Source organism: Bradyrhizobium sp. USDA 336 (assembly GCF_044908355.1).
In the GTDB taxonomy this organism is placed as follows: domain Bacteria; phylum Pseudomonadota; class Alphaproteobacteria; order Rhizobiales; family Xanthobacteraceae; genus Bradyrhizobium; species Bradyrhizobium yuanmingense.
The window spans coordinates 7711224-7826566 of the sequence record NZ_JBIYDC010000002.1 but is presented as its reverse complement, the minus strand read 5'-3'; the positions used below and the strand labels follow the sequence as shown (position 1 = coordinate 7826566).

The following is a 115343-nucleotide window of genomic DNA, read 5'->3' as shown; positions in this document are numbered from 1 at the left end:
ATGCAGCGCAGCAACATCAGCTTCCCAGCGGCTCTTGGTACGGATCGCGTCCACCAGGATGTCGATCTCATCACGGCACGGCTCAATTACAAGTTTGGCTCGCCCTTTGCTAGATAGAGACCTCTACGCGGTTGCGTGAATCGGAACCCCGGCCTGCGGTCGGGGTTCTTTCGCGAGTTGATCCCACAAAAACGGCAATCATGACATTGGTAGGGAAGGCGACAGCACCATTTGCGAAGCCGGGACACGAGGTGACTTACAGCAAGAAATGCAGCTTACCTCGGCGGCCCCTCGAGTCCGGCCCTCTCAGGGCCAAAAGCGCAGCCCTATTCCAGCCCAGTCAAGTACAAAGTTCGGCAGTTGATGGGACGGTCTACACACGACACTCATTAAGGACCTTGACCTGACTGCAGCTCCGGCGGCGCCATCCCCACTTAAGCCCCCTTGCGGAAACACAACAAGGCCGCACCTGATGCACAACTTATGAAAGGCTCGGTGGAAACGGCGAAGATCTTCGCCAAGATCGTTGAGGCATGATTTCTCTGCTCTTCGCGATCATCTCGCTGCTCTGTACGAGCGTTGGCGAGGCGCGTGGTACTGCATTTCTAATAACTTTCATTGGTATGCCATCGCATTGTACAACAGAGGTCGGGTGGGGCACCCACTTTCGGCTGATCAAGCGGTTGCGGCAATCTCCTCGACACCTGGGTAGGCTCAGCTCGCATTCGCGCAAGAGCATCTGCAGGCTCGATTGGTCTACCGAACCACAAACTTCCGCGATCCATTGTGAATGGACTGGAATACCAGGATGCGAACGCATTCATGCAATGAAAAGGCGCAAGATCTCCCCTCCCCGGTCCTGCATAGACGGCTCGAGCTCGCAGCATCGAGAACATAGTGACTGGATGGTCGACGCCTGACCAGGCGGCCTATGTGACACTGAGAGCTGCAGGTGCATCACATCGACGCGAATGAAGGCTAACGGAGTAGATATGCGCGATCTGGCGCCGATCGATAGCTGCAAAGGCTATGTTCGAAAGAAAACAACCTAGCTGGTCACGCAGAATAGACCATTGCAGATAGTGTTACGTCTGATGCATCTGGCCAGAATTCGCTTTGCCATCAGCAGAACGTCCACAGTCGTTGTGAGTTGGTGAGCTGCATTAGACAGCAACGAGACGCCGCCAAACCAAGGCGCCCCGACGCACTCGGCCGGGGGGCTGAAAGTGCGCCGGGTTCGCCCCAACATCATCAGTACATCCGTGATGATGCTTGTGGCAATGAGACAAGCAGCGTGGCGGAATTGAGGCTTATGCGTTCGATACTAGAGATCAAAGCGAGTTTTCGTCGGCAGCGCCGACGGACTCGAATCGCACGTCGCGTCACGTTGTACTATTGCGCTCCTCTCGCTGTCATCCATCAAGCAACTTGTCTCCGTGGCACGCCGGCCTTTGACGGGAGGCATCCGTTGAACCCTGTGAGCAATCAAATCGGCCTTTGGAAACACCGGTTTGAAAATCTGCGGCAAGCTCAGCTGCTTCTGGTGAGAGCTGCAATCCCTGTTTTCGTCGCAAGAATAACTAGCCCTCAGCGAATGTGGAAACGACGTGCCCTTGTATGAGCGATTGAACGCCGCGCAGGCTCGTCGGGCACGACTAGCCGCTTCGAGCGTGCTCGCACGAGAAATTCATATCCTAAACGTTCAGATAGCCGCCAACGAGCGAGTCTCACTCCCTCACCCTGCCCCTAAGCCGCGTTTGCAGTCGCGTCGAAAACGGGACCAGATCTCAGAAACCACTAGGCGGGTTTGACATATCGCAAAGACATTAGAGAGGGTATTCGTCAGCTTTATGCTGGCCTGAGCACTGGAAAGTTAGGACTTGCAGACCTCCCTTCTGAACAGGTATTGCGATGCTCGCCTGCCTTGGTACACCATCTATCCAACCGTACGGGATTTCTCCGCGATGGTCGGTGTCGAGACTTGTGAGACATGGCTGAGGCGACTGCCGCCCGACGAGCCCGTATCGCTCTACATCCACGTTCCGTTCTGTCGCTCTATCTGTTGGTATTGCGGCTTCCCTACAAGCCTTACTCGCAGCGAGCGACCGGTCCGCAATTACTTGGCAGCATTGCGAGAGGAAATAGGCTTGGTCGCGGAGCAAGTGCCGCGCGCTCTGCCGGTGAGCGACGTGCATTTCGGCGGCGGGACGCCGACCACCATTGCACCGAGCGACTTTCTCGCCTTGATGGAACTCCTGCGCCACTGCTTTGCGTTCAGAAGATCACCTACCATCGCCATAGAAATCGATCCGCGTGGGGTCACGCCCGAGATGGTCGAAACGTTACAATCGGCCGGGATCAACCGCGCAAGCATCGGCGTGCAAAGCTTCGATCCTATAGTTCAAAGGTCGGTCAACCGCCTGCAGAGCGAGGTGCTAACGGCTTCTGTCGTCGAAAGTCTACGCCAGCATGGGATAAGCCGCATCAATTTCGACCTTCTCTTCGGACTACCGCATCAAACGGTGCGGTCCTGCGTGGACTCAGCGCGGACAGCTCTGGCCATGCGGCCAGACCGGCTTGCGGTTTTCGGCTATGCTCACGTCCCCTCCTATATGAAACGTCAGCGCCATCTCGATGAGACGGCGCTGCCGGACAATATTGCCCGCGCTGAGCAAGCCGCGGCCATTGCAGATACCCTGGTCTCGGCCGGCTACCACCAGATCGGGCTCGACCATTTCGCCCTGCCCAACGACGAGCTCGCCCTGGCGCAGAAAGCTGGTCGACTGCGCCGCAACTCCCTCGGTTATTCGGCTGATACCTGCAAAACCGTAATCGGCCTAGGTCCGTCCGCCATCGGCCGTTTGCGTGAGGGTTACGTCCAGAACGAGATCGCGACCACTTCCTATTCCGAACACGTTCGGGCCGGCCGCTTGGCAATCTCAAAAGGCTATTGGCTGTCGGCCGAAGATCGCCTCCGCGCCGCAATCATCGAGCGTCTAATGTGCGATTTGCAGGCCGACATACCAGCGATCTGTGCTGCTCACGGATTTGATCCGATTCCTCTTCTCAATTCCGCAGGCCGGCTGGGAATGCTTGCCGAAGACGGGATAGTGGACATTGAAGGGGGTTTAATTCGGGTCAAGCAGGAGCATCGGTTTGTCGTTCGTGCAGTCGCTGCCGCATTCGACACTTATCTCGACCGTACGCCTATTAGCTAAGCCACGCATGTGAGCAGACTCCAAACATCTAAGGAGCGGCGGTGTTCGATACAGCCTCAAATCGGCGAGCGCTGATCAGAAGAGAGCTGATTGGAGAGAAGCGCAGCGGATTCCGCCGCTCCGGCCCCCTCGATCGGTTGCGCGGGAGGGCCCGGCCTTTAGCCGCGCCGGAGTGGCAAGTCCGGGCGCTCGTCTCAATAGCCTTGCCGAACGCTTGGCCTGCGGACGGCTCTGCAAGGATGGACGGGCGGGCGGCTCTTGCTTGGTCTTGGCAGGAAGTGCTGCAGGCATGGCGGCCATCATTCGCCCGGCGCGATGGCGTTGCTCGGCGTCGGCCGGTCGGTGATCTGCTGACCGAACAGGCTGCCGATCAGCTCGACTGCCGTGCGCGCGGTCCGACCGCGTTCGTCCAGAAAAGGATTGAGCTCAACGATGTCGACCGATCCGACGACGCCGGAATCGTGCAGCAGCTCCATGATCAGGTGCGCCTCGCGATAGGTGGCACCACCCGGCACGGTGGTGCCGACGCCCGGCGCCACGGAAGGATCGAGGAAATCGACATCGAAGCTGACATGCAGCACGCCATCGCTCGTCTTGACGCGTTCGATGACGCGGCGGATCAGGACGGCGACGCCGAACTCGTCGATCTGGCGCATGTCGACGATCCTGATCCGGCGCGAGCGCATCAGCTCCTTTTCGAGCTTGTCGATCGAACGCGCGCCGAACAGATCGAGTTTGTCCGGGAGAATCGAAGCGCGCGGATCGTCGCCGAGCAGGCCGTCGAGCCCGGGCTCGCCGCACAGGAACGCGGCTGACATGCCGTGCATGTTCGCGGTGCGTCGTCTCCGGCGTGTTGTAGTCGGCATGGGCGTCGAGCCAGAGCACGAACAGTTCGCGGCCGCGCTCCTGCCAATGCCGCGCCATGGCATTGACCGACCCCATCGACAGCGTGTGATCGCCGCCGAGAAAGATCGGCAGCGCACCGGTCGTCGCGATCTCATAGCCTCTGCGGCTCAGAACGCGGGTCCAGCGCTGGATTTCGCGGTAATGATTGGCTTGTTCGGGCGGCCTGTCGGTGAGATCCCGGACGTCGGCGACGGACAGATCGCCATAATCGACGACCTCGAAATCAAGGCTTTCCAGCAATGTCGCAAGGCCGGCAGTGCGCAGCGCCGCAGGCCCCATCAAGGTGCCGCGCTGCGAAGCCCCCATGTCGATGGGAGCACCAAGCAAGGCGATACGCCGGGCTCGATCCGTCATGGTCCGATCGGTCACGGCTGCCTCCTGACATCAGCAAGGTTGACCCAGCGCGGATAGCCAAAGGTGCCGGCTTCCATCAACACGCCTGGAGGTCGCACCCTTGAGCACGGAGATACCGCAATCCACGTCCCAACCCGGCATGGCCGAGCGTCGCCGCTAAATTCGGTGGCCGATGAGTATATGGTCAAGGTATCCTACCAACGAAGAAAGATCCCTGCTTCATCTAACCACTTTGTGATGCAGTGTTCAGGAGCGCCGACCCGACCGATTTTGGTGTAGATCACAGAGCCGTTGACCCAAAGCGATACATAGGATGTCCAGCTTTACCGGACCAAGAGGGCGCGATAGTGGCGCAAGTAATCCCGTGCCATTCGCTCTGCCGTGAAGCGCTCTTCGAAGCGCGCGCGGACGCGCCCTCGATCGATTTGCCCAAGCCGCGACACAGCCTCAATTGCTTCGTCCTCGTTTTGACGATGAAGCCTGTCACCTCTTCCTCGATAATCTCGGGCACCGAACCGGACCGGTAAGCAATGACTGGCGTTCCGCAGGCCATCGCCTCAATCATCACCAATCCAAACGGCTCGGGTCACCTGATTGGGAAGAGCAAAGCAGCGGCTCCTGCAAGGAACGGCTGTTTCGAATCGTCATCTACCTCGCCGACGAGCTGGATCTGTTTGCCGTCAATCTGAGGCTCTATCTTCTCTCTGAAATACCCACTTTCGGCGCGACGGACCTTGGCGGCAATCCGAAGCGGCATCCTGGCGGCGAGCGCGATGCGGATCGCATCTTCGGGGCCTTTTTCGGCGGTCAAGCGCCCGAGAAACGCCAGGTACGATCCGGCAGCAAATGAGGCGCCGAACTGGTGCATGGGCAGACCGTGATACACCGTTCCGCACCAGTTTGCGCTGGCGAGCGCAATGCGCTGATTATCCGAGATGGATGCGAAGCAAGCTTCTGGAAACTTGCTGGTCACGGCCGGCAATCTCGGCAGATCCAGCTGGCCGTGCATCGTCGTGATAAATGGCACTCCTGCGCGATAGAGGATGGGCAGATGTAGCCAGTCGATGTGAGCGTGAATCACGTCGAACTGGTCTGCGCAATCCTAAACTGCTTCCAGTTGGGCAGCCAAAGCCGCGTTCGGGTCTGAGCGTGGTCGCCCAAGGCGAAGTGCTTTTGGCCAGACCGGAAAAAGTGTGGCGGGGGTCCCGGAATCGCCGCTCGCAAAGAGGGTGACATCCTGCCCGAGTTCGACGAGTGCATCGACGAGCCAGGCGACCACTCTTTCCGTTCCACCATAGAGCTTTGGTGGGACGCTTTCGGCGAGCGAAGCAATCTGAGCTATCTTCATCAGTAACTCCCCCATGGCGCTTGCTGCCCGCGGCAGACCGACGAGATTCAGTCAAGGGCCCGGCGAAGGTCGCGTATATCCGTCGGAGTGCGCTCATTCGTCGACTCGAAACCAGCGATATCCGTAGCCGTCGAGTTCGATCGTCGAGTCCTCGCAGGGCTTGAGTACACGCGATTGCCGAACAGATCGATCAAGTTGCGCGCTGAAACGACGAGGACAAGCGGCGTCACCAAAACTGCGAGACTCCGTCTTGCGACATCACAAACTTCATCCGGCACACGCCACATAGGCACAACGGCTGAGCGGCCGAGCCGGAATGGCCGATTGGACCAGCTATCATTGCAAACTGTTCAACTCCCAATTCCGGCGGGTTGTTTGAGATGACGGATACATGGCAAGCGTGATCAACGAACGCCGCGCACGTCAAGGGACTCGGATGCAACACAGATTTTGCCGTGAGAGCCGCGGTAACAGAGCCAGCAACTGCTCGCGGGTAGGCGGCAAAGTTGCTCGATCGCTGATTCCTCCGGCCTCCTGGGCCATCAGGTTAGACCTTTGTGGTGTGATTGCCGGACGCGCAAATTCAAAGGCGCCTCGGCGAGCTTGGCGACTGTCTCGTGTTTCCGTGACAACGATACCAATGAAGCGCTTCGTGAAGCCTGGCCTCAGCGCCAAATCGGCTGACTCACGGTGAGCAAGCGGGACATTCGCAACGCTTTTGCATCCATGACAGCGAGTCGCTGCGCGCTCTTCCTTAGCACCTCGATGAACCAACGCGCGGGGCTGGCCCTCGGCGCACCGGCCTCGTTCATAGGCATGGTTGCGAAGCAGATCATCGTGTCGCGATCTAACAGCTTTACAAAGCGTGGATGGTTCTTGTCGGAACGATCGAGATCCAGCTCGCCTCCCTCGCTCTCGAACGCGAAAACGCTGAGCTCTTGGCCAATCAGGCCGCTGCGCAATCTGTTCATGGCCGGCAGAGATGGAAGCAAGGTGCGCCGTGCGTGATTACTTTCTTGAGACGAGTTTGCCGTGGGGATACCCGGCGGCCAGAGCACTTTCCATCCATTTAAAGCCGAGGGGAAAGCAACGTTGGCTTGTCATCGCAGTTTCGCTCGCAGCTTATCTGGTCGACAATTCCGTACTGGCACAAACCGCCAGCGGGTTTGATCCTAGTAGCCACCCTGTGGATCAGGCCAGCAAAAGACGAAAGGCTTCTGATCCGGCCGAAAAGCTCCGGATGGACCCGGCAATCAGCCCTCCTGCCCCGGCGCCAGCGCCAAGTCCCGGTGCGCCTTTCGAAAAGCACGCTGGTGCGGACAGAGCTGCTCAGACAAGAACGCAAAAGACGGTCGATCCCTTCGCACGGTACGATAATCTGCGTGAAAAAGGGGTGTGGTTCAACATACCTGGCGCTGCGGACACGATCGATCAGGACAAGGGCGGCGTTAGATCGGCGCTTGCAGATGTCGGCATCGGCTACATCGGCTGGACACACAACAGCTTTGCAAACAACCTGCTGCCGAATGCCGCCAGAAGCACGATCGAAAACCAGCTCTATATGGGCCAGAATCCGACATTCGCGTCGGCAAACTTCATGATCGTCACCTACGATCTCAGCCGGTTTGGCATTTCCGACGGACAAATTGTACTAGGGGCCGAGCAGCAACACTGGACGTGGGATCGCGCGGGACCAGATCGAGTGGGGCTCAATACGCTCGCCTACTACCAGACTTTCTTCGACAGGACGCTAGAACTCAAACTTGGCTATCTCAGAAACCAAAATGAATTCACCGGCACATTGTTCGGAGGGATTACAGGATCGAACATGTCTGCCTTGTTCCAGGGGGGCATGAGCACCAATGCCGCACCGACGCCTGCGGTCAACCTGAAGTACAATTTTGCCCGTGCCTTGTACAACAAGGCCTCGGTCCAGCGCTCAATTAGTCCAGATGGTCCCTATGTCCAGATAACGGAGAATCCCACGGGTTTGAACTGGAGCACGCCCCACGCAGGCATTCTTCTCATTGATGAAGCCGGCTACAAGAGCAAGGCAGCTCCCGGCGTACCCGATACCTGGCTGCGGGCGGGCGTTGGTTTCAACAGCAGCCGGTACACGAGTTTGACGGATCCCAAGCGAGGGAGGGAAAGCGGGAATAACTTTCACTACATCGCTGCGGACAGGCAGTTCTGGCAGAACGACCCCGATGGGATCCCATCTCGCGGCATCTATGGCGGCTTCTCCATTATGGAAGCTCCGCCGGACCTGAACAGGATCAGCCGGTATTGCGAGCTTCGTCTTTACGCGAGGGGAGCATTTGACAGTCGGCCCAGTGATCTGATTGCACTCGTTGCTAGCAACACGAGCTGGAGCAACTTTGCGGTGGATGCCGCCCTCGCCAAAGGGCAGCTTGCGCATCGCGAAACAACAGCAATCACCGCAACATATACCGCCCATCTCGCTCCGGGAATATATGCAGGGGTGGGGCTGTCATACATTCATAACCCGACAAGCATCACGCACACTCCCCAGACTAAAGACGCGCTCAATCTGTTGCTATCTACGTTGGTATTCTTCTGATCATCGCAACCGCCATTCTGCTACCAACTCCTCGTGACCCGAGGGACTTGAGCTTGGCGATCTCTTTGAAAGGATCCGCCGCATCTGCGCTAGCCAAGCATTGTTGCTCGGCTTGACGGAAAGTCGCTGACCCGGCGGTGACGTGCGCCAGTTCAGCGGGGACGCGAATAGCAACAGACTCGTTGAAGCATTAAAGTATCTACGGACCTTTCGCTCGACGGGGGGCGTCGTGCCCATCGTGCGTCCAAGGCGCACTCGCGCTAATCTCAATTCTTCCCCCACAGAACCGGACTCTCATCAATTCTCCAAGACGCCATACCCACGGACACGCATCGATGGCGCCCCTGTGCAGAACCGCGTGCCGCACGAGGCTAACCGGCAAGAGGAGCATCAGGGTGGGCAGGATAATACGCCCGTACCGTCGGCTCTCCACGAAAGACAGGTCCTTGTCGGTCCAGAGCAGCTTCTTAAGAGCAGCTTCGCTGCCTACTGGATCATCTGGGCGACCAATCCATAGCATTGCCATGTTCCGTTCCTTCAAAGGAGCTTCAGCAGCTCGAAAGGACTTACGTGACGAGGTTCAGCGGCAATGGGAGGATCCCCTGGGCCTCTCGTTTTTCGTTGATCCTGAAGGGTTTACTGTTGACGAGGAGCAGTTCTCGAGGGGAGCTCGACGCAGAGCAGAGCTCTCGGGAGGAACCCTCGGGTAAGCGTCGCAGGAGGGCCCTATCGATCGGGGTGCACACGGCGTTGGCGAGAGACAGTCGTCTTCGAGACCAACCTCGTGTCTGAGTACGAGCATTGGAGTTGTAGCACGATAAACCGACCGCCAGCACCATCGCCAACGTCCCGCCTCAGCTCTGCAATCTACATCGACTGGATGCATGGCCCATCAAGCGCGACGTGAGCGAAGGCCGCGCGCGAACTGCCCGCCGAGCATTTGGAAATGCAGCCAAGTTTGATTCTTCAGCCACGTTCGGGATAGGCGCGAACGCGCCGACGTCCCGCGCTTTCCACCAACTCGCCCCTATAAGGCACTCCACGGATAGCGAAATAGGTCGGGCGCCCAACTTCCGGCATGATGCGCTGGCCTTCAAGGACGCGGACAAGGTAATCGGGCAGGAATCGCTCCCGGTGCTCCCATCCGCCCCGAATCAAATAGCCAAGATCGACTGTACCTTCGTCGGGTCGCGCGGCCCTGACGATCTGCGGGGGACGATAGAGGGGCTGCGATGGGCCAGCTTCGTTTATCCCGCCAGCGCGCGGGTGATGGATCAGGCGAACATCCATGGGGCCTTCCGGCCCGACAGTCGCGGAATAGCGCTCCCCATTGATCGCAAACTGACTTGGCCCGAACTGGTTTGGCAGCAGATTGATATTGCTCAATACGTCGATCAACACGTCTGAAGCCGCCCTGGAGCCGTGGCGCCAGTCGGCGCCAACGATCGCTCCGATATCCCGCAGCTCCGCAGCCGGCCCCGGCGGTCCTGCGAACCACGAGGTGGCTGCAAATTCAGGTGCTGGCGCAGAGCGCGCATCGTCACGCAAATCGTGCGGTGTGGGTGGATCCAGATCAACGAAGGAGTCGAGACCGCCGTAGATGTTTGAGGATCGGGGCCTTACCGATGACGGCGATGCGGGTTCTTGCATCTGTTGCCCAAGCCAGGCCCAGGCTCCCTGGCTCGGGGTGGCCGGAGTAGCAGGAAGCTCGAGCGGCGGATGAGCTTGCGCGGCCCAGTGCGGCGCTGGCACTGGTGAGGCGGGTTCGTGGATTTGCTCGCCAATCCAATCCCGGGCTGCCGCGCTCGGCGTTGCCGGTGCTGCGGGAAGCTGTTGCGACGAACCGGCCTGCCAATCGCTGGGCGCTCGCATCGATGTGGTGGGCCCATGGATCTGCTCGCCAAGCCAATCCCAGGCTCCCGCGCTCGGGGTGGCTGGCGTTGCAGGAGGCTCCTGCAGTGAGTGCGGCTGTCGAGCAGCTTCCCAAGAAGGCTGGCCCGGATCCTCAGGAGGCGGCAATCCAAGCGCCCTGTTCGCCTCCAGGATTTGCTCGTATTGGCCAAGCTTGACTAGATCAGGCTTGATCTTGCCGTCCTTGGTTTCGCGCCTGTATTCCTCGACATCCCGGTCAAGGGCTGGGGTGGAAAGTCTGCCAGCCATTGCCGGCCGATCATGCATCTGCAGCCACTCACTTAGCCTATACATGCGGCGAGCTTGCCTGTCGATCGTCTCCGGCTCGATCCTGTGCGCCGCCTTTTCCGCCGCCGACCACATGTCGATGAGGATTGCGTCCGCGCGGTGAGGGGCCAGTCGGCGGAGATCAGGCGCCAGCGCGTTTCCGGCACCGACCTCACGGAGCTTCTTCAAGGCCGCTTTGATGCGTCTGCTTCTGTCCTTTGCGTAGGTATCGACATCCTCATCCAGCTCAGCTTCCAGCTGATGGTTTTCCACCTCCGGGTTGTCCTGCTGCGCGTTTTCTGATTCCCGTTGAATTCGATCCGCAATTGAGGGCCTGCCGGCGGTGCTCAGGCGCGCGCTCAAATGGCGCAAATCGGCTGCGGCATTCTTGATCGTGCCGTCGGTGAGGTTACCCGCGGCCTTGTTTCTGAAATCTCTTATCAGCACCTCGTCCTCCTCTGGGACAGCGCGCGTCCGACCTGGCTGGCGAGCATAGTCAATGCGAAAAGTCGTGGAAAAGGCATCCCCCTGTCTCGCATTGCGCGAGTACTTTTCGCTGCTGCTCCCGCCAAAAGCCTTACCGATTCCCGACTTGAAGCGTGACCATAATCCGCCGCTTCTTCCGCTCTTGGCCGACGCGGCAGACTCTGCGTCTGGAAAGCTGTAGCGCGCGCTGCTGAACGGATCATCTCGCAAGCCGGACTGCGGCACTTGCGCCGAAGCGGGAAGCTGGAAGCTGGGAATGTCTACGCTCCGCCGCGTGCCGCCCAGCGCACTCTCCCTAAAAGCGGAGTCCGGCGGCATCCGCATCGAACCGCCGAAATCCTCCCGCCGGACTGCTCGCCCCCCTCCTGCGGGAGCCCGATCAGGCGAGCTTGAGTTGCTTTTATCTGACGGATCGATACTCAAATCCTCCAGCCGCCGTTCAAAACCACCGTGCTCCCTTTGGTTGTCTCCCCGCTGCGCGGTCCGCTCTTGCAGGGCGGCGTACTCCCGCATCCAGGCTCCTGAATCGAAGAATGGGTCAACCGGATCCACCCTGCTCTCCTCATGTTTGTATAGGCCCGACAGCAATCGGTACGGCCTCGTAGCAGATCGTCTAGCAAGAAACAGATTGTGGATTGTTGTAGCCGCAACCTTTCGAAAAGCTGACGAGATCAGGACATTGCTGCGCGATTGACGGCCTCGCATCGGCCGCTGCCTGGCGACAGGCGCTCCAATTTTTTCGCACCTCTTCGCCCGGCCTGTTCAGTCGACGAATTTCGTAAGCCGATGATACCAATGGATCGTCCTGCCGATCGTGTGAGGAATTCAAGCATCAGGCCCGGAACTCACTCAGCCGCTAACAATGTCTAAGGTCATGGCGTGACGAGCATCTTCTCCTCCTTCGCATCAACTTTGGCGCTGAGCTTATCCTGCGGGTGCTCTTCAATGACGGACAGCGACCTCTCATGGACGCAGACCGGGGGCGTTCTGGTAACCTGGACTTCCATTTTGTTGCTTTCGGCTGCGCTTGTGAGGGACCGAATTGGCCTACTGCGGTTTACCAGGTCCGGCGCTTTCGCTCGAATGCAGAACGTCCCTTTCGAAGGCTTACGGCGTATCCCCCGCTTCCCGGAAGACGTGGATCACATAGGGCTGCCCTTGAGGGAGCGTAGTCGCCTAGACGAGACGAACAGCGAGTTTCAGATATCAAATCGCCCAGACAGCTTTTTCAAAAAGATGTGCAGGTTGTCCTGAGTTCTCAGCAGTCATCCCGAGCGCCTCTCGGCGCTCGGGAGCGGACAGGCAGCGCGCAGTTCGAGGATGAGCTTGGCAAGCCAGCTCGGCAAATCAAAATCCGGCAGACTTCATTCATCCCTTGACTGCGGAACCGCAAGGCTTGTCGAGCAGTCTTGGAAGCGCCTCGATCAGGCGCGTGAACGACTTCGCCCGGATGACGGATTGGCCATCGTAAGCTACGAATACGGTACTCCAACACTTGCTTGGCGAGATGGATCTCGCTGGAAGGACTCGAATTCAACTAGATCTGACGAACAGTTAACTCCCACGTCAAACGATCTGGCTGGCCGCGGCAGCGCCCTGTCTGGTCTGCTCAACATCTTTTCGACTGATGGAGCTCTGGTCCGGAGGAGCTGTTGAGCTGACGCAGATATGTGCCTTGCGGGCGCGCCTTCATCGATCGCCAAGACCGAAAGGCCCGCATTTTTCCAACGTGCAAAAGCACCTTCGCGGCAATTGGCGAGGCTTTGACCGATTTTTGGCTCCGCCACAGAGCATTGATAGATATATCTCGCGTGATGAGACCTCAGAGTTCGAGGCCGCCACGCTCGGCCAGCACACGGTGCATGACATCGCGTTTGATCTCGGTGGCGAGCTCGTTTCGGACTTGGGCTCCGAGCACCCGCTCGGCATCCGGATCGCCTAGAAGACCGTGCTCGGCCAGTCGCTGATCCAAGCGGGTTTGAAACTCCTCGCCCATGGCTTCGACGAGCTGGTCCTGCATCGCTTCATATTCATCAGGAGCGATTCGCCTCAGCACCGTCTCCCACGGTTGCCAGCGGGTTGCCATGTAGTCAGTAAACTGGTTCGCTTCTTGCTCGCGAACCGAGTCCAGTGCGCGCGCCGCATCATCAGATGTCACGTGAGAAACCGTCAGAAAGCGCATGTCAGGGGCGACGTGAATCAGCTCCAGCGGCTCGCGAAGAAGATTTTGATAGGCCAAGTAGACTTCAACGTCGTCTAAGTCCGGGTGGAGAGTGAGGAGCGCGTTGACCCTGTCGCGCGCGATCCCTTCCAGCGCGTCCAGGCGGAACGCAACGCGGCCGCGCTGGATGAGTTGGCCGAGCCTATCATCATACACCCCCTCCTCGACGTCAGCATTAAGGCGCGCGCTCCGCATACCGTTCCAGTGCAGAGTAACACGATCCTCGCAACTCGCGTTGGCTTCAGAAGCCTGTGTGAAAAACTGCTCGCGCAATCTCGGATTGGTCGCCGCCTGCCGCAGATCGTCCGCCACGGCCTGCCGAAACTCGTGATTGCCATAGTTGACGGTCCCACGTAGCCTTTCTAGGAACCTAGCGTAGTCTTGGGCGCCAGGCTCATCCGCAAAGTGCTGCCACTCGGCTAGCGCCGTCGGATCGTCCGCGAGCCAGTGCGCGGCAGCCTCGTCCAGAGGCAGCTGCTCAAGATGGGGGGCCGCGAGGTGAGCGCGGACCTCGTCCGGGAATGGGTTATTACCGAACTCGACGTTCTGCAGCGGATGGCTCAAACTCCCCGGTAGGAGATCCTCGGGCAGGCTGGTCAGCCGGTTACCGCTGACATCGATCGATTCAAGCCAGCTCGGAAGGGTTTCGGGGAGATTGGCCAATTGATTGCTGCTGACATCGAGCTCAACGAGCCGCCATGGGAGGGACTCGGGGAGTTCGGTCAGCTGATTGCCACTAACCTCGAGCGAGGTGAGGCTGCTCGGGAGAGCGTCGGGCAACCTAGTCAGTCGGTTGTTGTTTGCGTTCAGGATCCCCAGCTCCGCCGGGAGGCTATCTGGGAGACTCGTCAACCTGTTATCGCTCACCTCTAAGCGATAGAGGCTCGCCGGAAGAGCGTCCGGCAAACTGGTCAACCGGTTGTGGCTAATTAAAAGTTCGTGGAGACCAGGTGGGAGGCTAGCGGGCAGGCTGCCTAGCTCGTTGTGCATGGCGCGGAGGTTCAGCAGTCTCGGCGGCAGGGCGTCGGGCAAAGCGGTTAAGGACAGGGATGACAAATCGACCAAGTGCGAGCGCATGTTGTCCGCAGCCCTGATTCGCGAGCGCCCCTGTCCGCGGTTCTCCGCTGAGCCCTGCCCCTCTTCGCCAACCCACTCGTCCAGGATCCGCGCGCGCGCGGAGCTGGGGGTCCGATACCCTGTCAAGCTTTCGACCAAATTTGCCAAGGCGCGGTTGAAGCCGCCGAGGTAGCTTTCCCGCTCCCCTTCTTCAAAATTATCCGGGGCAGAACCTGCGCTCCGCTGTGCCTGTCCTGTGTCCATCACCTTATCTGCCTCGCCAGAAACTAAGAAATCCGCGTGCCGCTGCGCAAGGCCGCGGAGCAGGAGTTTGCGCGCTGGCGCAATAATCATTCGAGCGGGCGCACGTGCGCCCGCGGCGGCCCGCCCTGGTCGAAGGCGGTTCAGCTTCACACGATTTGGAGGCGGCGAATGGATCGCTGCTGCTGCAACGTTTGCTGCCATTCCGTTGGCCGATAGATCCAGAGGACCGCTAACGTGAAAGCGTTCTGCCGCTAGCACGGCCACCTGTCGATCAGCTGACGAGTCTCGCTGCAAAAACGCCCAAGTCACTCGGTTTGCCACCCGTAGCAAAGACCAGCGTTGCACCGATTGCCTTGGCATGTGAAAGGACGGGCCGCGGACGTGAGCGTTCGAGCGCCTGCCGCTCTTCGTTCTTCACGGACTCGGCCGAAAAGGGATCCCTGCCTGCCATTGAGGTAACGCACCGTTGCCGCGCCCCGGGCTCGATGTTTAAGCCGCTGCCGCGTCGGCGCGGAAACGTGTAGGCGGAGCTAACGGGCCGCCATGGATTCACAGTTCCAAATCGTTGCACCGAAATTATGCCTGCTTCGATGCCATCGCTGCGGTAACTGCGATAGGACCGTCAGCTTGTCGAAAGAGAAGTGTCCTAGGTCCTAGATGGTGTTGTCACGGGCTGAGTTGGCCCGGTGTGGTAAGGGAGGTGAAATGGATCCTTTTGAGACAGGACAGATTCGGCCTGACGGAGGCATTCCTTCTGCATCTTCCCAACAAGAGGGGGCGGAAGACGGGCGGGGGGCGGCACAGTGGGATGCATTCGTGACGGGTTTCGCAGCAAACTCCGGGCATTCAAGCCATGCGGTGACCGAAGCAGACGAGACCCTTGAGAATTGGGCTTCTGAACAGCACGTGGGTCTCCTCGAGGACCGGGACGAAGCGGCAAGGCGGGTCAATGCTCTGGGTGAAGACGCCACGCTGGATCTCCAGTCGCTGTCCCTTACCAGTCTGCCCAGACTTCCAAGCGAGATCGTCGTGCTCGATGTGCCCTTCAATCGGCTTACCAATCTGCCTGACGAACTTCCGGCTTCGCTCCAGCGTCTTGATGTTAGTGGCAATCAGTTGAGCAGCCTGCCCGTGCTCCCGGGCGGGCTCAGAGGCCTCGACGTGAACTCGAACCGGCTGGAGAGCCTACCTGCCGTGCTGCCTGCCGGGCTCCAATTTCTTTCCGCCAACTACAATCGGCTGCGGAACCTACCCGACGCCTTCCCTGCTTCGCTCCAATTTCTCCACGTCAGCGATAATCAGCTGACGAGTCTACCGGCGGCGCTCCCTGCTATGCTCGAGTTTCTCGACGTCAGCCAAAATCAACTGACGGATCTGCCGCCGGCTCTCCCAGCTTCGCTCCGGTTTCTCGACGTAAGCCAAAACCATTTGACCAGTCTGCCCGAGAACCTGCTGACCGCCTTGGGCGATGGTGGCACCCTAGTTCTGACTGAAAATCCGCTATCTGAGCAGGTGCTGGCGAACCTGGGGGCAATCCTAGGCGCGGAGGGTTATGTCGGCCCGACTGTCCACCTTTCGCACGACGACGAAAGTGAATCGTCCGGGACAGACGATGAGCAGGCGGACGCTCTAGCTGAAACAGTTGCAGAATGGCTGAAGGGCAATCCACAGGAGGACGATCGGGAGGTGCTTGCCGCTTGGCAGAACTTTGCAGAAGAGCCGGGCGCTCGGGAATACGGGCTTTTCCTCGCCAAGCTGTTCGAGTCCGTCAGCTCTGGCAATGAAGGGTTCCGGCAATCGGTGGCCAATGATCTGCGTCAGGCGGCAAAAAACCCGCAATTGCGTGCCCAGTACTTTCAACTGGCATGGGATGCCAACCAGAGCTGCGAGGACCGCAGAACATTAACCTGGAACGGAATGCAGACCGCGCGCCTCATCGCGGAAGTCGAGAACGGCCTCTATGACAACAAGGCACGGCTTGCCGATCTCATCGAATTGGGGCGCGTCATGTTCCGCATGGACGCGCTCGAGGCGATCGCGCGCGATAAGGCTCACTCGCTCGCCTCGGTCGACAACGTAGAAGACATCGACGCCGTTGAAGTCTTTCTTGCCTATCAGAGCAAACTGCGCGAGCGGCTGGGACTACAACACGTCGCGCCGGACATGCGCTTCTTTGAAGTCTCCGGCGTTACCGACTCTGACGTTGACAGGGCAGAGACATCCGTGCGGGAGAGCGAGGCGGCCGAATTTGCCGACTATTTGGCAATGGATTGGCAGCCTTGGGACGATGTGATTCGCCGCATCGCACCTGAAGAGCATGCCAAGACGCAGGACCAGCTCATTGGTGCAATGGGAAAGGAGTTCGACAGCCGAATGGAGCAACAGCTCGCCGATCAAGGCCTGACCGGGGCTGAAGCTGGCCTCGTCGAAGATGCCAAGCGAGTGTTGGGTGCCGCAGTTCGCAAAGAAATCGCCCGTGAGATCAAGGGCGCCCTAAGAGATAAGGTGCTCATTGAGCACGGCCTCGCGCTCTGAAGCCCCCTCTGCCGTAGGATGCTGTTAATTTTGTTGTCGTTCCTCTCGTACACCGGTTTGGGGGCCGAGAGGAACGCGTAATGCGCAGCGAGTGCAGCGGAGTGCCGATCGAGAGACCGGCGTTGCTCCTGTCTGTCATGCTGCCGTTTGATGTAGGTCAGGTCGACGCTTGGAGTAGACTGGCTGCTAGCTCTCTACTGAGGCTCCTATGCGCAACGACTGGATCGTCAGTCATACCAACTCTCCATGCGGAGCACGCCAGTACACATTTATCGGACACGCCTGCAATGTTAAGAGTTCAAGCTGGCTTATTCGCGCGCGTTTCGATCTTCGCGCAGCGGCGCATCAATTCGTCAAACGTGTCCGGCACATCGAGCAACAGCCCGTCATCAACCATGTGCTGGTAATCTTGCTCCAAGACGGTTCGGGACCTTCCTTCGGGAACAAGCTTCAAGGCACCGCCGACAGGGCTACGCGTATGCCCGTAAAGACCCCATCGCGGATCGCGCGAGACGCCCGCTGCAATATGCCGCTGGCCTAAGGGGCGTTGGGTAATCGCGGTGCCCGGCTATCGGAGCCATTTGAATCGGTTCGCTGGGCAAGCCCGCCGACGACGGAAGAGCCGCTACAACCCCGTCACCGGCCCCATGCAGGTCTGCTTGCCGTGATGAACGCATGCTCTTGCAACAGAGCTCTCCTTGATGAAAACGGCCATCGGCACACCTGGAAATGTTGCGCGGCACTTGACATGAGAGGGAGTCGATTGACCATGTTATCTTGAATGCAGACGGCCGGCGCCTGACGAGAAATTTATGCCGACTTTGCCTTCATCTGAGCTGAAGAATGACCTTCTGCGCTCGCTTGTGCATTCGATTAAATCGAGCTGCGATGTTGGCCTCACATTCGATTTACGCCCATTGGCGCCAATCTTCGACGGGTAGTTGGACAGGCTGCCAATAAGGGCGGGATAACCGGATGATCGCATCCCGCCGCGAGCGATGGAGCGTCTTAACGAGCTCCTCTAAGCTTGGAGTGACAGCCGACGCCCTGCCCCTCTCACGCCCCGGCAGTTTGGTTGCTGGATACCACTCTCCATCATGTCCGCTCTCTCCGTCATTTATCCGAGGATCGCCGTCGCTCCCTCACCGTCAGCGTTGTTTTGTCTTCCATCGATATGGTTCCGCAGGCAGCCAATCTGTGGCACCCCCGAAGAACGCTGTCAGGGACCATCTCGCGGCTTCCACATCGGTCAGTTGATGGGAGTAAGGTTCGCGGCCTGAGGGGTTAGCCCCGACCCCGAAGGATCTATATTCGGCATAATAGCTCGTGCTCAAGTTGTTGGTCTTGCCCCTATCCCATTCGCGCCAACCTTCGGGAATAACCTGCGCATCTATCTTCGTCGACAGAAAGACCACTGTGGCGTACGGCCGCCAGGGTCGGCCAAGCGCGATATCGCGTGCGGCAGGGTCGGCACTTAGAGTGCAATGATCAAAAACATAGCCGCTGTCCTCGTTCGGTGCTGCCTTGCTCTGAGCGGTAAAGACGACCGCCTGGTTGGCGATGCCGTGCAACTCACATTTCCGGAACCAGGCTTTGGCGTTGCCGAATACGAAATCGACATGCCCTTCGATGTAGCAGTTCGAGAAGTATTGACGTGACATTCTGCCGTTTGGACCCTTGCCGGCAAGCAGCGTGTCCTGGGCGCCGAGCAGGCGGACGCGCGTAACGACGTCCCTGTCTCCGGTAAGGGATAGTGCAACCGCCTGCGAGGGTGGATTGGCCGGGTTGAGAGCGTAGTCGTTCTGGATGGTCAAGTTCTCGAGCCGGAAGTCATCGCCAGTGGCATCCAGCGTCGCCGACCGGGCGGTTCCTCCTACATTGATCGCGCCGTCGCCATACACAATGACGGTATGCTCCGGCTCGCCACCAGTCCCTGAGAGATGAACACCGGATTTGGAGATTTTGACCTTCTCACGATAGATACCCGGCGCGATCCGAACATCTCCGCCTTCCGCCGGCAATGCGTCGATAGCTTGCTGCACGGAGTGATAGGCTGCATTCTCGGCATGCGACACCAACAGTGGCTGAGCGTATGCTGACGAGATGCAGAAACATCCCGTCAGAAGTGCACCAGGATGAACGAAAATTCCTACACTTCGTTGAGTCAGCGGCACCTCGACGCAGTCGACAGAGCCTATCTCTGCGGGATAGCCGCCGCACATGGGCAACTCATTTTTTCGCGCCAAATCAGAACCTCCACGTCACCTTCGCATTCCCGGCCCTGCAAACCGTCAGACAATTGCAAACAAGTCCGGACGTGAGGCCGACCTTCGTCAACACCAGTAATCTTGGCGCAGATTCTGAACTCACCACCCGAGTTCGGCGCCGGATGTAGTGCTTACCGATCGCTGTTGCGGAACGCCCCGGAACATACCTCCGAGCCGCGCAGCAGCGGTTTTGCAGCTCGTCCGGGCAGCGGCGGTGATACGTCAGAGGGATTTGCGGTGACGTTCGCATGTTCAACTTGCCAAGTGGCGGAATCGGCAAATCGGACATCTTCGAGTGTCACGTCAAGTGCATGCTCCTCGTCTACGCCGCGCATCAGCAACACACCGGTGTCGCCATGCACATGACGGAGAACGATTCGCCGATAGACCGGAATTCTCGTGCCTTGTGCGCGCGGATCATATTTTGTATCGAAAGCTAGCGGCCACCGGTTGCCCCTCAGGCACACGTACTCATAAGTCACGCTCTCGACCAGACCGCCTCGGCTAACATCGCTCTTGATGCGCAGGCCGGACGTCGTACCATCCAGCGTCAGATTACGCACCAATATGTCTCTGGCCCCGGAATTCACCTCACTGCCGATCGACATGCCATGCCCCCAGCCGAAATAATTATCAATGATCGAGATATGACTGCTTGAGCCATTGTCGCCGGCCTTGATTGCGACGTTGTCGTCACCCGTACGGATCAAGCTGCGGGTAATGGTCACATCCTGACTCGCGCCAAGATCGATGCCATCGGTGTTGCGCGCATCCGCCGGTGAATCGATTAGGAGGCCCCAAAACGTGGCACCTTGGACCCGGTTCATCGCGACATGAAAGTTGGGAGCGTTGCGCAAGGTGACACCAGAGAAAGTGATGTCCTGCGCATGATCGATTTGGATCAAGCGCGGGGCGTTCTGGTTGCCGCCCTGGGCTTGAGCGCGGCGCGCTAGCTGCCACCAGGTTTCCGCGCCGCCGCCGATTATTGCGCCGCCCTGACCATCGATGATGCCTTCTCCGTAGATGCCACCGCCGCGCGTTCTAGAAAAGCTGATGAATGGCCGGCAACCGCCGCCCTTTTCCGCAATACGACCACATTGTCCGAGGCCCTTGTCGTAAGCAGCAGGTTCGGGGATGGCGATCAGCGTCGCCCCGCGTCCGACCCATAACGTCACACCCGATTTCATCTCGAGTGGGCCCGACCGGAACTCGCCACGCCCTAAATACACGGCGGCCCCGGAAGAACATTGGTCGATGGCATTTTGCAACGTGGTCGTATCTTGCTTGCCAGACGGCACGAGGCGCTCGCACACCCTATGAGGTGCAACAGGCTCGGTGATAGTCCGGCGATCTTGCGCTTTCGCGGCGGGGAAGACAACGATGGAGGTGAGTATGAACAATAGGGCCAAGTTGCGAAAACGCTTCGTCATCGACCTCCTCGTGCTTTGTCAGGCATCCACGCCCCATCGGTATCGAGCCGCTGGCTCGATCTAGCCGCCGCGCGCGTCACTGGCGCGCGCAAGATGACATTTATAAGACGCAGCAGAGGCCCGGACCGTGCACCTGCGCAGCAGCACTTTGCAGATGCGCAAAAAACACGAAGCGTCATGCGATGGTTCAAAATCCGACAGCTTCGTCAATGGTCGGCCTTCTCGCGCCAATCAAGCGGGTCGCCAGATTCGGCTTTTTTGCATCTAGAAAGTCGTCGGCGCCCAGTGCTTGCTCTTGATAACGATTTCGATGAGCGGCGCATCAGCCTCACTGGGAGCAAAATTGGCCCAGTACCCGCCGAAGCCGCGGCACTCACGCGCGCCTGACCCCGGCTGCTGCTGCTGAACCTCCGCGCTGTTCTTGAAGCGTCCGGAAAGCCATACCTGTGTGCTTGTTCTCCTGAACACCGGGTTGGCGAGCTGGTTTAGTGTGCTGTCATCACTGGCCTGGAGCGACTGCCGCCCTCGCCGGGAAAATCCGCCACCTTAAAGCATCTGAAGATACTTTTCAGCCGTAGATGGTGAGAGTTTCCGACGAGTACTGGAACCGCTCACCATCTCGTGAATGTAATCATGATCCGCGCGCGAGACATTCGACGGCGGATTTCGACCGGCGGCATCGAGGCAAGGCCTGCCACGCGCGCTGTATTCAGTTGCAGCTCAAAGGCATCTTCTTCCGCCAGTTTCGGCTGCTGATCGTTTAGTCCGGCGTGCTGTACCGATGGCGGAGGGGCAGCACTGGATAGTCGAAATTGTGCGAGTGCACGCCCGCCTCCCGTCCAGGATCAATGGGTATATCCGTATTCGGAGAAGCTTTCGAAAAGCTGACGAGGTTACGGCCGGATAAAACGACCGAACTGGCCCTGAGTAAGGGGGACAGCTCTTGACGTTCAATCCAGACATCTGCGTGAGCAGCCCTCCAGACAGGAGGCTCTGGTCAACACCGCAGGGAGACGTCCCACATGTGGTGTTACTCCGCGCCCCATCCGCCGGCCCAACGCACCGCGATCACCAAAACGCCCGGCATAACGGCAGGCCGCAGTTCGCCCGCCCGGGGTTCGTAAAAATGATGCCTCGCAAGCCGGTCGGTATTCTCGCCGTTAACGTGGGTTACGGCAGCTTTAATGGTCTCATGATCGCCTGGAAAACGCCACGGCAGCTTCCTGGTCAACAGGATCATCGATGCTTCACGGTTCGCGCGGTAGCGCGTCACGTATTGAATTGTTTGCCGCAGAGTTGCGGTGGCGTTCATCGATCGGCAATGAGATCGCTCGACGCTCAAGCCTCCGCTCCAAATCCGCCAATCCTGCCTTACATTCGGCGACGACCGCTTGGGCACGAAGCAGCTTGACCTTGAGCTCGTCCTTCTGCCTGACTATTTTCTCAGGATCCCAATCCTCCTGCAACAGCTCATTGGCCATGTGTGACCACCGATGCAAGGCCGCCGCTTAGCTCCAAGAACCCAGGCTTGGCATCTCGCCGATACGGGCGCTTGAGCCACGGGTTAAAGGTGGCGCAAACGATCGTCCAGAAGCGTAACGTCTTAACCTCGGTGTGCGCCACCTTGTTGAGGACCGCCATTGGTCGCGAGCTCGTTGCAGGACAGTCGGGGGGGGGGATTCTGGCCGGCAAAGCAAACGGCAATCCGAAGGTAGCAGAGTTCGCGATGCTGGCACGCGTTTTGGAAAGTGCATCAGGAGACGTCTGCCATCGATGAAGTGGGCACGTTTCAATTGAATACCTGGATCGGGTGCTGAAGGAATATCATGGCCAAATTGGTGCCGTCACACATTCAAGCAACCGACATGCCAATGCCCTCGAGCATTTTCATAGACAGAATCATGTAGGTTTTTTCGCGCCATCTGGCTGCCGGCGACCCTACTTGTCGCGACTGAAACAACCGATGTCTTGAGCAAGAGAGCGAAAGCCGCAACCACGAGCCTTTAGCAGCGCTCGCTCCGGCAGCCGATGTCGGCCAGAGTGCTCCCACCATTTTTGCACAAAACGTTGTGGCGTGAGCCACAGTGGCGAGCGTTAACGCCAGAGTGACGGTGCTGTGCGGCTGATCGGCAGTCGATCCCCAATGCAGAAGAGCGTTGGAGGCTCCTCGCAATCTGATGCCACGGCTGTTCACGATACTGATCTCACGCTTGAACTCCGAAGCCGCGTTTGGCCCAGCCTGGTCGAAGATCAGTTCGTGACCCGCTTGCATTCTACGTCGCGATGCTACGCAACTGCGCCGCTCGGAACGGACTGTCTCACCCTCAGTCAGCATGGGCATCTTGGATGGCGTGGGAGATTGAACGGTCGAGCCTACAGTGAGTCAAGCACTCGCGTCCGAATACGCCAAGCTCAAGTCGACCTGGAGCCCGGACAATATTCGAATGTCAACAGCGTTTCGGTTTCACTCTTCATAGCGCGTTCTCGCTTGCCTGCCCGATGCGAGGCTCAAGACCTCCGAAATCTCCCGCAATTGATACTCGCGAGCACGGTGGAGCTGCTCATTGCGGGAGCGAGACCGCCCTCCGAAGATCCATGGTCGCGCACGCGAACCGTCCGTCAAAGAACAGATCGCGATTTTTTGTCCCCGAGTTCTTCACTGACGAAGAACTGAGGGAGGCAATTGTAGCCGACCGCGAACCCACAACAGCACGACCGCTTGGGGGTCCGTCAGCCCAATCCGGACCGCACAGAAATTCAACGAGAAGGAGCGGCATGGTAACAACCCTTTCTCCATCGGGCTCATTCACCAAAATACTCAGCCACGCCGGGCTCCAAGCGCCCACAGGCAAGCGACCGTGATTGCGGTGAAAACGAGTACAGCGCCAATTGCTAGCACAATTTCCATCGTCGGCTTCCTTCTATTGCGCGGACCACCCACCAGACGTTGTATGTGAAGGAATTCCTCCGCCAATCGACTATCTGGACACCATTGTCCGTTACTCTCACGGGGAAGGGGGTTGAGGTGCAATAATCAAGGCCGCTGTAGACTCCTGGGCACTTGGGCCTCAGTAGCCAATGCGACTCCGCACCGAAGTGATATATGCTCGGTAGCGTACCGGCGATGTGGCATTCACTTTCGAAGTCGTAACCGTTTGTTATGCTCCCGGTTACGCGGACTCTGATTCTGTTGTACCTGCGGCCTTTGTTCGTATACGCTGAGGACTTCGCGACCGAGCGCATGAGCGAACGCGATAGCCGCTGAAGCCGCTCGAATACGTTGCTTCATGTTGCCTCGCGAGCAGTAACGGGGCGGAGCCCGAAATAGCCTTGAAACATCTCAGGCCCGCCCCAGCATCACAGTCCCTGCAAGACCGGTGACGCTCACCGCACCCAAGCAAGCACCGTGCCTTTCTTCCAAAACGCTGCTGTACCTCGCTTGGGCTGTGTATACTTGTGAAGTGTGGCCTATCTTGTTCTGTCTCCATGTCCATCAGGACGCAGAATGTTTGCAACCCGACATTCGCGGATCAACGTTGAACTCAAGTGCAGGTAAGCTCGCAATCGACAGGAAGGGCGATCGCATCGCTCCGGAAGTACCGCTGACGCTTGCAGTCTACAACCCTGCCGATCCCAAGCAGCGATGGGAATTACTATTCTGAGTATCGCGGACAGTAAGCTGTGCATCGACAACAAAAGCCGCGTTGCGAAAGATGGCAATCCTACTTGGCTCTACCAATTCCAGGGGGGCAGTTGCTCAGCAGTGGAATTTTGTAATCCTAATGGACCTTTAGCGTGCAGAGTGACTGCCTCAAGGGGCGCGACGTCGCGGCGCGCATAGGCCGAACTCCGCTGATTACTCGCAAGCTAGCGTATGGTACGATCATGCTGCAGGCGCAAATCCGTGTCGTAACGCAAAGCACGAAAATGAGTTCATGGGCGCCTTAGCCCCATCATTTTCGATGTCTCTCCGCCCTCCTTGGCGCTTGCGTTATCGATTGGCTTCTTCAAATCAAGCAGCATGTTTTTGACCCAGGTCATTGACGTTTCATCTTCTCCAACGGGAGTACCGAGAGAGGCAAAGCCGCGGCGGCGTGCTTCAGCACATTTCAAGTCAGGATAATGACCCAGCCGAATATTGATGCGGTTGTTTGACAACGACCCAGGTCTTTCGACTCTTGCGAACACGCAAGCCAAAGGCCGGCGTCTTCCGGTCCATATACAGACCGGGCTTCAGTGACTGAACGGTGAGATCTGTGAGTCCAAGAATTGGCACGATCTGGCATGCCTCTCACGTGGATTGAGGCGGACAACCATGCCGAAGTATATGTGGGTCGAGTTCGCGTAAACCATCGCACGGAACGGGGTTTACGGGCGCTCTGTGGAATGGTGGAGTGGCTTCACAAAAGATTGGTAAGCTGGCGGGCAGTTGTCCTGAACAATTACGTTTAGGATTATGGTAGCCCGTGACCGGCAAGACCGAATGCGGCAACTGGCGCATCGTCTTATTTTGTAGCCCGCGGCAAAGCCCGTCAGCTTCTCGCAAAGTCTCCGGTGCAGCGGTGCTGTCCTTGACAGAAGGAGCCGAGCGTGGACAATCCTCCGCGTCGAGCCCGACGGCTTTGATGGAGGTCCAGGACGAGTTCGTGCCTCAGGCGGCGCATGCCAGGCAAGAAGTTCCGGACCATCTTCAGCAGGCAGTTCAGGCAAAGCAGACGCGCCAGACTCTGCGCCAGAGCACGGTGCGGCGCTATGCTGACGCGCCTTTCTAGCTCGGCTCTCGTGATGAAACAATCAGCGCACTCGAACCACAATCACTATCAGCCCGCACCGAGAACTATTTGTCACGGGACTGACGGCTCTGCGCCGACAGCGCTTCACCGGTGTCGCAATCCCAATGCCTGGACAGCGCACGCCTCTGCTATGTTGCTTCAGCTGAGAAGGGGAGTGGTCACGTCAGCAAGACCTCACCATTAGCTGACAACTATCCTCATCACCCCGAGACAGAGACCCCGCTCTCGTCCGAGACGTCATTCGGCTTTCGGATCAGCCAACCCGGAGATCTTCAGCTGAGATCTTGCCCGTACGCCCGGCCTTGGGCTGATAACTTACGCGGGCCCCCTCTTCGAGAGTGGTGTAACCGGCCTTTTCCACGGCACTGACGTGCACGAAGACATCGGGGCCTCCATCCTCGGGCCTGATGAATCCATAACCCTTGGTCGGATTGAACCACTTCACAATACCCATTGCCACGTCGGCACCTCCATAGTGAACCGTTGTGATCTAGCGAAGAGTCTTCCGGCCATCAAGAGCAGCCGCAAAAAACATCGCGGCATGGATGCGAAGGTCTCGTCTCATCTTTCTGTCGGATCGCCTAGCTGTCGCCCAATATGCAAACGTTAGAAAGCCCCTGACGCGACCGCACTTCGCTTCGATGCCTGTGGATCCGGATGACGATTTGACCTTCGCTTCAGTTGCCGCGGCGAACGGTTCACAAGAGAGTTGCACGCATCGAACACGCCCCAATAACCAAAAAACATGACGTCTGCATTGATGGTCCGCGAAGTATCGGTCACTAAGCCAGCAACGTTTCGTGAGAATCACCCGAACTGGTTAAGCGCGCAGAGTCATAGTTCGTGCAACGTCTACCAGCAACGTGTTTTGGAAATGCGTCTGCCGACCATCATTGCCGACTTAAGGTCCGGCCCGCGCCGTCCGAGCCGCGTTTGGGTGATCACAGTTTCAGCACGCCAGCCGCTATGATCCACCACACTTAGCTTGCGACACGTATACGCCGCTAGGCTGGCAAACGGAGGCGGACATTGGGACCCCACCGACCGTCCAGTTTCAAGAGTGTGATGCGCGTGCGCCGTTAGCTTGATTACCTTGTCCGCGTTGCGCCTCACCGCAACAATCAGCGATGACATGGAAGCACGCACTGTTCATAGTATCAGCGCCTCTATCATCGCTGTCTGCTTGTATTTCGCCACAGCGCCACCGAAACCGCGGCTTAAAGAAGACCCAAACGCCGCGCCTTGACGACGCACTGCGTCCGGCTAGTGGTTTCCAACTTTCGCGTCGCATTCTTAACATGAAAGTTGACGGTGTTCTCGCTCACGTTCAGGATGACTCCGATCTCCCAGGATGACTTCCCCTGCTCGATCCATCGCAAGCACTGTTTTTCTCGTCCCGACAGCACAACCTCTTGCACATCCGCCAATGATTTTCTCCTGGATTCGAGAGAACAGGAATGGCATCAGCAAACGCCATACCACTCAGTGGCGCCGGCAAAGTATCGGCGAATCAGGACAAGTTCTTCGGCGATTGCCGTTCCATTCGCACGAGGCTGCCATCCTGCTGTAGCCCTATCGACGGGCTTTCGACATTGTCGTCAATCCGACGGCGGCATTACGACAACCGTGACTGTCGATATTTGCGTCAAAATCTATGTGAGCTCTAAATCTATGTGAGCCGGATATCACCCTTTCCCTAAGCACTCCTCCCCCCCGAAGGAGTGTGGGAATTCTCTCTCGGGACGTAGCACGGGCTCGCGAACCCAGGTCATTCATTTTGCATCCGAAGCCCTTCTTTCCAGCCTTAGGCGCTAGGCCAATCAACCCATAGCGAAAGCTCTGCGTTCGGCGCCAATCCTATGGCGATCATGCAAGCCTTTGCGGTCCCAATAAAGTACCAATGCTGGTCATTGAGCGGCATCACGCCGAAAAAATATGAGCAGCGACGTTGGTGGCAATCTAGGTCGGCTTACAGGATTTAGACATGCAGCATCAAGCACGAGCCGTTCGGTCCACCGCAGGTCAATAACGCGCGCGGCCCTCGCCTGTCGAAATGCTTAGTGCCCAGGTCTGCTCGAATGATGAGCTCTCGTTTTGATCGAAGCCCATGATGGCCTTTCCGCCACAATCGCCCAGCGCTCAGGATTTAAGGGGCTCTAGGCGTCTGGTCTGTCGATTGCCAGCTCGCTGAGCTATGGTGATGCCAATGAAGCTTCATGGAGCCAACTCGTCCAGAGCGTCGAACGCATGGTGGACTCGACAGAGCTAGTGTGCTCGTCGACGGGGATGGCAGCTTCGGCAATTTCAACAATGCTCGCCTCCTCGCACGCAAACTTCGTCAGGCTGGCGCGGCGCGCGTCTCGCTTGAGGACAGCTGCTTCCCGAAGCTGAACTCGCTCATTGGTGAGCGGCCTCCGCTCGCCGATATTGATGAATTCTGTGGTCGTCTGCAGGCTGTAAAGGATGCAGTCGCCTAGAATCTTGTTCTCGTGGCCAGGATCGCGGCGCTGATTGCCGGGCACGGATTGAACGAAGTTATGCTCCATTCGATTGTCGCCTTGTGGTGCCTGCCGTCCCGCAGTAGGGCATCCAGGCGTCGCACCAGGTCCGCCGCCCGGCCGACAAGTCCCTGCCCGCCCCGGTCGGCGTAATTAATGGTGTTGCGGACCCGGGCTTCGAGCTGCCTGCGGAAGGCCTCGATCCTATCGAACATCTCCCCGATCTGATCGAAGATGCTTTCGATGGCCAGCAGGTCGTCGGCCGCGGCCATTCGACCGTCCTCGATGTCGGCTGCCATGCTGGAAGCTGTGTACTCCTCGGCGAGGACCTGCATGGTTTCCGGGGTGTAGGAGATCCTCCGCGCGATCGACGATGGCGCTGCGGAAGCGGTACGGATGGTTACCGGTGAGGATGGACTCGAACTCCTTCAGCAGGAGTCGACGAACTCCTCGAAAAAGGCTTCCAGCCGGGTAGCGACTGTTTTCGACTCCATGACGGTCCGTCGGACGCGCTTCAGGTCGGCCAGAATGGCGCGCAGGCTCTTCGTGAACTGGTCGGCCTGATTGCGCGCCTCGCGGACGGCGATTGCGGCTTCGCGCTGCTTGCGGTCGATGATCTCGGGCCTCAGTTTTTCGACGGCCTCCAGGTTGAGGCGGATTTGCACGATCAAGCCGCCGAATCGCCGCGAGAGATCCTTATTGAGGCTCGCGAGCCGCTCCGGAAAACCGGACCTTTCTCAAAACAGAAGCGAGCCGACCGCGAATACTATTACTACAAGGCCTACGCGCCCTCCGGTGGCGAGGGACCGACGAAGACGACCCTTAAATATGTCGGTCCAGCCGATGATCCCGAGATTGCCAAACGCGCGGAAGCTTTCCAGCGCACCAAGATTGGCTATCGCGCACGACGCGAGCTGGCAGCGAAGTTGAGGCGGGCTGGCTACCCTGCCCCTCCCCACATGGAAGGTCTCGTCGTCAACGAACTCGCGCGCGCGGGGCTTTTCCGGCTTCGCGCCACGCTCGTGGGTTCGATGGCCTATCAGACATACAGCGGCGTAGTCGGCGTCAAGCTGCCCGACAAGCTCGTGACGACCGAGGATATGGAGATCGCGAAATTCTACGGCATCTCGATCTCGATCGATGAAAGCATGCCCGACATCGAAAAGATCCTGAAAAAGGTGGATCCGACATGTGCGCCCTCATTCTCCCGCGATGAAACCAAGCTGTTCAGCGGTTTTGCCAATGCCACCGGCTTCAAGGTCGAATTCCTTACACAAAACCCTGGCGACGAGGACTACTCCTCCAGACTGACGCAGATGCCTTCATTGTGGCAGTCTGTAGGAGCGCAGCTGTTGCGGCTCCTAGACTACCTGATCCATGAGCCCATCCGCTCTGTTGTCTTGCACGACGCCGGCATGCCGGTCGTTGTACCGGCCCCAGAGCGCTATGCCGTCCACAAACTGATCATCGCGACCAAACGGAATGTGTTCTTTGCGGTTAAGTCCAAAAAGGACATCAACCAAGCTGGCGCGCTCATTCAAGCATTTCAATGCCGTCAAACGTAGTAGCGACCTAGGCTTTGCGTGGATGGAAGCGTGGGAACGCGGAGCCAGATGGCGACGACGGCTTGGTGTTGGCGCCCTGCATCTTTCGGACGACACTTTCGAGATGCTCGCGAAGGGCGTAGCCGAAGCGGCTAAACTCGACGGCAAGCCGGCAGAGGAGTACGGGCTTACGGGAGGCAAGGAAGGTCTTATGGCGCGCGTTTCAATTGCGAAGCCGACGGCGTTGCCAACGCCGTGATGCCAATTCGACATGTCGACGAGGCTCTCTCGCCCATCATCGGCGACGGCCCCGGAAGCCTTGAGCGCAGATGTGCAGCCACGTTTGCCGGCGGTGAGGCGGCTCGGGTTTGTCGTCACATGCGTCTGTTCCTAGCATTACAGTTGCATTTTTCGTTTGAGGTGAGCGCGCCGCGTGTCAGCGGCCTGGTGAGCTCGCCGCCAGAGCGACCATGCGAGAACACGGTCGATTGAGATGCGCCGTTGAGCGAGCTTGATAGCGATGCGACGGGTTTCCTGGATCGACCAGCGACGCCGCGCACGATCGAAGATGCCCGGATCGAGGCAGTAATCGTCCGCACCCTTGAGACGAAACCGCCCAGCACCACTCACTGGAGCTCGCGCAGCATGGCGATGGCCAGTGGACTGTTGGTCTCGACGGTACAGCGGATATGGCGCACCTTCGGCCTGCAGCCACATCGGTTGGAGACCTACAAGCTTTCAAACGATCCTGACTTCGTCGCCAAGGTTCGCGACGTCGTCGGCCTCTACGTAGTCCCGCCCGAGCGCGCCATCGTGCTGTGTGTCGGCGAAAAGCCGCAGATGTTGGCGCCGGACCGGAGCCACCCCTCGTTCCGCATGCGGCCTGGTGAGGTGGAACGCCGCAGTCACGACTACAAGCGCCATGGCACGACATCGCTATTTGCCGCTCTCGACATCGCAACCGGCCGGGTCATCGGCAAGTGTTACGGGCACCACGGGCCACAGAATTCCGCAAGTTTCTGATGAGATCGAAGCCGCCGTGGCGGATGATCTGGACGTTCGTCTCGTCAAGGACAATTAGGCAACCCATAAGACGCCGCTGATCCGTAACTGGCTGGCCAAAAGACCGCGTTGGCACGTCCATCTGACGCCAACCAGCTCATCCTGGCTCAATCAGGTCGAACGTTTCGTTACCCTCATCACCGAGCGCAAAATCAGGCGCGGCATCTACCGCAGCGTGGCGGAGCTACGTACTGAGATCACGTCCTTCATCGAACAGCACAACGCCGACCCCAGCCCATTCCGATGGACCAAATCAGCTGACGACATTCTCAGCTCCATCGAACGCTTCTGTGTCAGCCAAGGCCTAAAAGACCATGAACTTCTGGTTTAGGACACTAGATTATGCGCGATGTCCCGCGTACGGATTTTCGCCCGAAACGTCCGCGCCCCCATTGCTGCGCCGATCGCGGGCAATTTCCAGAGGAAAATGAACTCCCAATGCAACGCTGTCGAGGGGCGGTGTGCTGCCCCCAGCGCGCTCGCGAAAATTTCGCGGTTCAGGCTGCGGTCATGTACTGCAGGTGATGATCCCGCAGCTGAGGCGTTTATCCCGGCATCCGCTGTCTTCAGCAGCACAGCAGCTGCGATGGAAGTGGACCCGAGGCGACATGGCTTGTGCATCGGGAAAAACGCTCTTGGTCAGCTACTCGTCAGCGAAGCGGTCTAGCCAGGAAGGCTACTCTTCTATCGGAGATAAAATATGACGGGCATCGGCCGAGCTGGCAAATCGTACGTTGGAGCTGCAGGAGCCGACAGCACTGGGGTATCGAGCAGTTCGAGCCTGGAGTTCGGCCTCGTCCCTGGGGAACGCAGTCAATCTTTCGAGGCCGTCGTGGAGCGGATGCGCTCCGGGCCTCAAGATAGAACCGCGCCGCTCGTGAACCGGCAACCAACTTCGGACGTGGCGGCGCCAACACGAGATGAGGTTAAGGCAGCAAAGCGAACGTTGGGCAGCCTGCTTGAGGACCTTAATACTTGTCGTAGGGCAGCCACGCGCGGCCGGACCTTGTCGGAGAGGCAAGAGCTGATCGATCAAGTCGTCAAGGCAGGCTTAGCAGTTCTGGACTACTACGCTGCTCTGCCCCGAGGTTTGGCGGTGCGCATTCTGCCCGACGATCGGGCTCGCCAGCTCCGCGATGAGACGCTGGGCGCGGCCGACGAAGGTAACGCCGTGGCTGCTGCGATTTTCGATGACCTGGAGAAGAGCAGACACAAAGCAGCACTCCTGCTCGGCAGGATCATCCGCACCGCTTCGCCTGACCAGCTGAACCGCGTGCTTTCAGGCGTGGAGCCCTACTATGAGCACTGCATGGAGTGGTGGAGAAAGAGGGCATTGCGCTCGGAGCGGATGCAGTCCGTCTGCGCGGCTACTGCCGACCTACCAAGCAGCACGCCCGAGTTGCGGAAGTCCGAAGAGGCCGCGCTACGACTGCATACCGGCTATGCACTCAATACGAAGTACAAGTATCTGGAATCGCAGATCACTCTCGCGCAGCTCTCCCTAGCGAGCAGGTTGGGACCAGCCGTGCGAGACGCCCTTATCGATGGAGACGGCCGGGTGCGTCTGCTCGGGACCTTCATCGATGATGTTGTTCCGGCATTCGCCTCGACGGCCGAGGCCGTGATGAACCGCAACGGAGCGCCGCTTGACGCTGAGCACCGCGACGTTCTGGAAGGAGTCATGGAGCGGCTTTCGGAATTTGCGTCAGGAGTGAGCGGCATGGTTGCCAGCCTGACGGACGCCGGAGCGGGAGCCGATCTTCCGTTAGAATTGCTGGATCAGATAGTGGAAGGTGCGTGGCTTACAGCGGACGAAGTCATGCGGCTGCTGGCACTTCAGCCAAAGACGCCAGCCACGATTGAACCGCCGGCTTGGGCTGTGCTGCCGGAACATACTGCCGGGGTGGCCGAAAGCACTGCAGCGCGCAGGAAGGGCAAAGGCAGGCGCGCAGCGGCCCCAGGCGAGGGGAGCTCGACAGCTGGGGGCGCTGAGCCGCAGCTCGCCGGGTCCGACGCTGGCACGGGCTCAACACGCAAGGTTATCGTACTCTCGGATTTGGGTACAAAGAAACTCACGAGCGCGGAGGAGGCCCGCGCGCGGGCGTCATCGTCGGCGAGCGGAAACCTGACGATGTGGCAGGCTCCGCCCTCCAGAGAAGCGCTGACGGGACTGCTCAAGCGATTGGACGAACTTTTGCAGTTCGATCTGCCCGCTCAGCAAAGCGCCGCCTCGCAAGCGCGTCAGATGAAACCCGAGGACGCCGACCACGTCCTAAATATCGTCGTCGAGCGCCTCCACCGACAGGCCGCCGAGATCGAAGCCTGTGTAGCCGCGTTGGAGGAGCCTCGTCGAAGTGGCTTGCTCACGCCCGCGCAAGTGCCCGAAGTGCACGACAAGATAGTCCGGCTCAAGACGATGTATTCCGAGGTGCAGGGACAGGCAAACTCATTGAAGAGGCAAAGAGCCGCGATCATGATCGATTGCATGAAGAGCTACGGCTTTCCCTCGCAGAAATACCTTGAAGGGTTGCGGGCGGCCGGGGAGTTGGAGCCTCCGGATCCTCCGCGCGCGTTGAGCGGCGATCCGGGGACGCTGTTCGAGATTAAGCTGCGGCCCAAGGCACTGCGCAACGGTGCGACGGCGAATCCGATGTGGGTGCACATCCATACGAAGCGGCCGGTACATGCGTGGCAGTTGGCGACGGCGGCTGACGCCGAATTCGCCGCTTGCCATGTGAAATCCAATGAACAGCGCGGCTACAATCGGCACTGGCAGAGCGCGCGAGCCGCGATGGGGCACGAAAACGTCGTGATCCACCGCGGCAAGCTCACGCCTGCATTCTGTAGGTCCTTGTTGAACAACGCAGTTGGCACGTCCGACGTCAGATAATTTGAGACTGATTAGGCTTTTCACGAAGAGAGGCTCTGGGCGCATCTAAGTTAGCATTACAGGTTCATTTTTCGTCTGAGGTGAGCGCGGCAAGCGTCGGCCTGGTGAGCTCGCCGCCAGAGCGACCATGCGAGAACACGGTCGATCGAGATGCGCCGTTGAGCGAGCTTGATAGCGATGCGACGGATTCCTGGATCGACCAGCGGATCAGGAACGATGTTTGGTGCGCCGGCGTCGCGTTTTTTTTGACGCTGGCTCAGCATTGGCCCGATGACGGATGACGGCCATCATGGCGAAGGCCAGCATGACGAGTGAGACATGGCGATGCCATCCATGCCAGGAGCGGCTTTCGTTGTGATCAAGGCCGAGCTCGTTCTTGGCGGTTTCGAAGCTGTCCTCGATGGGCCAGCGTTGGCCTTCTACCGACACCAGCTTCAGCATGGATGTGCCCTTGGGGCACCAACTGGAGAAGAAGGCCAAGCTGCCGTCGGCGATGTTGCGGCGGATCAGAAGACCCCGCTTCCATTCCCCGGCAAGGTCGTCGTTGTATTCACTGACGTCGAGATCGGCCCAACGCGAGATAGGCCCAGTCGTGCCAGCGCGGACCTTTGGTCCCTCCGCCGGACGACAGGCGGCGCCAGGCCTTCTTGGGAAGGCTCTGCGCGATCGCGGAGGCGGTGCCGGCGACAGGCTGCGGCTTGCTCCAGGAACGGAACACGTGATTGGGAGCAACACCCAGAACATAGCCTTTGCCCGTCTCGCGCAGCAGGGTTTCGATCTCGCCCGTGCCATACACGCTGTCCGCCGCCACGAACGAGAACGGCGCCTTTGCGGCGATCGCACGAGCGATCATTCGACGCGCGATCTTGGGCTTGGTCGCAAAGCCCACATCGCTCGGTACATGCGGTGCCTTCAGGCGAGCGGGGGCGTCCGTCCATTCCTTCGGCAGGTAGAGCGTGCGATCGATGAAGGCATGGCCATGCCGCGACACATAGGAGGCGAACACTCCGATCTGGCAATTGGTGATCTTGCCCGCCGAGCCAGTGTACTGGCGTGCGACGCCGCGCCATGCCTTGCCCTGTTTTAAAAACCCGGTCTCATCGATAACCAGAACCGCGTCCTCATCGGCAAGCGTTCCAGCGCGTACTCACGCAACAATGTCGCGCAGCGCGTCGGCATCCAACTGCCCCCGACCCAGGGTCGCCTGCTGGCGCCACGGGCCTGGATCGCCGACCGCTTCAGCCCGCATCCAACCCGTCTTGCGCGGCTCGTTACCCAACAGTCGGTCGAGAAACCGCCACGCCGAGGCCGCCACCCGCTCCTGCGTAAACAGCGGACGGATGCGTTGCTTGGCATCTCGCAACGAGGAAGCCCACAGCGTCAGCGTATCTTCAACCGACGCACCACCAATCATCAGATCCCGAATCATGGTCACCCATGGATTCAGAACTCACCGAAAATAGCAACTGTAATGCTAGGGCGATAGGGCTGCTGCGCCTTTCGGCGCTGGCTCCGCTTGCTTCAGGCGCTCTAGGTAGCCGCGTGCGCGCGAAATCACCGCCTCGACGACCGTGTCCAGGACGGGATCGCCGCGGGCAGGCATGGCTTCGACCTCGGCCTTGGCCACCATTGCATGGTGCGTCACGGCCTGAGCAATCTCGGAGACGCGACGGATCGTCTGTGTTGGAGAGAGCTTGCAGTTGATGGCGAAGCGCTCCCAGTGGTTGCGTCCAAGCTGATCAGCCTGCTTCTGCCCGCCGATCTTCTGCGCCATGTTGCGTGTGATCTTCGGATATGGCGCCGCACAGACGATGTCGTAGCCTGGCGCCATGGCGGCGCCGCGCGCCGATAGCATCAGCGAGTAATTTTTGGCATGGGAATCCGTGTTCCACACCATTGGATTGAAGATGGCAAGGTCGACGAAGCGGGCGGTCTCCTGTGCTGTCATGTGGCGCTGGGTCACGCCGACCATGTCGGCCAATGAAGGTCCTTTTAGGCCTCTATCGTTGTTCTGGTACTTGGCAGCTGGCGGTCGGCCCAGGGCTTGGCAGAAGTCCTCCTGATGCAGCCGCCGCCACCTCTTGCCGTCATGACGGCGGTCATAGCGCTCAACCAGCAGGTAGCTACGTTCGCCTGCCGTCCCGGTCGTCACCTTCGGCGTCGGGATTCCGATCATGCGCGCGAGCGTCAGGCAGAATGCCTCGTTCTGGACGGCGCCAGGTAAGCGCTCGCCATCGGGCTTGATGATGTGGGTCGATGGCGCGCCGTCGATCGGTATGTACAGGGTGTCGCCATCCAGAGCGACGGCGAGCTTCGTCTGCACACCGGCAAGCGACATCGACACGCCATCTTCGCCGACGAGGAAGGGCTTGTGGGGTAGCTCATTGAGGATGCGCTCGAGCGCGGCCTTGTCGGGGATCTCTCGCCATTTTCCGGCGATCAGCCCGGTGCCAGGCTGTCCGACGGAGAGCGCGCCGGCGGTGTCGCGGCCCATCTCGGCAAGAAGACCGATGACATCGGCCGGCGACTTGCCGAGCATATGACCTACGATCCCGAGAGTTGCGTTCTCCGGCAGCAGATTTGCCGCCCATGGCAGAATTGCCGAGGCATCGTGCGAGGCCCGCGAGAGCGGCATGGTGAGCGACACAGGGAAGGCGCCGGTCAGCCCGCGCCAGGATTCGGCATAGGTGAAGCCTGACGCTTCGTCGGCGGCCGTGATCCAGCCGACCTCTCGCGTCTCAAAGTAGACCGGAAGGCGGTCCATGAGGCTCCTCCTCATCGCTCTCGGGAATGTCCGGTGTCTCGGAAGTGTTCGCGCGGCGGGCTTGGGCATCCCTGAGAACATCCTCGATGCGCAGCCCGAGCACGTTTGCCACGTGCAGGCTGCGCCCGAGCTGACAGGTGCTTTTTCCGGCCTCGAGGTCGACGATGAAGCGCTTTCCTGTCCCGCTCACCATGGCCAGCTCGTCCTGCCGGAGACCCTGGCGTTTGCGTTCTGCCTGGATGAGGCGACCGAATGCTGCAGCGAACTCGGCGGCTTGGCGCGGGACACCGGTCTCGCCAGGAGCCTCGTTTCCGCCTGAGGGGGGAGTGCCCTTTGGAGGCGTGTTCATAGCTCTCTCGTCGTAAAGTTACCGAACGGGAACTTTAGGAGCGGAAACCGCGGATGTCCAGAGAAAAGTTACCGAGCGGGAATTTTTAGCGCGGTTCCAAACTGAGAGCAAAAAGTTACCGAACGGGAACTTTAACCCCAAGCCGGGGTGGGGCGACCCAGAAAGTTACCGATCGGGAATTCTGCTGCCAATACCAACTCGGTTCTTTGGAAATCGATGACGACCCGAGGGAATCCCCGCTCATCCCCTCGAGCGAAACATGGTCCTTGGCGTCCACTCGATGTGGCGACCTCCTCACGTTCGGCGAATGAGGTAGCGTCCTTATAGACGTTTTGACGATCGCGATAAATGTGTCGGGGTCATACCGCCCGCTCGTGCAGTTGGCAGACAATATTGTGCAACCCTGCGCGAACTCTTTCTCACCGCGGAAAGACAATCATTCCAGACCCATCAACAATCGCTGTCGATTTGGATCTATGCTGCGTGAGAACGATAGCACTTTACCTGAGTTAAGTGCCGCGCGCGCTTCGCAGCCGGGGTGGCAGCCAAGGCGACTGCTGCGTCACGCTGTGCGTCGATTGGATCTGCCGTTCCTGCGTCGCCGTGGCCTCTGACGGCGACTGCGCGGAGGAATAAGCAATTGATCGCATCCCTGACCGCTTGCGTAGCGACTTCGCCGTACGAGAAATAGATGGTTGATCAGGGCATGTCACGTAGCTCAATGCAGGCATGGCGCGGATTGACAATCCTCAAGGAAGCCCATCTAGCAACTTACTTCCAGCTCGTCATGTTTGTGCTTGGGACGCCAGGAAATCCGCTCGACAGCGGTGGAGGCTGTTCAGACCGGTAATTTGCGCATCTGACGAGCTTCATCGAGTCCGCCCACCCTCATCAGCTCTCTCGCCTTTGCGTTCCATGAATTCAGCTGAGCAACGTGAGGAGTTGAGATAACCAATTGTCTCTAGTCTATCGGCTTCGATCAGCCCGTCCGCCGATCTTACTCAGAACAAAGCCGCCTCGATGCATAGGTGTATTCAAGGGCGAGTTGACGCGCATCTTCCATGAGATTGGCCGCGGCGCTATGTCCGCCGTCGATGTTCTCGTAATAGAAGTAAGGTTGGCCCAGCGCGGCGAGCTTCGCGGCAGCTTTGCGGCCGTGCGCTGGATGCGTGCGGTCGTCCTTGGTGGAGGTAAGAATTAAGGGAGCGGGATAAGGTCTTGCCCGCCACCAGCTTCTGGTATGGCGAGTAGCCTTCGATCCACGCACGCTGCTCGGCAATGGCGGGGTCACCGTACTCGCCGATCCAGGAGGCGCCCGCGCCCAGCTTGGTGTATCGAAGCACATCGAATAGCGGCACCTCGATGATCGCCGCGTTGAAGAGCTCGGGACGCTGGGTGATCGCGGCGCCAACGAGCAGGCCGCCCTGGCTGCCGCCAATCGCGCCCAGCCGGCGTGGACTCGTGATCTTCCGACGGATCAGGTCCTCGGCAACGGCAATGAAATCATCCCATGTCGTCTGCTTCGTTGCCGCCTGGGCCGCTTGGTGCCATTGTGGACCAAACTCACCGCCCCCGCGCAGGTTCGCAACGACATAGGCATTGCCCTGTTCGAGCCATATCCGCCCCATCGATCCCAGATCAGAGGGCAGTTGCGACTCCTGGAAACCGCCATAGCCATGGAGAAGTGTCGGGATCGTGCCGTCAAACCTTGCGTTTTTGGGCCGCACCAGAAAATAGGGAACTGACGTGCCATCACGCGAAATGGCTTCGAGCTGCTCCACGACATGGTTCGACGCATCGAAGGCAGAGGGTGCCTTCTTCAATTCCTCCAAGCTTTTGCGTTCGGCATCAAAAGACCAAACTGAGGTTGGTCTGAGATAGCTCGAGACGGTGAATATGACCCGGTCGGCTTCATCGTATGTAGCTGACAGGCTGACATTTGTATCTTCCGGCAGCGGGATCGGTGTCGCCGACCAAGCTCCCTGATCGTACTTGTAGAGGAAGGCTTTACCCTGAACGTTCTCAAGGATCGTCAGAATCAAAAAGTTCCTTGTGTGAGTGAACTCGCTCAGTGCCTGCCGGGGCCCAGGCTGAAAGACGAGCGATGGTCTGGCGCGCAAAGGATCCTGTTTCCATTCATCGAGGTCATACGAGATCATCGAGCCGGCCGTGAAGCGGATGCCCTCGGACGGTGTCCAGTCCTCATCAAGTTTCACAAGCAGGCGGCCGCAAGCGAGCGTGGCGATCTCGGCCTTCTTCGGCAGATTGAGCTTGACGGGCCCATCGGGGCGGAAGACCACATACTCGGACTCGAAAGAGCTGATTGCGCGGGCGGCGCCGGTCGCATGAATATGGCCCTCGCTGTCACGAAGCACGAAGGGGGACGCCCCAACGTCGGTGGGCTCGCCCCGAAAGATCTCGCGAGCCTCACTGAGCGGCTGAGCACGTTTGAGCTGAACTCTCGTATGGACACGGCATCCTTTCCGCCATCGGAAAGACTAATCAGGCAACGGCGCCCTTCAGGCGGAAGGCAGCTGTGACCTTGAAAGACCTAATTTCTGTTTTCGGCGGCGGCCAAAGCGTCCACGTCGAGGATGGTTTCCCACTTTGGGTGTTGGCTACGATCGCTCTCACGCGTGGTGCGCCGCCAGACGCCGCGCACCTGATTCTCGTCTCGCCAGAACTGCTCCAAACCGCCCCCTTCGGATGGAACATCTGCGATCCGATCTTTAGCCTGCAGGATGAGGAGCGCCTGTTCGTAGAAGGGCCGATAGCGAGGATCTGACTGAAGCACCCCGAGCGTCTTCTCGTTCTCGCCGCGAGCCCAAGCCAACGCGCCTGGTCCTTCCATCTCCTCGAGCCAAAGGAATGGGTCGTCAGTCACCGCCGCATCCGTTCGCTCCTGCGAAAACGCCGTGGACGTAGCGCTAGCAATCGAAGGCAACACCGCGGACAAGAGTGGTGGCGTGTTCATGGACTTTTTCTAGATAAGATCGGCGGGCCACGCTGTCCGGCCCTGGCGCGTCAAGCAGACCCGGCGGAAACCGTGCAAGCGCAGGACATAGCGCGGCTTGCGCTATGTCATGCGCCGCTTACTGCAAGCTGCGTGCCGGCTAAGGAGTCGCAAGTTTCAGCGTTCGGGGGCTGCACGACCATGTTCCGTTGCCGCCATTGGTTGCCAAACGGACATCACAGCGTGTCGGCGGACAGCCTGTGAGACAGCGCCAGCATTTTCGATCTTCAGTGGCAAGACTGGGACGCAGCGATGCTGCTTACCTCCGCATCCGAGGTTTGCAAGCAGAGCGTTGCCTTAGTAGCCGGCGACGCGCAATGGGCCTCGACGCTGGAAAGGCTCGGGCGCCGTGGCGAGGTGACCGTTCTGATCGGCACAAATGGCGCGAGCGCGGAATGACGAGTCTATGGAGTAGTCAATCCTTTGGATGCAGAAGATCTTGCTCGCTCGACCCCACCGTATAGACGGGCATCATAGAGCTCCTGACGTGGTCCGCCCCTCGCGCATCATCGCGCATCCGAATACCAAGTAGAAACCTTAAGAGAAGCTTCCTTCAAGCTGTCCCGGCCCGCAACCTTGACCCTATCAGGTGCGGCCCTGCGCGCTTATACGACGCGCTTCCATCACATGCCCCTGTTCATACCGTGATGAGGATAATGTGGTCGGCTTGATACTCTGCCCGCGGCACAAACAATGCGGGCGGCTTCCCACTATGCGATACGAACGAAATTGCAACTCAAATGTTTGACCAGTTTGGCAGGAGCGTGCGTCGTTAATGGCTCCGCACCTGTCGTACCCACCTGGCGGAGAATGCATATGAGCTCTACATTGCGCAACGATTTGTAGCCGCGTTGCACGCCTCGCCTCCTCCTCAAGGCCCGTCGATACTGCAACTTTGCACATCATCGATGGCGCCCTGTGGTCGTGGTCCAACTCAGTCAGTTTGACTTCGGAGTCGCCTGCCTTTCCAAAAACATCCGGATCGCGGCTTCCGCCGCAAACATGTTTAGCTTATCTCGAATCCGCTACATCATCGGAAGAACCCAACATTCGCATTGGAGGTCAGCGAAGAGGTAGCATTGAGCTAGCTACGCTTCGTGAGGATTGCCCGCACTTGGTAGTGCGCAGAGCGCTAGAGTATGGGGCAACGTCTAACAGCAGCACGCTTTCGAAAATGGGTTCACGGACTATCATTGCCGTCTTCGTGTCCAGCCTAGACCGTCTACACCGCCTTTCCGATGACAACGACTTTAGTACCTAAACCGCTACGATCGCCCCCCAATTTGGGACACGCATACGACCGCCGCGTCCGCAGCACGGGGACGGATCGATCAGATCCGACAGACCCTCGAGCTTTCAAGAGCGTTTTGCGCCGCGATCTCACCTCGCCTGGTGGTCCACGGCGCCCCGTGACGATCGGCGACGAAATAGAAGCACACCCTTCATAAACAGCTGCGGGCGCGCAATTCGCTTCGCATTCCGCCGGAGCAACCCAAAGTCGCCCCTTACACTTCGCCAGATCTGCATTAGGGGCAACGGAACCTATGCGGTTACCTTAGATAATACCCTGGCGTCGCGCTTTGACGACGCACTAAGTCCGGCTGGACGTTTCCAGCTTTCGCATCGCATTCTTGACATGAAAGTTGACGGTATTCTCGCTCACGTTCAGGATCACTCCGATAGCCCAGGATGACTTCCCTTCCTCGACCCATCGCAAACACTGTCTTTCCCGTTCCGACAGCACAACCTCTTGCCTATCCGCCATGAATTTCTCCTGTAGTCCAGAGAACAGGAAAGCATCAGCAAATGCCATACCACTCAGTGGCGCCAGCAAACTGTCGGCGAGGCAGGACAAATTCTTCGGCGATTGCCACGCCATTCGCGCGAATCCTGCCATCCCGCCGCAGCCCTGCCGACAGGCTGCGACGTATGTCGTCAACCTCACAGCAGCTTTGCGACAATCGTGGCTGTTCGATATTTGCGTCAACTCTATGTGAGCCGGATATCACCCTTTGACTAAGCGCTCCCCCTCGAGGAGTGGGGGGGCAATTCTCTCTGGGGGCCGCAGCTCCAGGCTCGCGAACGAAAGGTCATTCATTCGCATCCAAAACCCTTCTTCCAGCCTTTGGGCACGACGCCAATCAATTCATAGCGAAAGCTTTGCGTTCGGCGCGCCTCCTATGGCGAGCATGCAAGCCTTTGCGGTCCCAATAAACTACCAATGCTGGTCATTGAGCGGCATCACGCCGAAACGATATGAGCAGTGACATTGGTGCCAATCGCTCGTTTTCCAGGATTTAGGCATGCAGTATCAACCACAAGCCGTTCGGCCCACCGCAGGTCATCAATGCGCGCGGCCGTCGCCTGCCGAAATGCTTCATGTTCAGGTCTGCTCGAATGATGAGCTCTCGTTTCTGATGGAAGCGCATGATGGCCTATCCGCCACAATCGCACAGCGGTCAGGGTTCAAGGGGCTCTGGGCGTCTGGTCTGTCGATTGCCAGCTCCCTGGGCTATCGTGATGCCAATGAAGCTTCATGGAGCCAGCTCGTCCAGAGCGTCGAGCGCATAGTGGACTCGACAGAGTTACCTGTGCTCGTTGATGGGGATGGCGGCTTCGGCAATTTCAACAATGCTCGCCTGCTCGCTCGCAAACTTCGTCAGGCTGGCGCGGCAGGCGTCTCGCTTGAGGACAGCTGCTTCCCGAAGCTGAACTCGCTCATTGGTGAGCGGCATCCGCTCGCCGATATTGATGAATTCTGCGGTCGTCTGCGGGCTGTAAAGGATGCAGTCGCCGAAAATCTTGTTCTCGTGGCCAGGATCGAGGCGCTCATTGCCGGGCACGGATTGAACGAAGCTATCTTGCGGGCTCACGCTTATGCCGACGCGGGAGCCGATGCTATCTTGATTCATTCACGAAAGAGTACAGCGGACGAGATGCTTTCGTTCGTCACCGAGTGGCGGAACCGGCTACCTGTCGTGATCGTTCCGACCACATACTATCGAACGCCAGTCTCAGCCTATCGGGATGCGCGCATCTCCACGGTCGTTTGGGCCAATCACTCCATGCGAGCTGCGGCAGCTGCGATGCGGCGCGTCTGCGATAGTATCGCAGCTCAAGAGAGCGTTGCGAGCATTGAGCCTCAGATCGCACCGCTCAGCGAGATATTCGAGCTCCTGAGGTATGACGAACTCGCCGTGGCCGAAAAGCAATATCTGCAGCCCCGCTAGTGGCAGCAGGGTTTGTCACCTGAAGCTTCCTTTGTTCAAATCTGCCGATGAGTCCCCTCACCTTTCGTCGGTCCCGCTCAGCGTCACGGCACTGGCAGCGACGTAAAACTCCTGGAGAGGCTCTCCACATGGCAAAACAGTTTTGCCTATGGCTCAAGGAAGGACACACAGCGGCTGATGCAAGTATATACGCCGACCAGAATTCATGCCTGCCTCTTTCAATCTCTGGGGTGGTCTCACAAGTCTGCGGCACCTGACACTTAACAGAGGCGTTCACGACGCTTGCAGAGCGATAGGCGGGATGAAGAAAGCGAATTGAAATGCCTGTGAATATTCCCAAGCACGCTCTCATTCTTGCCGCTGGAGTGGGCTCTCGTCTACGGCCGCTCACGGACCTAAGCCCAAAACCTCTAGTCCAAATCCATGGCACCCCCATCCTGCACAACGCGCTACATAACCTTGGGTGTCTTGGCGTGGAACACGTAACGATCGTTGTGGGGTATCGCAAAGAGGCGATCCAAGATGCCTGCGGCAGCCGCTTTGGCAGTGTTACGATTAAGTACGTCGAATCCTCGGTTTACGACCGTACTGGGAGCGCCTATTCGCTCTGGCTGGCGCGTGACGCACTCCTTTCCGGAGATTACTTCGTTCTTGAGGGCGACGTCTTCTTCGAGGAAAATGTATTGCGGCAGCTGATCATCACTGAAGCGACCAACGCGGCTGCTGTCGCTCCCTTCCATGAGCTGATGCAGGGATCGGCGGTCCTGTTGTCCGATCTTGGCTTCATTTCAGAATTTCGGTTGAAACAAACAGCGCTAGATCTTATCCCGGGTGGCCCCCCTCTCTACAAGACGATGAATCTGTTACGGCTGTCCGCATCTACTCTGCGGACAGAGGTCATTCCGGCCCTAGACGATATGATCAGGGCCGGAGCTACCCAGGCCTACACCGAGGAGCTTCTTTCCTATCTCGTGGAAACACGAGGCCTACTGCTTGCTGCGGTGAGATGCGATGGCCTCAGGTGGTACGAAATCGATGACGCGGAAGATCTGCGTACCGCCAAGCGCATCTTCGCAGAAGCCGACCACGTTTGATCCTATCGCCCAGGGGTGAAGTTCAAGACGGTCACGGAAGGCTTGTCGCTGCGCGTCTTCGACATTCATGGCTGCCTCTGACGCCGGGCGGGTAAGAACGGCCCAGAACCGTAAGCTTGACGGAGGCCGCAATCAAAGCGGCCGCCCATTGTTTTAGCAGAACGCGAGCACTCGTCCCGGCATACAATGTGAAACACATCCCAAGCAATGGTGCTAGCGAAACAGTCATTTCGCGCCCAGCCGCTTTGACCGCAGGAATGGGACAAGACCTAGACCTTGGAGGAGATAGATGACTTCGATTTGCTGGGTTGCGCTTTTCCGGATCGAGACTTTCCTGCAAGCGACTGCTCCGCGGAACTAATCTCTTTGAAGTCGAATCTGAAGCTGATTCTTGGCGCGCAAAGTACGTTCTCGCCAAATTTGATCGGAATATGGCCAGAGCAATCAAGGCTCTCTTTGACAAAGACCGGCGCCGAAGTGGACATTTCAAGCAGGCGCGCCTCCTGGGCGGAGGGCAGACGCGCACTGATCGTCACCCATTGCTGCGAGTAGTCGTCAATTCCGATGCGCCTGAGAGCTGCTGAGATCGAGTTGGCGCCAGAGAGTTTGTCCAGCAGTCCGGGAGTGCGTTTCGCCGAAAGTAGCTATGCGCAATGGCGATTGGGATCTCGTCCTGATCACTCAGCGTGTCGATGCGCAGCACATCGTCACGGGCCTTCAAGTCAAGGTAGCCGGCGAGCCGCTCGTCTGCCGGTATCGTTGCAGTAGTCAGGATCTTACGACGAGCCAAGCGGCCTCGCGACATGAGATTGTCGTTTAGCCGGGTTTGAGAGGAGAGAAGATACGCTGTTGAATGTTCGACAACGAAGGTGCCTCTCCCCTGCTCGATGCGAAGCAGTCCTTCCTGCTCAAGTGCCCGAATGGCGTATCTTACGGTGTGCCGGTTGACACCATATTCGAGAGCACGCTCGACGTCGTTCGGAAGTTTTTCGCCTGGCCGAAATCGGCTCGACGCGATAGCTTCTTCGATGTTCGATCGAACAAATTCCCAGCGCTTTCCTTGATACATAGGTCAAATGGTCCGTGCTTCAGGCTTCGGCCTGACACGCCGGGCGTTTTCGTGCTGGAGACGATCTTGCTGACGACGAGGTTCCGTTCGGTCACTGATTTATCGCTAATCCGTCCAATGAATCCGCAATTCCACACACAGCTAGCCCCCTCATGCGTGCTAAGCCGGCGCCCAGGCGGTCGGGTCGCCGGCTCGCCGGCACCTCTCGATAGGCTGGATGCTCCAGACGCCCTCCAGAGCTAAGATCAGGGTCAGGTCGCGGAGCCGCAGTGTGCTGGCAACAAACTGGCCTTCGTTGACCTCCTCGAAAACGCGCGATCTCAAATTTTCCGGATTATCTGCCGCGCTGCGCGCCAAGTTCAAACATTACCCTTAGAGGCTAAGCACCACGAATGAGCGTCCGAACCTCATCGGTCAGGACTCGTTCCACGAGCCACTTCGGAGGCTCAATCCGTGGTGGAAGATATAGCGCGCGATAGAGCCGATCGAGTTCTTCGGCGCTGCGTGGAACGTCCGACGAATCCAAAAGTGCGGTCATCGTGCGCATGGGATAGAAGCAAGGCTTGCGCTTATCTTGAGCGATCAACACGTCTTGGGAGCGACGGGTAGCCGATCCGTCCAACAAGCGCAGCCACGTCTGACAGAACAGCGCGTAGCCATAAAGTTGGGCTCTGGTATCTAAAGAAAGAGCTGTCTCTGAAGGCAGCACTGGGAATTGCAACTCACCGATAATATCGCCCCTGTCCACTCGCTCTGAAAGATAGTGGACAGTCACCCCGAAGCTCTTCTCGCCATTGAGTATGGCATGCGTCCGCGCAAAACTGCCGCGATATTCAGGGAGCGGGCCTGGATGAAGATTAATGCCTCCTCGACCAAAGCCTGCGAGGATTCGGGCGGAGAAGATTTTGTTCCACATGATACTGACGAGAAATTTTCCGAGAGGAGGAACATCGTCTATCGACTCGAAGAACGGTATCCCGAAGCGATCTGCGACTTGCCAAAGCTCCTCACTGGTTTCATGCCGCCACCATGTTTTCTCGTACCGGGAAGCGCCGAGAATGCCCGCGATGTGGTCTTTGCCGCAGGTCTCGATGACAAACAGAAGACAGCGGGTCGCGAGTCCCCTGGTTCCGGCAAATACCACGCCGTCAATTACGCTCGACATTTCTCAGCCTCATCACGTTCTAGGCCACACCGATTATGTGCCCGTTCTACTCGTAATCAGCAGTCCGGCGGACCCGGTGACCGCTACGCAGATGGTGATGACATGCACAAGAGTGCCTGAGGCTTTGACCTTGAACGGGGCGATGTGGAGCAGCGATAGCGGTACAAAGACGGCAGGAAGAACGACACCTAGCTCGAGCGGCGCAATTGTGTGGTCAACTATCAAGATTGCCGCGAGCACTGGCAAAGCGTAAGAGAGAGGTAGACCGGTCGAATAACCGCGGTGGTCCAATCCGAAATAGTCAAAATATGCCAGGCGAAGAGCGCCGATAAATATCATGAACGCTGTGAATACCGCAGATGCTGGCAAATCGATGAAAGACGCGATGACAATTGCCGGGATGACTGATCCAAAGATGAGGTCCGAGAACGCATCCAGAGCTTTACCAATGGCCTTGGTGGCCATCGTTCGATTCTTGGTACGCCGGGCAATTTCGCCATCCACATCATCAGCGATAATCGCCCAGAGTCCGAGCGCTACACCCGCCTCCTGGTGTCCTCTGGCTACTAACCCCATCGCTGCACCAGAACAGAGGATCCCCACGGCAGTACCGGCGTTTGCGCGGTCAGATAGGTATGCGATCATCGCACCTGCTTCCGCCGAGGCGATCGAAATCACGCCCTTGGGCCGCTTGCGCACCGCAACTGCGCTTAAATTGGGCGAGGTCCGCCAGGTCCGCAAACTACCAGTTCTAATAGCCATTCGTCGGACTGCTGGTTGAAGCAGTCCTCGACCTTTTGATCTCTCGAACTCAAGAGACGCAGAAAAATCGACTGAGGCTCGGCCGACCGGCCGGAAGGCTGAAGCGACCGCGACAACACTATGGAGTGCATCAACGCTGGTCGGAGCCAGGATCAGCAATTAGCGGCGCACCCCCGACCGAGATTGGGCCTTCTGACTTAGAGGGCTGGACCATTCTCTTCACCGGCCTCGATACCGGACGGGCTGCTGGTGGAGAAGGAGCCTCGGGCACAGATGTAGGGACCGGTGAATTCTGCAAAGACTCGATCTTGGCCGTCAATGCCTCGATCTGGTCGGCCATCCGCTTCAAATCGGCTTGCTGCGCACCCATGTTGCGATTGAGCTCTGCAATTCCATCACTTGCCTTCTCAATTTCATCACTCGCCTTCTGTTGTCCCAATCGGATCTCCCAGAGAGCTTCCTTTTCTTCGTGTGACAAGCCTGTCGTCTGAGCAGCTTCACGCGCCGATGACGTCCCGGAAGGTGCCTCGGCGCTAGTCCAATAATAGGCCCCCCCAGCGCACAGGCCGATGGAGACGGCCAAAAGCACGAGGATCCAAGAAAAGCGCCTTGAAGGCCTGTGCAAGTCGGGCGGCAAATCCGAGGCGTTCGCTTGATCAATCACATCCATGTCCAGTTCCTATTGGCTTTTGTCGTTGGCGCCATACCGGCCAACCGTCAAGTGGTACTGTCGGCGACAGCACCTCTTTGCGCAATATTGCCAGTGCTCAAGCTCAGTTCACGACGTGCTCCGCGAGCCAGCGCTACCTTGCTGCTGTTACGGCCACTTCCTTGCCGTCGAAACTCCAAGAATTGGCGGGGTTAAGTGAGCACTGACACACCAAGATGACGGATGACTTTCCTCGGGACTCCCACGATCTCTCCCCGAGGAGTGCTCCATTGTAAACGCAAACCTTCTTATGGCTTTGCCGATCCAGCGGCGAAAACGGGTGGGATATGGGGCTTAACGCACCCAGCGATGACTGAGATGCGAGGTCGTCGAAGTCAGCCGGTTGCTTGCGAGACGCCGGGAGACCTTCAAACTTGCTTTCCAGCAAATCGACGCGCAATTGGCGAAGATCGCGAGACCGATGTCGCTCTCGTCCTCTGGTACCCGCACCGCGCCGACCATTTCGGCGACCGGGAGCGCTCGCGTCACATCAAAGTAGCCGAGCATCGGCTTACCGCGCACACCGCGACCACTCTTCGGGAGATTCAGGCCGTAGACCGCCAGGATCCGGCGCGACTTCGGGTATATGCGCCGGATTCCACTGCCGAATGCAAGATAAGACAGCGAACGTCACCTCAAATTGTACCAAATTACACGGTCTGTGTTGCTACCCTCACGCGACTTACTTCTTTCGAGGTTTGAATATGAAGAGACTTCTAGGACTTTTGCTGCTTGCCCAATGTTTCATGGTATCGAGCAAGGCCACCGCGCAGGGTCTTCCTGCTCCTTCATTCTGGAAGAATGAACGGGGTTCAGAACTGTTCGTTTTGTCCGCCAACAGCGGGGCAATACAAGGAACTTTCACAAACCACGCTCACGGTTTTGCGTGCCAAGACATCCCCTATCCCGCATCCGGAGCCGTTAGTCCCAGGGGCTTGTATTTTGTTGTCACTTTTGCCCAGTGCAATTCCTTTACCCGCTGGGTTGGCAAAATTAATGGCTCCAAAATGCCAACGTCATGGACGCTGTTCTACGTTGACCAGAACGGCAAGCCCAGCAAGTTGAAGGGCGCCGATACATTCACGCGCGTATGGTAGTCTCACTCTCCTTGCAACGTCGCGACCTTCGACTGGCGCTCTCGCGAATTTGGCTGGTCGCTGTGAGACGTTGAGGCTTGCCTTTCGGAAAGCTCTGGGCTGTCCAGCGTCACGCAGCTTGGATGCTTGACAGCCCAATGTTCCGGCATAGCCCATGAAAACATCAAAAGGCCCCTTCCCGGATTCGAAACGGCTGTTTAAGCTTGTATCCAGACTTTGGGACGTTCCGCGCATTTAGCATTACTCTTCATGTTCTCGTTTTGAAACGGAGTTCGGGGCCCAGAAGGGGTGCCGCTAATATCTACGGCGTTCGTGTTGCGGCGTTTGGTTGACGGATGTGAGTTTTCAGCTCTCGATACTTAAAATTCTCGCCGGCCAACCGGAGGGCCGCGCCAGTCTCGCCGTCCTAAAGAATTACCTCACAGTGTTCTACACCAGCGGCCCGGAGTGGACGGCTCGCATGAAGCGACTGGCCGAGCGGGCACCAGGTCTCAATATTTTCGGGCAGAAATTGGTTGAGCGAGACTCCGGGCACTGGATCATAACAGAAGGGGGACGCGCCTTTCTTGCTTCACTGGAACGAGCGGCGGTGACCATCACTCAGGAGCGAGCGCTCGAAGACACGATTGAGACGCCTCTCGCAAGTAAACTTCCCGCGTCTCCTCTGACGTCGGGACGCCGCAATGGCAGTCGCAGACATCGCCGCCGCAATCGGCCGTCCGGGCGCGAATGCCAGTCGCCATAGCCTGCAAAGCGGATTGCGATTGTCACGTGCACCCACCAGTTAAGGATTTGATCGTTGCGCAAACAACTAGCTACATCGTGGTCATTTAGCTGGAGATACTGACGTGGCGACTGGCATTGCAAAGTGGTTTAACGCGACTAACGGTTACGGTTTCATCAAGCCTGATGATGGCGGAGCGGACGTATTCCTGCACGTTGGGGCGGTTGAGAAGACCGGCTACGCCCGGATCGACTTCGAGTTCAAGACAGCCAGCTCAGGCAAAGTGTCCGCAGAAAATCTGCGCATCGGATGATTTTAGCCCTTCAGCTGCGGCGGGAAGAAAACTTTCGCTGCAGCCGCTCCATTCGGTCCGCGTGAAGTCCATCTCAAGCATTTGCCATGTTGCACGCGCCTTACAGACCATGCTGTCGGCGCAACAAAAAGCACCAGTTCGCATATTTGCGCGGAATTTTCAGGCTTCGCCGATCGTTTTCTGCATCTTATTCGGAGAGACGATGAGAAGCCGTGCCCCGTGCGGGGCTGGCTAGTGCTCGGGCTCGAAGCGCGCAATTCTGCGCGGGCCATCCCAGAGTTCTACAGGATCGTCCTCGAGCAGATCCTCAGCACGTGCCTTGGCTTCGTCCTCGGTGGCACAAACTAAAGCAATCGTCAGAATGATTTCGCCCTCGAGTGTGAGGACAACCGCCCGAAATGTTTTCATCGATCGGAGTTACACCTGTTCCCCGTCTCTTCCTATTCTTTTATGTTCAGAGCCTGGCCAGGTAAGGGCGGGTGATCGGCAAACTTTTCGGCACCGCGATCTCGCGTCCAAAGCCGCCGCTTAGCAATCTCGCAATTTTCCTCCACATTAGCGCAATTGTCTTCCTTGTCGCTCAAACGCATAGATCGGATTGATACCGCAATAGGCGTATGTACCGGATGCGGTAGCCATGCACTGGCTATAGGTTGAGAACTGGCAGTTGCCCGGATATCCCCAAGTACGGCCCTGCAGGCAATAAACGTCTTGGCGAGCCGGTGGGGTGTGCGAGTGAACCCGTGAACCAGCGGTCGAAGGCGATCCAAAGCCGACGAGGATGGGAAGTATGAGCACTCCGGTAACGAGAAAGTCGCGCATGAGATCTCTTGCCTCCGTTAAGTTCGCTGAAGGATGGAGGATCTGAATTGAACCATCTGACCTTAGTCAATCGCACATCGCCGGTCCAGCTGGTCTACCACCGGAAAGAGCGTTCAGCTTGTCCGTAACCACCAGCGCGAAAGCGGCACGCCGGATACAGGTAGGGCGCAGGCAATAAGAGGGCCGGAGCGAAACGGGACGGCACCGTGGTCGTCACCATTTGCCGAAAATCGCCCGGACCTCCAAGCGGCTTTCCTGCGGCTTTCCGTAACGAAATGCGTGTTTTGCGCGACTGCGCCATTCCGAGCGGAGTAAAAGAGCAAAATATATACGACGCGAGCGCCGTAGGAACTCATGAACGTCCTTGCACGCCAGCGCGATACGCAGGACCTAGCGCCCCATGCTAGGGGATTTGGAGAGCGCTTCGCGACCGATCTGCTTTAGGGGTCTGGCCTTGTCTCACCTGTGCTAGCCGCTTCCAAAGCGATCACGCAGAACACTTAAGCGGCACACTCGTGAGACGGTCGCTGAGACTAACGCGATTGTCTGACGTACCTTTGCTAAGCTTGACTACCAATAGCCTGCAGCACGCAGAAAACATCGCTGATTGCCTGACCATTGAAACAGTTTCACGTGCAGTGTCGCAATTGCATAGTGCCGGCGTGCTCGATTCATCGGCAATACTCAACGCGAAATCATGATTGTAGATCGGCAGCGGCTCGCACGTTTTGACCTGCAAAATCAGATCCGTGGTGCGTGCGTGCAAGTCCTAGCGATCGGCGAAGAAGGGCGGCACAGCAACCACGGTTTTAATCAGATTGGATACCGGACGCATGGGATAACGGTGCCATGGTGAGGCGGTGCCGGCGCTTGCGCTGGAGCGCTACGAGAAGCTCACTGGTCAGTCAGCCTGTTCGCGTGGCTCGATCACGCCTTCTTTGGCGTTGCCAGAATGCCTGCCACCCTATAAAGGAGCCCGGGCACCGTTCGGGCTGTCTTTCAGCGGTCGCCGGCGGCGGGGCCCGTAGCTCAATGGTTAGAGCCGGCCGCTCATAACGGTCTGGTTGCAGGTTCGAGTCCTGCCGGGCCCACCAGCGGGATCAATATGTGAGGACACTTTTAGAACGACTCGATTTGGGCTTTTAGAGCGACTCGATCTCGTTTTAAGAACGACTCGATTTCAGATCCCACTGAGACGACTGCCGAATTTTCCTTCGCTTTTTTCGCTGATTCTATAGCTCGAAAAAACCGAGGGGGGGTGCTTTCAGGAAATCCCTCATGAAACCTGCTGGTCGACGTGGCACCACAGCCGGCGATCCTGGCTGGTCGAACTGCGTCTTCTGCGGCACGGCTGTTGGCAAGTCTGCCCGTTCGCGCGAACACATCATCCCGATGTGGCTCCTGCGCGCCACGGGAGACCCCCATCGCAAGATCAAGATCGAGAGCGACCCCGTAACCGGCGCCGACGTCCTGCGACCAGCGTCCACATTTCACTTCCCCGCTTGCGAACCTTGCAATGCGAAGTACGGCAAGACGCTCGAAAAGCGAGCCAAGAAGGCCGTCGAATCCCTCATGGCGGGGAAATCGCTCGAGGTCTCTGAGTGCTATTGGCTGCTGGATTGGCTCGACAAAGTACGTGTTGGACTCTGGCTCGGGTATAACATGCTGCACAAGGAGGAGTTCGCGCCGAAGTTCCGTATCGATCAGCGCATCGGGATAAAGGATAGGATCGCAGTCATCAGCGTGGATCGGAATGATACCACGAAGGGATTCGGATTCGGCGGCTTGGACAACCAAATATTTCGCACCAGCCAAGCCGGCATGTTTTTCAGGATCAACAATATTCGGATCTTGTCACTCTCGTTCGACGGCATGATTTCACGCTTCGCCGGAATGCCATTCCCAGAAAAGATGCTCGCATTGAGCGACGATCCCGATCGCCACGTAGCGGTGATGGGGCGCACCGACTACAAGATCCAACAGAATTGGAAGGAATTTCAAATTCCTGGCGCGACCGTGATCGCCCAATCGAGCTTCTGGTTCAGGAATTGCGCCGACGATAAGAGCTTCGGTCTATGGATCAATAAAAACACGATCCCTCGTTTCAAGAAAATTCCGAAGCTGCGCAAAGCCGCAGACTTGGATCAATTCGTGCAAAGCCTGCTGATCTCCAACGCTACTGGATCATTTAAGTACCACCAAAATAGCCGGCAACGCATCCGTTTTGGCTTGGCTCAAGAGAATAGCGACCTAACGTTCGTCAGAGCGCTTTACCTGGCGTTCTTGCGATACGTGCTACCGCTCAACCCACAGGAGCAAATTAGATCAGACGGCACACGACAAAGCACGATCTTACTGGCGATGCTCTGGATCGAGAAATCCGTGCAGTTGGCGCTTCGCTTCCGCCAGGTCGGAATTTGGGACGAGCGGACGTTCGGTCCCGTCGTAGAAGAACTGCAGAAGGTCTATAGGGCTTGGGAAGAGTTGCGCGCCAACACGCTGGGCGAGTGGGCACAAGACGCATCCGCGACCCTAGTTTTCGCCGCTCCCGAATGAGGAACACTCTCCCTTCGCCGGTTGTTCTGATGGGCGCCACGGCGCCCCCCCAGAGTGCTTGGTGCGACGGGCCTACTAGTGCGCGATCGCCCGCTGCGGCAATGTAAGTACGGTCAAGATCTCATCGCCCGGAAGAAGAAACGACTGCTCTTCCACTTCATACCGATCGCTTCCCTTGAAATCGAACCACGCATCAGCCGGGTTCCTTCGAGGAAAACTTTGCTCGTCAGCGCCGCGAAATAGCATGTCAGCGGCGAACGTCTGATCGTCGAGCTTCCGGACGGGGCGCCACCATTCCTGGATCATCGGTGACGTCTTGTACCAAACGCGTTCCCGCCTGTTGTGGCAGGCTATGACCATCGGAAAGTGGTTCAACGACGTCATTTTCACGAGAGTGGCGGTGAGACTGACGTCGAACTCGTCGGCCAGTTCTCTAGAGGCCGACAACGTCAGGCGCTTCATTTTCCGAAGCCGCGGAAGTACCATGAAATTGGGAAGGATCAGATCCGAGGCAAAGTCGTCGGCAAGCCGCTCCGGACTAAGCGCGTCGTGTCTGAAATTGCAGACGTCGTCCTTGCCGCAGAAGAGCACTTTCCCACGATCGTAGTGCCAGTGCCCAAGTTCATGCCCGAGGGAAAAGCGGCAACGCTGTCGCATGCTGAGACTATTGACGGTGATGACCGCGCGCTTCTTTGAACCCACGATCGTCGCCTCGCAATTGTCGATCGGCCTGTAGTTGACCACTGCGCCCTGCGTCCAAGCGATGGCATCCAGGTCGATGTCCTTGGGTTCTTCGATACCCAATCCTATAAGCAAGCGTTCGGCCGGGGTCATTCTTCCCCTTCTTCCTTGTCGTCGTTTTCAAGCGCGTCGAGCTGCGCCAAATCCTTCAGCAGGTTTTCTTCGTCTCGTTGCGAAAGTTTGCCGCCTTTACGCGCGGCCATCATCGCATTTTCGACTTCACCTGATCGCATCCCATCGAGCCGACGGCGTGCCTTCGCTAGATCAAGACTCCTGACGTTCTCCCGCTCGCGATACGTCCTCACTTCATCTTGGGCTCTCTTGAAGCGCATCAGAGCCGCGCGAGCTTTCGCCTTTTCGACGGCCGATCCGGCGCGTGCGACGGCCTTTTCGAAATCGTCGCCCGCCTCTTTGAATTCTTCTCGAAGATCGCCCTCGGATGCATCGAGAATACTATCGTCGATGGCCTTGCCGATCTTTGCCAGCCGTTCAATATCTGTCGGGTTGCTGCTCATATTCGCCATCCCATCGGGTATTGTCGGCGAGCGATGCGCCGGATTTTCTTGATCAAGTAGTCCAAGCGAGCCTGGTCGACACCCACAAAGTCGCGAAGCTCCTCGCCCCTCATGTCATTTTCCCACCCGAGCAGCACCATGCTCATCTCCTCATCAGGGCCGTAGTGAGCATTCAGCACCGCCCAGACTTCCGACGCCCGCCCGTCCTGCTCCGCCTCGATCATGGCCTGCTCCGGATTAGGCCCCGCGTCCCTCAGCGGCGACTTACCCTTGCCGTCTACCGTCTTCCTACCGCCCTCATCTATCCTGGCATCCTCGGGGGCTACCTGCCGCAAGAGGCCCTTGCGCCGCCTGGTCGCGATATTCCGCATCGACTGAGCCAGGAAGGCAATGAACAGGATGGTTCGGGGACAGGCCTTCTCCTCGAACAGCGCTGCGCAGACGGCCTCTTGAAGCAGGTCACCGTCCGCGAAGTCGGTGCCGCCGAGGTGACGGTGCTCGATGGCGGCAAGCCGAGCGTGATCGAGCGGCGTCAACCCATCCAGCGCTAGCACCACCTCCTCGTAGGTGAGGTGCTCCGGAGGAAAGGCCGCCGCTCCCGATGAAGGCGCGCTAACGTGGTCCATAGGTTCACGCTTCCTATGCCGGCCGAAAGATCTTTTCGGACAAACTTTTTTGAGTCCGAAAAGGCCGGCTGGCGGGCATGCAGATGTAGAGGCGACCGGTTTCGAGAGAGAACCGGGGGCAATAAACTCGAAATCTGGTGTCAGAACAATGAATTACATAGCAGAACGGGCGCAGCTGCGCCAGTCTCAGCTGGTTGGCCTCATTGAGGAGGTCTGCCAGTACGTGGAGCCGTCTTCCTATCAGCGCGACACGGCTAAGCAGCGGTATGAAGGCGTCGGCGACTGGCTCGCCCGGTCGGATGACTGGCTTTTGGCGTCGATCGCAATCCGTCTCCAGGGGTCGGTCGCCATCGGCACGGCCGTGAAGCCGATCGGAGCCAACGAGCACGACGTCGACCTCGTCGCACATGTTCCGGACCTGGACTTGGCAGTTTCACCCGCGCTGCTCAAGCAGCGGATCGGCGACCGACTCCGCAGCAACGGCAATTATGCCGGGCTGCTGGTGGAGATGCCGCGGTGTTGGCGCCTGGACTATGCCAATGAATTCCACCTCGACATCACACCCTCGATCCCCAATCCGGAATGCCGTCTCGGCGGCGAGCTCGTTCCTGACAAGACGCTGAAGATGTGGAAGGCGTCAAATCCGCAAGGCTACCGCGCCAAGTTCGAGCGGCGGGCAGCACTCCTGCCGCGCATCAGGTCGGTTTTCGGCAAGGCCTTCGATAGCGCCCGGTCCGCCGCCCAGGTCGAGCCTTATCCTGAAGAGAAGCGACTGAAGGGCATCCTGCGACGGATCGTGCAGATCGCGAAGCGTCACCGTGACGTCCACTTCATCGACGACGACCAGGGGCTGGCGCCGCTTTCCATCATCATCACGACGTTGGCGTCGCGGGCTTATGAAATGTGCGTCAGCAACTTCGAGTACGACCACGAACTCGACCTGATCGTCGATGTGCTCCGCCGGATGCCGCAGATGCTGCAGACCACCACGATCGACGGCCGCCTGGTTTGGTGCCTGTGGAACCAGACCACTGCCGGCGAAAATTTCTGCGAGAAGTGGAATAGGCATCCCGAGCGGGCGACCGCCTTCTTCGAGTGGCACGGCAAGATCGTTGCCGACGTCGAGCACCTCGCGGGCGCGCGAGGTCTCGACCAGGTGCGCCGGCTCCTCGGCAACATCTTCGGCACGGCGCCGGCGAACAAGGCGATGGATTCCCTGACCGACCGCGTCGACACCGCGCGCGCCGCTAACCGCCTCTCGGTCTCGCGGCCGGCTGGCCTGATCATGGGCGCCGCGGCAAGCGCGACCCCGGTTCGCGCCAATACTTTCTTCGGCGATGGGCCCTGACATCATGCGGCTCGGACGACCGAAAGCGCTGACGATGGCGCAGCAATACGTGAACCTGCAGGGCAATCCCCTCAGCGCGGGCGCCGGCACCCTACGGGCCGGCGGCTTCACGTGGGTCTACGCCACGTCGCCAACGCCGTTGAGCCGGGACTACCTAATCCGGATCGAGATGGCTTGCGGCGCGTCGCCCAGGGTCTTCGTCGACCACCCTGAGATCGAGCTGCTCGCCGGCGACCGAGACCTTCCCCACATTTATCGTAACCCCACGCGCCTCTGCCTCTACTTGCCGGGGACGCGAGAATGGCAGCCGTGGTTGCGGCTCGATCAGACCGTCGTGCCCTGGACGTCTCTCTGGCTGTTTTATTTCGAAGACTGGCTGGAGTCGGGAGAGTGGGCGGGCGGCGGCACGCATCCAGGAGAAGTCTCCCGCACCCGACAAGGCCCGCGTCGGCTGGGAATCCGCCGGCCCGACGAATGCGAGATTGGAAACGAATGAGCGGCGAAACGCGCATCTACAAGATCCTTTCGATCGACGGCGGCGGCATCCGGGGCGTGTTTCCCGCGGCCCTCCTCGCCAAGCTGGAAGATCATCTGAGCTCGCCCGTCGGGTCCTACTTCGACCTGATCGCTGGCACATCGACAGGTGGTATCATCGCCATTGCATTGGGGCTCGGGCTGTCGGCCCGGGACATCCTGAAGCTTTACGAGGAGCGGGGACCGGCGATCTTCGATCAGCAGCACGGGCTGGTCGGCAACTTCGTTCGGCAGCGGTTGCGCGGAGCCATGCACTGGTTCGGCACCAAATACTCGTCGCAGGCGCTGCATGACGCCATCGCCGACATCCTCGGCGAGCGCCGGCTCGGCGAAAGCCGCACGCGTCTGGTGATCCCGGCATGGCACCCGATGCTCGAGCGCGTCTACATCTACAAGACGGCCCATCACCGACGGCTCGAGACTGACTATCGTGTCCGCGCATTGGACGCGGCGATGGCGACGGCGGCCGCACCTACATTCCTCAAACCCCACATGACGGACGACGCTATCGAACTCGTCGATGGCGGCGTCTGGGCGAACAACCCGATCGGCGTCGCCACGATCGAGGCCGTCGGAATGCTAAACTGGCCGTCGGACAGGCTGAAGATCCTCAGCATCGGCACTATCAACGACGTGAAGGCACCGCCCCGGTGGAAGGGCAAGCTCCCGATGGCATCCTCCATCGCGCGTCTGTTCATGGCCGGTCAGTCGCACAGCGCGCTCGGGACGGCCAAGATCGTTACCGGCGACGGTCACGACCACCGCGCCATATGGCGCATCGACCAAACCGCGCCGGCCGGCCGCTACACAATGGATGACGCAGAACGCATCTCTGAGATGAAGAACCGCGGGTTCACCGAGGCCCGCGAACAACTGCCCGAACTGCGCCGGCACTTCTTCGATCGCGAGGCCGAGCCCTTCGTTCCCTTCCACTCACTCTGACCGGCGAGGACGCCATGCCCAAGAATATCCTGATCTTCTCCGACGGCACCGGCCAGGCCGGCGGTCTGCGTCCGGACGAGAACCGCTCCAATGTCTACAAGCTTTACCGGGCAACGCGCTGCGGCCCCGACACCGCGATCGACCCGCGGGAACAGCTCGCCTTCTACGACGCCGGTCTCGGCTCCCGACCGCCTGGCGGCGCCCTATTTATCACGCGCGCCTACCGCTGGCTGCACAATGTGGCCAGCCAGGCGACCGGCCTCGGCATCACAACCAACATCATAGACTGCTATGCGGCCATCATCCGAATGTGGGAGCCAGGTGACCGGATCTTTCTTTTCGGGTTCAGCCGAGGCGCCTACACGGTCCGTTGTCTTGCCGCCGTGCTGGGCCAGTGCGGCGTACCGACGACGATGTCAGACGGTTCACCGTTGCAGCGTGATGTCGGCACGACCACGCGCATCGCACGCGAGACCGTAAAGAAAGTGTATCAGCACGTCAGTTCGCCGAAAGACACCAAGTACCTGTCTCAACGCGAGGCGCTGGCAACACGCTTTCGCCGGCAATACGGCAGCGACGCCGTAGGCGCCGCCAACGCCGTTCCGTTCTTCATCGGGGTGTTCGACACGGTCGCATCGCTCGGCAGCTACGCCCTCTCTGCCGCGCTGGTAGGCGGCGCCACCGGCGTCATTGCGGCTTTAAGCTTTGCGCAGTCATTTTTTCTGTTCCCGTTCCTACCGACCTTCTTGTGGGCGGCCGGCGGCGCGGCAGTTGCCGCGGGACTCGGCTACGTCGCCACGCATCTGAAGTTCGCCGTAGGTCTCCCCGGCTATACGTTCTGGCAGACGTTGCACCTCGCCTCACCGAAGATGAAATTCTACGACCTGCACCTGAACAATGCTGTGTGGTACGCGCGCCACGCCATGTCCATCGACGAGAACCGGGCTGACTTCGCGCGGGTGCCTTGGGGCGGTTCGCACAACAAGGGTCCTGAGCGTCCGGATGTATATCCGGACTGGTTGCAGCAGGTCTGGTTTGCCGGCAACCATTCCGATGTAGGAGGTAGCTACCCGGAAAACGAAGCGCGACTTTCCGACATCTCGCTGGGATGGATGGTGCATGCGGCAAGGAATCTTCCCGACGGCAAGACACCCGACGGCTTCGGCATCAAGGTAGACGACAGCTACCTCAATCTGCACTCGGATCCGCTCGGTCCGCAGCACGACGAGCGTGAGCCAGGCTACCTGGGCGGCCGTTTCAAATGGGACAAGGGCCTGCGCGAAGTTCAGGACGAAGCGGTTCTGCACTCGACCGTTCTAGAGCGGTTTGCCGCCGACGGCGGTGTGCAGCACTACTATGAGCGCATGCTGTACCGACCCGAAAACCTAAGGTCACATGTAAAGGTCAAGAAGTATTACGAGCCGCAGGCGTCGATTTCGAACAGGGCAGAAATCACTGCAACCCCGTCTCCGTCGCGGTCGGGCCTAAGTGACATCGCGATCCGATCTGCTCCGGAGATCGTGGCTCAAGTGCCTCCTGCTCAAGATGGCGAACGTCACTCCCAAACGCCAACCACTCCGCCAGGTCTCTGATCGCACTGTCGGATCTTGCTATCGACACCAAGCTCGGATCAGCCTGTGCCGGCTGACCAGATTTCTCAGCCAATTCCCTTGTCATCAGGTGGGGCCGCGGCCCACGTGGCAGGCTCTCCTCAAGAAACCGGAAAATGCGTACACCGCCGGAGTCCACGTCACCCCAGTGAAGGAACGGCACCTCGACCGGCACTGTTGTCAGAACCTTCGACAGAAGCTCGATGACGCCGGCCGCGGGGAAGCCGCCGGTGTACACGACCAGGCTGCCGTCCTCGATCTCACGGGCCTGCCGGTTGAAGCTCGCATAATTTTCGATCGTCAAGACGGCCGTCGGCCGCTCCAGGACTGACAATTGGTAGAGCATCTCCGGATGAATTGAGGCGAAGGGCTTGGCGCGGCCGTCGATTAGAAAACCGCCGGCCCCTTCCACGGCAACAGGCCCCCTGAGGTGAACTGGATGACTGAAACGCTCCAGCCCGATGTGCGCCCAGACCACGTCGGCTGCAGCCCCGGGCTGTCCGATCCACACGCCGAGCACGGCGGCAAGCCGCGAGGCATGCCGATCGAAGGCTTTCGTGTCGTTCGTCGCCCTTTGGGAAAAGGTCCGCGCGTCGAGTCCGCGCGCTTCCTGCCGGGAGATGGACGCCAGCAGTGTGAAGAACTCCCTGGCGGCGTCCGCCTGGCCGGCGGTCAAGCGGTAGGCAGCTTGGCTTCGTGCCCATCTAGCCGTCATCTCGTCCAGTAGACCAACGACCCAAGGCTCGCCGGCCACTGCGAGGGGCAGCAATTCCTCCCTGACGCGTTGCGCAGTAGCCGGCGCCGTCGGGCGTCCGAGATGTGTGGCTAGCAATTCTGGGTCTCGCACGCGCACCCTCTCGACCAGATGTTCCCGGTCTCTCTTGCCCCGCTGCACCTCGACGGCCCCGAACCGTTCCGCCGCTGCCATCTGGTCATGAAAGCGGCTCACCTGCTGCGCCGTCGAAAGTCTGTCGTACTCCGGAGCCGCAGACGCAGGCCGGGAACGATCCGGATTGCGCTCGCTCCGCTCCAACAGCCGTTCGAGGAATTCGACCCCGGCATCCGTCGTCCGTACGTCGGTCATTCCGCGGCCTGGTCCTGTGGGACGGCGCCGGCCTTCTCGGCAGCAATCAACTCGGCTTTGAAGACGTCAAAGCCCTTGCGATACGGGTCGGCTGCGACGATCGCCTGGCGAGCCATCTCCGTCGGGTATTCGGTGTCGATCATGACCTGATTGCCCAAGCGGTTCACGTTGACGACCGTGTCGACCACCTCCATGAACACGTGCCGCTTTTCGTCCGGCGTGGCCAGCATGACCTGCAGGCCCAGATCGCGCATGAATTCAGAGCACTGACCGATCGCCTTGGTATCCAGACGATTGAAGGCCTCGTCGAAGATGGCGAGCGACAGCCCGCTCTCGCCGGTGCGCCGGTTCTGGTAAGTCGCGGCCAACGAGGCGCCGATCGCGATATAGAACGGCAACTGCCCTTCGCCGCCGGATCCCGTGCCGGCGCGGCTCGTCAGCGACGAGCGGATCTTGCCCTCGGCATCCTGAATGAAGAGCTCGAAGTTGAAATACTTCCGGGGATCCTCAATCTCCTCGGTCCGCGCCTCCGGCTTCGACAGGATCTCCTCGATCTGACGCACGGCGCGCATCATCGGAGAGCTCGCATCCTCGCTACGGTCTCCGAAAAGCGGCAGATTGAACTCGGGCTTTCTCGATTCCTCGACGAGCTCGATCATGTCGACGTGGGTCGGGGCCTCCAGCGCCTTGAACGAGTAGTAGTCGCGACCGTGGAACTGGCGATCCTTCAGGTGGCGGTTGAGCTCGTTCAGGGTGGACTTGATGCCGGTGAAGGCATCGTCGAGCCGATGGAGAAGGTCGTCCCGGAACGCCGAGGTCATCTCCGTCTCAGCGTTCCGACACTGCTCCGCGTACTGGACCAATTCATGCCCGTCCAAACGGTCCTTTTCGGCGGTCGCCCACTGCTCGACGGCCGACGGCGTCGCCTCCTCGGCGGTGAACGGCGGCACGAGATGGAAGTCCTGTCCGTGCTTGTTCACGGCGCCCGTCATTTCCCTCATCAGGGTGGAGCGCCGGTTGGTAGATCGGTTCTCCCGGTCCGCCGTCAACCCGGCGATGCGGTCCGACAAGGACTCCGTCACCATTTCGGCCACCTTCGACCGGTAGTCGCTCATCTCCCTCGATTGCGGGAATCCGTCCAGCAGCTGGCGCGCGCGGGCGCGGCGCGCCCCCGCCAGGACTTCACGATTGTTCTTCATGTAGTCTTCATACGCGCCCTCGGCCCGGTCTTTCGCGCTGTGGGCCCGGGTCGACGCATCCTGTGTCTCGGTCTTGAGCCGGTTTGCCGTCTTGACCTCGACGGCGAGGCGCTCCAGATCGGCGACGAGCTTGGGATCGCGATTCCGCTTGGCGTCTTCGATGTTTTTCCCGATTTCCGCCAGCTTGCGATCGAAAGCAGCCAGTTCCTCGCCGCATCCAAAGCAGGTCAGGCCAGAGTCGCGGATGGCCTGGAATTGCGCGAACATGGCTTCGAACAGCCGTGCCTCATCCTCCGCGCGCCGAACATCTCCCGCCGATCCAGCAAGTTGCTGGAGCAATTGCTGCCGTTCGGCCTGAAGCTGTTGGCGCATCTGCTCCTGCGTGGCTCGCCCGAGCTTGAGGTACTGAGGCTTCTGCAATCGCCGGACCGTCCGACCTCCCTGCACCATGAGATCCGGCGTGATGGCGTTCTCGGCGGCGGCCATCCTATCCATGGTCTCGACCATCATCAGCCGGCCAACCCGATAATTGAGGAAGGCTCTGGCGTGTGGGTTTTCCGTGCTGATGATCTGCGCGAGAGAGCCCTTTTCAGCCGGCCTGGTATTCTCGGTCTTTGTCGTGTTGATGACTTCCGCATCCCTGAAGGAATGCTCTCCACCTTGCCGGAATATCTCCAAGGCACGCACCGCCCTCGTGGGCTCGACGATCAATGCTTCTCGGGACCGACCGAGAAAAGCCTCAGCCGCCATCCGCCATTTGTCGTCGCGAATCTCGACCAACTCGCACAGCGGTGTCGCCTCGATACCGTGCGAGTCCAGCTGCTTGATGAGGTCACGAGTGCCGCCTTCGATCGGGCTTAACCCTTGATCCATCCGCTTCAGGTTGCTGTCGATCAGTTCGATGCGGTCCTGCAGAGCCTTCGTCGCCACTCGCGCGTGAAAATGCGCATCCGAAAACGTCTTTCGGGCCGCCTCGAGCCGTTCCTGGTCAACGGCCGCAAGAGCCGCATCCAGGTGGGACGCGCTATCCTTCCAGTTCTCTGGAAGCGGCTTATCCCATTCAGAAAGTGGCGCCCTTCCCCTCGCAACGACCACTGCACTGAGCAGCGCGTGCAAGAAATCGTCGCGGCGAACCAACAGATTGAGATCGACCGCCTTCCTGATCGAAGCGGTGAGACCGTCGATCTCCTTGACGGGCGCCATCGCGTTGGCGCGCTGGCTCAGGGTCGCGGTCTTATCGGACTCGTACATCTGGGCAAGCTGCTCGCCGTCGCTGGTCCTGATCGAGAGTTCGACGGTCTTGTGTTCGGCGTCAAGGGTGGCGTGTCTCGCTGCGGCCGCTACCGCGTCGACCTCGGCTCTGCTGGCGGCACTCCGGAGCTGCGAGATGACCTCTTCCTGCCTCCTAGCCTCCCGCCGAAACTTCTCCCACTCGAGCCGCGCGATCTGCCAGCCCGTTACCGCAATGACCCTTTCGTTTTCGACCGCACGCGCCACGATCCGGAGAATCCCGGCCAAGCTGGCGCTCTGCGACTTCAATTCTTCGATGCGGCTGGTCAACGTGCGCCAATGTTCGATACCGCGGCGAAGGCGATCAACCTGGAGAGGTTGGACGTCGAGCACGTAGTTCCGGACGAAGTCGGTAGGATTGTCCACCGGCTTCAGCAGCAGGGCATTCCGAAAAGCCTTCTGAAAGCGCCGGGGATCGAGAGGAAAGCCCGCCGGCGACAGCGCCCTGAGCGCTTCCGCCACGAAGTCGGTCGCGCTCGCGAACGCGTCGTCGACCTCGACGCTGCGAGCGCGCAAGGTGTTGCGGACTGCATGCCACTGCAGCGTCTCGACCTCGTCCTCGCCGACAGGAGCCAGGATGTCATCCTTCGTCAGCGCAGCCTTTACGATGAAGCGCGCCTCGCAGGCCTCGTCGCTTCTCGTCGCCGAGGCCGAGAAGGCTACGCCCAGGCTCACGGCCGAGCCGTCGGCCAGGTTCTCGAAGACCAGGATGACGTAGGTGTAGGCATGCTGGCGCGTCGGCTCCGACCGCTCGCCCTTCTCGTCTAGCGAGACGACGCCGAGACAGTAGTCCCGCAGGGTCCGCTTGCTCCGGACGTTGCTTTGAGCGCTCGGATTGAACCGGATGCTGGCCATGCTCGCGCCGGAGAGCACGGTCTGCACGGCGTCGATGATCGCCGACTTTCCCGCGCCGTTCGGTCCGATGATCGCGGTCATGCCGCGCATATCGACCTGCTGAGCCCGGAACAGATACCAGTCGACCAGGATGATGCGACGGAGTTCGATCACGCCTGCACCTCGCTCGCGGTGTCGGCCTTTGCCGCCGCCGCGGTGGCGCGCGACACGAACTCCTCTAGGGAGCCGAGTGTGTCCTTTGAAACCACGATCGGGAGGGCGGGCCGAAGGAACAACGTGAAGTTCCTGTCATCACGGTCCTCGATCCGGACGAGCCCGCGCTGCCTGAAGCCGGCTAGGATTTCCTTCACCCGCCCGAAGTTGGGCCGCTCCCGATGGGTCCGATCTTCGTAGATCTGCAGTATCTGCTCGCTCTCGACCTCCACCTCGCCGAATTCCTTCGCCTCGAACCGCGTAAAGGCCTCCTCGTAATGGAGTCGCAGCACCAGCAGGAGCAGGCTTTCGTCGAGTTTCATGCTCTGACGGGGAGGCAGTTCGTTGGCCACGAGGCCGACATATCCGTCGTTCGGCCTGCCCACGACCCGGTATCCGAGCGCGTCAAATAGATTCTCAAAGTACCCTGTGTAGCGGCGGAGTACCTCGTAGGAGGTCTTCATGCCCCAGTCGTTCTCGTAAATGAACTGCGCACGCCAGAGCGACTGCGCCGCCTGGCGCAGTTCCTTCTGCAGCCGCTCGCCGTCGCCGCCCTCGCTATCCTCGTCGTCGATGAGCTTGGAGAGATCACGCAACATCAGCCGAGGTCCTCGTTCTCTCAATCCGGAAGGCGGTTATGTCGATCCAATCGTTCGCGCGACGTCCTTCCTCAAGCGTGATCGTGAACTCGCCCAAACGTACGGAGCGACCGACCGCTGCCAAGTTCGGGATAGCTCGGTAAGCAAAGAGGTCCGCAATGTTCCGGATCTCGATTTCGGCGGCTGACACGACATCGCGGTCCTGCACCTGCTGACGTGCGAACTCGAGCAGCTTCTGATCGGAAACCCGCACCATCCGATCGAAGTCGGTAGTGGCCTGAACATAGGCGCGCAGATAAGGATCCTGCTTCGGCACCTTGAAGCGCGTCCGCTCGGGCGGAGCCTTCGGCGGCGGCGGAGTGTACAGCGCAAGCGACGTGATCGGCAGACCGACATCGGGCGACCTCAAGCGGATATCGACGTCGTCGCTGTCGACTTTCGAAAGCTGCTCGATCAACCGAACGATTCTCTCGGCGGAGCCTTCCCCCATGACGTCCATGTAGTGGACGGTGGTGCGGATGCGGCGTTCGAGGCGGTCCCTGAAGTCCTCGATCTTGTCCATGAAGGGACCGACGTCCTCAAACACGCTCTTGATCTTCTCGAGTTCCGCGATGACGCGTTCCTCGGCCGTGGCAATCGTGGTGCCGGCGGGCATGACGCCCTGCTCGATGTAGGCGCGCGCGATTTTTCCCAGGCGCTCGGCGTCAGCGAGCATGTCTCCCGCGAGAGACGCGATCGTCCGACGATGGCGGTAGGGGTTATTAGACGTCTTCAGCTGCTTGTAGTCGGCGATCAGCAGCCCATCGACGAAGTCCTGGAAGAACGTGCGAAGGATGGCCGCCGCGTTGGGATTGCCCAGAATGCGGTCTTCGATCTCGCGCATCCCGGCCAAGATGCGGCGCATGCTGCGGGCGAACCGCGCCGCCGTCTCGTGGGCGTTAGCGAGACCCTGAGCCATGGTCTCCGGCTCCCGGAACGCAGCCTCCAGGTTGTTCTTCACGTCCACAACCGCGCCGGCGACACGCACGCGGCTGTTACCGAAATCGACCACCGCGCCCAGGACCATGAAAGCGTCGGGGTTCATGTCGACGTAGGTGCGCCACTTCTCGGTCTCTTCCGTGAGCCAGCCGGTGTCGCGCAATCTATAGTAGGCGAGGTAGTGGGCCTGGCTCGTCGTCTGATCTTCTTCCGGATCGCCCTCCGAAAGATCGCCCATCGAGCCGATGCCGAACTCCGACAGCCCGATCTCGATCTGCCTCACCACCTCTTCCTTGAGCGGCGTCTCAAGGATGCGAGCCGAATAGACCCTCTCGTAGAGGCGCATCAGCAGTCGCGCATAGACGTGCTTCTTCGGCCCCGACAGCGGCTTGAACAGAGTCTCCGGAAGGTAACCAAACAGCTTCATCCATCGGTCCCCAGGCGGCGAATTGAACCGCGGCGACTACGCAACCGCAAGGAAAAAGGAAGGGTTTTCAGGGCGTTCTCTTGGCCTTCCTTCGCTTAAGGTATTCCTTGGCCGCCTGCTCCATCACGGCCCAGGCCGCGCAGTGCTCCTCGATGGCGGCCTGTTTGATGTCCGCGATCACATCGGGATGCATCATCATCAAAAACTGAACCCGGTCGCCGATCGGCGTCCTCTTGCCCCTTTTCGGCGCCCTCTTCTTCCCAACCATCCATCCGCCCGCTGCGCATTAAGCCTCCGTTAACCATAAGGCCGGGGCGGTCCGGGCGCCAGATACGACGGCTCATCTTATATAAGAAGCTCCACCCTTCTTATATAAGACGGCGCGCTAACCGCTTGACTCGAGCTGGCCTTCCTGTTCACTATGTTCTTGTTTCGTTCTCATGTTGATTGGTGGCGTTGTGATGTCGAGCAGCGAGCAGGACTGGAGGCTGGGGCTCATCGCAGCCCATCCCGACCTCTTCCGCCCGCCGGCGGGGGCCCCCCGAGGGGGCGGAGGGCTATCCGGAGTGCGGACCCGGCTGGCACGATCTGATCGACCGCTGCTGCGTCCGGATCCGGACGGCCACGGCGCGCAACGCGCCCGCCCATGCCCGCGTGGTGCACACCCTGCGTGACTGGGGGACGCCGGCCGACGAAGCGCATTTCGTGGGCGTCCGCTCCAAGGGTCCGATCCTGAAGGCCCTGGGCGCGCACATCTTTTTCGACGACCAGATAAAGCATGTGCTCGGCGCAGCCGGAGTGGTGCCGGCCGGCCACGTCCCCGGCCCGCTCGATCCCGACGAGCCGATTATCCCGGCGGGGCTCTAACTGCGACCACCGCCGGGCTTGACTCCACGAGCGTCGCTGCCGCCAATTCACCGATCAAGGTCGTGGGGTTGCGTCATGGAGCAGGAGTTTTACCAAGGTCTCGCCCATCGGGTTCGCGTTATCGCCGAGCGGGCCGACCCTTTCACTCGGCGTCGCCTGCTGGATCTAGCCAAGCGGTACGATGCCAAGGGCGGCACATCGCGATCGGCGCCAACCGAGCGGCCCCTGCCCTTGCCCTTGTCGCGCACGACACCGCCGACGTCGATCTTCACCGGGCCCGGCGAGTCGTGACGTTTCGCCTGGCCGTGTACGATAGAACATTGATCGTGGCCAACGACGCTCGCGTCAGGAGCGCTTCCGGCGGCTACCCTTGGCGTAGTGGTCGAAAACGCGCTTGACGTGCTCGTCGACGAAGGTGCGCTCGTCATCCCACTCGAGACCAAGTTCTTCGGCCAAGGTCAAAAAGCCGGGGCCGGGCACGGTGTGACCCGCGGTCTTTCTGTGCACGATGGCGGACAGCAAAATGCCGTCCTTCTCGAAGCTGATTTCCGACACCCGCCCAAGCACCCTACCGACCTTGGTGCGGTCAGCCGGCACCGTCCTCGACAGCCCCAGCGCCTGCATCACCTGTTCGTAGAAAAGGATGCCCTGGGCGACAGCGGCCTCCTCCAGGTACTTTCGCGCGACCTGGACCTGATGTTCGAACGCTTCGGCAAGGTCGATCAGCCCCTGAAGTCTGATGCATCGGGTGCTGTTGATCTTGATCACCTCAAGCTGCTCGGTGGCGATCATCCGCTCGATGGCGGCGCGGGTCACGCCGCGGTAATCGGCTGCCATCTGCACCGAGACCACCGCCAGCTGTGAATTCCGGCGGAAGGCATCGATGTAATCTTCGACACTCTTGAACTCGAGCACGACCCATCTCCGTTATGTTACGAATTCGGTACTTAACGGATTAGTTAGCTTACGGCAAGCCCAGAGTATCCATTAGGGCTCCAAATCACGTCGACCGCTTCCGAAGCTGGCTGACGGTCCAGTCGAAGAGCTCCGCCGGCGTGGTGAATGTCGGCGGCATCTCCGTCGGAAAAAAGAGAGCCTTGAACAGATGGGCGACCACCTCCAGAGCGACGCTGTCCACCGCCGGCTCGAAATAGGACGACACGTGCATCACCCTCGAGTAGGCTGCAGGGTGCTTGGCGTCGCCGCCGACGGGCGCGAACAGGAGCAGCCAGGCCAGCGCAACCCCGACGGCCAGGATCCTGAACTCGCGCTGTCGGTCGTCCGGCACCTTCGCGAACACCCAGGCGGCCGCGAATTCGTCGGCTTCCTCTTCGTCCTTCAGGCTCCTTGAGCTCTCTCCACCTCATGTTGCCGATACACATCGACCTCATGGAGCAGGATCCAGGCGACCGCGCCGAGGAAGACGTTGTTGATCTCCTGGATTACTTCATGGCTGGAGTTGACATCCGGAGGCATCAAATCGTCCGGCCATGGAATGTCGACCTGCCGCAGCTTGTTCGCGTAGACGAGATACCCGCGCAGTTTCTGCATCTCCCTCCCGATGTTGACAGGGCCTTCGACGACGCCGCGGTTGGCCTTGACGACGTCGAGCAAAAAGACGCCGAACACGGCCATGCACCACACCATCGCCAATCCGGAATACGAGACGGCGATGCTCCGGTTTTCGGGGTTCGCCAGGAACGGCTGAACGCCGCCGGGCGGGGCGCCTTTCTTGGCGATCAAATCCCATAGAGCGCCTCCGAAGACGCTGGTCGCCAGTTCGTCCGCGCGCTCCGGAGCGATGTACGACGGGTTGCTTCCAAGCAGCTGGAAGTAAGGCTCCATAAGCACCGCAGTGTCGTTCGCCGGGAGCGAGTTCGTAGGGTTAGTCATTTCAGTTCGCCTTTCGGGTTTCGGTTGTCGATCTTCTTACTCATAGAACTTCGAAACTTGACCTCGCCGGACAACCTAACGGCATTCTATTTGGCGACGTTTGTTGACGGCCTGGGCAGTCTGCTGCCCTCATCGAGCATCGTCTTAAGCGTTGGGACCGCAGCAACTCCGGTGGACCGCCCCTCTGATCGGGCTACCCCACGCGCGGTATGATCGACAAATGAATGAAGAGGGCCGCGATAGTGGCGAAGGAAGCAAAATGGCGGAGCCGAAATCGCACCACTACGTCCCCCGCTTCTACCTTCGGGGCTTCTCAGCGGAGAAGGGGAAGCTGTTCGCAGTGAACCGTCCGACCGGGCATTCCTTCCGCCCGCCCCCAGAAGGTGTGGCGGCGGAGAATTATTTCAATCGCATCGATCTGGAAGGTATGGACAAGAACGAGCTCGAAAAGGCGCTCGCCGAATTCGAAGCGGAAATGGCACCGGCTCTTGAACGAGTGAAAGAAGCAAAGTCGCTCGCTGGAGAAGAGGACCGTGCGCACATCATGAATTTTATGGCTGCCCTTGCGCTACGCAACCCCTCCACACGAGACGCGCTCAGCCAAATCCACGATCAGTTGGCTCGGCTTCATTTCGCAGAGGAATTCAGAACCCAAGCCGCGGTCGATCAGGCTGTTGCCGCCGGCATGCTCGCGACGGGCACGACGGTCGCGGAGGTCCAGAAAGTCTTGGCGGACGAACCCTTCCCGATGCCGAAACCGCTGCTCATGGCACTCGAAATCGACATGCACGACCCTCTCACCGAGAAGCTTTGGCACCGGAAGTGGCAAATCATCGAGGCGAAGGAAGGGACGTTTGTCACGACGGATGACCCGATTTGCCTGCGATGGAAAGACGGGAAGGGTCCTGGAGGGCTGTCGCCGGGATTTGGCCTCAAGGAAACCGATGTAATATTCGCGCTCTCGCCCACTCTTTGCCTCCGTGGATCGTTCGAAGGGGAAGAGAACGTGATCGAAGCCGACGCCAAAGCAGTCGGTGAGATCAACAGCTTTATCATCAGCAACGCGCGAAATCAGGTCTACGCGCGTGACCACGAGTTCAAATTCAAGAACGAGGCAGGGGAGCTGCGGAGCGGCGCCACACTTGCGCAGGATAAGCGATTCCTGGATGCCGGTAAAAAGCCTGAAGACGCGATAGTCGTGGCGCTGAAACCTAAATAGACGACAATGCCGGCCCGCCCTTTTGCCAACACCAGCTGCGAAAAATCCGCGCCCAATTTGGTAGTCATCTAAGCGGCTTGCGAGATCGAGTCGTTCTAAAAACGAAAAACGGCAAATCGAGTCGTTCTAATAGTCAGGATCGAGTCGCTCTAAAAATGCTGGATCGTGTGATATCAACGGGATAGCCGAGTCGTTCTAATAGTGGCCCCACAACATTATCACGGCTATAGGCAAAGGAACGGTTGTCGCGAAACGATGGACGTCGACGCGAGAAACCCGCAGAGCTGCTCCCTACCGCCTGCTCCGTGACGCCTTCTTTCGCTTGCCCGCTTCCAGCGGCTTGACGAATATTTCGAAGCGATGACTGACGATCTCAAAGCCGTGAGCGCGCGCAATCTCTTCCTGTAGGCGCTCGATCTCATCGGAACGGAATTCGATGACATCACCGGTCTCGATATTGATCAGGTGATCATGATGCTCCCGGCCTGCCGTTTCGTATCTTGCCCGGCCATCGCCGAAAGCATGGCTTTCCAGAATCCCCGACTCCTGGAGCAGTCGCACGGTGCGATAAACGGTCGCAATGGCGATGCTCGGATCGATCGACATCGCGCGCCTGTGCACTTCGATCGCATCCGGGTGATCGGATGCCGTGGCCAGCACATCGAGAATGACGCGGCGCGGCCCGGTCAGCCGCAAACCCTTCTCGCGGCACAGCCGCTCAAACTCTTCATTCAGCCTTGATTGCATCAGCGCCCTATCGGGTGGCGCGGGTCACAGCTTACCTGCGATCAGCACGTGACCTCCCTACTCGTTTCCTGCAGTTCCCGCTATAAGCCCGCGTCCAAGGCCCTTCTGCCTTTGCGACTTAGTTGCAATAGTTTGACTTCCGGAAGCAGGCATGCAATTCCCTTATTGCAAATAACTCGCAATAAGGGGCAGCTGGCATGCGGTTGTATCGATGGGCTGTGGGGGTGAGTGCGCTCGCCTTGTCGACGGGTGCGCATGCCCAGACGGTCCAACTCGAGGAGATCGTGGTCACATCGCCCAGCCCGATCGCACAATCGGGCCAGACCACCGGCGAGAACGTCCCTTGGTGGGCCACCTCTCAGTCGATACCGGTGGCGCCGTCATTCAGTTCGGTGTCGGTGGTCACCCCTCAGCAGGCCTTGAGCCGCGGGGCAGCGTCTCTTGGCGACACCCTGAGTACGACACCCGGCGTTTCATCGACATCGTTCTCCCCGGTCGCAAGTCGTCCGGTGATCCGCGGTCTCGGCGGCTTCCGCGTCCGCACGCAGGAAGATGGCATCGGCTCCGGCGACATGGCGAACCTGGGCGAAGACCATGCGGTGACGATCGATCCGCTCATGAGCGGCCAAGTCGAGGTCATTCGCGGACCCGGTACGCTGCGCTATGGCTCGCAGGCCATCGGTGGTGTCGTGAGCGCCAATAACGGGCGAATTCCGACCTTTGTGCCGGCAAACGGTATCGCTTTTCAGGCGCGTGGCGGCCTGAACAGCGTCAGCAACGGCAAGGACGGAGCCGTCCTGCTCGACGCGGGCGGCGGAAATTTTGCGCTCCACCTCGATGCATTCAAACGAAGCGCCGGCGACTACCGCATTCCGGGCGGAGTCCAGGAGAACTCGAGCTACTCTTCCCAGGGGCAAAGCCTCGGCGGCTCCTACATTTTCAACGATGGCTTTGTCGGACTGTCCTACCAGAGCATGGCGATGACCTATTTCATTCCGGGCATCGAGTCGGCCCGGGTGAAGAACCATATCGACCTCCGCCAATCCAAGTGGAGCAGCCGCGGCGAGTGGCGGCTTCGCGAAGGGGGAATCGACACGATCAAGTACTGGCTCGGCTATACCGCCTACAAGCATCTGGAAATCGACGGCGTTGGCGCAGCAGCCGAGGTTGGTTCGACGTTCAGGAACCGGGAATTCGAATCACGTGCGGAAATCTCGCATCTGCCCGTCAACACCGCACTAGGCGAGCTCAGAGGCGCCGTCGGCTTGCAATGGGGCCGGCGCGATCTGTCGGTCGGAGGCGCGGACGAACAGCTCCTCGCCCCCGCCCGCGCACAGAACGTCGCGGCCTTCGTGTTCGAGGAACTGCAGGTCACATCCGCGCTCCGCGCCCAAGGCGCCGTCCGCGCCGAGCGCACCGACATCAACGGCACCGGCGCGCGCTTCCCGGCCTCGTTTCTTCCGCCGCCCAACGATCCGACGACGTTCCCGGTCAGCCGCGATTTCGTGCCGGTCAGCGCCAGCGCCGGACTGTTGTACGACCTCCCCTACGAGATGGTCGCGCGGGTCACGGCACAGCATGTCGAGCGTGCGCCGGATCCGATCGAATTGTTCTACAAGGGACCGCACGACACGCCGCGGACGTTCGAGATCGGCGACCCCACCATGACGCTCGAGAAAGCCAATTCTCTCGAGCTCGGGCTGAAGCGCGGCCGTGGCGATACAAGGTTCGATGCGTCGATCTTCTACACGAAGTTCGACAACTTCATCTTCAAGAATTTCACCGGCGTCAGGTGCGGTGACGACTTCGCCTCCTGCGGCACTCCCGGCGCGACGTTCGACCAGATCATCTACTCGCAGCGCGACGCCAAGTTCGTGGGCGGCGAGCTTCAGGTCGAGCATGACGTTGCCAAGGTCTGGAACGGCGTATGGGGCGTCGAGGCACAGTACGACTTCGTCCGCGCCACGTTCACGGATGGCAGCTTCGTTCCCAAGATTCCGCCTCACCGGCTGGGCGGCGGAATCTTCTATCGGGATCCGAACTGGATCGCGCGGGTCAATCTGCTGCATGCCTTCGCGCAACACAATCTCGGAGCGTTCGAGACGCCGACTGCTGGATATAATCTTCTCAACGCCGAGCTGAGCTACACGACCACAGTGCCGACGGGATCCCTGCCCATGGAGGTGAGCCTGGGCCTGAAAGGCGAGAACCTGCTGAATGACGATATCCGCTTCCACCAATCCTACAAGAAGGACGAGGTTCTGCAACCGGGACGCAATATCCGGGTGTTCTCCTCCGTGAAATTCTGAGCGGCTCGGATCCGGTCGCCAAGTGATCGAAAGAACGGCGAGCGATGTCGGCAGCCATTGCAACTGCGGACATCGCTCGCGCGATGAGGAAGGACTTAGGTTATGTTGAGTGACGCTGCGGCCACGCTACCTCACGACTTGTCGCCGTGGGGAATGTTCATGCAGGCCGACATCGTCGTGAAAGCGGTGATGATCGGGCTGGCCTTCGCCTCGCTGGTGACCTGGACGATCTGGCTTGCCAAGGGCCTGGAATTGATGGCCGCCCGGCGGCGGGCACGCAGTTGCGTGCGCAAACTTGTCCGCGCCGGCAACCTGGAAGCGGCGCGCGAGGAGATCGAAGCCGGCTGGACCGGCAAGGGCGACGTCGCCGACCTGATGGAAGCCGCCGAGCGCGAATGCCGTCGCTCGCCGAATCTGTCGGCCGACGGCATCAAGGAACGGCTTGCGATTGCGCTGTCGCGCATCGAGGCCAGGGCCGGCCGCGACATCGCCCGCGGCACCGGATTGCTGGCGACGATCGGAGCGACTGCCCCGTTCGTCGGCCTGTTCGGCACCGTGTGGGGCATCATGAACTCGTTCATCGGCATCTCGCAGTCCAAGACCACCAACCTTGCGGTGGTCGCGCCGGGCATTGCCGAAGCGCTGCTGGCGACCGCACTCGGACTGGTGGCAGCCATTCCGGCCGTCATTATCTACAACGTTTTCGCTCGCGCGCTCGCAAGCTACCGGGCGCTGTTGTCCGATGCTTCCGGCGAGATCATTCAGCACGTCTCGCGCGATCTGGAGCGGCAGGACCGCGGGTTGCTCTCATCAGTGGTGGCGCTGGAGCGCGGCCGCGCCGCTGCGGAGTGAGCTGCCATGGCCGTATCACTCAAGGACCCGCAGGACGGCGGCATCGATGAACTGAGCGAGATCAACGTTACGCCGTTCATCGACGTGATGCTGGTGCTGCTCATCATCTTCATGGTGGCTGCACCGCTGTCGACGGTCGATGTCGCGGTCGATCTGCCGGTGTCCAATGCGCAGCCCCAACCGCGCCCGGACAAGCCGCTGTTCCTCACCGTCAAGCAGGATCTGAGCCTGGCGCTCGGCAACGAGGATGTGCCGCGCAGCGTCTTGCAGGCAATTCTGGATCAACAGACCGGCCATGACCGCGAGCAGCGCGTGTTCCTGCGTGCCGATGGCGTCGTCGCCTATCGCGAACTGATGAACGTGATGAATCTGCTGCGGCAGGCGGGTTACCTCAAGATCGCGCTGGTCGGCCTCGAAGATACCGGGCAGGCGACGATCCCGGTCTCGGGCGCCGCGACGCAGCCATGACGGCGATCGACTGGCGCGACCCTGACGGCAGAATCGGCGGCGAGGCGACGCTGCCCTCGGCGTTGCGCTGGACGGCGGCCGGCCTCGCCGTGGTCGCGCTGCATGCGGGAGGCGTGTGGCTCAGCATTAACCGGCCGGCGCCGCAGGCCATGCCGGGTGGGCCGCCGGACGCCATCATGATCGAGCTCGCACCACTCACCGCCGCGCCGGAGCCGACGGCGGCCGACGTCGCTCCCGGACCGCAGGTGACGGAAACCCCACCCGATCCAACTCCTGCCCCGCAGGAGAAGCCGCCGGAAGAATCGAAAGAGACGTCCCAACCGATCGAACCGCCCGCCGCCCGCAATCCCGAGGTCGACATTCCCAAGCTGCCCGAGACGGAGCGTGCGGATGCTGTGCTGACACCGCCGAAACCACCTGAACCACAGCCCAAGAGGCCAGCGCCGAAACGGGCCGCTCCACAGACGAGTGCGCCCAGCGTCAGGACGCAACAGCGCGCGGACAGCTTCGCCGCACCGGCGCCAAGCGCAGCGCGCGCCCCGGCTGCATCTGCCGCAAGCTGGCAAAGCGCCCTTGCCGCGCATCTCAATCGACACAAGCGCTACCCCCCGGGCGCCGGCCAAGGGGTTGCGTCGGTCATATTCACGATCGACCGGGGCGGCCGTGTCGTGTCGGCGCGTCTGGCGCGCTCCTCAGGTGACAGCGCTCTCGACAGCGAGGCTGTCGCCCTCGCGCGACGCGCAAGTCCGGTGCCGACGCCTCCTGCCGGTCACGGCGGAGACACGCTGACGATTTCCGTCCCGATCAGGTTTGATCGTAGCTAACCGAACGGTATGGACGGAATTGCGGTGACAGTGCTGGACTGCATCGTAGTGACGAACCGCGCACCGTTGCTGGCCGCGCTTGCCGCAGCCGCCTCGCGGCGGAGCCTGTAGCTCAATGGTTAGAGCCGGCCGCTCATAACGGTCTGGTTGCAGGTTCGAGTCCTGCCGGGCCCACCACGCTTCGCCCTTCGATAGTAGTAGTAGTTAGTAGTAGTAGTGTATGCGGACAGTTTGAAAACGACTCGATTTCCGCTTCAAGAACGACTCGATTTCATTTTGTGAACGACTCGATCTCAGATCCTCCTGGCGCAACTGACGAATTTCGTCTCTATTTTCTGTCGATTTTAGGGTTTGAGAAAACCGAGGGGGGTCTCGATGGCCGGTGCGAAGGAACCCGAACCGGATTCGGCCTTTCTTGGTTAGGCGCAGGCTGAGAGATCGGGCCAATTCGCGGGCCGTGTCGACAGGCCAGGGATGAAGTTCTCAGGCGTGTGGCGGAGCGTGCCGCTGAATGCGAGCAAAAGCGCTTGCGTCGTGCTGTGCGCGAGTACGGAAGCGAGCGCGCCAAGAAGTTCTTCGGACGTGCACTGAGGGCGGGCGAAATTGCATGCCGCGTGATTTCCTCCACAATCACCCGCAGTTTGCGGATCTGATCCGGATTGTGGCGGATGAGAAGGGCATTGATCCGGCCCTGGCCGAAAAAGACTACTGGATCATGCACTGCCTCTATGGCCTTCAGCAGCTGAGCTATACTTTCCAACTAAAGGCGGCACATCGCTGTCCAAGGGTGACAAGATCATTGGCCGGTTTTCGGAGGACATCGATATTCTGATCGAGCCGCCGCCCGGCCGAGACGTAAAGACCGGCAAGAACCAGAACAAACCCGCCCATATCCAGTCGCGCAAAGACTTCTAGCCCAGACGATCAAGATCGACGGCATTAGCAGTGTCGAGCGCGATAGCGAGTTTGACGATGTGCCCAACTACAGAAGCGGTGGGATCAAGCTGAATTACAAGACGGTGGTCGAAGCTATGGAAGGCTTGCGCGACGGCGTCCTGCTGAGGCGGGCTTCGATACCGTGGCCCCGAACGCACCGAAGGACATCAGCTCCTGGGTGTATGATCATGCTGCAGCACACAAAGTGGACGTGATCGACAATCGCGCCAAGGCGGTGCCTTGCTATGATCCCCGCTACACCTTCGTTGAAAAGCTCCAGACCATCTCAACGAAATTCCGTAAGCAGCAGGCCGACGGCAGCGATTCGGTCGAATTCATGCGGCACTATTACGATGTTTATGAACTACTCAAGCAGCCTGACGTTCAGAACTTCATCGGCACCGACGCTTACAAGGCCCACAACAAGCGCGCTTTCGCGCATCGTCGAAGACGGGCAAGAAGCATGCCGGGCAAAGCACGGGCGGCTGACGTTTGGTGCTTGCCTGCTTGCCAAGCGCCGAGCCGTTGAAAATCCGCTTTCGAGGTCAACGAATGACTTCCCTTCGGCCCGAAACGGAGAAGCAGTGGCTATGGCGCCGGCACGCGTACCGGTATAAAGGCCGATCGCGTGAACTGTGCGACGTGTCTCAACGGTCGCTCATCCGACAAGCTTGAATGGCGATCATATACCGTCGTGTAGGTCCTCTGCCGAATGCCAGTCCGCGCCGTGGAGGTGGATCACTCGCGATGTGACCGATGGATGAAGGCGCGCTCGACGCAATAGCCGGCCGCGAATGAGACTACTAGCGCAAGGGCACAGGCGATGTAGCTGTTAAAGTCCCACACAATGCCGACGCTGGCGCTTGCAATAAAAGTGACAGCAATAACCGTGTTGCGAAATGCGTTGACCATGCTGCTCCCCCAGCCAGTTGCTGCGGAACAACTTAGCATTGCGTCCATGACAATTAGCGGCGAAAATGGCCGATCACTCGCCGTTTTTTTGCTCATCGAGTCGGCTGCCGCTAACTTTGCCGCGGGGCCACTCGTCGATTTCAGTTGACCTTGCCCCCGGGGCTTAATCCAGTTTGAAGTTCGTTCTGGCCCACGACGAGGACCAGAGCATGAAGCGTAGCCGCTTTACGGAAGAGCAGATTATCGGGATCTTGAAGGAGCACGAGGCCGGGGTGTCGGTCGCCGATCTATGCCGCAAGCACGGCGTGAGCGACGCCAGCATCTACAAATGGAAGGCCAAGTACGGCGGGATGGACGTCTCCGAGGCCAAGCGGCTGAGGACGCTGGAGGACGAGAACACGAAGCTGAAGCGGCTCCTGGCTGACGCCATGCTGGACAATGCGGCGTTGAAGGACCTTTTGGGAAAGAAGTGGTGACGCCCGCGGCCAAGCGGAAGGCTGTCGCGCATCTCGTGGATGCCCACGGGATGAGCGAACGGCGGGCGTGTAAAGCCATCGGCTGCCGCCGCATGACCATGAGATATCGGACGACCCGAGCGGATGATGCCGGCGTTCGCCAGCGCATGAAGGCGATCGCCCAGGAGCGCCGCCGCTTCGGCTATCGGCGCCTGCATGTTCTGCTCAAGCGGGAGGGCTTTGCGATCAACCACAAGAAGCTATTCCGGCTGTACCGGGAAGAGAAGTTGGTGGTGCGCCGCCGTGCCGGCCGCAAGCGGGCGATCGGGACTCGGGCGCCGATGACGGTGCCGATGGCACCGAACGACCGCTGGTCACTGGACTTCGTCTCCGATCAGCTCACGGATGGCCGCCGCTTCCGCATCTTGACCGTGGTCGATGACTGTACCCGCGAGTGCTTGGCGCTGGTGGCCGATACCTCGCTCTCCGGGGCCCGGGTGGCGCGGGAGTTGGATCGGCTGGTCATGGAGCGCGGCAAGCCAAAGATGGTGGTCAGCGACAACGGCACCGAACTTACCAGCAACGCCATCCTGACCTGGGCCGATCGGAGCCGCGTCGCCTGGCATTATATCGCTCCGGGCAAGCCCATGCAGAATGGCTTCATCGAAAGCTTCAACGGTCGGCTCCGGGATGAATTGCTGAACGAGACGCTGTTCACGTCGCTGGCTCAAACCCGCGTCGCGCTCGGATGCTGGCGCGCCGATTATAACTACACACGACCGCACTCACAGCTCGGATGGAAGACACCCTCCGAGTTCGCCTTTACCTGCCACCCGCGCCGGGATCTGGCGCTGCGCTATGCCGATGGCTCCGCGCCAGCTCCCGTCGCTACCACCGCCCAACTGGGCAAATCCAATGGCTTGAGCGAACTCAGAACTGGATAAAATCTGGGGGCAAGGTCACAGTCTCGCCCCACCCAATTCGGTTTCCCCTCGCGCAACACGATGGGATTCTATCTTCCAGCCGCTTATCTAATAGATTGGGGCGGCCGCCTGTTGAAACAGCATCAACGCTCCGGATGGGAACGTGGTTGTTCATCACATTCCCCTTGGACGCTGGAAATGCCAGCTGCAAGACAAGGCCATGGTCATCGCGAACTTCAACTGCCATTCAGTGATGCGGGCCTGCTTCTAGCCCATTCGTGCGCTATCTCGGAGAGCGCAGTTGTCGCCTCTTCGAGCGCAGTCTTGATATGGGTAGCTCCACACCTTCATCGTCGCGGATGAATTGGCCGCCGTCGCGGATATCAGAATAATACCTTTTCGTGGTCAATCAAACAGCTCTTGTGGCTCCAGAAGATCTGCTGTCATCGAGGTGCCGCCCCTAGCTCAAATCGAAATAGCGATAGTGCTCTCGTCGTGTCCGAAGCAGCCCAGGCACTTCTTGGCGGCAGTGCTGTGTCCACCACGAGTATTCCAGGATCCGCTTGTTGCCTCGGTCGGCAGGCAGAACTCTGCGGCTTCCCTGACTTCTGCTACCGCGCTCTAAATCAAGGCAAATGCGAGCAAGCTAGAGCAGAGAAGCGCGATACCGACAACGGTAAGGGCCAAGAGGCTACCCGAAACAAGGTCGTGATCGCGCATGGAGCCGTCCTCGACTGCGCCAAAGAAGCGAATACAGCCGTCGCTGCTTTCCCGCCCGATCAGCATTTTTGTTCAAATCCGATGCAAAATTCCTTCCTTTCTCGGTCGAGGATGCGTGTTTTCGTCGTTATCAGGGCGAGTTTGCTGTTTTGGGGCAGCACTACCAGCATAATGCATTACCGGCCTATGCGAACCGAAGGTGTTCGCGCCTCACGAGCCGCGGGTTCGCAGTTATCGATTCGCGGCCCATGTGAAAGCATCGGAGCGAGACGTTTCATAGTTGCTACATGGCTTTCGGATTGATTTCGTCAAATGCGCGGCTTTTTCATTCTTCTTGTGACCTTTGCGATCATGGTGTCCGCACGCGGTCAGCTCCATACTGGCTTCGTGCCGCGACCGACTGCGCCCATGCCACCGGTCAATGCACCATAGCTCAACGACGTTTCGAGCCGCAGCAATTTAAGTGGGCTTCCAAACCCGAGGGAACATAGCCACCCTCACACAATACTTTCGATCTTCACCGCAGCATGCGTCGCGAGCACTCGGCCCGCCCTCGGGTCGGTTAGCCAAGTCTTTTACGAATGCAGAACTGGCGCAGCGGCACCTAAGCCCTACGTCGAAGCATTTAGCTCCTAAGCTCCTGTTAAGCTCAACCTTCCGAAATGGCTGCCGTTTATGGCAGTTGCAACTCGTTCGAAACCGGCCTGCTTGCGGGAGCCCCGGCCTCATCGCGGCGGTGATCGCGGGAACGGGAGCAAGATGAAGCAAGCGAGAGCTGAGACTCTGGTAACTCTCCCAAGTTCGATTTTCTGACGCCATATCGCCCCATCGACAGGATTACCAAGTGTACCGAGTGCATGGAGCCCGGTCGGTTGGCTGGACGGCGGCTTCTAAATCTGCCCACAACGCTGAGTTTTCAGGGAATGAGCTCTTGTAAGCGGTCTGACCTAAGATTGCGTGGAGCGCCTTCTTCTCCGAGACGGTCAACTCTGAGATTCGGAATGTTCACCTGACGTCGGCATCATTCCGGTCGCTTACCGCCACATGCTCGGCGCGTGGCGAAGCGCATCGAGGCCAATCTGCTCGAGACGCTCGCGCGTCCTCTCACCTTTGCTGGCGGCTTCCAGAAGCTTCGAGGCGACATGTGCCCGCACGCCACCATCACTCCCAGGCACGTTTACACAGACGGCTTTTAGGATCTCCCGCAGAAGTGCTGTTGTAGTGGCGTCCAACATCGGAGAATCCCCCAACTTGAAAGGCGATGATAGCACAGCGCGCTTTCTAGTTGAATTGATCGAGTAGCCGAAAATCCAATACCGCTTTGCTTCAATCGATCGTCTGCCTCAGCTCCCTGCTCCCTGTGCGCTCGCCTACCCTTTCCCGGTCTGCCCCTACCGCCTGCTGGGCCAATTCCGATGCTTCACTCTTGGATTGTAGTCTTGCAGCCCTAGCGAGACGGTCATCGCGCATGCGGCGCCCCTAAACGCCAAAATTCCTCGCTCGAGTGGAGATTTTCGGCGAATTCCACCTTCGCGATCGTGCGAAGTTGCGGCACATGTGCATCGAAGCGGCGACTACCGGGAGCGGAGCAGGATAGTGACCTACGCCCGGTACTCCGCAGCTCGCAGTCGGCCGGCCCAACAGCCTGGTCTCTGTCGAATGTTGAGCCCAAACAAAGTTGACGATCGAGCACCTTGCATACAATGGCGCCGAACTCGTCCGCCCTAACAACACCCCCCGCAAACAGACCTGCTGAGAATGGCGAGGAGGTCCGTCGCTTCACGCGCGAGATCCGGTTGATCAATGCGTGCCTGAATGATCTTCTTCGTTGCGGCGCGCTGCTGCGCTTGGCATTACCGGGGCGCAAATGATGCTCTTGATGGTTGGCGGACCTGGACGAGGACGACGGTATTCCGGTCAAAGTGCTTGCAAAGTTGATGAAGGTTGATCCATCTTTCGTCACCACGCAATCGAAGCTACTGGAGAGGAAGAGATTGCTGCATCATCAAGCCATGCAAGCGGGATGCCCGGGTCATGCATCTTTCATTGGCAGACAACGCCAGCAAACGTCTCGCGATTATCGCCGCGAAGCAGGAAAAGCTCGATCGGTTCGTTTTTGGAGACCTTGCTGTTCAGGAGGTGGGCAAGCTGGGCAACAGACTTAGCGCGATCAGGCACCGGCTGCAGAACGCTTGCCTGGCAGACCAACAAGAATCCTGAGGTGTAATCCGACAATCTTCTGAATGCGCGGCGTATCCTTTGTGTGATCTCGACTCCTGATGTTTTGATGAGTCACTCGGGCGTAAGCCCCTTGTTAGAGAGGGACGGATGAAAAGGAATCAAGAGGGAGAGTCAATTGGATCGTCTGAGCGGTCACATCCTAAACTACCGGAAAGATCCAAAACCAAGAAACTGACCGCGACCATGAAAAGGCGAGCCCTGAAGGTTAGCAAGTCCGAGCACCGTGCTCCTCCATCCTCCTGAAGGCTATTGCTCCGCAATTCTCTTAATCTAATCGGGTGTCTCGACTTCGCTGCCAGGACCCTGTTGCCAGTTCGAGAGGGGCTCTGTCCCCCCTTATTAACGGTCCGCGGATGGCAGGTCCGCCATGCCACGCGCGTGCGATCGTGCCATAGAAGATCGTTCTCCGGCTTCTTGCAACCCGCATGGTGGCTTCGTGTATAGGAACGACACAACAGAGGCAGCCGCGGCGCTTAAGGCCCCTCGCCGGCGAACTCCATTCCATGGAATGTAGCAGCGGTGGCAGCGGTAGCGGCCCTAGTTGTCGGCCCCGTTCAAACCAGCCTTGCAAGCCTCACCAGGACAAATTGGGCGCAGGCGAACCCGCCCCTGCAACAGCTGTGTCCGGAGTGTGGCGGCGCAGCACATCTCGTCGCCTACGCTCTAATCGCGAAGGGGTCGGAGGTTTTGCCGGGGAACTAGTTACCTGGTGTAGTGGCAATTTAAGGCGCGGACCGATTTCAGCAAAGCCGGCCTTCAAATACAACGCTGAATTCGGGCTGCGACTCCACACCGGTTGCCTGGGAGCCCCGACTTCAAGTTGACCCCAGCCCTTTTCGGTACCGAGGGCCACGGCCGCCTCGATGAGGCTCATCGCTACCCCAGACGAGCGGTGATCCGGTACGACATAGAGTTCAGTGATGATTCCGTACGAGCCGCGCGCGAAAAGCGAGATACTTTCCGCCACCATGATAATGCCTACAGCGCGCTCTTCGACAAAACCGAGAAATCCATGAATGCGCTCTTTCACAAGCAGGTCGGCCACCAGCCGAGCATCCAGTTCAGCCTGCACGTGGCGAGCGCCGAGTTCTGTAAGTAGAGCTCCAACCATCTGGGTCACGGTTCTGGCGTCATCGACAGACACTTCACGCGTGCTCACCATGTCACAAGCTCCTTCATCAACCAGAACACGTCCCGCACCACCAGCCTAGAGCAAAAGGTGCCGCCGCATACGTGCTCGTGCAGATATGCCCCCATATTGACATTCAGATGACGCCCTGTTCACAACATTTGGAGGCAATAGGCGTTGATGTCGCTAACCGCTGTAAGGACAACGAAACGCTTGAAAGTGAACACGACGCCTTCTCATTCTCCGAACGTTTGACCCGAATTGATGCACGTGACAACACGAACCATTGTTTGCCCGCGCCTACCCTCTACACGGATTCGTCAACGACCTCATTCCAGTTCATCAGCGCTCCTCTCAGCAGAGCACTATTGACGAACGAACAGTCTCAGACAACGACGGACCAAGCCCAGTCGAAGACAAACTCTTTTTCGGCCTAACCGGAGAACTACCTTTCTAAGATTCACGACGCGCAGCTTTTTTTTGCAAGGCGAGCCAATTCGCCTTTCCGAGAGCGTTCTCGCCTCCATGACGATTTTCTCTCGATCCGTTTGTAAATCTAGATCGCTCTATAAACAATGTTGCGAAGCCCGCAGCGATCGCGGGGCGACAGGGATCCGCTGCACTGCTAAGTCTATCCGGAAGATCAAGTTCGCGTGAGGATTTAGGTGGCCAGCCCGAGTAGCGCGGCAATTATTGATGCAGGTTGACTGAGATGGCACTCTACCGTCGGTCCGCTGTAACGTCAGGTCGCGTCGATTTGTTAGACACCTGTGATCGCTACCGCGATCATGATGACGAAAGAGACTCGTCTCCCTTGGAGAAGCACGCTGCAACATTTTTCGCCGCGCAGCGCCGTTCCGGTTGGTTCCAGCCGAAAGGCGCTTACGTCACCGCGCGCAAGATGCGAGCTTGCGGTTTGTCTAATTATGCCGCTTGGACTCTCCTGAGGAAACCTCCAAGTTCGTGCTTCAGCCGAGAGCTTTCCTCAGACAGCAGTTCGGCAGACCTCAACACTTGCATCGAAGCCCCTCCTGTTGCCTTGGCGCGATGAGTAACTTCACCAGCGCTCGCCGCCACCTGAGTGGTCTTGCTCGCAGCTTCGTGTAAGTTGAGCGCGACATTCTTGCTGGTCTCTTTTTGCTCGCCGATGGCTTCGACAACAGTCATAGCGATGTCGGAAATGCGAGCAACGATGGCGCCGGCTTCGGCATTCGCGCCGACAGCTTCAGTTGTCGCAGCCTGAATGTCGTTGATTTGCTTGCCAATCTCAACGGTCGCTTGGGCGGTTTGCATCGCGAGGGATTTGACTTCCTCGGCGACAACTGCAAAGCCGCGGCCGAGATCGCCTGCGCGAGCAGCCTCGATTGTCGCATTCAACGCGAGCAAATTGGTCTGCCGCGCGATCGCCGCAATAAGTTGAACGACGCTGCCGATCCGCTCCGCCGCGGACGCCAAAGCAACCATGCGCTGATCGCTGAGCTCGGTCTTGCGGACCGCTTCGCGCGCCATTTCCGCTGCTTCCTCGACCTGCCGGCCTACATCAGCGATAGTTAGAGCCATTTCGCTTGTCGAGGTCGCTACGCGTTGAACGTTGGCGGACGCGTCGTCGGATGATGAGGCAACATCCATCGAGAGTTGGCGGCTCTCAACCGCAGAGGAGGTAAGGCTCCGGGCGGAGGCTTCCAGCTCCGTCGAGGCGGACGAAACGGCTTCGATCACCTGCCCTACGGCTGCTTCGAATTCGCCCGCAAGCCGAGCGATATCGGCCTTACGCAGGTCAGCAGCAGCCTGGTCCCGTTCGACCTTAGCATCAAGCTCCGCCTGCAGCTTTTCACGAGCTCTCAGCTTGAACATTTCTACCGCTTCAGCCATATCGCCGAGCTCATCCTTTCGACCGAGGCCCGGCAATACTACATCGAACCGCCCCTCACCTAGCTGGCGCATGGCCGCGGTCATCGAGGCGACGGTTTTGGCAATGCGCTGCCCGAAGAGCATACTGAACAGGCCCGCGAGCAGCGTTGCAAGTCCAATGAGCCAGACCAGCCTCTGCCGAATCTCTCCGGCTCGGATCTCCATAGCGTGCGCATGCGCGTCTGCCGCGGACACGACCTTTGCGATTGCCGGGCGAATGCGGCCGTGAATCTGTCGAAGATCATCCACCTGATCGCTTAGCGTCTGCTGCGTCACCATGAATGAAATAAAATTTGCCTTGTACGCCCGCATCAGCTCGAGAAGCTGGGATTTCTCCTCCGTAGGCAGGCTTGCCTGAGCAAGTTCGGTTTCGAACTCCATCCCCCTGGCGGAAAGCTGATCTGCGTATTTTTCCTCGCCCCGTAAGATAAAATCCTTCTCATGGCGGCGCATCATCAGCATCAAGATCGTGAGGCGCGGCTGCTTCACCTGTCTCAATCGCTCCTCGACCGCGTGCACGGCTATGCGCAACTTGCCCTGAAATCCCTCATTTTCATTGAAGCCTAGGTTGCGTTGTGCTGCAACGACGTTAAAAGCGGGTCGCATAGAGATCAATTACCGGCCGCAGGGAGGCGGCCTGCCGCAGCGGATCATCGCCGGGCAACTCCCCGATCAGTTTTTCGACCCGACTTAAATCGTCGAGCTGGCGATCAAGAAGATCCGCATGCGTCTTGATCGACATTTCAGTGGGCTTGCGGAGGAACTCGGTCGCGATTTGGCCAGACTCCAGAAAGCTTTGTGACAATGAAACGACACGGGCTTTCAATTCATTGCTCGCGCTCGCCTCTCGTTGAACGATACTCGCGTAGTGCAGAGCTGCGACGCAGATTACGCCGGTGACCAGCACACCAGAAATCCCGAGCACTGCCATCTGCTCGCGCAATCTGATTCGAAAGCCCCATCGGACGGACCAACGTTCGCGAGTGCCGGAGAATTTCTTGCTCACCATTTGTCCCTCGAAGTGACCTGATCTGTTTGAGCGGTGCTGACAATCGCAGGTCAGCAAGTCGCGCGCACGTTGATCGGACTGGGTCAACCTGCTTCGTTCAATCAACAACAAGCGCTGGCTAATTTAGATTGATTTCCAAATCCTGAACTCGTGCGCAAAACGCCGCGCCCCGCGCCAGTGCACGACCTAACTGCTGTTGCGTCAGTTTGACGAACACAGAGCGTGGGCATGACGTGATCATTTTGAATTGAGCGTCTCACGGAATAGCTGCATCTGAACGCTCCAATTCGCATAAAACATGCGACGCATGCGCTAAATTTGGGCTCAATCAGCGCAAGAAACGGATATTTCAACATCCGGCTTGCGCGACTTGACCGTAGGCGCAAGCTTGGAGCTCCAGTGAGTGTGGGCACTCACTTTATGCTCTCTTCAGCCGCCCTTTGGGGCGTTTCCTCCCTGACTTGGCCGTGCGGAATTTTCGCACGGCCTTTTTTCGCAATCCGACGAAAGCAGATCGCTCACGTCAATCGCACAATTTTCGACCTAAGTTGTGGCCCTACGTTGGAGCCCTGGTTGTGCTGCAACCTCTGCGAAGCTGCGAAGGCGTTAGTCAGCCAGGCCGCCCCTGGGCTGGTGGCGAACGCACGCAACCATATCAGCGAGGCGATCGCGTGCAGGCTAGCGCCTCACGCGCTTGCGAGCGTTGTCGGCCAGGCGAATGGCCGCTGCAGCGCAGGGCTGGAGAGCTGGTGAAGGTCAGGGCGTTGATCCGCTTCCCGGTAGACGGCAATGCCGTCGAGCTCCGCGGGATCTTGGGAAGCGAGGCTGTGAGGAACGACTTCGATCGCACCCCGTTCAAGCTCTAATGGATGTCCGGCCGCGATACAGCGTTTGTCGGAGGACTTCAATTCATTCCCAAGCTGCATGAGACTGTATTGAAACCGGACTTTTTGCAGCATTTCGCGCCTGCTGTGCTGCCGCAATGCAGCTGCGAATGTGCGCAATCGGAGCCGGTAGAACTGGCGAACCATATCCTTCTCCCTGCCCTTTCCAAACACACTATCCGACCTGCCAAGACCGGACCGTAATGCTGCACACTAGTGCGCTCGCGGCACTGATTTGACGCAATCAACGACATATCGACGCTCAAATTCCGCGCTCGCGCGCCGGTTATCGTCCAATTTCCGCATCACGGCTTCTTCTGAGTGGGCTCTAGGACCTGATCGCCGGCATTGGCGGGGAGCCTTCCAGTTCGCAATGGTCTCGCGGAGCTCCTCGGGAAGCCGATAGCATCCCTGACTCCCAGGGAATGTGTGCCCTGACGGACATCTGACCGCCCAGCGTAGCAGCGCCTCCTGTAGAACCTCCCCATTCGCGTAGGCGCGACGAATTTTGGCCTTTTACCTTCGACCAGCCCTAAGACGTCGTGGAGTACGACCAGCTGGCCCGAGCAGCTTGGCCCGGCTGCAATCCAAATGGTGGGTATGGTCAGCGCATCGGTTTGCGCGTCCCGCGAGCTCGGCCGGAATGCCCTCGAGGCCCAAAGCGAAGCAGCCGGCCTCCTGAACGGTGAGCATCATCGAGCAGACGTAATGCTTCGGCTCTTGTCTTTCGCTGCACCTTGAAGCCGCCGATGACATTGACGCTCTGAGGGGTAAAACCAAGATGCCTCATCACCGGGATGTCGCAATCCACCAAAACGCGCATGATCCCCAGACGCTTGGCGCCGCCCTCGCGTTTCACGGCGCCGGCACCCCGCTGCAGGAAACCTCCCACATTGCGTATTGTCTCATCGAGACTGAGATGAAAGCTGAGAAACGGCATGTCGGCCACAACCAAGGCACGAGGCCTTGTGCGCGAGGCTGCTTCCAGGTGATGATTCATCATTTCCATGCTGACGGGAAGCGTATCGTCGACGCCCAGGCAGACATTGCCGACACTATCACCGACGAGAATGATTTCGACCGCTGTGTCGGCGATGCGCGCCGTGACCGCATCGTAAGCTGTCGTCATCGCGATGGGACGTCACTCCGTTTTCCATTGCTGCAGGACTGGAATGGTGAAGCCTTGCAAAGGCGACTCTGAAGTGTGGCTCATGCGCGGAAGATCCTACGACACTGATCGTTGGACGGGACACGGAAAGAGCTTCGTTAATAGAAGGGGAGAGCGGCTTCACCTCCGCCTCGGAAGCATCGATCAAGGCACGATCCAAAGCGCGACGATACAGATTTATTTGCTCGAACCACACGGAAGCCGCCGTCGATACGGCGCACTTTGCAACAACAGGAAGAGTGCTTTGTTGGCTTCATAGCGCGCCGCGGCTCGGCTGCGTTGCGTTCCCGCCACGACCAACGGGCCATTCGTCGCGGAGATGGACCACGACCACCTTCGACCGCAACGTTCAAGCGAGACTTTGTAAATCGAAAATCGATCAGACATGGCATCCCCCGCTCAAGCCATAGCTCTACCCACGATCTATTCCATCCGCATGGAGCTCACCGGGGCCGCCGCTCCGTTCCCGGGTGTCGCATGCACGCCGGCGAGGCGGTCGATAATCGCCATCCGATAGACTGCGCAATGCGGGCAGACCAATTTCGAAGAACCGGATCCTGCCGCTTCAGCAGTAGTTCCTGGGGGCCTCCTTGCCCGCCCACCTCGGCAAGGCTGATCGATGCGAGTGCCGGCGAGCGTGGGCGGGCTAGAGTTCGCAAGAAGTTCGTGGCCAATACCATAATAGCCGCTCAATCTCTCAGCCTGTCTGCGGCAAATGCCGAAGAATGAGTCGGAAGCTGCTTCTCCCAGCATCACACCGATTCCTGTCGATCGGTCAGGAAGGGTCCCGTTCTGCGGACAGACCCATCAGGGCGAACGGGGTCCATGCGAGAGAAAGCCAAAAGAAATAGTACGATGTGAGCGCATCATTGGAGGCGGTCGCGCAAGGTCGGCCGGATGACAGCTTAGCCGTTCAGCCTGTAAGCATTGAAATCAATGATTGTTGCCGAGGTCCGTGTCACTTAATTTTCCACACCACTCCTGAAAACGACTCGCTCGACTCGATGGCCTGTCGGGGCGATGTCCCGCCAAAACATCGCCCGGCTAAGGCACTGTCGCCGGGAGGTCACTCAGCGGCACCTGTCAAGCTGCTCGCAACCAGCGCAACCATTTTTGGTCGGCCTCCCGCCGCGACTTGAAGCGGTCGACGCACCTTTTGGAGCAAAGCGCCATTCGCCAGCTGTAGTAGCGGATCAGCCCGAACTTCCCGCCACAAATAGCGCAGCACCTTCCTGAACCACCATGGAAATCGTGAGAGTTATTGCGCATGTTGCCTCCTATCGGCGCCACTTAGATCAGTCCCATGCATTCTCCACTTCCACGTCTCAGCGCCCGCACACCACGTGCGGCGTCGCCAATTCCGACATTCGGGCATGCAAGAAGCAGCCGCCGCAGCAGAATGACCCTGACGCGCGCCTTCTTGGCGCGGCCCCTGAAAGCAGTTGCCCCAAACTTCCCAACCTATAACTGCTACTTTGATCCTGAATAATGCAATGAACGGCATTTGGCCGCGTAAATCCTGCAATATTTCAGCTCTGTTTGAGGGTCTTCACCGCAAGAGGTCATTCCGGATCTTTCGCGATTCTTGCTCGCCGTGCATCAAGCGAACAGATCGGCAGCTTCTCTGATCGCGGTATAAATCTGATCAATATCTGCGGCTGTAACGCAATAAGGTGGCATCACGTAGATCGTATTCCCGAGCGGACGCAGCAGAAGATTTCGGTCCTTGAAGAAGGCCTGAAGTTTCGGACCGATGCCGGCGAGATAGCCGGCGTCATTTGTTTTCAGATCAAGCGCAGTGATGGTGCCGGTCCGACGAACGTTTGCAAAGCGCGGATCAGCCCGAAACGGCTGAATTGCGTGCTCTTGCATGGATGCGAGGGTTGACACGCGCGTGCGCGCATCGGAGCTCTGCCAAAGATCCAGATTGGCCTTTGCGGCGGCGCAGGCAAGCGGGTTCGCCGTATATGAACTCGAATGGAAGAACGTCAAATTGCGATCTTTCGAATAGTGCGCCTCGAAAATATCAGCGCGACAGAGTGTCACTGCGAGCGGAAGCGATCCACCAGTGAGCCCTTTCGAATAACAGGCGATATCCGGAGTGACGTCGGCCTGCTCGCACGCAAACAGCGTTCCGGTTCGCCCCCAGCCCGTCATGACCTCATCTGCAATGAAGAGAACGCCCCAGTCTTCGCAGATCCGCTTCATCTCCCGCAGCACCCAGGCGGGGTACATCAGCATTCCGCCCGCCCCCAAAATCAGAGGCTCCACGATGAAGGCCGCCGGCATCTGCTCCCGACACACTGAATATAACGCACTGAGCGTGTCCTGCTCGCGACCTGTTGCCGGGAACGGGATTGGTGTGACGTCGAATAGCAGAGGCTCATAGGCCGCATTGAACACGCCACGGGCTCCGACCGACATCGCTCCGACCGTGTCGCCATGGTAGGAGTGTTGCATCACCACAATGCGAGTCCGCTGTTTGCCGATATTTTTCCAATAGCCGAGCGCCATTTTCAGTGCGACTTCGACACTCGTCGAGCCACTATCTGAGAAGAAGACGTACTCAAGAGCAGGCGGCGTGAGCTGCAAGAGTTGCACTGCAAGCTCCTCGGCTGGCTCATGCGTGTAACCAGCAAAGATAATCTGATTGAGCTTGCCCGCCTGGTCTTGGATGGCGCTGACGATATGTGGGTGACAATGGCCGTGGGTCACGACCCACCAGGACGAAATTGCGTCCATAATGTGTCGACCGTCGGCGACGTGAAGGTAAGCCCCCTCACCGCGCACGATCCTTGTCATCTCGCCTTGAAGCGCGTGCTGCGTAAACGGATGCCAAATTGGCGAGCTCGGGATCGGCATTTCAACTGAAATCGTCGGCACGGAATGAAGACTTGAATGCCGTCTGAAGCGCCTCTGGCGTGAGAGGCGAAAGCAGAGGCAGTCGCCCCAACCAGCGCACGCGGCCAATCTCACGAATGGCAGTCTGAGTTTCCGGGTTGCGTTCGCCGATGAACGCAATACCCAGAATCGTGATCTGCCGCTTTCGAAGAGCCTCGATCGACAGCAGCGAGTGATTGATTGTACCGAGTTTTGTGCTGGCGCAAACCACGACCGGAAGCTGCCACCTCTCAAACACGTCGATGTAGAGTGTATCCCCACTTAGCGGGACCATAAGCCCGCCGGCGCCCTCGATGACAAGAGGCCGCCCTTCCGTGTCTGGCGGATTTATGGAAGCTGCGTCGATGCGAACCCCGTCCATTTCCGCAGACTGGTGGGGCGATGCGGGCGTTCGAAGCCGGTAGAGCTCCGGCACGACTCGATCGGTTGAGAGACGAGCCAACCTGGTGACCGTTTCGGTATCGGTTTCTCCGTCGAGCCCGGCTTGTATCGGCTTCCAATAACTCGCGCCGAGAAGATCGGCCAAGCCTGCGGCGAACACAGTCTTCCCAATGCCGGTATCCGTTCCGGTCACGACGATCCGCAAACTCATCGAGCCTTCCCCTTCGTCTCCTCAGCGAGCGCGTCGACCATGGAGACCACATCATCCTCGTTGACGTTCAGCGTCAGGGAAATTCGCAAGCGCGCTGTCCCCGCCGGCACTGTGGGCGGCCGAATTCCACGAATATCGAAGCCGCGATCCTGCATCGCAGCGGCGAGCCGCATCGTATGAGCATTGTCACCGACCATGTATGGGAGGATCTGCGAGCTGGAAGGACATCGCACCCCACGGGCTTCCATCTTCCGATGCGTGAACGCAACCAGCCTTGTGAGGCGCCGCTGACGCTCGGGTTCCCGCTGCAAGATGAACAGCGCCTCGGTGACGGCAACGGCAATTAGAGGTGATGGCGCGGTCGCGAAGATGAACGGACGACAACGATTGACCATAAAGTCGCGTAGCACACCGGAAGCAGTGACAAGCGCTCCCGCCACTCCCAACGCCTTGCTGCAGGTATGTACAACCAGGAGATTCTCACGGCGACCGTAATGGCTGGTGAGCCCTCGGCCCTGCTCCCCGTAAACGCCGGTAGCATGAGCCTCGTCAACGACCAGGAACGCGTCGTGGCGATCGGCGAGCGCGACCAGATCATCGAGGGGTGCGAAATCGCCGTCCATACTATAAAGGCTTTCCGCGACGATCCAGACCCGTCCCATTCCCCCATCCGCACGCCAGTCGCGGATCGCAGTTTCGATGGCTCCGAGGTCGTTATGGCCAGCTATGCGAAACTCAGCCCTGCCAGCTCGCGCGCCTTCATGAATACTGGCGTGAACCAGAGCGTCGAGGACGAGCAGATCGCCACGCTGTGGCAGCGTCGTCAGGACCGCGAAATTTGCGATGTAACCGCTCGCAAAAAACAGCGCCGTCTCTGCGCCAAAGAACTGAGCGGCTTCCGCCTCGAGGCATTCATGCTCTTCGCAATTGCCGCGCAGAAGTCGCGAACCGCCAGACCCAAGCGGGGTGCCACGTTCGATGGCCGCCAAGACGGCCTTTTTCATATGCGATGCACTCGCAAGCGCCAGATAATCGTTAGATGAAAAATCAATTCCGGCACGCGAACTGAGACCGCGCAAGCGGTGACCATCTTGCAGGGCGCGCAAGGCCTTGACGTAGGGTCCGAATTTATCCATTCGCGACGAGCTCATTGCGCACTCTACCCCATGCTGCCGGCGCTTTGGCTTTAGCCGCCGACGACGAGCTTGAACATGCCACTCAGGTCTTAACGGGTGAGGATGCCATTGTTGCGGTCAACGAGCACGACACGCGGTTGGAACACCTTTGCTTCGGCTTCGTCGAAGGATGCATAAGCAATGACAGTAATTTTATCTCCTGGCATCGCGAATCGTGCCGCAGCACCATTCAAACCGATGATACCGGACCCACGCGGTGCTTCGATGACATAGGTTGCAAAGCGCGCTCCGGTATCCATGTTGTAGATCTCAACGCGCTCATAGATCAGAACCCCCGCCGCGTCCAGCAACGCACGATCAATCGAGATTGATCCTTCATAGTGAAGATCGGCTTCGGTCACGGAAGCGCGATGGATTTTGCCCTTCATGAGGGTGATGTTCACTTCACACTCGCCAGTCAGCGCCTTGATCCTCGGCGCTCTTTCGCTCGGCCAGCTCAGACGTGATGCCGAGCCGCGCCAACAAGTGCGCGTCGCGATCCAACTTGGGGTTTTCTGTCGTCAGCAGCGTATCACCGATGAAGATTGAGTTCGCGCCAGCCAAAAAGCACAGAGCTTGCAGTTCGTCCGTCATATACTGTCGTCCGGCCGACAACCGGACCACGCTCTTTGGCATCATGATTCGAGCAGTCGCGACCAGGCGCGCCACGGCAATGGGATCAGGACGCTGGGCGGTTTCATTGACCGGCACGCCCTTGACCTCATTCCATAGGTTGATCGGCACGCTTTCCGGATGGCTTGGGAGATTTGCAAGCAGCACGAGCATGCCGAGACGATCCTCGATGCGCTCGCCCATGCCGATGATGCCCCCGCAGCAGATCTTGATCCCGGCGCTGCGAACGTGCGCTAGGGTATCGATGCGATCTGCTAGCGTACGGGTTCTGATGATGCTACCGTAAAATTCAGGCGAGGTATCGACGTTATGGTTGTAGAAGTCGAGCCCAGCTTCAGAGAGCTTTGCCGCCTGGCTCGCGGTCAGCATACCGAGCGTGACGCAGCTCTCCATGCCAAGACCTTTCACGGCCCTGACCATGTCGCACACCTGATCAAGATCGCGCTCTTTTGGACTACGCCAAGCCGCAGCCAGGCAGAAGCGAGTTGCACCTGCATTCTTGGCGCGTTTTGCTGCGGCCAGTACATCGCTACCATCCATCAGGCGGGTGGCCTTCAGATCTGTAGCGAAGTGCGCGCTCTGGGAGCAATAGCCGCAATCCTCCGGACAGCCCCCTGTCTTGATGCTAAGTAGGCTAGCGGTCTCGACGTGATTTGGATCGAAGCTTTCGCGATGAACGTTCTGCGCCTGGAATATCAGGTCTGCAAACGGCAGCCCATACAGAGCTTCAGCCTCGACGGCCGTCCAATCAAAGCGGACAAGCCCTTTGTTATGGCGATTGTAGTGCCCGGCTTCTGCGGCAGGATTCATGCATTCATCATTGTCAGCTTGGTAGGAAACCTTCTGAAACTCGATTGAAGCTCGCGCTTTTTCGAGGGCAAAGATATAAGGGCGTACTCTCGCTCAAAGACGGCGGAAATGCACCCAAATTGCATGATTTCTGCGAAAAGCGCCCTACGCAATATCGATTTCTACGCTGAGCGAGATCATGTTGCGGCCGTTCGTCAGCAAAGGCTCGAGCACCAACCGCGGGCTGCGCGGCCAGCGCCGCCATTGCAGCGAGCTCACGTTCGAGATAGTAAACCCAGCTACACTCCCCGGGATCGCCGACCATCCATGATTCGTCACATCGTGCTGTTCACCGCCAAGGACCAAGCTCAGATTGAGAGCATCATCGAAGGTCTATCGATCCTCACGAAAATCCCACATCCTCGTCGGCTGGAGATTGCCCGCAATCGCAAGAACGATGCACTCGGGAACGACATCGATGTCATCGTTTACGGTGAATTCGACAGCGACGCCGAACTCGCAGCTTACAAGCGGCATCCTTTATACCAGGAATCAATCAGGCGTGTGCGACCTCTTCGGGAGCTACGGTTCGCGGCGGACTTTAGTGTCTAATGGATACGGGCTCCTGAAAGACGGCTGGGCCAAAGCACACTGCGGGCGTCACACAATGGCGCTCGAACAGTCGCTTCTCGGTCGTCGGGCGAAGGGGCAAGTTCGAAACTTGGCCAGTTCGTTGCTCTGACGAGGAACCTCCTGAGGAAGTTCTGCGACAAAAAAAGAAAAGCCTCCAAATATATGCATGGCCAGTTCGTCTCGGCTGATTTTCCTCCTCTAAGCTCTTTAGGCTCACAAACAGCTGGCCTGTGCCAGCGCCAAGGGCAAGACCGAGCCCGTGAGCCGCAGGGCACAGACAATCCGTGATGGTCAGACCCCGGTTGCACAGAGAAGGTGAAGGCAGCTTCACCGGGGAATTCGGCGCGGGCTATGCTTTCCAAGGGGCGCTCAGTGAACGCAATCGAGCTCGAATATCAGATTGATCGCCCTTTTCTTCAGATGCGGGCGGCTCCTTAGAGGACCGCCTGCCCATTCAGCAACCGGCAAAAAGCGCCTGGCCAGATGGAACGGAACACCTCTCACAGAGCAGAGCAAATGGTTGTCAAATGCATGTCCGCGAACTTCGATGGATCGAACCTGCCGTTGCTATGCGGCGCCTGGGAAATCAACCGAACCTGACTTTTTTGGATAGCGCCGCCAGGAGCGAGTTGGGACGCTACTCATATGTTACCTGTGATCCATTCGGTAGCTATATGGTCAACAATGGGCAAGCCAGTTGCAACGGCGTCGCTCTTGGGGGCAATCCGTGGGAAGCTCTCCGCAGTCTACTCGCTAGATATCCGCAACAGAACCGAACAGATCTGCCTCCCTTTCAGGGAGGTGCAGCCGGCTATTTGGGCTACGACCTAAACAGGACACTTGAGCGATTGCCGCCACCTGCGATTGCCGATCGCGCTTTGCCCGAATGTGTCCTACATTTCTATGACGTGGTCATCAGCTTTGACCATCGGGATCACAAGTGCTGGATCGTTTCTACCGGATGGCCGGCTCAGGAGCCTGCGCCTCGACTTGAACGCGCACGCCGTCGCGCCGATCAGTTCGCCGCCTTGCTCGACATGCCGACGCCAGCTTTACAGGAACTCCCTGGCACATTAGGCGCATGGCAGTCCAACTTCAGCCTTGACGACTACATCGCGGCCATACAGCGCGTCATCGGCCTCATTTTGGCAGGAGACGTCTTTCAAGCGAACATCGCGCAGCGTTTCACTGCGAGGATGCCGACCTCATTCGAGCCGATTAGCTTCTACTGCCGGCTGCGGTCCCTCAATCCGGCGCCGTTTGCGGCCTTGTTGCGCTATGGTGCGCTCACCATTGCCTCAAGCTCACCGGAACGTTTCCTCAAACTCGACGCACGAAACGTCGAAACACGCCCTATCAAGGGCACGATAGCGCGCAGCAATGATTCCGCGGAGGACCAGCACCGCGCACAGGTCCTCGTCGCGTCCGAGAAGGACCGCGCCGAAAACTGCATGATTGTCGATCTTCTGCGCAACGATCTGTCGCGGGTTTGCACGCCGCACTCGATCGAAGTTGCAGGGCTGTGCAACCTCGAATCCCACGCCTCGGTGCACCACCTCGTCTCGATCGTCACAGGTGAACTTTCAGAGAGCCAAGACGCCGTCACGCTGCTGCGAGCTTGCTTTCCAGGGGGCTCGATCACGGGGGCGCCAAAGGTGCGATCCATGGAGATCATCACGGAAATCGAGCGAGTGGCTCGACAGGTCTATTGCGGGGCAATCGGCTTCATTGGTTTTAACGGGCATATGGATACCAACATCGCGATTCGCACCGTAACTATTGATGGCGATCAAGCCATGTTTCATACGGGAGGCGGGATAACAGCGATGTCGGATCCGCAAGCCGAGTATGCTGAGACGCTTGCGAAGGCACAGCGAATCTTTGAAGCTTTTGGTAGTGAAGGACCTGGTCCGCTGTGATCCTCATTATCGATAACTACGACTCTTTTGTCTTCAACATCGGCCGGTATTTCCAGAGGCTAGGCGCGTCAACCGAGGTTGTCAGGAACGATGCGATCAGCGTCGCCGACGTGATCAAGCTTAATCCCCGCGCGATCGTTATCTCTCCTGGTCCCTGCACTCCAACCGAGGGCGGGAATATCTATGGCCGTTATCCGCGAGCTTTCCGGCCGCACCCCGATTCTCGGAATTTGCCTCGGGCATCAATGTATTGGAAGCGTTTTCGGCGGACGAGTGAGGCGAGCGCTACGCCCCATGCATGGGCGATCCTCTCGCATAATGCATGAAGGGGGGCCGTTATTCGAGGGATTGCCCTCCGCACTTTCCGTCGGTCGTTATCATTCGCTTGTGATCAAGCTTGACTCGACCTCCGCACCGCACCTGATGGTGACAGCGCGGTCCGAGGAAGGCGAGATCATGGCTCTCGCACATCGCTATCAACCAACTTACGGCGTGCAGTTTCATCCGGAATCGATACTCACCGAATGCGGGTCTCTGCTGCTCAGCAATTTCTTGCGGCTCGCAGCCACTCGTTGAACCGAGCATGTAGGCCCAATCGACGTGAGCAGACAGCTGAACATCTCCCAAGGAGGGTTTGTCCCATTCGATTTCGATCAAGCAATCAAAAAGGACATCGAGAAGCGACGAAATGAATTGCTGGAGTCCATACGAAACGGCTTGATTGTTCATTTATCTTCCAAGAGTCATCCGCTTCATTTGGCCGCAAAGAAGGTCGACACAACAGTGTCGCGCATTCGCGCCGCTATGGCGATGGCATTCCCAGATCTTACTGAAACCAATGAGACGATCCGAGCTATCCTATATGGCGAAACACCCGATCTAGAAGCACGAAGGAAGACGTCATTCGCGCCACTGCTCCATTTCAATAATATAGTCGAGCGGGTAAGAAACATTCCCAGTGTCGAACAATGGCAAAAAGTCAAAGAGCCAGGTGAGCAATACAATTCGGACAAGTGGGACGACGATGTTCTGCTGATCAGTTGCGGTAAGGCCGCTATCGAGGCTCCCAAATTGCTGGCGATCGAACTGGAACGTGTAATCCATTATGATTTTCCATTATGATTTATTGCCTTCCAGCATTCACTCCGGTCTCGCGGAAACAATGGTCGCTTTGACCAATTTGAAATACGCAAAGGCTCCGCAGCCAAAGGCACCTTAAACGCGCTTTTCACTCACCTATGGTCGATATTCGCGAGCTTCGAGACCGTCACGCTGCCCTCGCCGTCCCAACTATACTGATAATGATCGCCCTGCATGACGGGCAGCAAGATTAAGGATGGACGAAACACGCAAACATTGTTGCCGCCCTTTCGTCGGACACTGTCGAAGACAATGCCGTTCTCACCGTCACCGGAAGACGGCCAGCGCAATGCAAGTCCAAAGGCGCGAGACTTTGAATAGTCGTTTGCAGCGTACAGCTCGGGCCGTGTTTCTTGCTGTCCGCGAATGTCAATCAGCGAGCAATCGATCCCGGCGATCAACTGCCGCATTTGAATGTTTGAAGGAAAGGCACCTTCTGAGAGGCGAAGCCGACGCGTATTGTGGTGCACAGTCTCGGTAATCGCTATTTCAATTTCAAGCGCCGCATACCACGCACCGAGACGGCCGTCGGTGAAGCGGCCGCCAGTCTCATCCGCGTGCAGAAAGGCCGCCATCACCATATTGGCGGTCGGTCCTTGCACGATTTCTGAAGGAGGCAACAATTGCAAGCGTCCCGAATGGGACGTCAGTCGATCGTTCGTGACAGACTCGAGCAGGAACGCAACGGTCAGTTCTTCCTGGCTTAAATTCAAATCGTCAAAGATGCCGACCGTTGGATAGCGGCTGGCAATAAGGCGATGCGTATGTGCACGGATGCTCGCGCGCGATTCACTCATTTCATCCCGCGCCAGGCATCCAGATAGCGGCGAACCGCGTAGAGATCGTCGATGCTGCCCCGGAGCGCGCGCTGCAAGGGGGAGAGACCGCCAAACGGAAGGTCATGGTTCGGACTGGTGAACCAACGGGTCGCGCTTGCCTCGTCGGAAAAGAGCGTCCTCAATCCCTTTTGGATTCCGAGCACCAGCGAAACGCGCTCCAACTGATCGCGCGTCAATGTACCGATCTTGCCGTTGCGCCAGTTGTGATAGGTCGGCCTTGAGATATCGCCAGCGAGCGCACGGCGGTCATCAACGGAGAGATGCCACAAATCCGTCAGCTTGAGGAACAGCGACACTGCCGGGGCCGACAGGCGCTCGCGCATCTTCGAATCGCGCAAGGCGTCTGGAGCAAGGATTCCGTCCGTAGGTAGCCGGATTTCTGTGGATGCTTCGGGTGTCATTGTCTATATCTATCCTCCACATCTAAGTATAGACACAGAGCCGTCTTTTTTTCAAGTGCTCCCTAAGATACTGATATATTGACACAAATAGAACTGAGATGTGAGAATCGAAGTCCGCCAACGACGTAATCTGCCAGCTCTGCGAGAACATAACAAGAACATTAAGCTCGCAAATAACCAAAAACCGCCTATGCTCAAGCTATGACCAAAACCGTCAGCGACAATCAGCTCCTCGGCGAGCTGGGCGAGACCGCAGTAAAGAAGATCGTCCTTGAGACGGGCTTCATTTATGAGCAGCGCGGGCGTCTTGAAGCTGGGGTGGACGGACTGATCGAACTCCGGGATCCAAAGTCCGGCGCTGCGCTTGGGAAGCTGCTTGGCGTCCAGGTCAAAGCCACAGCTGAAGGAAAATACATTCGCGAAAGCGACAAGAGTTTCGAGTACACGCTTAAATCCAAAGACCTCGGCTATTGGCGCAAATACAACATCCCGGTCATCATCGTTCTATGGCGACAATCGGACGGCTCGGCTTACTGGCAGGACGTGTCCAGCGGCCTGCGCGGGGATGAACGGCGCCTTAAGTTCGACAAGGCCGACGATGTTTTCGATCCAAGCTGTGCGGATAGATTGGCAGCAATTACTATCGACCGGCGCACACCGGGCGTCCACATCCCGCCGCTGAACTTTGGCGAGAGCGCTATCGTCAACATGATGCGCGTGCGCCTTCCGGATGAGATTTTCATCTCCACATCGCCATTTGGTTTTCGTGGAGATGCCATCCCAGACCTTTTGAAGCAGCGCAATCCAAGGTTCGACTGGGTTATTCAAAAGCGACGTTTCGTGTCGTTTTTCGATCCGCGCGAATTCGGAACGCGGGCGATCGCCGATTTGGATCAAGTTGAAGCCGTTGACACGAAGCTGTTCACGTTGAATGACGATCTCGATGATATGAATTGCACGATTGATCTGTTGCGCAGGACGTTGTCGCGGCAAACCCGCGACCAACTCAGCTTCCTCAAAGATGAGCGCTTGTTTCACTTTCATGCACTCGGCGAGAATAAGTCGCGCACCTACAAGTATGCCTCGGCCGTAAAAGACACATCGGCTCGCGTGGTCAGCTATTACCCGAACAAGAAATATCCCGACAAACCGGGATATGTTCGTCACCACGCCGCGTCGTTCCGATTTGAACGGCTTGGCGATGAGTGGTTTGTCGTCATTGACCCGACGTTTTATTTCACGCGGAACGGCTTCGTCCCGCATCCGTTTCCCGGCGCACTGCTTGCAGGCAAAGAAGCGTCTGGAGCGCAATGCAGCTGTTCGTGGCCAAGTCATTATGTGGCAAAGCTTGCTGGCCGAGAGCTGCAAACAGAAAAACGATTTGTTCGAAAAAACCAATGCCAGCGATGTCCTGGTGGGATTTGAACATCTGCCGCCTATTGAACTTAAAAAGGCTGTGCCTGAAGACACATGGGAGCGAACTGATCCCCGCGCGGATGAGATGAAGCCCGCCGATCTCTTTGATGAGGGGTTGGCAGCATGACCTTCAAAGCACGCGTTTTCGATGAGCCGGTATTGGAGTTTGGCGACTGAGGGCAGCATTGCGATCCGCGCCAAGGTTTGCGTGAGTTCGGGCCGCTTCAGCCGCGCTCGGGCGATGTGGTGCATGTGGGCGTCATCGGCACGGATGACACTGTGTCAGGTTTCACGGAGTTCTTGAACGAGACGGCGCGCGGGATCGAAAGCGAGAACAAGCCACTCATCAATCTTAATCCCGATTTCCCGGGATTGGGGAATCAGAACCCGTTTCGTTGCAAATTCGAGGTGCCGGATGGCGCCACGGTCACGATGTCGCGCAGCCAGGTCAATGAGATTCGATCGATCGGCAGGCACGATGAAGCTGTGCGGCATGCGGTCGAGATGGTCTCACAGCAACTCTCCGCGTTGAACGAAAGTAGCGTCAAGCCTGATGTCATCGTGCTTGCACTCCCTATTCCGCTGATTGAGAAGCTCGTCAATGCCACGAGCGAAGATGCGGAGCCAAAGGAGGAAGATCAGGAGGAAGACGATAGCGATATCCTGCTCGATTTCCGCGATCTTCTGAAGGCCAAAACGCTCCATCTCGACGTGCCGACGCAAATCGTCTGGCCTGACACATGGGATGATGCCGCTAAAATCCCACGCAAGGTGAAGCGCGAAAGCAACCGTCAGGTACAGCTGAAAGCAACGCGCGCATGGAATCTGCTAAATGCGTTGTTCTATAAGGCTGGGAAGGTACCTTGGCGCTTGCTGCCGCAAGCGGATGGCCTGCGCACGAGCTACCTCGGCATCGGCTTCTATAGAGACGTCGATGGGCAGCAACTTTGGACCAGCACCGCGCAAATGTTCGACGAGCGGGGGCGCGGTCTGATTCTGCGTGGTGCGCGGGCGCAAACCGAAACCAAAGGCCGCCATCCCTATCTGACCGAGCAGGATGCCGACGACCTCGTAACACAATCAATCGCGACTTATAAAACCCATCACCGTCACGTCCCGGCGCGCCTCGTCATCCTCAAAACCTCAAGGTTTAGACCTGAGGAAGCAAAAGGCGTCGATGCCGCTTTGCGGCGGGCGGGTATCGACCTGAGCGATCTGGTTTGGGTGCAAGAAAGCTCGCCCATTGCCGTCTTTCGCGATGGAAACTACCCGGTACTACGTGGAACGTTCATTGATTTGCGCGGCAAAGGGCTTCTGTATACGCGGGGATCCGTGCCGTATTACGGGACTTTCCCAGGCCTTCGTGTGCCGCGCCCCCTGCTGCTAGTGCGCCATGAAAATTGCGATACGGCGATTTCAAAGCTCGCCGAAGAGATCTTGGCGCTGACCAAGGTTAATTGGAATACCACGCAATTTGACCTGAAGCTGCCAGCGCCCATCATGGCGGCGCGCGAGGTCGGGCGAATTTTGAAACACATTGATTTTCGGGACGCCCATCTCGCCTGACTTCCGAAAATACGCCTGAGACTAGGGCAAGCTTAGTATTTTCGATCCATGCCGGAGCAGTGATAATGACGCCCAAAGGGCGGGATCCAAACGCGAGAGCCTCCAGCGCGCAGCTCAAAATGCTCTTCCGCGAGGGATCGACACCGCATGGTCAGACAGACGTTCCGCATCTTCGCGGCAATCGGCTGACTCGGTGAGCCTTAGCGAGTAGAGCCAGTTCGGCGGCGCTGGCGCCCCCGGCAGTCAGCAACAGCCGGCAAGGATAGGTACGTTAAGCCGCGCCCATTCGACGACCGCTCTTGGCATTGGGATTCTCAAGGCAAAACTTCCTTGCTAACGCGAAGTCTGCCTGTTGGCAGACTACGTAGCGAGTCCCCGACTCAGAAATTCTTCTGCGATTGCGCAGCCCGGATCTTCGGCAGGCCTTCCTCTCCTAACACCGGATTGGAAAGAGCACTCAATCCAGCTTCAATGATGGAGATGTCCTGATCGATCTTAGCTATTGTTGCCTTGCAGTCGAAACCCGTCCTAGCCTTCAAATCCATCGCCAACCGACCTCGAGTATCCCTGCGCCAAAGGCCGCCTTGTTTGACGAACGCGATGGCTGCAGGTCCTAGGGATAATCCTAGGAGAAGCGCTATGACGATTTCGCGGGCGGAGGTGATCACATCGGTCGAGCGGCGGCGCCGGTGGTCGCAGGATGAGAAAGAACGGCTTGTTGCAGCATCGCTCGAGCCCGGCGCCAGTGTTTCCGAGGTGGCTCGCAGGGCCGGGCTTCATGTGAGCCAGCTGTTCAGGTGGCGCAAGGAGCTTTGCAAGCACGCTGAAGCGAGTATAGCGCCGTTCGTGCCGGTCGAGATTGGATCGTCTGTGCCGCCGCACAATCTGACCGAAGCGCCATTGACGGCGGCGCCGGCGCGTCGACGGAGGAGCCAGGGCATCATCGAGATCGACCTTGGTAGCGGACACCGCATCCGGGTCGATGGCGAGGTTGATGGAGACGCGCTACGTCGTGTTCTCGATGCTTTGGTACGCCGATGATCCCGGTTCCGACGGGCGCGCGAGTGTGGCTCGCGACAGGCTACACGGACATGCGCCGAGGCTTTCCGTCGTTGGCGCTCCAAGTGCAGGAGGTGCTGCGCAAGGATCCGCTCAGCGGTCATCTGTTCGTCTTCCGCGGTCGCCGAAGCGATCTTGTGAAGGTGATCTGGCACGATGGCCAAGGAGCATGCCTGTTCACCAAAAGACTCGAGAGAGGAAGGTTCATCTGGCCATCGGTTGCGGGCGAAGCAGTGACGATCTCACCGGCGCAGATGAGCTACCTGTTGTCCGGAATCGATTGGCGCAACCCGCAAGAAGCCCAGCGTCCGACGCGGATCGGATAGCCGTTTTTGGTTGAATCTGCTGCTTGATCTGATTCAATGGCTTCATGATATCGAAGCCGGACGATCTTCCGTCGGACCTTGTCAGTGCCCTGGCAGCGCTGCAAGCCGAGCGTGAGGCCCGGCTGCGAGCCGAGGCGATGGCTGCCAGGGCGCGGGCGGAGCTGTCGGATAACGCGGCGCTGATCGCGCATCTTGAGCTGCGGATCGAGAAGCTCAAACGCGAACTGTACGGGCAGCGCTCGGAGCGCACGGCGCGGCTGATCGAGCAATTGGAATTGGAGCTCGAAGAACTCATTACCACGGCGAGTGAGGACGAGCTTGCCGCTCAGGCCGCAGCGACGAAAACCCACGCCGTGCGTTCCTTCACGCGCAGGCGGCCGGTGCGCAAGCCGTGGCCTGACGACATCGAGCGTGAGCGCGTCGTCATCGAGGCCCCGACGAGCTGTGCCTGCTGCGGCGGATCGCGCCTGGCGAAGCTGGGCGAGGATGTAACCGAGACGCTGGAGGAGATCCCGCGCCGGTTCAAGCTGATCGAGACGGTGCGGGAAAAGTTCACCTGCCGCGATTGCGAGAAGATCAGCCAGCCGCCGGCACCGTTCCATGCCACGCCGCGCGGCTTCATCGGTCCGCAATTGCTGGCGACGATCCTGTTCGACAAGTTCGGCATGCATATCCCGCTTAACCGCCAGAGTGTGCGCTTTAAGGCCGAGAGGATCGACCTGCCGCTGTCGACCCTGGCCGACCAGGTCGGCCACGGAACCTTCGCCGTCGTGCCGCTCTTCCAGCTGATCGAGCGCCATGTGCTGTCGGCCGAGCGCCTGCATGGCGACGACACCACCATCCGCATCCTGGCGAAGGGCAAGTGTACGACCGGCCGGATCTGGACCTATGTGCGCGACGATCGGCCCTACGGTGGGCCTGCGCCGCCGGCGGCGATCTATTACGCCTCGAGCGACCGACGAGGCGAACATCCCCAGAAGCATCTGGCCGCCTTCGCCGGCATTCTGCAGGCGGATTGCTATAGCGGCTTCGAGCCGTTGTTCGACCCGCAAAAGAAAGCCATGCCGATCACGCCGGCATTCTGCTTCGCCCATGCGCGGCGGCGCTTCTTCGAATTGGCCGACGTCGAGAAGAATGCCAGGGAAGGCCGCAAGGGCAAACCGGTCTCCCCGATCGCACTGGAAGCTGTCAGACGCCTCGATGCGCTGTTCGAGATCGAGCGCGCCATCAACGGCCGCAGCGCCGACGAGCGGCGTGCCGTGCGCCAGGAGCAGAGCAAGCCGCTGCTCGACGATATGCACGACTGGCTGCTCTGCGAGCGAGAAACCCTCTCGCGCTCCTCCGAGGTCCTGAAACCCATGAACTACATGCTCAGGCGCTGGGACGACTTCGCCCGCTTCCTCGACGATGGCAGGATTTGCCTCAGCAATAACGCCGCTGAAAGAGCGTTGCGCGGCATCGCGTTGGGGAGGCGCAACTGGACCTTCGCCGGCAGCCTGCGCGGCGCCGACCGCGCCGCTATCATCCTGACGATGATCACGACCTGTCGCCTCAACGAGGTCGATCCTAAGGCCTGGCTCGCCGACGTCCTCGCCCGTATCGCCGACCTTCCCGCATCGCGTCTGCACGAACTGCTGCCCTGGGAATGGAAGCTCCTGGGTCAAGCCGGCAAGCCCGCCGGTCAGCAGGCCGCCTGACCTTCACGCAACCCCATCATAGAGCTCGCCACGCCCGCGCGCATGTATCGATCAGGCGGCCTTCGTCGTATGGGTACGACCTCGATGCATCATTAGATTCTCAAGGGACTGACGGTCCTTCAATCGAATAAAGCCCTCTACAATCAACTCCATCGCATGTGACATAACACGACTCACTAAAATGGTCTGAAAACAGAGAGACATCATAGATCTGCTTGCTCCTTCGTCAACGCTTGGAAGCACCAAAGCGATAAAAGCGTTGATAGCACCCGCATCCAAATTCGGTGCAGTACATCTCTAAAGTAGATTGCGGGTGTCGCTGTAAGAAACGTTCCAATCTGTGGCCGGAGCAACACGCTCGGGCGGTAAAGGAACTGTTGGTACATTACGTACTTTGTCTGACGACGCGCCACGCTTGATTTGGACCTTAATGGTTGGCGAGACAGGCACGGGGAGACTCTTCGTTCGCGCTCACTTGGTCGGAAGAGGTGCGATATGAATAATGACGATAACGGAAATCGCCATGAAGTATCGGTGATGACGGACGAACAGCACGACCTGGAACACTGCAAGCAAGAGATTGCTCGTCTCAAACAGCTGGTTGTGCGCCTTTCTGCAATTGTGTTGCGCAACGTCGTAAGAGACGGCAAGAACCGAAAGGAACGCGCGTGAGTCTCTGGCCGTCCACCGAACGCCAGCCACGGAGAGAAACGAACGTTGCGTCGTAGCGAGTTGTTCTTGGCAGTGCGGCTGCCCTCCGGGGGCAGGGAAGCAGCCCCGTCCTTATCTCCATAAGGGCGGGGCTCCGATTATCTTTATGGGAACCATCCCGCAAGATCGGTGATTCAGCCGGTCGCGTCTCTAGCGCGACTTGTAGTGGCTGGCTGCCAGACGGCGGGGAAGAACGGGAACAAGATCGCCCCAAAAGTGTGATAGTCTCGCGCCCATGTACCGATGGATGGCCAGAAATCCCTGGAAGACGAATTTCGCGGTTTTCCTCCTCCTATGCTGTTTCGCAATCGGTTTGCTCGCCTTCGCGCACGCGTTTGCGCCAAAGGACCAGCGAGTGTGCTTCGTGTTCCCTGTGTGGTGGCGCTGGGTCGCGTGGATCGGGTGCATCATGGCCGCTCACGAAAACCTCGCGGCTGGCCTGATCGGCGGAGGTGGCGCGCTGTTCGGCGCCTGGGTAGCTGCAAATAGCATCGTCCAGCAGATGCGTCTGCCCCTGCTCGCGCGCGAAGAGGATAGGATTGAGCGGGAAGGACCGGGCGCCAGGGATTCGATAGCTTTAATTTGGGCGATTGATGACGAGCTGCGCAAGGCGAATGGAAAACCTGGCCCAATGTTGAATGTCGTCGCAACGTTCGCGCGTGGCACGCTTATTGAAACCAACCGCTTTATTGCCGAGAAGCTACCTCTCGTGGCGGACGATTTTCGGCGACCGATCGCGGTGACGTTGTACGACCTTAGCGAAGCGGTGAAGGATGGCACGCCGAAGTTACAAAGGCGAAGCCGGACCAAGATCAGGTCCAGCGCTGGTTGAAAGACGGTCAGTATGAACGTCACCCGACTACGAACGATCGAAAAGCAGCTAAGCCACAAGATCCAAAGCGGATACGACCGATCGCCGCGCCTGCGCGCCGAGATTGAAGAGTTTTTTCGTCAATAGCTTGGTGGGGACCGAGGGGCTCCACTGTGACTGTCGCTTCTGGCCCTAAGCGGCGGTTCAGGGATGTCAGCCATTCCGCCGCTGTCGGCCGTAGAGCAGACATCGGCGGTCCACCCCCGCTTCGGCGTTTGTGAGTACACGCCCTAATATGGCTGGTTAGCACGCCAGCCTTCCGCTTCACCGAGCATTCGATCCTGGCATCGCCATGGAGATCGATGAGCGCAAGTCCCTGCCCGCGCTCGATATCTTGGAGCGCCATCGTCCGAGCAATGTCGACTTTCCGGTACCCGTTTTGCCGATGATGAAGACATGTGAAAAGCGGTGTTCCTCCTTAATACCGAACACTCGACGACCCCCGTGAAAGTCAGCGCGTGCGAAATGTGTGAGACTGGGCTGATACACATCTCTATGATCGGACAATCATCCAGCAATCCGAGAGGTGTGAACGTGCCACACTGCGTCGACAACAACAGCACGCGGCAGCACCGAAGCTCTCCACGGACCGAACTTCTCGTGCCGATCTGACACGAATTCGCCTCTCCACCTATCCGACTTTAACGGCCAATATTGCCCCAGAGTTTGATGTTTCGACGTTCCGCCCCGCGATCCCGGGACCTGCCAAGCATGTCCGGGTCTCGGTGGCGAGGCGGAGGCTTCGCGACGAGCGTCCATACGGTCGACTGGGGCATTTACTCTAAATCCCGCCCGGTGATGGACGCTCGGCGTCCGCCTCGTGATCGAGCACCCGAAATCGGTCGGGTGCCCGTAGCGAGGAGGACGCGATGTCCAACATTTCTTTTGCTCAAAGAGTTCAGAAGCTGGTGACGTTTTGCGACCAGAGAGGCTTCCAAGACCTGGACGATCTTCTGCTGGCAGCTCTCCTGAATGATGCCAGCCCCGCGATCTGCATGACGAAAGGGTGCAACCACACGCCGATATGGAGCCCGATCAAGATCAAGGTTTCTGCGAGGCGTGTGGCGGCCAGACAGTGGTTTCGGCACTTGTGCTCGCCGGCTTGATCTAGGAGCCGACGATGCAGGTCCGAAACTACTACCACTGCGACGAGCGCGGCCGTTAGTGGAGCGGCGTGGCCCGCACAATGTGACGATGATTGTCCATACTGCGGTGCTCGCCACATGGCACCCTGCCGAAGCGAGAGCGCGGAGGAGCACGATGTTGAATAGTATCGCCTTTCTGACGACGCTATCCGGCGCACGTTCCGCGGCGGTCACGTCATGATGACAATCGGGGTCGCAGAGCTAGCCGAGTGCGTAAAGGCCGAAGCCCTGCGTCACGTAGCGGATTTCTCCAGAGAACGATCCGTACGGTGAGCACGACTTCGAAAGCTTCGACCTGGTAGTTCGGATTCCGCCGTGCGATTGCAGACATTCCGGAGATCGTCGAAGCCTATCGCTTGACCGGCGAAACCGACTATCTGCTCCGCCTGGTGGTGCCAGGCGTAGAGGTCTATGATGCGATCTACAAGAAGCTGATCAGTCGGCTCGACTTTGTGACTTTAGCTCGTTCATTAGCATGGAAGAGCTGACGTTTACGACCGCGGTACCGTTGAGCTATGTTTAAGGTGCGCCTTCCGGTGGCTCGGGGCAAAGCCGCCTGGATGCATAAGTGTATTCCAGAGCCAGCCGGCGTGCACGTTCGATGAGATTTGCGGCAGTGCTGTGCCCCCCATCGACGTTCTCAAAGTAAAAATAAGATTGGCCGAGCGCAGCGAGCTTCGCGGCGGCCTTGCGGCCGTGCGCAGGATGCACGCGGTCGTCCTTGGTGGAGGTAAAAATGAAAGGCTCCGGGTAGGTCTTGCCCGGTACCAGCATTTGGTACGGCGAGTAGGCTTCGATCCACTCTCGTTGTTCGGGAATGGCCGGGTCGCCATACTCGGCGGTCCAGGACGCGCCCGCGCCCAAGTAGGTGAATCGAAGCATGTCGAACAGCGGCGCCCCTATGATCGCCGCGTTGAAAAGCTCGGGGCGCTGGGTTATTGCGGCGCCGACCAGCAGACCCCCTTGGCTGCCGCCGATCACGCCGAGCCGGCGCGGACTTGTGACTTTCCGACGGATCAGATCGTCGGCGACCGCGATAAAATCATCCCATGTCTTTTGCTTCGTTGCTCCCTGGCCAGCCCGGTGCCATGGTGGACCGAACTCGCCGCCTCCCCGCAGGTTGGCAACGACGTACGCATTGCCCTGTTCGAGCCATAGTCGACCCAAAGCTCCTCCATAGGACGGGAGAAGCGGAATCTGAAACCCGCCATAACCATAGAGAAGCGTGGGGGTCGAGCCGTCAAATCTTGCGCTCCTGGGCCGCACCAGAAAGTACGGGATCCGCGCGCCATCGCGCGAAGTCGCCTCGAGCTGCTCCACGACATGCTTCGATGCGTCGAACGTCGCAGGTGCGGTCTTCAAGAGCTCGAGCCGTTTGCTTTCGGCATCAAAGTACCAAAGCGATGTTGGCGTGAGATAGTTAGAGACGGTAAACGTCATTTCATCGTTTAGCGCGGAAGTGGCTGATAGGCTTACGGTCGCATCCTTCGGCAGTGGGACTGGTGTGGCATGCCAGGCACCTTGATCGTACCTATAGACGAACGCCTTGCTTTGAAGGTTGTCAAGAATGGTCAGGACCAGGAAATTCCTGGTGCTGCCAAATCCGCTGAGTGCCTGTCGGCAGTTGGGCTGGAAAACGACAGAGGGTTTCGCACGCAGCGGATCCTGCTTCCATTCGGCCAAATCATACGAGATCATTGAGCCCGCCTTGAAGCTGATCCAGTCTTCGTCCAATTTCACAAGCAGCCGGCCACCCGCGATGCCGACGATCAAGGCCTTCTTCGGCAGATCGAGCTCGATCGGCCCGGCGGGCCCGAACAGCACATACTGCCGCTCGAAGCCGTTGATTTGACGGACCACGCCGGTTACATCCATCCGGCCTTCACGAAAGACAAACGGCAAGGTCCTGAGGTCGGTGTGCTGGCCGCGAAAGACTTCGCGCGCCTGATCGAGCGGCTGAGCGCGCTTGAGTTCCTTCAAGACGAAAGGGAAGCCGGCCTCGGTCGTCGTCCCCTCGCCCCAGTCACGTGCAACAAGGACGGTGTCACGATCAATCCAGCTGACGCTCTGCTTGCCCTCGGGCAGTTGGAATCCACCTGCAACAAAGCTTTTGGCTTCGCTGTCGAACTCGCGTATGGACACGGCGTCCTTGCCACCGTCGGAGAGTTTGACGAGGCAGCGCTGCCCAAGGCAGCTGCGATCCTTGTAGACCCAGTTCTTGTTCTCGGCGAGAGCGAGCGCGTCAATGTCCAGGATGGTCTCCCATCGGGGATCCTGGCCGCGGTAGCTCTCAAGCGTAGTGCGCCGCCAGATGCCCCGCACATGGCTTTCGTCTTGCCAGAAATTTTCGAGACCTTGCCGTTTCAGCCAAACGGACGGAATCCGGTCTTTTGCCTGGAGGATCGTCAGCGCGTCCCGGTAAAAGCGATCGTAGCGAGGATCCGATTGCAGCAAGCCGAGGGTCTTTTCGTTCTCGGCCTGTGCCCAGGCCAATGCGCGGGGCCCCTCGATCTCCTCGAGCCAGAGGAACGGATCGTCCACTGGGGTCGCACCAGACTGCCCGTGGAACAGCGCGACTGTGAAACACATCAGCGAGAGCAACGCGGCGCGCACAAGCGATTTTTTCATTTGGCCTATCCTCGGACCAGGCACGCAGGCCGAGCCCGCAAGTTCTTGCGAGTGGGCGAACGTAGCGAAATACGTGTTGCGATCGTGCACGCGCTGTGTCGCGCCGCCCGCAGCTCGATCCGTGCAAGCAGCATGCCGCCGACAAACAGCAGGTTTCCGCCGCATCGTGCCGCATCGCCATGCCAGCTTCCCGACATTGGCTCTGAAGCTGACAATCAGGTGTCCGCCGAGTAACGTTTCGGCATCGTCCTTTGAGGCCGCCGGTTCGACCGCGGAACCGCATCAGCAGTGCGATATTGCGGGGGGCTGCGTCTCGCTTGCGTTCGGGTAGCGGGCGTGTGAGCTCTTAGCGCCCTAAGTGTTGGCATCGTGATTTGCGAGCGGGCATCGTGCGACAAAAAGAGCTCGTTGAGCAGTAGCTAAATCGCCGTCAGGAAAAGGCCGTGTTCATGGCACACCTGCGAACACTGATTTGACGATATCGCAACAGGACACTACCAGCTTAATTTCATTGGGACACTGGAAAGCAACGTGAAGCGAGGGCCAAGTTTATCTATCTCCTTCCTCGCGCAGGGATTTCGGGATGCGCTGTGCTTTTGCGCCTGAGATAAAGGACACGCGTACGCGATCCACCCGAGATAATTGCTGATCAATTCCATGTAACGGCACCCCAACGCGAGAGCAGTTTCCGGAGGCGAGTCGGATCAGCCAACCCGGAGATCCTCAGCTGACACCTTACCCGAACGCCCGGCCTTGAGCTGATAACCTACCCGGGCCCCCTCTTCGAGAGTGGTGTAATCGGCCCTTTCGACGGCACCGATGTGCACGAAGACATCGGGACGTCCGTCCTCAGGCCTGATGAACCCATAACCTTTGGTCGAGTTGAACCACTTCACAATACCCATTGCCACGGCAGCATCTCCATAGTGAAACGTTGTGATCTAGCGAAGAGTCTCGCGGCCATAAAGATGGTCGGCAAGAGACGCCCACGTGCTCGATTTGCTGAACTTGACGCACGGAACTTCGCGTGGTCTTAGCTGCGGCCGCATTGTGCAAGCGACAAAAGCGGCCTGACGTCGACGACGCTTCGAAGGCTCCGCCCAGATGACATTTTGACCTTCGCTCCACTCGTCGCTCACCACCGGCTTTACAGAAGAGTTGCGGAGCCTCGAACATCCCGCGCTCATCCAGGGCCGGCGGATGGTTTTCATCGACGTTGAACAACAGGGCGGCCGTGAACTCCTTTGCGCAGTCTGGAGCAGGCTTATCAATCCGCGCATACCTGCATTGAAGCTACCTGACATGCTTTCTCAAGCACAAAGACGCGCGCAGGGCCGCGCTCTGGCTGTTCGTGTTTGGACGTCCACCGCACGTCACGCCCTGTCGAACGAGCAGGGTCTGCCGAGACAATCCTGAAGGAAGCGCATTTGGCAAGTTATCCGCTCGTCATCTTGTATTTGGGAAGCCAGCAAACCCGCTCGGCAACGGTGGAGCCTTTTCAAACCGGTGATTTGCGCATCTGACGAACTTCGTCGCGCCGCCGGCGACTCATCAGCCTCTCGCCTTAGGTTCGATGAATTCAGCTGAGCACCGTGAAGACGCTTGAGATTGCCAATGGTCTCTATTTGTCTGCTTCGATCAGCCCGTTGACCGAGTTTACTCAGAATAAAGCCGCCTCGACAAATAAGTGTATTCAAGGGCCAGTTGGCGCGCATGTTCCATGAGATTGGCGGCGGCGCTGTGTCCCCCGTCGATGCTCTCGTAATAGAAGTAAGGCTGCCCCAGCGCGGCGAGCTTCGCGGCAGCCTTGCGGCCGTGCGCTGGATGCACGCGGTCGTCCTTGGTGGAGGTAAGAATTAAGGGAGCGGGATAAGTCTTTCCGGCCAACACCTTCTGGTAGGGCGAGTAGCCTTCGATCCACGCACGCTGCTCGACAATGGCGGGGTCACCGTACTCGCCGATCCAGTAGGCGCCCGCGCCCAGTTTGGTGTATCGAAGCATGTCGAGCAGCGGCACCTCGATGATCGCCGCGTTGAAGAGCTCGGGACGTTGGGTGATTGCCGCGCCAACGAGCAGGCCACCCTGGCTGCCGCCAATTACTCCAAGCCGGCGTGGACTCGTGATCTTGCGGCGGATCAGGTCCTCGGCAACGGCAATGAAATCATCCCATGTCGTCTGCTTCGTTGCCCCCTGGGCGGCTTGATGCCATTGTGGGCCAAACTCGCCGCCCCCGCGCAGGTTCGCAACGACATACGCATTGCCCTGTTCGAGCCAGAGCCGCCCCCCCGGCCCTAGATCAGATGGCAGAAGCGGGACCTGGAAGCCGCCATAGCCATGGAGAAGTGTCGGAATTGCGCCGTCAAACCTTGCGTTCTTGGGCCGCACCAGAAAATACGGAATTGCCGTGCCATCACGCGAAGTGGCTTCGAGCTGCTCCACGACATGGTCGGACCCATCAAAGGCAGACGGTGTCTTCTTCAATTCCTCAAGCCTTTTGCTTTCGGCATCAAAATACCAGACTGACGTTGGTCCGAGATAGCTCGAGACGGTAAACATGGCTCGGTCCGCTTCATCGTGGGTAACTGACAGGCTGACACCTGTATGTTCCGGCAGCGGTATCGGCGCCGCGGACCAAGCTCCCTGAGCGTGCTTATAAACGAACGCTTTGCTCTGAACGTTCTCAAGGATCGTCAGGATCAAAAAATTCTTTGTGGCGGTTAACTCGTTCAGAGCCTGGCGGGGCCCAGGTTGAAAGACAAGCGAGGCTTTGGCGCGCAGCGGATCCTGCTTCCATTCGTCGAGGTCATACGAGATCACCGAGCCCGCCGTGAAGCGGTTGTCCTCGGACGGCGCCCAGTCCTCGTCAAGTTTCACAAGCAGACGGCCGCACGCGAGCGTGACGATCTCGGCCTTCTTCGGCAGATTGAGCTTGACGGGCCCATCGGGGCGGAAGACCACATATTCGGACTCGAAAGAGCTGATTGCGCGGACCGCGCCGGTCGCATGAATATGACCGTCGTTGTCACGAAGCACGAGGGGCTGCGTCTCACTGTCGGTGGGCTCGCCACGAAAGATCTCGCGAGCCTCGCTGAGCGACTGAGCGCGTTTAAGCTCCTTCACCACAAAGGGGTAGCCGGCTTGCGTCAAAGTCCCCTCGCCCCAGCCCCGTGCAACAAGGAGTGTGTCACCATCGACCCAGCTGACGTCCTGCTTGCCCTCTGGGAGATGAAAGCCGTCCGCAACGAAGGTCTTCGCGGTACGATCGAACTCTCGTATCGACACGGCATCCTTGCCGCCATCGGAAAGACTAATGAGGCAGAGGCGCTCTTCAGGCGGAAGGCAGCTGGCACCTCGAAAGACCCAATTTCTGTTCTCGGCGACGGCCAAAGCGTCTACGTCGAGGATGGCTTCCCATTTTGGGGCTTGGCTACGATCGCTCTCACGCGTGGTGCGCCGCCAGACGCCGCGCACCTGGTTCTCGTCTTGCCAGAAATGCTCCAAACCGCGCCCTTCCAATGGAATATCTGCGATCCGATCCTTCTGCAGGATGGAGAGCGCGTGTTCGTAGAAGTGCCGATAGCGAGGATCTGATTGAAGCACACCGAGCGTCTTCTCGTTCTCGGCGCGAACCCAAGCCACTGCGGCTGGCACTTCGATCTCCTCGAGCCAACGGAATGGATCATCAGTCAGTGCCGCATCGGTTTTCTCCTGTGAAAGCGTCGTGGAGATGAAGCAGGCCATCGAAATCAGCGTGGCGACGAGGAGTGAGGTCTTCATGGGATTTGCTCCGGCTGAGGTCGAGCGGCCACGCTCGCGGGCAGCGGAGCGTCAAGCAGAAGCGGCGGAAAGCACGCAAGCGCATGACATAGCGCGGCTTGCGCTATGTCGCGCCCCATCACTGCAAGCTGCGTGCCGGCTAAAGAGTCGCAAGTTTCAAGCGCTCCCGCTGCAGTACGATGTCCGCTTCCCAACACTGGTTGCCAAACAGACACCGACAACGTGTCCGCCGGACAGTCCGTTAGATGGCACCGGTCTTTTCGGTTTCAGCGGCCAAGAACGGATGCCCCCGCCTGTGTAGATCCCTTCGAGCGAGTGCATTTTGCAGACTTGTCGACGGGGTCATCATGACAAAGAGCAGCGCCTTTCGGAGGGGATTGCACTCAAGACAATGAGGGCAGAAGCAAGGATTACGGCTCTTAGTAGCAACGCGTCTTGAGGTCGAGGCTCCAACCAAACGGGTTCAAGCGCCGGGTCAGGTCCAATCTTTCGATAAGATGACGAAACGACGGTGTCATCATTCAGTTCTTTTGGTCGGTAGGGTCAGGCTCAAACAGTCCTGACCCGACCGGCGGCAACGGGCGCACGAGCCCGTGGCCCTTCATCGAAGGCGTACCACGCTAAGGTCGAAGGGCGAGATGTCGATCGAGAACGTCCGCTGCTAGCGGAGCAGCTTGGCAGGCGCCAGGCGTGCGAGCCACTCTGTGCTAACGGTGCTCGCGGGCCTCCATTGCAACGGGCAGCCTTTCCGGCGCGGAACGACCAAAAGCTCGCTGATGCCGACGCCACTTGTATAAGTGTCGTTTACAGGGTCGGAACAACGCGTTGGCCGCACACCGCCCGCTCCATTATTGATCACTCCCGTGATACCTTGATGCAGCTCGTTCAACATTCCCGGTCATCACCCAGGCTTGCGCAACCTGCAAGAACCGCGTCAGCGCTAAAGATCTGAATCGTACCTCTGTGCTGCTGCAGAACACCGTAATCTGCCGTGCTGTGCTACCTTAATCCTCCCCGACACTGGGCTCTTGTTCGGGACGACCACTGAGCGAAGCTGTGGCTACCGGCAGCTCCCAGAGTCTGCCCTGTGTGTGCATTAGTCGGGCCTCCAGGCGCTTCATAGGCCTTCTTCTCGTCTGCACGGGCAGCCTCCTTCAGGGCGACATCTGGGGAGTCGATCTCGTTGTAGGTGGCCAGCGCCTCGGCATGGTTCCGGTATAGCGGCATCTGAGCCACGTTGGTCCAGCCGCGACCGGCACTGATCAGCCGGAACGGTGACACGGCTTTTGTCCAGCTCCCGGACGTAGTCTGCCGACCGGTCGTGGATGGTATAGGATTCAATCTTATCCATCATCGACCGCCAACGCTTGACACGCTCCTCAAGCGGCATGTTGGCCACCCCTTGAAATAGCGTCTGCGA

90 protein-coding genes, 2 tRNA genes and 10 pseudogenes (2 of these 102 cut by a window edge) are annotated in these 115343 nt (G+C 58.9%); 44 read left to right on the top strand and 58 right to left on the bottom strand.

Features of this window, described 5'->3' with window-relative positions; translation table 11 throughout:
• Nucleotides 1–117, top strand: partial view of an outer membrane protein gene (locus tag ABIA45_RS37405; protein WP_036015453.1) — the 3' end only. Its footprint begins 609 nt before the window's first position; the window shows 117 of its 726 coding nt (coding positions 610–726); its start codon lies beyond the left edge, outside the window; its stop codon occupies nt 115–117.
• A gap of 1763 nt (nt 118–1880) precedes the next feature.
• Entirely contained in the window at nt 1881–3218 is a 1338-nt protein-coding gene (gene hemN / locus ABIA45_RS37400; protein WP_036015459.1) for an oxygen-independent coproporphyrinogen III oxidase, read from the top strand.
• Between the two features lie 299 nt (nt 3219–3517).
• Here the strand turns inward: hemN and rocF are convergent.
• From rocF to ABIA45_RS37385, 3 genes and pseudogenes are all read right to left on the bottom strand, one after another.
• Nucleotides 3518–4493, bottom strand: a pseudogene (gene rocF / locus ABIA45_RS37395) (arginase).
• A gap of 308 nt (nt 4494–4801) precedes the next feature.
• Nucleotides 4802–5826: pseudogene (locus tag ABIA45_RS37390) on the bottom strand (glycosyltransferase family 4 protein).
• A gap of 665 nt (nt 5827–6491) precedes the next feature.
• A complete protein-coding gene (locus tag ABIA45_RS37385; protein WP_036015462.1) occupies nt 6492–6797 on the bottom strand; it encodes a hypothetical protein in 306 nt (101 codons plus the stop codon).
• A gap of 29 nt (nt 6798–6826) precedes the next feature.
• On the opposite strand from ABIA45_RS37385, the gene ABIA45_RS37380 reads away from it, so the two are divergent.
• Nucleotides 6827–8407 (top strand): carbohydrate porin, encoded by a 1581-nt coding sequence (locus ABIA45_RS37380; protein WP_240538235.1) that lies wholly within the window; start codon nt 6827–6829, stop codon nt 8405–8407.
• Between the two features lie 966 nt (nt 8408–9373).
• On the opposite strand, the gene ABIA45_RS37375 is transcribed toward ABIA45_RS37380, so the two are convergent.
• Both ABIA45_RS37375 and ABIA45_RS37370 read right to left on the bottom strand, forming a co-directional pair.
• Complete coding sequence (locus tag ABIA45_RS37375; protein ID WP_244431438.1) at nt 9374–11623, bottom strand: hypothetical protein; 2250 nt, start codon at nt 11621–11623, stop codon at nt 9374–9376.
• Nucleotides 11624–12893: 1270 nt separating this feature from the next.
• Nucleotides 12894–14612 carry an NEL-type E3 ubiquitin ligase domain-containing protein gene (locus tag ABIA45_RS37370; RefSeq protein ID WP_404655410.1) on the bottom strand — a complete coding sequence of 573 codons (1719 nt, stop codon included), beginning with the start codon at nt 14610–14612 and terminating at the stop codon, nt 12894–12896.
• 705 nt (nt 14613–15317) lie between these two features.
• On the opposite strand from ABIA45_RS37370, the gene ABIA45_RS37365 reads away from it, so the two are divergent.
• The gene (locus ABIA45_RS37365; protein WP_404655409.1) at nt 15318–17147 is read left to right on the top strand and encodes an NEL-type E3 ubiquitin ligase domain-containing protein; all 1830 of its coding nucleotides are present in this window, start codon (nt 15318–15320) and stop codon (nt 17145–17147) included.
• A 298-nt stretch (nt 17148–17445) separates the two neighbouring features.
• Here the strand turns inward: ABIA45_RS37365 and ABIA45_RS37360 are convergent, their stop codons facing one another.
• The 6 genes from ABIA45_RS37360 to ABIA45_RS37335 all read right to left on the bottom strand — a co-directional run bounded on the left by ABIA45_RS37360 (nt 17446) and on the right by ABIA45_RS37335 (nt 25002).
• On the bottom strand, nt 17446–17601 hold the full coding sequence (locus tag ABIA45_RS37360) for a hypothetical protein (RefSeq protein ID WP_157785208.1): 156 nt from the start codon (nt 17599–17601) through the stop codon (nt 17446–17448).
• Nucleotides 17602–18295: 694 nt separating this feature from the next.
• Entirely contained in the window at nt 18296–19369 is a 1074-nt protein-coding gene (locus ABIA45_RS37355) for a pectinesterase family protein (protein WP_081493857.1), read from the bottom strand.
• 176 nt (nt 19370–19545) lie between these two features.
• Complete coding sequence (locus ABIA45_RS37350; RefSeq protein WP_404655407.1) at nt 19546–20844, bottom strand: glycoside hydrolase family 28 protein; 1299 nt, start codon at nt 20842–20844, stop codon at nt 19546–19548.
• Between the two features lie 1030 nt (nt 20845–21874).
• On the bottom strand, nt 21875–22084 hold the full coding sequence (locus ABIA45_RS37345; protein ID WP_050991938.1) for a hypothetical protein: 210 nt from the start codon (nt 22082–22084) through the stop codon (nt 21875–21877).
• 7 nt (nt 22085–22091) lie between these two features.
• A complete protein-coding gene (locus ABIA45_RS37340; RefSeq protein WP_244431437.1) occupies nt 22092–22325 on the bottom strand; it encodes a hypothetical protein in 234 nt (77 codons plus the stop codon).
• 2452 nt (nt 22326–24777) lie between these two features.
• Nucleotides 24778–25002 (bottom strand): hypothetical protein, encoded by a 225-nt coding sequence (locus ABIA45_RS37335; protein ID WP_370091154.1) that lies wholly within the window; start codon nt 25000–25002, stop codon nt 24778–24780.
• Between the two features lie 308 nt (nt 25003–25310).
• Here ABIA45_RS37335 and ABIA45_RS37330 point away from each other — a divergent pair, with 308 nt between their 5' ends.
• Nucleotides 25311–25616, top strand: coding sequence for a hypothetical protein (locus ABIA45_RS37330; RefSeq protein ID WP_157785207.1), 306 nt, complete (start codon nt 25311–25313; stop codon nt 25614–25616).
• Nucleotides 25617–25890: 274 nt separating this feature from the next.
• Here ABIA45_RS37330 and ABIA45_RS37325 read toward each other — a convergent pair whose 3' ends face one another.
• Nucleotides 25891–26097, bottom strand: a complete 207-nt coding sequence (locus ABIA45_RS37325) for a cold-shock protein (protein ID WP_036030656.1) — start codon at nt 26095–26097, stop codon at nt 25891–25893.
• A 757-nt stretch (nt 26098–26854) separates the two neighbouring features.
• Nucleotides 26855–27043, bottom strand: coding sequence for a response regulator transcription factor (locus ABIA45_RS37320; RefSeq protein WP_244431441.1), 189 nt, complete (start codon nt 27041–27043; stop codon nt 26855–26857).
• Between the two features lie 864 nt (nt 27044–27907).
• On the opposite strand from ABIA45_RS37320, the gene ABIA45_RS37315 reads away from it, so the two are divergent.
• A complete protein-coding gene (locus ABIA45_RS37315) occupies nt 27908–28114 on the top strand; it encodes a hypothetical protein (RefSeq protein ID WP_338107438.1) in 207 nt (68 codons plus the stop codon).
• Here ABIA45_RS37315 and ABIA45_RS37310 read toward each other — a convergent pair.
• Nucleotides 28111–28800 (bottom strand): annotated as a pseudogene (locus ABIA45_RS37310) (Wadjet anti-phage system protein JetA family protein). The gene ABIA45_RS37315 and the pseudogene ABIA45_RS37310 sit on opposite strands and share 4 nt — an antisense overlap.
• On the opposite strand from ABIA45_RS37310, the gene ABIA45_RS37305 reads away from it, so the two are divergent.
• The 3 genes from ABIA45_RS37305 to ABIA45_RS37295 all read left to right on the top strand — a co-directional run bounded on the left by ABIA45_RS37305 (nt 28795) and on the right by ABIA45_RS37295 (nt 33631).
• Nucleotides 28795–29700 carry a GSU2403 family nucleotidyltransferase fold protein gene (locus ABIA45_RS37305; RefSeq protein WP_050991937.1) on the top strand — a complete coding sequence of 302 codons (906 nt, stop codon included), beginning with the start codon at nt 28795–28797 and terminating at the stop codon, nt 29698–29700. The pseudogene ABIA45_RS37310 and the gene ABIA45_RS37305 sit on opposite strands and share 6 nt — an antisense overlap.
• A gap of 480 nt (nt 29701–30180) precedes the next feature.
• Entirely contained in the window at nt 30181–30702 is a 522-nt protein-coding gene (locus ABIA45_RS37300) for an IS630 family transposase (RefSeq protein WP_063710690.1), read from the top strand.
• A gap of 739 nt (nt 30703–31441) precedes the next feature.
• Nucleotides 31442–33631 (top strand): hypothetical protein, encoded by a 2190-nt coding sequence (locus tag ABIA45_RS37295; RefSeq protein ID WP_036043042.1) that lies wholly within the window; start codon nt 31442–31444, stop codon nt 33629–33631.
• A gap of 207 nt (nt 33632–33838) precedes the next feature.
• On the opposite strand, the pseudogene ABIA45_RS37290 reads toward ABIA45_RS37295, so the two are convergent.
• From ABIA45_RS37290 to ABIA45_RS37260, 7 genes and pseudogenes are all read right to left on the bottom strand, one after another.
• Nucleotides 33839–35060: pseudogene (locus tag ABIA45_RS37290) on the bottom strand (IS701 family transposase).
• 45 nt (nt 35061–35105) lie between these two features.
• Nucleotides 35106–36464: a type II toxin-antitoxin system HipA family toxin gene (locus tag ABIA45_RS37285; protein ID WP_370128402.1), complete on the bottom strand. Its 1359-nt coding sequence runs from the start codon at nt 36462–36464 to the stop codon at nt 35106–35108.
• Nucleotides 36370–36588 (bottom strand): hypothetical protein, encoded by a 219-nt coding sequence (locus ABIA45_RS37280; protein WP_370058637.1) that lies wholly within the window; start codon nt 36586–36588, stop codon nt 36370–36372. Before ABIA45_RS37280 ends, ABIA45_RS37285 begins: the two co-directional genes overlap by 95 nt.
• A gap of 1153 nt (nt 36589–37741) precedes the next feature.
• A complete protein-coding gene (locus ABIA45_RS37275; RefSeq protein ID WP_276326009.1) occupies nt 37742–38089 on the bottom strand; it encodes a prolyl oligopeptidase family serine peptidase in 348 nt (115 codons plus the stop codon).
• Nucleotides 38034–38903: pseudogene (locus tag ABIA45_RS37270) on the bottom strand (prolyl oligopeptidase family serine peptidase); the annotation flags it as partial. The pseudogene ABIA45_RS37270 and the gene ABIA45_RS37275, both read right to left, overlap by 56 nt.
• A 392-nt stretch (nt 38904–39295) precedes the next feature.
• The gene (locus ABIA45_RS37265) at nt 39296–39718 is read right to left on the bottom strand and encodes a hypothetical protein (protein ID WP_244431435.1); all 423 of its coding nucleotides are present in this window, start codon (nt 39716–39718) and stop codon (nt 39296–39298) included.
• 1630 nt (nt 39719–41348) lie between these two features.
• A pseudogene (locus ABIA45_RS37260) lies at nt 41349–41504 on the bottom strand (helix-turn-helix transcriptional regulator); the annotation flags it as partial.
• Nucleotides 41505–42129: 625 nt separating this feature from the next.
• On the opposite strand from ABIA45_RS37260, the gene aepX reads away from it, so the two are divergent.
• Entirely contained in the window at nt 42130–42987 is an 858-nt protein-coding gene (aepX, locus tag ABIA45_RS37255) for a phosphoenolpyruvate mutase (protein ID WP_036043039.1), read from the top strand.
• Nucleotides 42988–43307: 320 nt separating this feature from the next.
• Nucleotides 43308–44081: a phosphocholine cytidylyltransferase family protein gene (locus ABIA45_RS37250; protein ID WP_036043038.1), complete on the top strand. Its 774-nt coding sequence runs from the start codon at nt 43308–43310 to the stop codon at nt 44079–44081.
• 269 nt (nt 44082–44350) lie between these two features.
• On the opposite strand, the pseudogene phnF reads toward ABIA45_RS37250, so the two are convergent.
• From phnF to ABIA45_RS37230, 4 genes and pseudogenes are all read right to left on the bottom strand, one after another.
• Nucleotides 44351–45150, bottom strand: a pseudogene (phnF, locus tag ABIA45_RS37245) (phosphonate metabolism transcriptional regulator PhnF).
• Between the two features lie 379 nt (nt 45151–45529).
• Nucleotides 45530–46315 (bottom strand): formyltransferase family protein, encoded by a 786-nt coding sequence (locus ABIA45_RS37240; RefSeq protein WP_404655404.1) that lies wholly within the window; start codon nt 46313–46315, stop codon nt 45530–45532.
• Between the two features lie 33 nt (nt 46316–46348).
• Nucleotides 46349–47014, bottom strand: coding sequence for a CDP-alcohol phosphatidyltransferase family protein (locus tag ABIA45_RS37235; protein WP_157785206.1), 666 nt, complete (start codon nt 47012–47014; stop codon nt 46349–46351).
• A 193-nt stretch (nt 47015–47207) separates the two neighbouring features.
• Nucleotides 47208–47747, bottom strand: a complete 540-nt coding sequence (locus ABIA45_RS37230) for a hypothetical protein (RefSeq protein ID WP_036043034.1) — start codon at nt 47745–47747, stop codon at nt 47208–47210.
• Between the two features lie 743 nt (nt 47748–48490).
• On the opposite strand from ABIA45_RS37230, the gene ABIA45_RS37225 reads away from it, so the two are divergent.
• Together ABIA45_RS37225 and ABIA45_RS37220 are read left to right on the top strand one after the other, a co-directional pair.
• Nucleotides 48491–48883 carry an avidin/streptavidin family protein gene (locus ABIA45_RS37225; protein ID WP_036015887.1) on the top strand — a complete coding sequence of 131 codons (393 nt, stop codon included), beginning with the start codon at nt 48491–48493 and terminating at the stop codon, nt 48881–48883.
• An 848-nt stretch (nt 48884–49731) separates the two neighbouring features.
• The gene (locus ABIA45_RS37220) at nt 49732–49920 is read left to right on the top strand and encodes a cold-shock protein (protein ID WP_370100290.1); all 189 of its coding nucleotides are present in this window, start codon (nt 49732–49734) and stop codon (nt 49918–49920) included.
• A 231-nt stretch (nt 49921–50151) separates the two neighbouring features.
• On the opposite strand, the gene ABIA45_RS37215 is transcribed toward ABIA45_RS37220, so the two are convergent.
• Nucleotides 50152–50328, bottom strand: coding sequence for a hypothetical protein (locus ABIA45_RS37215; RefSeq protein WP_157784124.1), 177 nt, complete (start codon nt 50326–50328; stop codon nt 50152–50154).
• Between the two features lie 147 nt (nt 50329–50475).
• Complete coding sequence (locus ABIA45_RS37210) at nt 50476–50742, bottom strand: DUF3551 domain-containing protein (protein WP_370100293.1); 267 nt, start codon at nt 50740–50742, stop codon at nt 50476–50478.
• A 1018-nt stretch (nt 50743–51760) separates the two neighbouring features.
• Between ABIA45_RS37210 and ABIA45_RS37205 the strand changes: the two genes are divergently transcribed.
• Nucleotides 51761–51836 (top strand) — tRNA-Ile (locus tag ABIA45_RS37205).
• A gap of 184 nt (nt 51837–52020) precedes the next feature.
• Entirely contained in the window at nt 52021–53298 is a 1278-nt protein-coding gene (locus tag ABIA45_RS37200) for a hypothetical protein (protein WP_404655402.1), read from the top strand.
• Between the two features lie 75 nt (nt 53299–53373).
• On the opposite strand, the gene ABIA45_RS37195 is transcribed toward ABIA45_RS37200, so the two are convergent.
• From ABIA45_RS37195 to ABIA45_RS37185, 3 genes are read right to left on the bottom strand one after another with little or no spacing between them, the layout of a single operon-like run.
• The gene (locus ABIA45_RS37195) at nt 53374–54132 is read right to left on the bottom strand and encodes an ImmA/IrrE family metallo-endopeptidase (protein ID WP_404655400.1); all 759 of its coding nucleotides are present in this window, start codon (nt 54130–54132) and stop codon (nt 53374–53376) included.
• Entirely contained in the window at nt 54129–54554 is a 426-nt protein-coding gene (locus ABIA45_RS37190) for a hypothetical protein (RefSeq protein WP_404655398.1), read from the bottom strand. The genes ABIA45_RS37195 and ABIA45_RS37190 overlap by 4 nt, the downstream gene beginning before the upstream one ends.
• Entirely contained in the window at nt 54551–55180 is a 630-nt protein-coding gene (locus ABIA45_RS37185) for a hypothetical protein (RefSeq protein ID WP_404655397.1), read from the bottom strand. The genes ABIA45_RS37190 and ABIA45_RS37185 overlap by 4 nt, the downstream gene beginning before the upstream one ends.
• 148 nt (nt 55181–55328) lie before the next feature.
• On the opposite strand from ABIA45_RS37185, the gene ABIA45_RS37180 reads away from it, so the two are divergent.
• The 4 genes from ABIA45_RS37180 to ABIA45_RS37165 are packed head-to-tail and all read left to right on the top strand — an operon-like array spanning nt 55329 to nt 59596.
• Nucleotides 55329–56528 carry a nucleotidyltransferase gene (locus ABIA45_RS37180; RefSeq protein WP_404655395.1) on the top strand — a complete coding sequence of 400 codons (1200 nt, stop codon included), beginning with the start codon at nt 55329–55331 and terminating at the stop codon, nt 56526–56528.
• Between the two features lie 34 nt (nt 56529–56562).
• The gene (locus ABIA45_RS37175) at nt 56563–57024 is read left to right on the top strand and encodes a hypothetical protein (RefSeq protein WP_404655394.1); all 462 of its coding nucleotides are present in this window, start codon (nt 56563–56565) and stop codon (nt 57022–57024) included.
• Nucleotides 57021–58004, top strand: a complete 984-nt coding sequence (locus tag ABIA45_RS37170) for a CBASS cGAMP-activated phospholipase (protein ID WP_404655393.1) — start codon at nt 57021–57023, stop codon at nt 58002–58004. The genes ABIA45_RS37175 and ABIA45_RS37170 overlap by 4 nt, the downstream gene beginning before the upstream one ends.
• Nucleotides 58005–58018: 14 nt before the next feature.
• The gene (locus ABIA45_RS37165; protein ID WP_404655391.1) at nt 58019–59596 is read left to right on the top strand and encodes a DUF2235 domain-containing protein; all 1578 of its coding nucleotides are present in this window, start codon (nt 58019–58021) and stop codon (nt 59594–59596) included.
• Here the strand turns inward: ABIA45_RS37165 and ABIA45_RS37160 are convergent.
• The 5 genes and pseudogenes from ABIA45_RS37160 to ABIA45_RS37140 all read right to left on the bottom strand — a co-directional run.
• Nucleotides 59586–60698 (bottom strand): annotated as a pseudogene (locus ABIA45_RS37160) (Wadjet anti-phage system protein JetD domain-containing protein); the annotation flags it as partial. The gene ABIA45_RS37165 and the pseudogene ABIA45_RS37160 sit on opposite strands and share 11 nt — an antisense overlap.
• Nucleotides 60695–64195: an SbcC/MukB-like Walker B domain-containing protein gene (locus ABIA45_RS37155; RefSeq protein ID WP_404655389.1), complete on the bottom strand. Its 3501-nt coding sequence runs from the start codon at nt 64193–64195 to the stop codon at nt 60695–60697. The gene ABIA45_RS37155 and the pseudogene ABIA45_RS37160, both read right to left, overlap by 4 nt.
• Nucleotides 64192–64833: a DUF4194 domain-containing protein gene (locus ABIA45_RS37150; RefSeq protein ID WP_225144756.1), complete on the bottom strand. Its 642-nt coding sequence runs from the start codon at nt 64831–64833 to the stop codon at nt 64192–64194. The genes ABIA45_RS37155 and ABIA45_RS37150 overlap by 4 nt, the downstream gene beginning before the upstream one ends.
• Nucleotides 64823–66238 carry a Wadjet anti-phage system protein JetA family protein gene (locus ABIA45_RS37145; protein ID WP_404655387.1) on the bottom strand — a complete coding sequence of 472 codons (1416 nt, stop codon included), beginning with the start codon at nt 66236–66238 and terminating at the stop codon, nt 64823–64825. The genes ABIA45_RS37150 and ABIA45_RS37145 overlap by 11 nt, the downstream gene beginning before the upstream one ends.
• A gap of 67 nt (nt 66239–66305) precedes the next feature.
• On the bottom strand, nt 66306–66437 hold the full coding sequence (locus ABIA45_RS37140; protein ID WP_404655386.1) for a hypothetical protein: 132 nt from the start codon (nt 66435–66437) through the stop codon (nt 66306–66308).
• 308 nt (nt 66438–66745) lie between these two features.
• On the opposite strand from ABIA45_RS37140, the gene ABIA45_RS37135 reads away from it, so the two are divergent.
• Complete coding sequence (locus ABIA45_RS37135; RefSeq protein ID WP_404655849.1) at nt 66746–67105, top strand: 5'-nucleotidase; 360 nt, start codon at nt 66746–66748, stop codon at nt 67103–67105.
• 75 nt (nt 67106–67180) lie between these two features.
• Nucleotides 67181–67396 carry a hypothetical protein gene (locus ABIA45_RS37130; protein WP_225125903.1) on the top strand — a complete coding sequence of 72 codons (216 nt, stop codon included), beginning with the start codon at nt 67181–67183 and terminating at the stop codon, nt 67394–67396.
• Between the two features lie 54 nt (nt 67397–67450).
• On the opposite strand, the gene ABIA45_RS37125 is transcribed toward ABIA45_RS37130, so the two are convergent.
• The 3 genes from ABIA45_RS37125 to ABIA45_RS37115 form a co-directional block, all read right to left on the bottom strand.
• Complete coding sequence (locus ABIA45_RS37125) at nt 67451–68020, bottom strand: hypothetical protein (protein WP_404655384.1); 570 nt, start codon at nt 68018–68020, stop codon at nt 67451–67453.
• Nucleotides 68021–68105: 85 nt separating this feature from the next.
• Nucleotides 68106–68393 carry a hypothetical protein gene (locus ABIA45_RS37120; protein WP_404655383.1) on the bottom strand — a complete coding sequence of 96 codons (288 nt, stop codon included), beginning with the start codon at nt 68391–68393 and terminating at the stop codon, nt 68106–68108.
• A gap of 50 nt (nt 68394–68443) precedes the next feature.
• The gene (locus ABIA45_RS37115) at nt 68444–68950 is read right to left on the bottom strand and encodes a phage exclusion protein Lit family protein (protein ID WP_404655381.1); all 507 of its coding nucleotides are present in this window, start codon (nt 68948–68950) and stop codon (nt 68444–68446) included.
• Between the two features lie 268 nt (nt 68951–69218).
• Between ABIA45_RS37115 and ABIA45_RS37110 the strand changes: the two genes are divergently transcribed.
• Complete coding sequence (locus ABIA45_RS37110; protein WP_404655380.1) at nt 69219–70217, top strand: DUF4238 domain-containing protein; 999 nt, start codon at nt 69219–69221, stop codon at nt 70215–70217.
• 291 nt (nt 70218–70508) lie between these two features.
• On the opposite strand, the gene ABIA45_RS37105 is transcribed toward ABIA45_RS37110, so the two are convergent.
• Entirely contained in the window at nt 70509–70964 is a 456-nt protein-coding gene (locus ABIA45_RS37105) for a Fur family transcriptional regulator (protein ID WP_036015841.1), read from the bottom strand.
• A 224-nt stretch (nt 70965–71188) separates the two neighbouring features.
• On the opposite strand from ABIA45_RS37105, the gene ABIA45_RS37100 reads away from it, so the two are divergent.
• From ABIA45_RS37100 to ABIA45_RS37070, 7 genes are all read left to right on the top strand, one after another.
• Complete coding sequence (locus ABIA45_RS37100) at nt 71189–73273, top strand: TonB-dependent receptor domain-containing protein (protein ID WP_225157481.1); 2085 nt, start codon at nt 71189–71191, stop codon at nt 73271–73273.
• A 102-nt stretch (nt 73274–73375) separates the two neighbouring features.
• Nucleotides 73376–74125, top strand: a complete 750-nt coding sequence (gene exbB / locus ABIA45_RS37095; protein ID WP_225125877.1) for a tonB-system energizer ExbB — start codon at nt 73376–73378, stop codon at nt 74123–74125.
• Nucleotides 74126–74131: 6 nt separating this feature from the next.
• The gene (gene exbD, locus ABIA45_RS37090; RefSeq protein ID WP_036015839.1) at nt 74132–74593 is read left to right on the top strand and encodes a TonB system transport protein ExbD; all 462 of its coding nucleotides are present in this window, start codon (nt 74132–74134) and stop codon (nt 74591–74593) included.
• A complete protein-coding gene (locus ABIA45_RS37085) occupies nt 74590–75417 on the top strand; it encodes an energy transducer TonB (protein WP_225125875.1) in 828 nt (275 codons plus the stop codon). Before exbD ends, ABIA45_RS37085 begins: the two co-directional genes overlap by 4 nt.
• Before the next feature lie 101 nt (nt 75418–75518).
• Nucleotides 75519–75594, top strand: a tRNA-Ile gene (locus ABIA45_RS37080).
• Between the two features lie 531 nt (nt 75595–76125).
• Nucleotides 76126–76332: a nucleotidyl transferase AbiEii/AbiGii toxin family protein gene (locus tag ABIA45_RS37075; protein WP_346657018.1), complete on the top strand. Its 207-nt coding sequence runs from the start codon at nt 76126–76128 to the stop codon at nt 76330–76332.
• Between the two features lie 163 nt (nt 76333–76495).
• The gene (locus tag ABIA45_RS37070; RefSeq protein WP_404655377.1) at nt 76496–76882 is read left to right on the top strand and encodes a nucleotidyl transferase AbiEii/AbiGii toxin family protein; all 387 of its coding nucleotides are present in this window, start codon (nt 76496–76498) and stop codon (nt 76880–76882) included.
• Nucleotides 76883–77091: 209 nt separating this feature from the next.
• Here the strand turns inward: ABIA45_RS37070 and ABIA45_RS37065 are convergent, their stop codons facing one another.
• A complete protein-coding gene (locus ABIA45_RS37065) occupies nt 77092–77361 on the bottom strand; it encodes a hypothetical protein (RefSeq protein ID WP_404655376.1) in 270 nt (89 codons plus the stop codon).
• Nucleotides 77362–77474: 113 nt separating this feature from the next.
• Between ABIA45_RS37065 and ABIA45_RS37060 the strand changes: the two genes are divergently transcribed.
• Nucleotides 77475–78664, top strand: a protein-coding gene (locus ABIA45_RS37060; protein ID WP_404655375.1) for an IS3 family transposase whose coding sequence is annotated in 2 segments (ribosomal slippage) — nt 77475–77724 and nt 77724–78664 — 1191 coding nt in all. Because the reading frame shifts where the segments join, the coding sequence is not laid out codon by codon here.
• Between the two features lie 262 nt (nt 78665–78926).
• On the opposite strand, the gene ABIA45_RS37055 is transcribed toward ABIA45_RS37060, so the two are convergent.
• Nucleotides 78927–79052 carry a DUF6894 family protein gene (locus tag ABIA45_RS37055; RefSeq protein ID WP_404655373.1) on the bottom strand — a complete coding sequence of 42 codons (126 nt, stop codon included), beginning with the start codon at nt 79050–79052 and terminating at the stop codon, nt 78927–78929.
• Between the two features lie 2345 nt (nt 79053–81397).
• Here ABIA45_RS37055 and ABIA45_RS37050 point away from each other — a divergent pair.
• A complete protein-coding gene (locus ABIA45_RS37050) occupies nt 81398–81583 on the top strand; it encodes a hypothetical protein (RefSeq protein ID WP_225125869.1) in 186 nt (61 codons plus the stop codon).
• Between the two features lie 595 nt (nt 81584–82178).
• On the opposite strand, the gene ABIA45_RS37045 is transcribed toward ABIA45_RS37050, so the two are convergent.
• From ABIA45_RS37045 to bioB, 10 genes and pseudogenes are all read right to left on the bottom strand, one after another.
• Entirely contained in the window at nt 82179–82766 is a 588-nt protein-coding gene (locus ABIA45_RS37045) for a GNAT family N-acetyltransferase (protein WP_081494655.1), read from the bottom strand.
• Between the two features lie 891 nt (nt 82767–83657).
• The gene (locus tag ABIA45_RS37040) at nt 83658–85250 is read right to left on the bottom strand and encodes a methyl-accepting chemotaxis protein (protein ID WP_404655371.1); all 1593 of its coding nucleotides are present in this window, start codon (nt 85248–85250) and stop codon (nt 83658–83660) included.
• Entirely contained in the window at nt 85234–85653 is a 420-nt protein-coding gene (locus ABIA45_RS37035; RefSeq protein ID WP_225174653.1) for a hypothetical protein, read from the bottom strand. Before ABIA45_RS37035 ends, ABIA45_RS37040 begins: the two co-directional genes overlap by 17 nt.
• 686 nt (nt 85654–86339) lie before the next feature.
• The gene (locus ABIA45_RS37030) at nt 86340–86684 is read right to left on the bottom strand and encodes a hypothetical protein (RefSeq protein ID WP_404655370.1); all 345 of its coding nucleotides are present in this window, start codon (nt 86682–86684) and stop codon (nt 86340–86342) included.
• Between the two features lie 225 nt (nt 86685–86909).
• Nucleotides 86910–87750 (bottom strand): annotated as a pseudogene (gene panB / locus ABIA45_RS37025) (3-methyl-2-oxobutanoate hydroxymethyltransferase); the annotation flags it as partial.
• Nucleotides 87751–89304: 1554 nt separating this feature from the next.
• A complete protein-coding gene (locus ABIA45_RS37020) occupies nt 89305–90567 on the bottom strand; it encodes an adenosylmethionine--8-amino-7-oxononanoate transaminase (protein ID WP_036015819.1) in 1263 nt (420 codons plus the stop codon).
• 1 nt (nt 90568) lies between these two features.
• The gene (gene bioD / locus ABIA45_RS37015) at nt 90569–91198 is read right to left on the bottom strand and encodes a dethiobiotin synthase (protein ID WP_036015817.1); all 630 of its coding nucleotides are present in this window, start codon (nt 91196–91198) and stop codon (nt 90569–90571) included.
• Nucleotides 91195–92334, bottom strand: coding sequence for an 8-amino-7-oxononanoate synthase (locus ABIA45_RS37010; RefSeq protein WP_404655368.1), 1140 nt, complete (start codon nt 92332–92334; stop codon nt 91195–91197). The genes bioD and ABIA45_RS37010 overlap by 4 nt, the downstream gene beginning before the upstream one ends.
• Nucleotides 92335–92423: 89 nt before the next feature.
• Complete coding sequence (gene panD, locus ABIA45_RS37005) at nt 92424–92777, bottom strand: aspartate 1-decarboxylase (protein WP_225125853.1); 354 nt, start codon at nt 92775–92777, stop codon at nt 92424–92426.
• A 1-nt stretch (nt 92778) separates the two neighbouring features.
• The gene (bioB, locus tag ABIA45_RS37000; RefSeq protein ID WP_404655367.1) at nt 92779–93816 is read right to left on the bottom strand and encodes a biotin synthase BioB; all 1038 of its coding nucleotides are present in this window, start codon (nt 93814–93816) and stop codon (nt 92779–92781) included.
• A 306-nt stretch (nt 93817–94122) separates the two neighbouring features.
• On the opposite strand from bioB, the gene ABIA45_RS36995 reads away from it, so the two are divergent.
• From ABIA45_RS36995 to ABIA45_RS36980, 4 genes and pseudogenes are all read left to right on the top strand, one after another.
• Nucleotides 94123–94407, top strand: coding sequence for a Dabb family protein (locus ABIA45_RS36995; protein WP_404655366.1), 285 nt, complete (start codon nt 94123–94125; stop codon nt 94405–94407).
• A 548-nt stretch (nt 94408–94955) separates the two neighbouring features.
• Nucleotides 94956–96347, top strand: coding sequence for an aminodeoxychorismate synthase component I (gene pabB / locus ABIA45_RS36990; protein ID WP_404655364.1), 1392 nt, complete (start codon nt 94956–94958; stop codon nt 96345–96347).
• Nucleotides 96344–96923, top strand: a pseudogene (locus ABIA45_RS36985) (anthranilate synthase component II). The gene pabB and the pseudogene ABIA45_RS36985 overlap by 4 nt, the downstream one beginning before the upstream one ends.
• A 24-nt stretch (nt 96924–96947) precedes the next feature.
• On the top strand, nt 96948–97469 hold the full coding sequence (locus ABIA45_RS36980) for a hypothetical protein (protein ID WP_404655363.1): 522 nt from the start codon (nt 96948–96950) through the stop codon (nt 97467–97469).
• A 110-nt stretch (nt 97470–97579) separates the two neighbouring features.
• On the opposite strand, the gene ABIA45_RS36975 is transcribed toward ABIA45_RS36980, so the two are convergent.
• Both ABIA45_RS36975 and ABIA45_RS36970 read right to left on the bottom strand, forming a co-directional pair.
• On the bottom strand, nt 97580–98284 hold the full coding sequence (locus tag ABIA45_RS36975; protein ID WP_404655361.1) for an RES family NAD+ phosphorylase: 705 nt from the start codon (nt 98282–98284) through the stop codon (nt 97580–97582).
• Nucleotides 98281–98727 carry an MbcA/ParS/Xre antitoxin family protein gene (locus ABIA45_RS36970; protein ID WP_225174537.1) on the bottom strand — a complete coding sequence of 149 codons (447 nt, stop codon included), beginning with the start codon at nt 98725–98727 and terminating at the stop codon, nt 98281–98283. The genes ABIA45_RS36975 and ABIA45_RS36970 overlap by 4 nt, the downstream gene beginning before the upstream one ends.
• Before the next feature lie 201 nt (nt 98728–98928).
• Between ABIA45_RS36970 and ABIA45_RS36965 the strand changes: the two genes are divergently transcribed.
• Together ABIA45_RS36965 and ABIA45_RS36960 are read left to right on the top strand one after the other, a co-directional pair.
• Nucleotides 98929–100152 (top strand): DUF4365 domain-containing protein, encoded by a 1224-nt coding sequence (locus tag ABIA45_RS36965; protein WP_404655360.1) that lies wholly within the window; start codon nt 98929–98931, stop codon nt 100150–100152.
• Between the two features lie 195 nt (nt 100153–100347).
• Nucleotides 100348–101709 (top strand): hypothetical protein, encoded by a 1362-nt coding sequence (locus tag ABIA45_RS36960; protein WP_404655358.1) that lies wholly within the window; start codon nt 100348–100350, stop codon nt 101707–101709.
• Between the two features lie 380 nt (nt 101710–102089).
• Here ABIA45_RS36960 and ABIA45_RS36955 read toward each other — a convergent pair whose 3' ends face one another.
• Nucleotides 102090–102254 (bottom strand): hypothetical protein, encoded by a 165-nt coding sequence (locus ABIA45_RS36955; protein WP_404655356.1) that lies wholly within the window; start codon nt 102252–102254, stop codon nt 102090–102092.
• A 94-nt stretch (nt 102255–102348) separates the two neighbouring features.
• On the opposite strand from ABIA45_RS36955, the gene tnpA reads away from it, so the two are divergent.
• From tnpA to ABIA45_RS36920, 7 genes are all read left to right on the top strand, one after another.
• Entirely contained in the window at nt 102349–102750 is a 402-nt protein-coding gene (gene tnpA, locus ABIA45_RS36950; RefSeq protein WP_036046964.1) for an IS66-like element accessory protein TnpA, read from the top strand.
• A complete protein-coding gene (gene tnpB / locus ABIA45_RS36945) occupies nt 102747–103094 on the top strand; it encodes an IS66 family insertion sequence element accessory protein TnpB (RefSeq protein ID WP_370058181.1) in 348 nt (115 codons plus the stop codon). The genes tnpA and tnpB overlap by 4 nt, the downstream gene beginning before the upstream one ends.
• A 44-nt stretch (nt 103095–103138) precedes the next feature.
• Nucleotides 103139–104791, top strand: coding sequence for an IS66 family transposase (gene tnpC / locus ABIA45_RS36940; RefSeq protein ID WP_036046900.1), 1653 nt, complete (start codon nt 103139–103141; stop codon nt 104789–104791).
• Between the two features lie 495 nt (nt 104792–105286).
• Nucleotides 105287–105463 (top strand): hypothetical protein, encoded by a 177-nt coding sequence (locus ABIA45_RS36935; RefSeq protein ID WP_370128424.1) that lies wholly within the window; start codon nt 105287–105289, stop codon nt 105461–105463.
• Nucleotides 105464–105911: 448 nt separating this feature from the next.
• A complete protein-coding gene (locus tag ABIA45_RS36930) occupies nt 105912–106334 on the top strand; it encodes a hypothetical protein (RefSeq protein ID WP_404655354.1) in 423 nt (140 codons plus the stop codon).
• A gap of 908 nt (nt 106335–107242) precedes the next feature.
• Nucleotides 107243–107479 (top strand): hypothetical protein, encoded by a 237-nt coding sequence (locus tag ABIA45_RS36925; protein WP_404655352.1) that lies wholly within the window; start codon nt 107243–107245, stop codon nt 107477–107479.
• A gap of 395 nt (nt 107480–107874) precedes the next feature.
• Nucleotides 107875–108006 carry an Lrp/AsnC ligand binding domain-containing protein gene (locus tag ABIA45_RS36920; protein WP_404655351.1) on the top strand — a complete coding sequence of 44 codons (132 nt, stop codon included), beginning with the start codon at nt 107875–107877 and terminating at the stop codon, nt 108004–108006.
• A 31-nt stretch (nt 108007–108037) separates the two neighbouring features.
• Here ABIA45_RS36920 and ABIA45_RS36915 read toward each other — a convergent pair whose 3' ends face one another.
• The 4 genes from ABIA45_RS36915 to ABIA45_RS36900 all read right to left on the bottom strand — a co-directional run.
• Entirely contained in the window at nt 108038–110146 is a 2109-nt protein-coding gene (locus ABIA45_RS36915; protein WP_404655350.1) for a prolyl oligopeptidase family protein, read from the bottom strand.
• Between the two features lie 704 nt (nt 110147–110850).
• Nucleotides 110851–111057, bottom strand: a complete 207-nt coding sequence (locus ABIA45_RS36910; RefSeq protein WP_404655349.1) for a cold-shock protein — start codon at nt 111055–111057, stop codon at nt 110851–110853.
• Between the two features lie 745 nt (nt 111058–111802).
• A complete protein-coding gene (locus ABIA45_RS36905; RefSeq protein ID WP_404655348.1) occupies nt 111803–113923 on the bottom strand; it encodes a prolyl oligopeptidase family protein in 2121 nt (706 codons plus the stop codon).
• A gap of 1379 nt (nt 113924–115302) precedes the next feature.
• A protein-coding gene (locus tag ABIA45_RS36900) for a trehalose-6-phosphate synthase (RefSeq protein WP_404655346.1) crosses the window boundary here: on the bottom strand, nt 115303–115343 show its end. It continues 469 nt past the right edge of the window; the window shows 41 of its 510 coding nt (coding positions 470–510); its start codon lies beyond the right edge, outside the window; the stop codon is at nt 115303–115305.

What these genes read in the sequence shown, in the direction of transcription:
- aepX (WP_036043039.1), top strand. Translation starts at nt 42,130, where the DNA reads ATGCTTCATGTTCAGGTCTGCTCGAATGATGAGCTCTCGTTTCTGATG.
- tnpB (WP_370058181.1), top strand. Translation starts at nt 102,747, where the DNA reads ATGATCCCGGTTCCGACGGGCGCGCGAGTGTGGCTCGCGACAGGCTAC.
- exbB (WP_225125877.1), top strand. Translation starts at nt 73,376, where the DNA reads ATGTTGAGTGACGCTGCGGCCACGCTACCTCACGACTTGTCGCCGTGG.
- ABIA45_RS37115 (WP_404655381.1), bottom strand. Translation starts at nt 68,950, where the DNA reads ATGGAGCCTTACTTCCAGCTGCTTGGAAGCAACCCGTCGTACATCGCT.
- ABIA45_RS37110 (WP_404655380.1), top strand. Translation starts at nt 69,219, where the DNA reads ATGAATGAAGAGGGCCGCGATAGTGGCGAAGGAAGCAAAATGGCGGAG.
- ABIA45_RS37345 (WP_050991938.1), bottom strand. Translation starts at nt 22,084, where the DNA reads ATGATCCTGTTGACCAGGAAGCTGCCGTGGCGTTTTCCAGGCGATCAT.
- ABIA45_RS37250 (WP_036043038.1), top strand. Translation starts at nt 43,308, where the DNA reads ATGCCTGTGAATATTCCCAAGCACGCTCTCATTCTTGCCGCTGGAGTG.
- ABIA45_RS37175 (WP_404655394.1), top strand. Translation starts at nt 56,563, where the DNA reads ATGGCGCAGCAATACGTGAACCTGCAGGGCAATCCCCTCAGCGCGGGC.
- ABIA45_RS37130 (WP_225125903.1), top strand. Translation starts at nt 67,181, where the DNA reads ATGGAGCAGGAGTTTTACCAAGGTCTCGCCCATCGGGTTCGCGTTATC.
- ABIA45_RS37040 (WP_404655371.1), bottom strand. Translation starts at nt 85,250, where the DNA reads ATGCGACCCGCTTTTAACGTCGTTGCAGCACAACGCAACCTAGGCTTC.
- pabB (WP_404655364.1), top strand. Translation starts at nt 94,956, where the DNA reads ATGCATGTCCGCGAACTTCGATGGATCGAACCTGCCGTTGCTATGCGG.
- tnpA (WP_036046964.1), top strand. Translation starts at nt 102,349, where the DNA reads ATGACGATTTCGCGGGCGGAGGTGATCACATCGGTCGAGCGGCGGCGC.
- ABIA45_RS37185 (WP_404655397.1), bottom strand. Translation starts at nt 55,180, where the DNA reads ATGGACCACGTTAGCGCGCCTTCATCGGGAGCGGCGGCCTTTCCTCCG.
- ABIA45_RS36935 (WP_370128424.1), top strand. Translation starts at nt 105,287, where the DNA reads ATGAATAATGACGATAACGGAAATCGCCATGAAGTATCGGTGATGACG.
- ABIA45_RS37365 (WP_404655409.1), top strand. Translation starts at nt 15,318, where the DNA reads ATGGATCCTTTTGAGACAGGACAGATTCGGCCTGACGGAGGCATTCCT.
- ABIA45_RS36925 (WP_404655352.1), top strand. Translation starts at nt 107,243, where the DNA reads ATGTCCAACATTTCTTTTGCTCAAAGAGTTCAGAAGCTGGTGACGTTT.
- ABIA45_RS37045 (WP_081494655.1), bottom strand. Translation starts at nt 82,766, where the DNA reads ATGGTGAGCACGCGTGAAGTGTCTGTCGATGACGCCAGAACCGTGACC.
- ABIA45_RS37200 (WP_404655402.1), top strand. Translation starts at nt 52,021, where the DNA reads ATGAAACCTGCTGGTCGACGTGGCACCACAGCCGGCGATCCTGGCTGG.
- ABIA45_RS37035 (WP_225174653.1), bottom strand. Translation starts at nt 85,653, where the DNA reads ATGGTGAGCAAGAAATTCTCCGGCACTCGCGAACGTTGGTCCGTCCGA.
- ABIA45_RS37050 (WP_225125869.1), top strand. Translation starts at nt 81,398, where the DNA reads ATGCATCTTTCATTGGCAGACAACGCCAGCAAACGTCTCGCGATTATC.
- ABIA45_RS36970 (WP_225174537.1), bottom strand. Translation starts at nt 98,727, where the DNA reads ATGACACCCGAAGCATCCACAGAAATCCGGCTACCTACGGACGGAATC.
- ABIA45_RS37340 (WP_244431437.1), bottom strand. Translation starts at nt 22,325, where the DNA reads ATGGCCAATGAGCTGTTGCAGGAGGATTGGGATCCTGAGAAAATAGTC.
- ABIA45_RS37385 (WP_036015462.1), bottom strand. Translation starts at nt 6,797, where the DNA reads ATGAACAGATTGCGCAGCGGCCTGATTGGCCAAGAGCTCAGCGTTTTC.
- ABIA45_RS36930 (WP_404655354.1), top strand. Translation starts at nt 105,912, where the DNA reads ATGGCCGCTCACGAAAACCTCGCGGCTGGCCTGATCGGCGGAGGTGGC.
- ABIA45_RS37230 (WP_036043034.1), bottom strand. Translation starts at nt 47,747, where the DNA reads ATGGATGTGATTGATCAAGCGAACGCCTCGGATTTGCCGCCCGACTTG.
- ABIA45_RS37180 (WP_404655395.1), top strand. Translation starts at nt 55,329, where the DNA reads ATGAATTACATAGCAGAACGGGCGCAGCTGCGCCAGTCTCAGCTGGTT.
- ABIA45_RS37280 (WP_370058637.1), bottom strand. Translation starts at nt 36,588, where the DNA reads ATGGTGAGCGGGACAGGAAAGCGCTTCATCGTCGACCTCGAGGCCGGA.
- ABIA45_RS37370 (WP_404655410.1), bottom strand. Translation starts at nt 14,612, where the DNA reads ATGGACACAGGACAGGCACAGCGGAGCGCAGGTTCTGCCCCGGATAAT.
- ABIA45_RS37265 (WP_244431435.1), bottom strand. Translation starts at nt 39,718, where the DNA reads ATGAACACGCCACCACTCTTGTCCGCGGTGTTGCCTTCGATTGCTAGC.
- ABIA45_RS37085 (WP_225125875.1), top strand. Translation starts at nt 74,590, where the DNA reads ATGACGGCGATCGACTGGCGCGACCCTGACGGCAGAATCGGCGGCGAG.
- ABIA45_RS37020 (WP_036015819.1), bottom strand. Translation starts at nt 90,567, where the DNA reads ATGCCGATCCCGAGCTCGCCAATTTGGCATCCGTTTACGCAGCACGCG.
- ABIA45_RS37145 (WP_404655387.1), bottom strand. Translation starts at nt 66,238, where the DNA reads ATGAAGCTGTTTGGTTACCTTCCGGAGACTCTGTTCAAGCCGCTGTCG.
- ABIA45_RS37275 (WP_276326009.1), bottom strand. Translation starts at nt 38,089, where the DNA reads ATGTGCTTCGATACACCAAGCTGGGCGCGGGCGCCTCCTGGATCGGCG.
- bioD (WP_036015817.1), bottom strand. Translation starts at nt 91,198, where the DNA reads ATGAGTTTGCGGATCGTCGTGACCGGAACGGATACCGGCATTGGGAAG.
- ABIA45_RS37065 (WP_404655376.1), bottom strand. Translation starts at nt 77,361, where the DNA reads ATGAGCAAAAAAACGGCGAGTGATCGGCCATTTTCGCCGCTAATTGTC.
- ABIA45_RS37165 (WP_404655391.1), top strand. Translation starts at nt 58,019, where the DNA reads ATGCCCAAGAATATCCTGATCTTCTCCGACGGCACCGGCCAGGCCGGC.
- ABIA45_RS36915 (WP_404655350.1), bottom strand. Translation starts at nt 110,146, where the DNA reads ATGAAAAAATCGCTTGTGCGCGCCGCGTTGCTCTCGCTGATGTGTTTC.
- ABIA45_RS36975 (WP_404655361.1), bottom strand. Translation starts at nt 98,284, where the DNA reads ATGAGTGAATCGCGCGCGAGCATCCGTGCACATACGCATCGCCTTATT.
- ABIA45_RS37285 (WP_370128402.1), bottom strand. Translation starts at nt 36,464, where the DNA reads ATGCCCAAGCCCGCCGCGCGAACACTTCCGAGACACCGGACATTCCCG.
- bioB (WP_404655367.1), bottom strand. Translation starts at nt 93,816, where the DNA reads ATGAATCCTGCCGCAGAAGCCGGGCACTACAATCGCCATAACAAAGGG.
- ABIA45_RS37010 (WP_404655368.1), bottom strand. Translation starts at nt 92,334, where the DNA reads ATGGATAAATTCGGACCCTACGTCAAGGCCTTGCGCGCCCTGCAAGAT.
- ABIA45_RS36965 (WP_404655360.1), top strand. Translation starts at nt 98,929, where the DNA reads ATGACCAAAACCGTCAGCGACAATCAGCTCCTCGGCGAGCTGGGCGAG.
- ABIA45_RS36905 (WP_404655348.1), bottom strand. Translation starts at nt 113,923, where the DNA reads ATGAAGACCTCACTCCTCGTCGCCACGCTGATTTCGATGGCCTGCTTC.
- ABIA45_RS36995 (WP_404655366.1), top strand. Translation starts at nt 94,123, where the DNA reads ATGATTCGTCACATCGTGCTGTTCACCGCCAAGGACCAAGCTCAGATT.
- ABIA45_RS37350 (WP_404655407.1), bottom strand. Translation starts at nt 20,844, where the DNA reads ATGACGAAGCGTTTTCGCAACTTGGCCCTATTGTTCATACTCACCTCC.
- ABIA45_RS37355 (WP_081493857.1), bottom strand. Translation starts at nt 19,369, where the DNA reads ATGTGCGGCGGCTATCCCGCAGAGATAGGCTCTGTCGACTGCGTCGAG.
- ABIA45_RS36955 (WP_404655356.1), bottom strand. Translation starts at nt 102,254, where the DNA reads ATGGATTTGAAGGCTAGGACGGGTTTCGACTGCAAGGCAACAATAGCT.
- ABIA45_RS37140 (WP_404655386.1), bottom strand. Translation starts at nt 66,437, where the DNA reads ATGATGATGCATCCCGATGTGATCGCGGACATCAAACAGGCCGCCATC.
- ABIA45_RS37190 (WP_404655398.1), bottom strand. Translation starts at nt 54,554, where the DNA reads ATGAGCAGCAACCCGACAGATATTGAACGGCTGGCAAAGATCGGCAAG.
- ABIA45_RS37240 (WP_404655404.1), bottom strand. Translation starts at nt 46,315, where the DNA reads ATGTCGAGCGTAATTGACGGCGTGGTATTTGCCGGAACCAGGGGACTC.
- ABIA45_RS37215 (WP_157784124.1), bottom strand. Translation starts at nt 50,328, where the DNA reads ATGAAAACATTTCGGGCGGTTGTCCTCACACTCGAGGGCGAAATCATT.
- ABIA45_RS37225 (WP_036015887.1), top strand. Translation starts at nt 48,491, where the DNA reads ATGAAGAGACTTCTAGGACTTTTGCTGCTTGCCCAATGTTTCATGGTA.
- ABIA45_RS37170 (WP_404655393.1), top strand. Translation starts at nt 57,021, where the DNA reads ATGAGCGGCGAAACGCGCATCTACAAGATCCTTTCGATCGACGGCGGC.
- ABIA45_RS37295 (WP_036043042.1), top strand. Translation starts at nt 31,442, where the DNA reads ATGACGGGCATCGGCCGAGCTGGCAAATCGTACGTTGGAGCTGCAGGA.
- ABIA45_RS37195 (WP_404655400.1), bottom strand. Translation starts at nt 54,132, where the DNA reads ATGACCCCGGCCGAACGCTTGCTTATAGGATTGGGTATCGAAGAACCC.
- ABIA45_RS37105 (WP_036015841.1), bottom strand. Translation starts at nt 70,964, where the DNA reads ATGCAATCAAGGCTGAATGAAGAGTTTGAGCGGCTGTGCCGCGAGAAG.
- tnpC (WP_036046900.1), top strand. Translation starts at nt 103,139, where the DNA reads ATGATATCGAAGCCGGACGATCTTCCGTCGGACCTTGTCAGTGCCCTG.
- exbD (WP_036015839.1), top strand. Translation starts at nt 74,132, where the DNA reads ATGGCCGTATCACTCAAGGACCCGCAGGACGGCGGCATCGATGAACTG.
- ABIA45_RS37150 (WP_225144756.1), bottom strand. Translation starts at nt 64,833, where the DNA reads ATGTTGCGTGATCTCTCCAAGCTCATCGACGACGAGGATAGCGAGGGC.
- ABIA45_RS37030 (WP_404655370.1), bottom strand. Translation starts at nt 86,684, where the DNA reads ATGGTTCGCCAGTTCTACCGGCTCCGATTGCGCACATTCGCAGCTGCA.
- ABIA45_RS37210 (WP_370100293.1), bottom strand. Translation starts at nt 50,742, where the DNA reads ATGCGCGACTTTCTCGTTACCGGAGTGCTCATACTTCCCATCCTCGTC.